Annotated in this window: 100 protein-coding genes and 1 pseudogene (1 of these 101 cut by a window edge); 53 read left to right on the forward strand and 48 right to left on the reverse strand. The window is 73.6% G+C overall.

The genetic code is table 11. The features are described 5' to 3' along the window. Positions 1 to 756: 756 nt before the first annotated feature. A complete protein-coding gene (locus AB0947_RS19475) occupies positions 757 to 1,710 on the reverse strand; it encodes an ROK family protein (RefSeq protein ID WP_366751562.1) in 954 nt (317 codons plus the stop codon). Positions 1,711 to 1,932: 222 nt separating this feature from the next. Between AB0947_RS19475 and AB0947_RS19480 the strand changes: the two genes are divergently transcribed. Further along, complete coding sequence (locus AB0947_RS19480; protein WP_366751563.1) at positions 1,933 to 2,982, forward strand: LacI family DNA-binding transcriptional regulator; 1,050 nt, start codon at positions 1,933 to 1,935, stop codon at positions 2,980 to 2,982. A gap of 195 nt (positions 2,983 to 3,177) precedes the next feature. Here the strand turns inward: AB0947_RS19480 and AB0947_RS19485 are convergent, their stop codons facing one another. From AB0947_RS19485 to AB0947_RS19505, 5 genes are all read right to left on the reverse strand, one after another. Next, the gene (locus AB0947_RS19485) at positions 3,178 to 4,476 is read right to left on the reverse strand and encodes an aldolase (protein WP_366751564.1); all 1,299 of its coding nucleotides are present in this window, start codon (positions 4,474 to 4,476) and stop codon (positions 3,178 to 3,180) included. Between the two features lie 188 nt (positions 4,477 to 4,664). Beyond that, complete coding sequence (locus tag AB0947_RS19490; protein ID WP_366751565.1) at positions 4,665 to 5,627, reverse strand: electron transfer flavoprotein subunit alpha/FixB family protein; 963 nt, start codon at positions 5,625 to 5,627, stop codon at positions 4,665 to 4,667. 52 nt (positions 5,628 to 5,679) lie between these two features. Beyond that, on the reverse strand, positions 5,680 to 6,465 hold the full coding sequence (locus tag AB0947_RS19495; protein ID WP_366751566.1) for an electron transfer flavoprotein subunit beta/FixA family protein: 786 nt from the start codon (positions 6,463 to 6,465) through the stop codon (positions 5,680 to 5,682). A 227-nt stretch (positions 6,466 to 6,692) separates the two neighbouring features. After that, entirely contained in the window at positions 6,693 to 7,202 is a 510-nt protein-coding gene (locus AB0947_RS19500) for a flavin reductase family protein (protein ID WP_366751567.1), read from the reverse strand. Between the two features lie 208 nt (positions 7,203 to 7,410). After that, positions 7,411 to 7,830 (reverse strand): thioredoxin family protein, encoded by a 420-nt coding sequence (locus AB0947_RS19505; RefSeq protein WP_366751568.1) that lies wholly within the window; start codon positions 7,828 to 7,830, stop codon positions 7,411 to 7,413. 292 nt (positions 7,831 to 8,122) lie between these two features. Here AB0947_RS19505 and AB0947_RS19510 point away from each other — a divergent pair, with 292 nt between their 5' ends. Then, positions 8,123 to 8,851, forward strand: a complete 729-nt coding sequence (locus AB0947_RS19510; protein ID WP_366751569.1) for a lysophospholipid acyltransferase family protein — start codon at positions 8,123 to 8,125, stop codon at positions 8,849 to 8,851. A 115-nt stretch (positions 8,852 to 8,966) separates the two neighbouring features. On the opposite strand, the gene AB0947_RS19515 is transcribed toward AB0947_RS19510, so the two are convergent. The 4 genes from AB0947_RS19515 to AB0947_RS19530 form a co-directional block, all read right to left on the reverse strand. Beyond that, the gene (locus AB0947_RS19515) at positions 8,967 to 9,557 is read right to left on the reverse strand and encodes a transglutaminase family protein (RefSeq protein WP_366751570.1); all 591 of its coding nucleotides are present in this window, start codon (positions 9,555 to 9,557) and stop codon (positions 8,967 to 8,969) included. 92 nt (positions 9,558 to 9,649) lie between these two features. Then, entirely contained in the window at positions 9,650 to 10,720 is a 1,071-nt protein-coding gene (locus AB0947_RS19520) for a low specificity L-threonine aldolase (RefSeq protein ID WP_366751571.1), read from the reverse strand. Continuing rightward, positions 10,717 to 11,472 (reverse strand): SDR family oxidoreductase, encoded by a 756-nt coding sequence (locus AB0947_RS19525; protein WP_366751572.1) that lies wholly within the window; start codon positions 11,470 to 11,472, stop codon positions 10,717 to 10,719. Before AB0947_RS19525 ends, AB0947_RS19520 begins: the two co-directional genes overlap by 4 nt. Before the next feature lie 41 nt (positions 11,473 to 11,513). Further along, positions 11,514 to 12,911, reverse strand: coding sequence for a DUF6421 family protein (locus AB0947_RS19530; RefSeq protein WP_366751573.1), 1,398 nt, complete (start codon positions 12,909 to 12,911; stop codon positions 11,514 to 11,516). Between the two features lie 355 nt (positions 12,912 to 13,266). Here AB0947_RS19530 and AB0947_RS19535 point away from each other — a divergent pair, with 355 nt between their 5' ends. Continuing rightward, positions 13,267 to 13,950 carry a glycerophosphodiester phosphodiesterase family protein gene (locus tag AB0947_RS19535; protein ID WP_366751574.1) on the forward strand — a complete coding sequence of 228 codons (684 nt, stop codon included), beginning with the start codon at positions 13,267 to 13,269 and terminating at the stop codon, positions 13,948 to 13,950. Positions 13,951 to 13,990: 40 nt separating this feature from the next. Here AB0947_RS19535 and AB0947_RS19540 read toward each other — a convergent pair whose 3' ends face one another. Next, entirely contained in the window at positions 13,991 to 14,530 is a 540-nt protein-coding gene (locus tag AB0947_RS19540; RefSeq protein ID WP_366751575.1) for a GNAT family N-acetyltransferase, read from the reverse strand. 71 nt (positions 14,531 to 14,601) lie between these two features. Here AB0947_RS19540 and AB0947_RS19545 point away from each other — a divergent pair, with 71 nt between their 5' ends. Next, on the forward strand, positions 14,602 to 14,994 hold the full coding sequence (locus AB0947_RS19545) for a VOC family protein (RefSeq protein ID WP_366751576.1): 393 nt from the start codon (positions 14,602 to 14,604) through the stop codon (positions 14,992 to 14,994). Between the two features lie 342 nt (positions 14,995 to 15,336). After that, on the forward strand, positions 15,337 to 16,650 hold the full coding sequence (locus tag AB0947_RS19550) for a cytochrome P450 (protein ID WP_366751577.1): 1,314 nt from the start codon (positions 15,337 to 15,339) through the stop codon (positions 16,648 to 16,650). 12 nt (positions 16,651 to 16,662) lie between these two features. Here the strand turns inward: AB0947_RS19550 and AB0947_RS19555 are convergent, their stop codons facing one another. The 3 genes from AB0947_RS19555 to AB0947_RS19565 all read right to left on the reverse strand — a co-directional run bounded on the left by AB0947_RS19555 (position 16,663) and on the right by AB0947_RS19565 (position 19,582). Further along, the gene (locus AB0947_RS19555; protein ID WP_366751578.1) at positions 16,663 to 17,217 is read right to left on the reverse strand and encodes a GNAT family protein; all 555 of its coding nucleotides are present in this window, start codon (positions 17,215 to 17,217) and stop codon (positions 16,663 to 16,665) included. Between the two features lie 74 nt (positions 17,218 to 17,291). Next, positions 17,292 to 17,873, reverse strand: a complete 582-nt coding sequence (locus AB0947_RS19560) for a MarR family transcriptional regulator (protein ID WP_366751579.1) — start codon at positions 17,871 to 17,873, stop codon at positions 17,292 to 17,294. Beyond that, a complete protein-coding gene (locus tag AB0947_RS19565) occupies positions 17,870 to 19,582 on the reverse strand; it encodes an FUSC family protein (protein ID WP_366751580.1) in 1,713 nt (570 codons plus the stop codon). The genes AB0947_RS19560 and AB0947_RS19565 overlap by 4 nt, the downstream gene beginning before the upstream one ends. A 163-nt stretch (positions 19,583 to 19,745) precedes the next feature. Between AB0947_RS19565 and AB0947_RS19570 the strand changes: the two genes are divergently transcribed. The 4 genes from AB0947_RS19570 to AB0947_RS19585 all read left to right on the forward strand — a co-directional run bounded on the left by AB0947_RS19570 (position 19,746) and on the right by AB0947_RS19585 (position 23,258). After that, positions 19,746 to 20,315: a DUF5134 domain-containing protein gene (locus AB0947_RS19570; RefSeq protein ID WP_366751581.1), complete on the forward strand. Its 570-nt coding sequence runs from the start codon at positions 19,746 to 19,748 to the stop codon at positions 20,313 to 20,315. 705 nt (positions 20,316 to 21,020) lie between these two features. Next, the gene (locus AB0947_RS19575) at positions 21,021 to 21,749 is read left to right on the forward strand and encodes a phosphatase PAP2 family protein (protein ID WP_366751582.1); all 729 of its coding nucleotides are present in this window, start codon (positions 21,021 to 21,023) and stop codon (positions 21,747 to 21,749) included. Beyond that, complete coding sequence (locus AB0947_RS19580; RefSeq protein ID WP_366751583.1) at positions 21,746 to 22,435, forward strand: HAD-IA family hydrolase; 690 nt, start codon at positions 21,746 to 21,748, stop codon at positions 22,433 to 22,435. The genes AB0947_RS19575 and AB0947_RS19580 overlap by 4 nt, the downstream gene beginning before the upstream one ends. Positions 22,436 to 22,589: 154 nt before the next feature. Beyond that, positions 22,590 to 23,258 (forward strand): helix-turn-helix domain-containing protein, encoded by a 669-nt coding sequence (locus tag AB0947_RS19585; protein ID WP_366751584.1) that lies wholly within the window; start codon positions 22,590 to 22,592, stop codon positions 23,256 to 23,258. An 18-nt stretch (positions 23,259 to 23,276) separates the two neighbouring features. Here the strand turns inward: AB0947_RS19585 and AB0947_RS19590 are convergent, their stop codons facing one another. Next, complete coding sequence (locus AB0947_RS19590; protein WP_366751585.1) at positions 23,277 to 24,203, reverse strand: DUF6214 family protein; 927 nt, start codon at positions 24,201 to 24,203, stop codon at positions 23,277 to 23,279. A gap of 27 nt (positions 24,204 to 24,230) precedes the next feature. On the opposite strand from AB0947_RS19590, the gene AB0947_RS19595 reads away from it, so the two are divergent. Beyond that, a complete protein-coding gene (locus tag AB0947_RS19595) occupies positions 24,231 to 25,571 on the forward strand; it encodes an FAD-dependent oxidoreductase (RefSeq protein ID WP_366751586.1) in 1,341 nt (446 codons plus the stop codon). A 125-nt stretch (positions 25,572 to 25,696) separates the two neighbouring features. On the opposite strand, the gene AB0947_RS19600 is transcribed toward AB0947_RS19595, so the two are convergent. Beyond that, entirely contained in the window at positions 25,697 to 26,053 is a 357-nt protein-coding gene (locus tag AB0947_RS19600) for a helix-turn-helix transcriptional regulator (protein WP_366751587.1), read from the reverse strand. Between the two features lie 130 nt (positions 26,054 to 26,183). On the opposite strand from AB0947_RS19600, the gene AB0947_RS19605 reads away from it, so the two are divergent. Next, on the forward strand, positions 26,184 to 27,263 hold the full coding sequence (locus AB0947_RS19605; protein WP_366751588.1) for an NADH:flavin oxidoreductase/NADH oxidase: 1,080 nt from the start codon (positions 26,184 to 26,186) through the stop codon (positions 27,261 to 27,263). A gap of 42 nt (positions 27,264 to 27,305) precedes the next feature. Here AB0947_RS19605 and AB0947_RS19610 read toward each other — a convergent pair whose 3' ends face one another. From AB0947_RS19610 to AB0947_RS19625, 4 genes are all read right to left on the reverse strand, one after another. Next, on the reverse strand, positions 27,306 to 31,595 hold the full coding sequence (locus AB0947_RS19610) for a cation-translocating P-type ATPase (protein ID WP_366751589.1): 4,290 nt from the start codon (positions 31,593 to 31,595) through the stop codon (positions 27,306 to 27,308). A 9-nt stretch (positions 31,596 to 31,604) separates the two neighbouring features. Next, positions 31,605 to 32,153, reverse strand: coding sequence for a hypothetical protein (locus AB0947_RS19615; protein WP_366751590.1), 549 nt, complete (start codon positions 32,151 to 32,153; stop codon positions 31,605 to 31,607). Between the two features lie 136 nt (positions 32,154 to 32,289). Next, positions 32,290 to 33,615, reverse strand: a complete 1,326-nt coding sequence (locus tag AB0947_RS19620; RefSeq protein WP_366751802.1) for an SGNH/GDSL hydrolase family protein — start codon at positions 33,613 to 33,615, stop codon at positions 32,290 to 32,292. Between the two features lie 127 nt (positions 33,616 to 33,742). Next, entirely contained in the window at positions 33,743 to 34,981 is a 1,239-nt protein-coding gene (locus AB0947_RS19625) for a PHB depolymerase family esterase (RefSeq protein WP_366751591.1), read from the reverse strand. 396 nt (positions 34,982 to 35,377) lie between these two features. Between AB0947_RS19625 and AB0947_RS19630 the strand changes: the two genes are divergently transcribed. Together AB0947_RS19630 and AB0947_RS19635 are read left to right on the forward strand one after the other, a co-directional pair. Further along, entirely contained in the window at positions 35,378 to 36,334 is a 957-nt protein-coding gene (locus tag AB0947_RS19630; RefSeq protein WP_366751592.1) for a pectate lyase, read from the forward strand. 28 nt (positions 36,335 to 36,362) lie between these two features. Continuing rightward, positions 36,363 to 37,151, forward strand: a complete 789-nt coding sequence (locus tag AB0947_RS19635) for a pectate lyase (protein ID WP_366751593.1) — start codon at positions 36,363 to 36,365, stop codon at positions 37,149 to 37,151. Between the two features lie 615 nt (positions 37,152 to 37,766). Here the strand turns inward: AB0947_RS19635 and AB0947_RS19640 are convergent. Beyond that, positions 37,767 to 38,537, reverse strand: a complete 771-nt coding sequence (locus AB0947_RS19640) for a PaaX family transcriptional regulator C-terminal domain-containing protein (RefSeq protein WP_366751594.1) — start codon at positions 38,535 to 38,537, stop codon at positions 37,767 to 37,769. Between the two features lie 71 nt (positions 38,538 to 38,608). On the opposite strand from AB0947_RS19640, the gene AB0947_RS19645 reads away from it, so the two are divergent. Beyond that, the gene (locus AB0947_RS19645; protein ID WP_366751595.1) at positions 38,609 to 40,324 is read left to right on the forward strand and encodes an acyl-CoA dehydrogenase family protein; all 1,716 of its coding nucleotides are present in this window, start codon (positions 38,609 to 38,611) and stop codon (positions 40,322 to 40,324) included. A 154-nt stretch (positions 40,325 to 40,478) separates the two neighbouring features. After that, the gene (locus AB0947_RS19650; RefSeq protein ID WP_366751596.1) at positions 40,479 to 42,479 is read left to right on the forward strand and encodes a HEAT repeat domain-containing protein; all 2,001 of its coding nucleotides are present in this window, start codon (positions 40,479 to 40,481) and stop codon (positions 42,477 to 42,479) included. A gap of 331 nt (positions 42,480 to 42,810) precedes the next feature. Here the strand turns inward: AB0947_RS19650 and AB0947_RS19655 are convergent, their stop codons facing one another. After that, complete coding sequence (locus tag AB0947_RS19655; RefSeq protein WP_366751597.1) at positions 42,811 to 43,404, reverse strand: hypothetical protein; 594 nt, start codon at positions 43,402 to 43,404, stop codon at positions 42,811 to 42,813. Between the two features lie 272 nt (positions 43,405 to 43,676). On the opposite strand from AB0947_RS19655, the gene AB0947_RS19660 reads away from it, so the two are divergent. The 3 genes from AB0947_RS19660 to AB0947_RS19670 all read left to right on the forward strand — a co-directional run bounded on the left by AB0947_RS19660 (position 43,677) and on the right by AB0947_RS19670 (position 46,678). After that, the gene (locus tag AB0947_RS19660) at positions 43,677 to 44,765 is read left to right on the forward strand and encodes an exo-alpha-sialidase (protein ID WP_366751598.1); all 1,089 of its coding nucleotides are present in this window, start codon (positions 43,677 to 43,679) and stop codon (positions 44,763 to 44,765) included. A gap of 109 nt (positions 44,766 to 44,874) precedes the next feature. Then, positions 44,875 to 45,552, forward strand: coding sequence for a uracil-DNA glycosylase (locus tag AB0947_RS19665; RefSeq protein ID WP_171158729.1), 678 nt, complete (start codon positions 44,875 to 44,877; stop codon positions 45,550 to 45,552). 199 nt (positions 45,553 to 45,751) lie between these two features. After that, positions 45,752 to 46,678 carry a hypothetical protein gene (locus AB0947_RS19670; RefSeq protein WP_366751599.1) on the forward strand — a complete coding sequence of 309 codons (927 nt, stop codon included), beginning with the start codon at positions 45,752 to 45,754 and terminating at the stop codon, positions 46,676 to 46,678. A 153-nt stretch (positions 46,679 to 46,831) separates the two neighbouring features. Here AB0947_RS19670 and AB0947_RS19675 read toward each other — a convergent pair whose 3' ends face one another. Beyond that, the gene (locus AB0947_RS19675; protein ID WP_366751600.1) at positions 46,832 to 47,869 is read right to left on the reverse strand and encodes a lactonase family protein; all 1,038 of its coding nucleotides are present in this window, start codon (positions 47,867 to 47,869) and stop codon (positions 46,832 to 46,834) included. A gap of 166 nt (positions 47,870 to 48,035) precedes the next feature. Beyond that, a complete protein-coding gene (locus AB0947_RS19680) occupies positions 48,036 to 49,526 on the reverse strand; it encodes an FUSC family protein (RefSeq protein ID WP_366751601.1) in 1,491 nt (496 codons plus the stop codon). Positions 49,527 to 49,764: 238 nt separating this feature from the next. On the opposite strand from AB0947_RS19680, the gene AB0947_RS19685 reads away from it, so the two are divergent. The 3 genes from AB0947_RS19685 (at position 49,765) to AB0947_RS19695 (ending at position 52,670) form a co-directional block, all read left to right on the forward strand. Beyond that, positions 49,765 to 50,241, forward strand: a complete 477-nt coding sequence (locus tag AB0947_RS19685; protein ID WP_366751602.1) for an Lrp/AsnC family transcriptional regulator — start codon at positions 49,765 to 49,767, stop codon at positions 50,239 to 50,241. An 18-nt stretch (positions 50,242 to 50,259) separates the two neighbouring features. Beyond that, positions 50,260 to 50,949 (forward strand): HAD family phosphatase, encoded by a 690-nt coding sequence (locus AB0947_RS19690; RefSeq protein WP_366751603.1) that lies wholly within the window; start codon positions 50,260 to 50,262, stop codon positions 50,947 to 50,949. 221 nt (positions 50,950 to 51,170) lie between these two features. Further along, the gene (locus AB0947_RS19695) at positions 51,171 to 52,670 is read left to right on the forward strand and encodes an MFS transporter (protein WP_366751604.1); all 1,500 of its coding nucleotides are present in this window, start codon (positions 51,171 to 51,173) and stop codon (positions 52,668 to 52,670) included. Between the two features lie 6 nt (positions 52,671 to 52,676). Here AB0947_RS19695 and AB0947_RS19700 read toward each other — a convergent pair whose 3' ends face one another. Then, positions 52,677 to 53,492, reverse strand: a complete 816-nt coding sequence (locus AB0947_RS19700) for a LysR family substrate-binding domain-containing protein (RefSeq protein WP_366751605.1) — start codon at positions 53,490 to 53,492, stop codon at positions 52,677 to 52,679. 239 nt (positions 53,493 to 53,731) lie between these two features. On the opposite strand from AB0947_RS19700, the gene AB0947_RS19705 reads away from it, so the two are divergent. Both AB0947_RS19705 and AB0947_RS19710 read left to right on the forward strand, forming a co-directional pair. Continuing rightward, complete coding sequence (locus AB0947_RS19705; protein ID WP_366751606.1) at positions 53,732 to 54,142, forward strand: DUF5997 family protein; 411 nt, start codon at positions 53,732 to 53,734, stop codon at positions 54,140 to 54,142. 268 nt (positions 54,143 to 54,410) lie between these two features. Beyond that, the gene (locus AB0947_RS19710; protein ID WP_366751607.1) at positions 54,411 to 55,226 is read left to right on the forward strand and encodes a LuxR C-terminal-related transcriptional regulator; all 816 of its coding nucleotides are present in this window, start codon (positions 54,411 to 54,413) and stop codon (positions 55,224 to 55,226) included. Positions 55,227 to 55,301: 75 nt separating this feature from the next. On the opposite strand, the gene AB0947_RS19715 is transcribed toward AB0947_RS19710, so the two are convergent. Further along, entirely contained in the window at positions 55,302 to 55,724 is a 423-nt protein-coding gene (locus AB0947_RS19715) for a YjbQ family protein (protein WP_366751608.1), read from the reverse strand. A gap of 102 nt (positions 55,725 to 55,826) precedes the next feature. Between AB0947_RS19715 and AB0947_RS19720 the strand changes: the two genes are divergently transcribed. After that, positions 55,827 to 56,903: an NAD(P)-binding domain-containing protein gene (locus AB0947_RS19720; RefSeq protein ID WP_366751609.1), complete on the forward strand. Its 1,077-nt coding sequence runs from the start codon at positions 55,827 to 55,829 to the stop codon at positions 56,901 to 56,903. A gap of 12 nt (positions 56,904 to 56,915) precedes the next feature. Here AB0947_RS19720 and mltG read toward each other — a convergent pair whose 3' ends face one another. After that, the gene (mltG, locus tag AB0947_RS19725) at positions 56,916 to 57,827 is read right to left on the reverse strand and encodes an endolytic transglycosylase MltG (RefSeq protein WP_366751610.1); all 912 of its coding nucleotides are present in this window, start codon (positions 57,825 to 57,827) and stop codon (positions 56,916 to 56,918) included. A 69-nt stretch (positions 57,828 to 57,896) separates the two neighbouring features. After that, entirely contained in the window at positions 57,897 to 59,699 is a 1,803-nt protein-coding gene (locus AB0947_RS19730) for an ABC transporter ATP-binding protein (RefSeq protein WP_366751611.1), read from the reverse strand. Positions 59,700 to 59,814: 115 nt separating this feature from the next. Here AB0947_RS19730 and AB0947_RS19735 point away from each other — a divergent pair, with 115 nt between their 5' ends. Then, the gene (locus AB0947_RS19735; protein WP_366751612.1) at positions 59,815 to 60,264 is read left to right on the forward strand and encodes a MarR family transcriptional regulator; all 450 of its coding nucleotides are present in this window, start codon (positions 59,815 to 59,817) and stop codon (positions 60,262 to 60,264) included. A 100-nt stretch (positions 60,265 to 60,364) separates the two neighbouring features. On the opposite strand, the gene AB0947_RS19740 is transcribed toward AB0947_RS19735, so the two are convergent. Then, positions 60,365 to 61,975, reverse strand: coding sequence for a peptide-N4-asparagine amidase (locus AB0947_RS19740; RefSeq protein WP_366751613.1), 1,611 nt, complete (start codon positions 61,973 to 61,975; stop codon positions 60,365 to 60,367). 148 nt (positions 61,976 to 62,123) lie between these two features. Between AB0947_RS19740 and AB0947_RS19745 the strand changes: the two genes are divergently transcribed. The 6 genes from AB0947_RS19745 (at position 62,124) to AB0947_RS19770 (ending at position 70,994) form a co-directional block, all read left to right on the forward strand. Then, a complete protein-coding gene (locus AB0947_RS19745; protein WP_366751614.1) occupies positions 62,124 to 63,701 on the forward strand; it encodes a M1 family metallopeptidase in 1,578 nt (525 codons plus the stop codon). Positions 63,702 to 64,006: 305 nt separating this feature from the next. Further along, positions 64,007 to 65,899: an N-acetylmuramoyl-L-alanine amidase gene (locus AB0947_RS19750; RefSeq protein WP_366751615.1), complete on the forward strand. Its 1,893-nt coding sequence runs from the start codon at positions 64,007 to 64,009 to the stop codon at positions 65,897 to 65,899. Between the two features lie 323 nt (positions 65,900 to 66,222). Beyond that, on the forward strand, positions 66,223 to 68,028 hold the full coding sequence (locus tag AB0947_RS19755; RefSeq protein ID WP_366751616.1) for an ABC transporter ATP-binding protein: 1,806 nt from the start codon (positions 66,223 to 66,225) through the stop codon (positions 68,026 to 68,028). Next, positions 68,025 to 69,806 (forward strand): ABC transporter ATP-binding protein, encoded by a 1,782-nt coding sequence (locus AB0947_RS19760; RefSeq protein ID WP_366751617.1) that lies wholly within the window; start codon positions 68,025 to 68,027, stop codon positions 69,804 to 69,806. The genes AB0947_RS19755 and AB0947_RS19760 overlap by 4 nt, the downstream gene beginning before the upstream one ends. Positions 69,807 to 70,211: 405 nt before the next feature. Beyond that, positions 70,212 to 70,679, forward strand: coding sequence for a DUF5709 domain-containing protein (locus AB0947_RS19765; protein WP_366751618.1), 468 nt, complete (start codon positions 70,212 to 70,214; stop codon positions 70,677 to 70,679). 51 nt (positions 70,680 to 70,730) lie between these two features. After that, positions 70,731 to 70,994, forward strand: a complete 264-nt coding sequence (locus AB0947_RS19770; protein ID WP_014671210.1) for a type B 50S ribosomal protein L31 — start codon at positions 70,731 to 70,733, stop codon at positions 70,992 to 70,994. A gap of 32 nt (positions 70,995 to 71,026) precedes the next feature. On the opposite strand, the gene AB0947_RS19775 is transcribed toward AB0947_RS19770, so the two are convergent. Further along, entirely contained in the window at positions 71,027 to 71,821 is a 795-nt protein-coding gene (locus AB0947_RS19775) for a metal-dependent hydrolase (protein ID WP_366751619.1), read from the reverse strand. A gap of 145 nt (positions 71,822 to 71,966) precedes the next feature. On the opposite strand from AB0947_RS19775, the gene AB0947_RS19780 reads away from it, so the two are divergent. Then, positions 71,967 to 74,480, forward strand: coding sequence for a DUF3516 domain-containing protein (locus AB0947_RS19780; RefSeq protein WP_366751620.1), 2,514 nt, complete (start codon positions 71,967 to 71,969; stop codon positions 74,478 to 74,480). A 40-nt stretch (positions 74,481 to 74,520) separates the two neighbouring features. Beyond that, on the forward strand, positions 74,521 to 75,387 hold the full coding sequence (locus AB0947_RS19785) for an acyl-CoA thioesterase II (RefSeq protein ID WP_171158708.1): 867 nt from the start codon (positions 74,521 to 74,523) through the stop codon (positions 75,385 to 75,387). 645 nt (positions 75,388 to 76,032) lie between these two features. On the opposite strand, the pseudogene AB0947_RS19790 reads toward AB0947_RS19785, so the two are convergent. Together AB0947_RS19790 and AB0947_RS19795 are read right to left on the reverse strand one after the other, a co-directional pair. Beyond that, positions 76,033 to 76,833 (reverse strand): annotated as a pseudogene (locus AB0947_RS19790) (DUF6397 family protein); the annotation flags it as partial. A gap of 125 nt (positions 76,834 to 76,958) precedes the next feature. After that, positions 76,959 to 77,372 (reverse strand): roadblock/LC7 domain-containing protein, encoded by a 414-nt coding sequence (locus AB0947_RS19795; RefSeq protein WP_366751621.1) that lies wholly within the window; start codon positions 77,370 to 77,372, stop codon positions 76,959 to 76,961. A gap of 91 nt (positions 77,373 to 77,463) precedes the next feature. Here AB0947_RS19795 and AB0947_RS19800 point away from each other — a divergent pair, with 91 nt between their 5' ends. Beyond that, the gene (locus AB0947_RS19800; protein WP_366751622.1) at positions 77,464 to 77,892 is read left to right on the forward strand and encodes a PPOX class F420-dependent oxidoreductase; all 429 of its coding nucleotides are present in this window, start codon (positions 77,464 to 77,466) and stop codon (positions 77,890 to 77,892) included. 9 nt (positions 77,893 to 77,901) lie between these two features. On the opposite strand, the gene AB0947_RS19805 is transcribed toward AB0947_RS19800, so the two are convergent. The 5 genes from AB0947_RS19805 to AB0947_RS19825 form a co-directional block, all read right to left on the reverse strand. Beyond that, positions 77,902 to 78,504, reverse strand: a complete 603-nt coding sequence (locus AB0947_RS19805; protein ID WP_366751623.1) for an ATP/GTP-binding protein — start codon at positions 78,502 to 78,504, stop codon at positions 77,902 to 77,904. A gap of 253 nt (positions 78,505 to 78,757) precedes the next feature. Beyond that, the gene (locus AB0947_RS19810; RefSeq protein WP_366751624.1) at positions 78,758 to 79,171 is read right to left on the reverse strand and encodes a DUF742 domain-containing protein; all 414 of its coding nucleotides are present in this window, start codon (positions 79,169 to 79,171) and stop codon (positions 78,758 to 78,760) included. A gap of 18 nt (positions 79,172 to 79,189) precedes the next feature. Continuing rightward, the gene (locus AB0947_RS19815; protein WP_366751625.1) at positions 79,190 to 79,627 is read right to left on the reverse strand and encodes a roadblock/LC7 domain-containing protein; all 438 of its coding nucleotides are present in this window, start codon (positions 79,625 to 79,627) and stop codon (positions 79,190 to 79,192) included. Next, entirely contained in the window at positions 79,624 to 82,245 is a 2,622-nt protein-coding gene (locus AB0947_RS19820; RefSeq protein ID WP_366751626.1) for a nitrate- and nitrite sensing domain-containing protein, read from the reverse strand. Before AB0947_RS19820 ends, AB0947_RS19815 begins: the two co-directional genes overlap by 4 nt. A 47-nt stretch (positions 82,246 to 82,292) precedes the next feature. Next, the gene (locus tag AB0947_RS19825; protein ID WP_366751627.1) at positions 82,293 to 83,066 is read right to left on the reverse strand and encodes an MHYT domain-containing protein; all 774 of its coding nucleotides are present in this window, start codon (positions 83,064 to 83,066) and stop codon (positions 82,293 to 82,295) included. 152 nt (positions 83,067 to 83,218) lie between these two features. On the opposite strand from AB0947_RS19825, the gene AB0947_RS19830 reads away from it, so the two are divergent. Then, positions 83,219 to 83,818: a class I SAM-dependent methyltransferase gene (locus AB0947_RS19830; RefSeq protein WP_366751628.1), complete on the forward strand. Its 600-nt coding sequence runs from the start codon at positions 83,219 to 83,221 to the stop codon at positions 83,816 to 83,818. Positions 83,819 to 83,831: 13 nt separating this feature from the next. Here AB0947_RS19830 and AB0947_RS19835 read toward each other — a convergent pair whose 3' ends face one another. Further along, positions 83,832 to 84,587, reverse strand: a complete 756-nt coding sequence (locus AB0947_RS19835; protein ID WP_366751629.1) for an alpha/beta hydrolase — start codon at positions 84,585 to 84,587, stop codon at positions 83,832 to 83,834. Positions 84,588 to 84,693: 106 nt separating this feature from the next. Between AB0947_RS19835 and AB0947_RS19840 the strand changes: the two genes are divergently transcribed. Then, positions 84,694 to 85,227 (forward strand): PadR family transcriptional regulator, encoded by a 534-nt coding sequence (locus AB0947_RS19840; RefSeq protein WP_366751630.1) that lies wholly within the window; start codon positions 84,694 to 84,696, stop codon positions 85,225 to 85,227. Here the strand turns inward: AB0947_RS19840 and AB0947_RS19845 are convergent. After that, a complete protein-coding gene (locus AB0947_RS19845) occupies positions 85,204 to 86,109 on the reverse strand; it encodes an oxygenase MpaB family protein (RefSeq protein WP_366751631.1) in 906 nt (301 codons plus the stop codon). The genes AB0947_RS19840 and AB0947_RS19845 overlap by 24 nt on opposite strands. Positions 86,110 to 86,205: 96 nt before the next feature. Between AB0947_RS19845 and AB0947_RS19850 the strand changes: the two genes are divergently transcribed. After that, a complete protein-coding gene (locus AB0947_RS19850; protein WP_366751632.1) occupies positions 86,206 to 86,502 on the forward strand; it encodes a hypothetical protein in 297 nt (98 codons plus the stop codon). Positions 86,503 to 86,645: 143 nt separating this feature from the next. Next, complete coding sequence (locus AB0947_RS19855) at positions 86,646 to 87,485, forward strand: hypothetical protein (RefSeq protein ID WP_366751633.1); 840 nt, start codon at positions 86,646 to 86,648, stop codon at positions 87,483 to 87,485. A gap of 133 nt (positions 87,486 to 87,618) precedes the next feature. Here the strand turns inward: AB0947_RS19855 and AB0947_RS19860 are convergent, their stop codons facing one another. Continuing rightward, on the reverse strand, positions 87,619 to 87,801 hold the full coding sequence (locus AB0947_RS19860; protein WP_366751634.1) for a hypothetical protein: 183 nt from the start codon (positions 87,799 to 87,801) through the stop codon (positions 87,619 to 87,621). A gap of 304 nt (positions 87,802 to 88,105) precedes the next feature. After that, entirely contained in the window at positions 88,106 to 88,825 is a 720-nt protein-coding gene (locus tag AB0947_RS19865; RefSeq protein ID WP_366751635.1) for a hypothetical protein, read from the reverse strand. Between the two features lie 1,047 nt (positions 88,826 to 89,872). Here AB0947_RS19865 and AB0947_RS19870 point away from each other — a divergent pair. The 3 genes from AB0947_RS19870 (at position 89,873) to AB0947_RS19880 (ending at position 94,819) form a co-directional block, all read left to right on the forward strand. Beyond that, positions 89,873 to 92,068 carry a DEAD/DEAH box helicase gene (locus AB0947_RS19870; protein ID WP_366751803.1) on the forward strand — a complete coding sequence of 732 codons (2,196 nt, stop codon included), beginning with the start codon at positions 89,873 to 89,875 and terminating at the stop codon, positions 92,066 to 92,068. Then, positions 92,065 to 93,348 carry an SWF or SNF family helicase gene (locus tag AB0947_RS19875; protein ID WP_366751636.1) on the forward strand — a complete coding sequence of 428 codons (1,284 nt, stop codon included), beginning with the start codon at positions 92,065 to 92,067 and terminating at the stop codon, positions 93,346 to 93,348. The genes AB0947_RS19870 and AB0947_RS19875 overlap by 4 nt, the downstream gene beginning before the upstream one ends. Before the next feature lie 130 nt (positions 93,349 to 93,478). Beyond that, positions 93,479 to 94,819, forward strand: coding sequence for an esterase-like activity of phytase family protein (locus AB0947_RS19880; protein WP_366751637.1), 1,341 nt, complete (start codon positions 93,479 to 93,481; stop codon positions 94,817 to 94,819). A 61-nt stretch (positions 94,820 to 94,880) separates the two neighbouring features. On the opposite strand, the gene xylA is transcribed toward AB0947_RS19880, so the two are convergent. Next, positions 94,881 to 96,047, reverse strand: a complete 1,167-nt coding sequence (xylA, locus tag AB0947_RS19885; RefSeq protein WP_366751638.1) for a xylose isomerase — start codon at positions 96,045 to 96,047, stop codon at positions 94,881 to 94,883. Positions 96,048 to 96,206: 159 nt separating this feature from the next. Here xylA and xylB point away from each other — a divergent pair, with 159 nt between their 5' ends. From xylB to AB0947_RS19920, 7 genes are all read left to right on the forward strand, one after another. Then, the gene (gene xylB / locus AB0947_RS19890; protein ID WP_366751639.1) at positions 96,207 to 97,652 is read left to right on the forward strand and encodes a xylulokinase; all 1,446 of its coding nucleotides are present in this window, start codon (positions 96,207 to 96,209) and stop codon (positions 97,650 to 97,652) included. 51 nt (positions 97,653 to 97,703) lie between these two features. Further along, positions 97,704 to 98,912 (forward strand): ROK family transcriptional regulator, encoded by a 1,209-nt coding sequence (locus AB0947_RS19895; RefSeq protein ID WP_366751640.1) that lies wholly within the window; start codon positions 97,704 to 97,706, stop codon positions 98,910 to 98,912. 446 nt (positions 98,913 to 99,358) lie between these two features. Then, positions 99,359 to 100,843 carry an APC family permease gene (locus AB0947_RS19900; RefSeq protein WP_366751641.1) on the forward strand — a complete coding sequence of 495 codons (1,485 nt, stop codon included), beginning with the start codon at positions 99,359 to 99,361 and terminating at the stop codon, positions 100,841 to 100,843. Positions 100,844 to 100,923: 80 nt separating this feature from the next. After that, complete coding sequence (locus AB0947_RS19905) at positions 100,924 to 101,937, forward strand: acetamidase/formamidase family protein (RefSeq protein WP_366751642.1); 1,014 nt, start codon at positions 100,924 to 100,926, stop codon at positions 101,935 to 101,937. 82 nt (positions 101,938 to 102,019) lie between these two features. Then, positions 102,020 to 102,619 (forward strand): N-acetylmuramoyl-L-alanine amidase, encoded by a 600-nt coding sequence (locus AB0947_RS19910; protein ID WP_366751804.1) that lies wholly within the window; start codon positions 102,020 to 102,022, stop codon positions 102,617 to 102,619. A 270-nt stretch (positions 102,620 to 102,889) separates the two neighbouring features. Beyond that, complete coding sequence (locus AB0947_RS19915; protein ID WP_366751643.1) at positions 102,890 to 104,197, forward strand: GAF domain-containing protein; 1,308 nt, start codon at positions 102,890 to 102,892, stop codon at positions 104,195 to 104,197. Positions 104,198 to 104,252: 55 nt separating this feature from the next. After that, positions 104,253 to 105,776, forward strand: coding sequence for an aldehyde dehydrogenase family protein (locus AB0947_RS19920; RefSeq protein WP_366751644.1), 1,524 nt, complete (start codon positions 104,253 to 104,255; stop codon positions 105,774 to 105,776). A 157-nt stretch (positions 105,777 to 105,933) separates the two neighbouring features. Here the strand turns inward: AB0947_RS19920 and AB0947_RS19925 are convergent, their stop codons facing one another. Beyond that, entirely contained in the window at positions 105,934 to 106,677 is a 744-nt protein-coding gene (locus tag AB0947_RS19925; RefSeq protein ID WP_366751645.1) for a class I SAM-dependent methyltransferase, read from the reverse strand. A gap of 275 nt (positions 106,678 to 106,952) precedes the next feature. Here AB0947_RS19925 and AB0947_RS19930 point away from each other — a divergent pair, with 275 nt between their 5' ends. The 3 genes from AB0947_RS19930 to AB0947_RS19940 all read left to right on the forward strand — a co-directional run bounded on the left by AB0947_RS19930 (position 106,953) and on the right by AB0947_RS19940 (position 108,338). Further along, a complete protein-coding gene (locus AB0947_RS19930; protein ID WP_366751646.1) occupies positions 106,953 to 107,177 on the forward strand; it encodes a hypothetical protein in 225 nt (74 codons plus the stop codon). Continuing rightward, entirely contained in the window at positions 107,125 to 107,421 is a 297-nt protein-coding gene (locus AB0947_RS19935) for a LysR substrate-binding domain-containing protein (RefSeq protein ID WP_366751805.1), read from the forward strand. Before AB0947_RS19930 ends, AB0947_RS19935 begins: the two co-directional genes overlap by 53 nt. A 113-nt stretch (positions 107,422 to 107,534) precedes the next feature. Continuing rightward, entirely contained in the window at positions 107,535 to 108,338 is an 804-nt protein-coding gene (locus tag AB0947_RS19940) for an MBL fold metallo-hydrolase (protein WP_366751647.1), read from the forward strand. Positions 108,339 to 108,361: 23 nt separating this feature from the next. Here the strand turns inward: AB0947_RS19940 and AB0947_RS19945 are convergent, their stop codons facing one another. Together AB0947_RS19945 and AB0947_RS19950 are read right to left on the reverse strand one after the other, a co-directional pair. Then, complete coding sequence (locus AB0947_RS19945; RefSeq protein ID WP_366751648.1) at positions 108,362 to 109,453, reverse strand: HAMP domain-containing sensor histidine kinase; 1,092 nt, start codon at positions 109,451 to 109,453, stop codon at positions 108,362 to 108,364. 10 nt (positions 109,454 to 109,463) lie between these two features. Then, on the reverse strand, positions 109,464 to 110,159 hold the full coding sequence (locus AB0947_RS19950) for a response regulator transcription factor (RefSeq protein WP_366751649.1): 696 nt from the start codon (positions 110,157 to 110,159) through the stop codon (positions 109,464 to 109,466). 87 nt (positions 110,160 to 110,246) lie between these two features. Here AB0947_RS19950 and AB0947_RS19955 point away from each other — a divergent pair, with 87 nt between their 5' ends. Beyond that, positions 110,247 to 111,341 carry an endonuclease/exonuclease/phosphatase family protein gene (locus AB0947_RS19955; RefSeq protein ID WP_366751650.1) on the forward strand — a complete coding sequence of 365 codons (1,095 nt, stop codon included), beginning with the start codon at positions 110,247 to 110,249 and terminating at the stop codon, positions 111,339 to 111,341. A gap of 195 nt (positions 111,342 to 111,536) precedes the next feature. Further along, the gene (locus tag AB0947_RS19960) at positions 111,537 to 112,175 is read left to right on the forward strand and encodes a DedA family protein (RefSeq protein WP_366751651.1); all 639 of its coding nucleotides are present in this window, start codon (positions 111,537 to 111,539) and stop codon (positions 112,173 to 112,175) included. A 98-nt stretch (positions 112,176 to 112,273) separates the two neighbouring features. Here the strand turns inward: AB0947_RS19960 and AB0947_RS19965 are convergent, their stop codons facing one another. The 3 genes from AB0947_RS19965 to AB0947_RS19975 all read right to left on the reverse strand — a co-directional run. Further along, positions 112,274 to 112,663 carry a DUF2625 family protein gene (locus tag AB0947_RS19965; RefSeq protein WP_366751652.1) on the reverse strand — a complete coding sequence of 130 codons (390 nt, stop codon included), beginning with the start codon at positions 112,661 to 112,663 and terminating at the stop codon, positions 112,274 to 112,276. 1 nt (position 112,664) lies between these two features. Then, positions 112,665 to 112,994 carry a DUF2625 family protein gene (locus AB0947_RS19970; RefSeq protein WP_366751653.1) on the reverse strand — a complete coding sequence of 110 codons (330 nt, stop codon included), beginning with the start codon at positions 112,992 to 112,994 and terminating at the stop codon, positions 112,665 to 112,667. Between the two features lie 98 nt (positions 112,995 to 113,092). Further along, positions 113,093 to 113,237, reverse strand: the 3' portion of a protein-coding gene (locus tag AB0947_RS19975) for a hypothetical protein (protein WP_366751654.1). Its footprint extends 362 nt past the window's final position; only the last 145 of its 507 coding nucleotides appear in the window; its start codon lies beyond the right edge, outside the window; it ends in the stop codon at positions 113,093 to 113,095.

Raw genomic sequence — 113,237 nt, forward strand, 5'->3', positions numbered from 1 at the left:
AGGAGCTCCACCGAGAGCTGAACCCGGGAGCCCTCCGGAAACCGGCACCGCCGAGCCCCCGCCCGGCGCCAGCCCTAGGCTCGGTCCGCAACCGGACCCAGCACTCCGGCAACTCACCACTCAACCCCGCCAATCCCCCGCCCAGAGCCGCATCCAGGAGCTCCACCGAGAGCTGAACCCGGGAGCCCTCCGGAAACCGGCACCGCCGAGCCCCCGCCCGGCGCCAGCCCTAGGCTCGGTCCGCAACCGGGCCCAGCACTCCGGCAACTCACCAGTCAACCCCGCCAATCCCCCACCCAGAGCCGCATCCAGGAGCTCCACCGAGAGCTGAACCCGGGAGTCCTCCGGAGACCGGGACCGCCGAGCCCCTGCCCGGCGCCGGCCACGGGCTCCGCCGGAACCGGGCCCGGGGCTCCGCCGACTCACAAGGCGTCCCCGACGAAGCCCCGCCCGGTGTCGGCCCCGGGGCTCACCGAGAGCTGTGTCCGGCCGCCGCCGTAAGCTGAACCCGGTGCCTCGCCAGGTCGCTGCCTGATTGGGCCCGGCGAAGTCCCGGCTCCGCCTCGCTGCCGGAACCGGCGAACCCCTGACGGCTCGCCGCCCGCTCCAGCAGCTCCCGGCGACTCCGGCCCAGCAACGTCAGACGGCTCGCCACCCGACCCGGCTCCGCCTGGAAGCCTCACGCCCCGCCCGGCACCCGGGGCGCCTCGCTGCCGTCAACCGGCGGAGCCTACCGGCTCCGTCAACCGGCGGAGCCTACCGGCTTGCCGTCGCCGGGTCCGGGGTGCGGGTCAGGGCCGCCGCTGCCGCGCCGACCAGGCCCGCGTCGGTGCCCATCTGCGCGGGGACGACGGTCAGGTGCCGCACGAAGGACAGGGTCGCGTAGTCGGTGAGGGCCTTGCACAGGGGTGTGAACAGGACGTCGCCCGCCTTGCCGACGCCCCCGCCGATCACCGCGATGTCGATCTCGACCAGGGTCGCGGTGGCCGCGATGCCGGCGGCGAGCGCCTGCGCCGCCCGCTCGAAGGAGGCCACGGCCACCGGGTCGCCCGCCCGGGCCGCCGCGGCCACCGCGGCGGCCGAGGTGTCACCGTCCGGCCCCGGACGCCAGCCGTGCTCCAGGGCCCGGCGGGCGATGTTCGGGCCGCTGGCGATCCGCTCCACGCAGCCACGCGAGCCGCACGGGCAGAGATCGCCGTCGAGGTCCACGCTGATGTGGCCGATGTGCCCGGCGTTGCCGGTCGGACCGGGATGCAGGCGTCCGCCCAGCACCAGGCCACCGCCGACACCCGTCGAGACCACCATGCACAGCGCGTTGTCGTGGCCGCGCGCCGCGCCCTGCCAGTGCTCGGCCGCGGTGATCGCGACACCGTCGCCGATCAGCTCCACCGGCAGGCCCCCGGTGACCGCACGCACCCGGTCCACCAGCGGGAAGTCGCGCCAGCCCGGCACGTTCACCGGGCTGACGGTGCCCGCGGAGGCGTCGACCGGACCGGCGCTGCCGATGCCGACCGAGCCCGCGCGTTCCCACAGGGGCGACCCGGCGAGGTCGCCGAGCACCTCCGTCACGGCCCGCATGACCGTTTCGCCGTCCTGCTGGGCGGGCGTGGCGCGCTGGGTCCTGGCCAGGATCCGGCCGCCGCCGTCCACCAGCGCGCCGGCGATCTTGGTGCCGCCGATGTCCAGGGCCGCCACGAGGTCGGTGTGCATCAGAGTCAGATCTCCCCGTTCAAGCTTGAAAATCAAAGAGAGGCAGGCCGGTCGAGCGGTGGGGGCGCAGGCCGGGGACAGCGATGGACAGTCTCTCGCGCATCTGACAACGTTGTCCAGGCTCTATGCTCGACGCCACATCCTCATACAAGCCCACGGATCGCGCACCACCCCCCGCGACCCCCCGTGGACGAGTCGGACGAGAGACAGGACAGACGCATCGTGCCCGAGACCACCCGCCGAGCAGACCGCCGTCCCGGTAACCGGTACGGCAACCGTCCGACGATGAAGGACGTGGCGGCGCGCGCCGGGGTCGGACTGAAGACGGTCTCCCGGGTGGTCAACGGCGAGCCCGGGGTCACCCCGGACACCGAGCGCCGGGTGCAGGAGGCGATCGAGGCGCTCGGCTTCCGCCGCAACGACAGTGCCCGCGTGCTGCGCAAGGGCCGGACGGCGAGCATCGGGCTGGTGCTGGAGGACCTCGCGGACCCGTTCTACGGCCCGCTCAGCCGCGCCGTCGAGGAGGTGGCCCGCGCGCACGGGGCGCTGCTGATCAACGGTTCCAGCGCCGAGGACCCCGAGCGCGAGCAGGAGCTGGCGCTGGCGCTGTGCGCGCGCCGGGTGGACGGTCTGGTGGTGATCCCGGCCGGGGACGACCACCGCTATCTGGAGCCGGAGATCAGGGCGGGTGTGGCGACCGTGTTCGTGGACCGCCCGGCCGGACGGATCGACGCGGACGTCGTGCTGTCCGACAACTACGGCGGCTCCCGCGACGGGGTGGCGCACCTCCTCGCGCACGGACACCGCCGGATCGGGTTCATCGGCGACATGCCCCGCATCCACACCGCGGCGGAGCGGCTGCGCGGCTACCGGGCGGCCATGGAGGACGCGGGCATAGCCGTCGAGGAGCGCTGGATGTCCCTCGGCGCGACGAATCCGGAGCGGGTGCGCCGGGCGGCGGAGGAGATGCTGTCCGGCGCCGACCCGGTCACCGCGATCTTCGCCGGCAACAACCGGGTGACGGTCACCGTGATCCGGGTCCTCGCCGAGCACTCCCGCCCGGTGGCGCTCGTCGGCTTCGACGACATCGAGCTGGCCGATCTGCTCCAGCCCGGCGTCACGGTCGTCGCCCAGGACGCGGCTGCCCTCGGCCGCACCGCCGCCGAACGCCTCTTCCGTCAGCTGGAGGGCACCCTGCTCGCCCCCGAACGCATCGAACTGCCGACCCGCCTGATCACCCGCGGCTCGGGCGAACTGCCCCCGGCGGTGTGAGGGGCCCGCGGCGGCGGGCCTCGCAGCCGCAGGCCGGGGTCGGGCCCCGCACGCCGGCGACGCGGATGAGGGCGTCCTTGCCGCCCCGGAGCCGTCGGTCACGTGCCGTCGCCCTCGTCGTGGCCCGGGAGCAGGGGCCCGGCCGGCGGACGTGCTCCCCCCCCCCGGCCGAACGGCCCGCGTCCTCCTTACTGCTTACTGCCCCGAAGCCGTCAGGTCGCCGCGGCGGGGGGACGCGAAGCTCTCCAGGTCGGCGCGGGTCAGGCCGGTGAGGCGGGCGACCTCGGGCAGGTCGAGGGCGCCGCAGTCGAGGCCGCGCAACAGGTAGCCGCTGAGGGCCTTGGCGGTGGCGGGCTCGTCCATGACGTCGCCGCCGGCCCGGTTGGCGTACCGGGCGAGGCGGGCCGCCGCCTGTTCGAACCCCTCGCGGTAGAAGGCGAAGACGGCCGCGTAGCGGGTGGGGAGGTGGCCGGGGTGCATGTCCCAGCCCTGGTAGTAGGCGCGGGCGAGGGCACGGCGGGTGAGGCCGTAGTGCAGGCGCCAGGCGTCGTGGACCTTGGCCGTCGGGCCGACGGGGAGGACGTTGGTGGAGCCGTCGGACACGCGGACGCCGGTGCCGGCCGCCGCGACCTGCATCACCGCCTTGGCGTGGTCGGCGGCCGGGTGGTCGCTGGCCTGGTAGGCGGCGGAGACGCCGAGGCAGGCGCTGTAGTCGAAGGTGCCGTAGTGCAGCCCGGTGGCGCGGCCCTCGGCGGCCTGGATCATGCGGGCGACGGTGGCGGTGCCGTCGGTGGCGAGGATGGCCTGGCTGGTCTCGATCTGGATCTCGAAGCCCAGGCGGCCGGCGTCCAGGCCGTGCGTCTTCTCGAAGGCCTCCAGGAGCCGGACGAAGGCGCCGACCTGCTCGGGGTAGGTGACCTTGGGCAGGGTGAGGACCAGCCCCTCGGGCGGGCCCCCGGCCGCCATGAGGCCGGTGAGGAAGACGTCGAGGGTGCGGATGCCGCGGTCGCGTACGGCGGCTTCCATGCACTTCACGCGGATGCCCATGTACGGCGCCGCCGTGCCGTTCGCGTACGCCTCGGCGATCAGACGGGCTGCACGGGCCGCCGCCTCGTCCTCCTCGGCGTCGGGCCGGGGACCGTAGCCGTCCTCGAAGTCGACGCGCAGGTCCTCGACGGGCTCGCGCTCCAGCTTGGCGCGGACGCGGGAGTGGACCGGCTCGGCCAGTTCGCCGGGCAGGCCGAGGACCGCCGCGAAGGAGGCGGCGTCCGGGGCGTGTTCGTCGAGCAGGGCGAGCGCCTGGTCGCCCCAGGAGCGCAGCGTGTCCGCGGTGAAGGCGTCCCCGGGGACGTACACGGTGTGGACGGGCTGCCGGGTGCCGGGGTCCCCGGGGTAGCGGCGTTCCAGCTCCGCGTCGACCGGTGCGAGGGAGGCGCTGATCTCCTCGCTGACGGTACCCGCGAGGCTCGTCGCCACCTTCTCCTGCTGACCCATCCCACACCCTCCAGTTTTTCCGCTCTACGGAATCAACAATCCGTAGAATGAAGTTATCTGGGTGATTCTCACTGGTCAACACCCCGTCCGGACCCTGGCCGCCCCTTCCGCCCGCCTGTCACCAGGATGCGCCGAGGCCCCGGTGACCGATCCGGTCACCGGGGCCTCGGCGCGTGCCCTGGGAAGACTCAGCCCTTGCGGGTCTTGATCTCCTCGGTGAGCTGCGGGACGACGTCGAACAGGTCGCCGACCACACCGAAGTCGACCAGCTCGAAGATCGGCGCCTCGGCGTCCTTGTTGACGGCCACGATCGTCTTCGAGGTCTGCATGCCGGCGCGGTGCTGGATCGCACCGGAGATGCCGTTGGCGACGTAGAGCTGCGGCGAGACCGACTTGCCGGTCTGGCCGACCTGGTTGGTGTGCGGGTACCAGCCGGCGTCCACGGCGGCACGCGAGGCGCCGACGGCCGCGCCGAGTTGGTCGGCGAGGGCCTCGATGATCGAGAAGTTCTCGGCGCCGTTGACACCGCGGCCGCCGGAGACCACGATCGCGGCCTCGGTCAGCTCCGGGCGGCCCGTCGACTCACGCGGCGTACGGCCGGTGATCTTCGTGCCGGTCGCCTTGTCCGAGAAGGTCACGGACAGGGCCTCGACCGCGCCCGCGGCCGGGGCGGCCTCGACGGCGGCCGAGTTCGGCTTGACCGTGATGACCGGGGTGCCCTTGATGACGCGCGACTTGGTGGTGAAGGACGCGGCGAACACCGACTGGGTGGCCACCGGGCCCTCGTCGCCGGACTCCAGGTCGACGGCGTCGGTGATGATGCCGGAGCCGATGCGCAGCGCCAGGCGGGCGGCGATCTCCTTGCCCTCGGCGGAGGACGGGACCAGCACGGCGGCCGGGGAGACGGCCTCGTAGGCGGCCTGGAGGGCGTCCACCTTCGGCACGACCAGGTACTCGGCGTACTCGGACGCGTCGTGGGTGAGGACCTTCACCGCGCCGTGCTCGGCGAGCGTGGCGGCGGTGTCGGCGGCGCCGTTGCCCAGCGCGACGGCGACGGGCTCGCCGAGGCGGCGGGCCAGGGTCAGCAGCTCCAGGGTGGGCTTGCGGACGGCACCGTCCACGTGGTCGACGTAGACGAGGACTTCAGCCATGGGATTGCTCTCCTGCGAAACGAAGTTGAGGGGCGGTCAGCGGGGGCGAGCCTCAGATGAACTTCTGGCTCGCGAGGAACTCAGCGAGCTGCTTGCCGCCCTCGCCCTCGTCCTTGACGATGGTGCCGGCCGTGCGGGCCGGACGCTCGGTCGCGGCCTCGACCTTGGTGAACGCGCCGTCCAGGCCGACCTCCTCGGCCTCGATGTCGAGGTCGGACAGGTCCCAGGACTCCACCGGCTTCTTCTTGGCCGCCATGATGCCCTTGAAGGACGGGTAGCGGGCCTCGCCCGACTGGTCGGTGACGGAGACGACGGCCGGGAGCTGCGCCTCGAGCTGCTCCGAGGCGGCGTCGCCGTCGCGGCGGCCCTTGACCGTGCCGTCCTCGACGGAGACCTCGGACAGCAGCGTGACCTGCGGGACCCCCAGGCGCTCGGCGACCAGCGCCGGGACGACGCCCATGGTGCCGTCGGTGGAGGCCATGCCGGAGACGACCAGGTCGTAGCCGGCCTTCTCGATGGCCTTGGCCAGGACCAGGGAGGTGCCGATGGCGTCGGTGCCGTGCAGGTCGTCGTCCTCGACGTGGATGGCCTTGTCGGCACCCATCGAGAGGGCCTTGCGGAGGGCGTCCTTGGCGTCCTCGGGGCCGATCGTCAGGACGGTGACCTCGGCGTCGTCCGCGTTCTCCGCGATCTGGAGGGCCTGCTCGACCGCGTACTCGTCCAGCTCGGAGAGCAGACCGTCCACGTCGTCGCGGTCGACGGTCAGGTCATCGGCGAAGTGCCGGTCGCCAGTGGCGTCGGGCACGTACTTCACAGTGACAACGATCCTCAAGCTCACGCCGGCTCTCCTACTGCATCGTCATTTCGGGCTGCCTCTTGCAGGCAGCATAGGCGCCTCAAGCGGCCGATCCCGGTCGGGGCGTCCGCGCGCTCCGAACGAGATATTACTCACCAGTACACCTAGTGCCTGCCCGCTAAGCAAGCGCTTTGAACTGTGACGTTCGCAACGCAGCGTAACCGGAGCCCGACGGCCTCGCAGGAGGGGGCGGAGCGGTCGGGACGTGATCAATCCCGCAGGCCGTTGAAGCGGCCCTGGTGGTAGAGGAGCGGGCGGCCGGCGCCCGAGGGGTCGCCGAGGACCACCTCGGCGAGCACGATCCGGTGATCACCGGCCGGGACCCGCCCGACGATCCGGCACACCAGCCAGGCGAGCACGTCGTCCAGCACGGGGACGCCTTCCGGGCCCTCCCGCCAGCCGGTGGGCGCGCCGAAGCGGTCGGCGCCGCTGCGGGCGAAGGTGGCGGCCAGCTCGCTCTGGTGTTCGCCGAGTATGTGCACGCCCACGTGGTCGGCCTCGGCCACCGCGGGCCAGCTGGAGGCGCCGGTGCCGATGCCGAAGGAGACCAGGGGCGGGTCGGCGGAGACGGAGGTCAGGGAGGTGGCGGTGAAGCCGACCGGCCCGGAGGCGCCGCGCGCGGTGATCACCGCCACGCCGGCGGCGTGCCGGCGGAAGGTGGAGCGCAGCAGATCGGAGGAGGCGGGCCGAGCGGCGCCGAGGTCGGGAGTGGCCGTCATGGAACTGTCCTTCTGCGGAAGTCGGGGCGTGGGTCCGTGGCAGCTCAACGGCCCGGACAGCGCGCGCTCGCGGTGCGGGCCAGGTCGACGTGGACCCGACCGTGGAGAAGGAGTTCGGTCGGCATACGGTCAGGCTGACGATGGATGGCGCGTGCAGTCAAGCCGGCTCCGGGATGCGGAAGACGCCTCACCGTTCCCTGACACCCGCTCATACCGCCTCCCCGAGCGCCGCGATGACGTCCGCCGTGCGTGGCTGCCCGGTGGCGCGCCGCACCACCCGCCCGCCGGCGTCGAGGACGAGGACGGTGGGCGTCTTGAGGATCTCCAGTTCGCGCACGAGGTCCAGGTGCGCCTCGGCGTCGACCTCGACGTGGGTGACGCCCGGGACCATTCCGGCGACCCCGGCGAGGACGCGCCGGGTGGCCCGGCAGGGTGCGCAGAAGGCGCTGGAGAACTGTACGAGCGTGGCGCGCTCCCCCAGTTCGCCGCCGAGTTCGGCCGCACCGAGCCGCCTTCCGTCGTCGTGCCCGCGCACCCGCGTTCTCCCCTTCCGCCGTCCGTACGGCTCTTCATGGGCGCCCGCCGCCGCGAGCACCGCCCGGCACACCACCGGTCGTACTCCATACAAGCGTTCCCGCGCCCGCGATGATTCCCCGGGGGCCCCGACGCGGCGACAGCCGTCAGGGCGCGGCATGTTCCCCCCTTCACGGGGAACCACGACACGTGTGGAGTAAAGGAACGTGAGGATCCACGGTGGGATGTAGGCCGACGTGACGAGGATCTCGCCGCCGCGGGGCACCAGGACTGGCTCCCCGTCCGTTCTTCGGGCACGATCTGCGAGACGCCGTAAACCTACGGCTGCGTAACTTTCCCGCCGGGAGCCCCTTTCCCGAGCAGAGCAGAAAGGGTCCACCCCGCCCATGGCAGAGCTGGTCTACCGTCCCGTCATCGGTTTCGCCAAGACGATGTTCAAGGTCTGGGACCTGAAGATCGACTGCAAGGGGTCGGAGAACATCCCGCGCGCGGGCGGCGCGGTTCTGGTGAGCAATCACATCAGCTACCTGGACTTCATCTTCAACGGTCTGGCCGCGCTGCCGCAGAAGCGCCTGGTGCGGTTCATGGCCAAGGAGTCGGTCTTCCGGCACAAGGTCTCCGGTCCGCTGATGCGGGGCATGAAGCACATCCCGGTGGACCGCGCGCAGGGCGAAACGGCGTACGCGCACGCCCTGGACTCGCTGCGCTCCGGCGAGGTCATCGGGGTGTTCCCGGAGGCGACGATCTCCGAGTCGTTCACGCTGAAGAGCTTCAAGTCGGGCGCGGCCCGGCTCGCCCAGGAGGCGGGCGTGCCGCTGGTCCCGATGGCGGTGTGGGGCACGCAGCGGCTGTGGACGAAGGGGCACCCCCGCAACTTCAAGCGCGACCACCTGCCCGTCACCGTCCGCGTCGGCGAGCCGGTGGAGGCACCGCGCGACCAGTACGCCGGTGCGATCACCCGCCGCCTGCGCGAACGCGTCCAGGAACTCCTGGACGCCGCTCAGCGCGCGTACCCGGGCCGTCCCAAGGGCCCGGAGGACACCTGGTGGCTCCCCTCCCACCTGGGCGGCACCGCACCGACGACCGAGGAACTGCGCACGGCCGGCGCCCACTGAGGCCCACGGCACGGAGCGGGAAACGCGGTCCCGGGCGGTGGCCGGCCCACGCCACACCCGACACCACTGGCCACCCGCTCCGGCGCCCCTCCGGCCCGGGGTCCGGCCGTTTCCTTCAGAGTGTGCCCGGGAGCGTCCTCCACAGGTGCGGCCGGTCCGGTGCGGCCCGCAGGGCGGCGAGGACGACCGGGTGCGGTGCGGCGTACAGGACCGGATAGTCCACCTCGTGGGACGAGGGGTCCGGGACCCAGGCCAGTCGCTCGCCGTCCAGCGAGAACCGGGCGTCGACACCCGGCTTGTTCCCGCGAGGGTCCTGCCGGTGCCAGGCGCCGCGGAAGCGGACGGCGACCAGGCCGTGGACCGCGTGCCCGCCCTCTCCGTCCCCCAACCGCTGGTAGCACAGGGCGGCCGGGATGTCCTCGGCCCGCAACAGGGCGGCCAGGGCATGGGACTTGGCGTAGCAGATGCCCGTACCGAGGGCCAGCACGTCGGAGGCGCGCCAGGTGACGCGGAGGTCGCCCGAGTCCTGGGAGTGCGGGATGGCGTCCCGGACGAACTCATAGGCGGCCCGCGCATAGTCATACGAATCGGAGACCTCCGCCGCCAGGCGGGCGGCGGTGGCCCGGACGACCGGATGATGGTGGTCGATGACGTCGTCGGCGGCCAGGTAGGCGGACAGGTCGGCGGTGTCCTGGATGAGCTCCATGCCCGCAGAGCATAGGAATGCGATCACCCGAGAGTCAATGACTTTTCAGGCAACCGCATACTTATGCAGAACGGGAGGGGGAGATCCGGCGGCTAGCGCGCCATCTCCTCCTTCAGCGCCGCCACGAAGGTGTCGACGTCGTCCTCCGTGGTGTCGAAGGAGCACATCCAGCGCACCACCCCGGCACCCTCGTCCCAGAAGTAGAAACGGAACCGCTTCTGGAGCCGCTCACTCACGTCGTGCGGCAGCTTGGCGAAGACACCGTTGGCCTGCACCGGGTGGAGGATCTCCACGCCGTGCACCGCGCGGACGCCCTCGGCGAGCCGCTGGGCCATCTCGTTGGCGTGCCGGGCGTTGCGCAGCCACAGGTCCTTGGCGAGGAGCGCCTCCAACTGCACGGAGACGAAACGCATCTTGGAGGCCAGTTGCATCGACATCTTGCGCAGGTGCTTCATCTGCCGCACCGCGCCGGGGTTGAGCACGACGACCGCCTCGCCGAACACGGCGCCGTTCTTCGTGCCGCCGAGGGAGAGGATGTCGACGCCGACCGCGTTGGTGAACGTCCGCATGGGCACGTCCAGGGAGGCGGCCGCGTTGGCTATCCGGGAGCCGTCCAGGTGCACCTTCATGCCGTGGGCGTGGGCGTGCTCGCAGATCGCGCGGATCTCCTCGGGCGTGTAGAGGGTGCCCAGCTCGGTGCTCTGGGTGATCGACACCACCTGGGGCATCGCCCGGTGCTCGTCCTCCCAGCCCCAGGCCTGCCGGTCGATCAGCTCGGGCGTGAGCTTGCCGTCCGGCGTCGGCACGGTGAGCAGCTTGAGCCCGCCCATGCGCTCGGGCGCACCGCCCTCGTCCACGTTGATGTGCGCGCTCTCGGCGCAGATCACCGCGCCCCAGCGGTCCGTGACCGCCTGGAGCGCGACCACGTTCGCGCCGGTGCCGTTGAAGACCGGGAAGGCCTCGGCGGTGGCCCCGAAGTGGCTCCGGATGATCCGCTGGAGGTTCTCGGTGTAGTCGTCCTCGCCGTACGCCACCTGGTGGCCGCCGTTCGCCAGGGCCAGGGCGGCCAGCACCTCCGGGTGCGCTCCGGCGTAGTTGTCACTGGCGAAACCGCGGACCTGCGGGTCGTGGTGGCGACGCGCGTCGGTCTTCGGAGGGTTCACGGCTTCTCGGTCAGCCACAGACGGTTTCCGTTCACTTCCGCGGCGGGCTTGCTCCAGACGTCCACGACGGCCTCGGCCAGGTCCTTGACGTCCGTGAAGCCCGCGAACTTCGCGTTGGGGCGTTCGGCGCGCATCGCGTCGTGCACCAGCGCCTTCACCACCAGGATGGTAGCCGCGGACGTCGGCCCCTCGGCGCCGCCCGCCTTGCGGAAGTAGTCGGCCAGGGCCAGCGTCCACGCCTCGGCGGCGGCCTTGGCCGCGGAGTACGCGGCGTTGCCGGCGGTCGGCTTCGACGCACCGGCCGCGCTGATCAGCACGTACCGGCCGCGCTCGCTGCGCTGCAGCGCCTCGTGGAAGGCGAGGGAGGTGTGCTGCACGGTCTTGACGAGCAGCAGCTCCAGGAAGTCCCAGTCGTCCAGGCTGGTCTTGGTGAACGTCTCGCTGCCGCGCCAGCCGCCCACCAGGTGCACGAGCCCGTCGACCCGGCCGAAGTCCTTCTCGATGTGCGCGGCCCACTCCCGGGTGGACTGCAGGTCGAGCAGGTCCACCGTGTCACCGGTGACGGTCGCGCCACCGGAGGCGTACCGGGCCGCGTCGACGGCCTCGGACAGCCGCTGCGGGTCGTTGTCCGCCCCGACGACGGTCGCCCCGGCCTCGGCGAGCCGCAGCAGCGCCGCGCGCCCGGCGGGTCCGCCCGCACCGGCCACCGCGATCACCGCGCCGCTGAGCGGTCCGTTCGTCCCGTTCCCCATGTTCTTCCCCTCTGAAGCAGTGTTCCGGACGACGCGGTCGCTCACGCGGCGATCCGCTCGGCGGTGTCCGCCGTGATGCCCTTGGTGGAGGCGATCACATTCTTCAGCTTCTTGGACAGGGCCTCATAGAACATGCTCAGCGGAAACTCGTCCGGAAGCACGTCGTCCACGAGCTTGCGCGGGGGCTGGGTCAGGTCCAGGGCGTCCGGGCCCTTGGCCCACCGGGAGCCGGGGTGCGGGGCGAGGTAGGTGGAGACCAGCTGGTAGCCGGCGAACCAGTGCACCAGCTTCGGGCGGTCGATGCCGTCCCGGTAGAGCTTCTCTATCTCGGCGCACAGCTGGTTGGTGACCTGCGGGGCGCGCTCCCAGTCGATGGAGAGCTTGTTGTCGGTCCAGCGGACGACGTCGTGCTTGTGCAGGTAGGCGAAGAGCAGCTGGCCGCCGAGGCCGTCGTAGTTGCGGTTGCGGTCGCCGGTGACCGGGAAGCGGAACATCCGGTCGAAGAGGACCGCGTACTGCACGTCGCGGGCCTGCGGGACGCCGTCCGCCTGGAGCTTCACGGCCTCCTTGAAGGCGGTGAGGTCACAGCGCAGCTCCTCCAGGCCGTACATCCAGAACGGCTGGCGCTGCTTGATCATGAACGGGTCGAACGGCAGGTCGCCGTGGCTGTGGGTGCGGTCGTGGACCATGTCCCAGAGCACGAAGGCCTCTTCGCAGCGCTTCTGGTCGTGGACCATCGCGGCGATGTCCTCGGGCAGCTCCAGGCCCAGGAGGTCGACGGCGGCCTCGGTCACGCGGCGGAAGCGGGCGGCCTCGCGGTCACAGAAGATGCCACCCCAGGAGAAACGTTCCGGCGCCTCGCGCACGGCGATCGTCTCCGGGAAGAGCACGGCGGAGTTGGTGTCGTAGCCCGAGGTGAAGTCCTCGAAGGTGATGCCGCAGAAGAGCGGGTTGTCGTACCGGGTGCGCTCCAGCTCGGCCAGCCAGTCCGGCCAGACCATGCGCAGCACGACCGCCTCCAGGTTGCGGTCCGGGTTGCCGTTCTGCGTGTACATCGGGAAGACGACCAGGTGCTGCAGGCCGTCGGCGCGGTTCGCGGCCGGGTTGAAGGCCAGCAGGGAGTCCAGGAAGTCCGGGACCTGGAAGCCGCCTTCGGCCCAGCGGCGCAGGTCCCTCACCAGCGCCTCGTGGTAGGCGGCGTCGTGCGGGAGGAGCGGGGAGAGCCGCTCGACCGCGTCGGCGACACGCTCGACGGCCGCCGCGGCGTCGGCCCGCTCCGGGGAGCCCTCGGCGTCGAAGTCGATCGATCCGTCCTTCGACTGCCATGGCCGGATCTGCTCCACGGCATCCTTGAGCACGGGCCAGGCCGGGTGCTCCACCACCCTGGTCAGCGGAGAAACCTGCTCCTCCACACCCGACTGCACAAGAATTTCCGTCATGTCCCATCCTCCACAGGAGAACCTCGCGTGCAGACACCGTATGCATACCCGGTTTCTCTCAGCAAGAGCAGATTCGGGAAATTATTCTGTCCATCCCCTTGGTCACCGACATTTTTCCTGCGGCAAACCGTGACGACGCTCACTTCCGCGACAACATGCGAGCCGGGGGCGGCCATGGTCCGATAGGTACCGGCCGACGGGCGGCCGTCCGGGAGCCGGAAGCCCCGGTGCAGCCACGGGTTCAACGCGCGGCCCGGCCACTAGGCTGCGAGCCTGCCGCGTGGACGACGACGTCCGGTACGGGGGCCGTCGGTCCGCGCGTCGCCGAGCCGCCGTCGACGGAAGCGAGTTGACCGTGAACTTCCTTACCATCGGACATCGCGGAGTCATGGGCGTCGAGCCCGAGAACACCCTCCGTTCCTTCGTCGCCGCGCAGCAGGCCGGCCTGGACCTGATCGCACTCGATCTGCATCTCAGCAAGGACGGCGCCCTAGTCGTCATGCACGACGCGGAGGTGGACCGGACGACCGACGGCTCGGGGCCGGTCGCCGAGAAGACGCTCGCGGAGCTGCGCGCCCTGGACGCGGGCCGCGGGGAGCGGGTGCCGGTGTTCGAGGAGGTCCTGGAAGCGGTCGGCACCCCGTTGCTGGCCGGAATCAAGGACGTGGCCGCGGCGCGGGCGCTGGCCGAGGTGATGCGCGCGCGGGATCTGACCGCGCGGGTCGAGGTGTCGTCGTTCGACGACGAGGCGGTCGCCGAGATCGCGCGGCTGGTGCCGGGCGTGCGCACCGCGCTGGTCGCGAGCCGGTACGGCACCGACGTGGTGGACCGCGCCGTGGCCGTGGGTGCCGCCACGGTGTGCCTCGACATCCGCCGGCTCACCCTGGAGATCGTCGAGCACGCGCGCGCGTCCGGGCTGCGGATCATCGGCTGGGTGGTCAACACGCAGGACCAGCTGCGGCTGGTCCGCGCCCTGGAGCTGGACGGGGCGACGACCGACTACCCCGAGATCAAGCGCACGGGCCGGTTCACCGCCTGACCCGGGCGTCCGGGCCCGTGCCCGGACGCCTGCCGTGACCTCACACCAGCGGCTTGACCAGCAGCTCGAACCGCAGGTCCGAGCGGAGCGGGATGCCGAAGCGCTCGTCGCCGTACGGGAACGGCTGCGTCCGGCCCGTACGGCGGTAACCGCGGCGCTCGTACCAGGCGATCAGGTCCTCCCGCTGGGAGATCACCGTCATCTGCATCTCGGTGACCCCCCAGGTCTGCCTGGCCAGGCGCTCCGCCTCCGCCATGACGACCTTGCCGAGGCCCGCGCCCTGCTGGGTGGGGCTGACCGCGAACATGCCGAAGTAGGCGTGGTCGCCCCGGTGTTCCAGCTGGCAGCAGGCGACCACACGACCGTCCCGCTCGGCGGTCAGCAGCCGGCTGCCGGGGGCCTTGATCACCTCGAGCACGCCCTGCGGGTCGGTCCGCTGACCCTCCAGGAGGTCCGCCTCGGTGGTCCACCCCGACCGGCTGGCGTCCCCCCGGTACGCCGACTCGACCAGTGCCACGAGGGCGTCGACGTCGGCGTCGGTGGCGTCCCGGAAGGTGAGTCCGGTGGCGGTGGCGTCCATGGCTGCGGTCTCCGATCTCGGGCGTGGCTGAGCCAGGGACGAGGGTAACCCTGCCGCTAGGCTCCCCCCGCATGGTGCATGTACTCAGCAGCCGGATCCTGCTCCGGCCCACCGACCCCGAGCGCTCCCGCGCCTTCTACGGCGAGCGGCTGGGGCTGTCCGTCTACCGCGAGTTCGGTACCGGCCCCGAGCGCGGCACGGTCTACTTCCTCGGCGGCGGTTTCCTGGAGGTGTCCGGCCGGTCCGAGGGCCCGTCCGCGCCCGCGGTGCGGCTCTGGTTGCAGGTCGAGGACGTGCAGGCCGCGGGCGAGGAGCTGCGGGCGCGCGGCGTCGAGATCGTCCGGCCCCCGGTGCGGGAGCCGTGGGGCCTGGTCGAGATGTGGATCGCCGACCCGGACGGCACCCCGATCGTCCTGGTGGAGATCCCGCCGGACCACCCCCTGCGGCACCGGCCGGGAATCTAGCCTCCGGCCGGGCCGGTGCACGTGCCCTGCGGATATGACATATGCGGCATGTGCTGGAAAGATGGCGATTGTGCCATCTGGTGCTGGTGGGTTCATCGGACTCCCCGGCTGGACGGGCCCAGACAGGCGAGAGGAGCACATCATGATCGCCAAGCTGCTCGGCAAGCTGTCCTTCACCCGCCGCTACGGTGCGTACGGATCCCACGAGTGGGACGCGTACGCCGGCGACTGAGTCTGAGGGCAATCCCGGCGGGCGCCCCGGGCGCCCGTCGGCTGTGAGCCGTACTGCCGAGGGCATCGGCCTGGACAGGTACGAAGGTCGGGGACGATCTCATGGGCCGGATGATCGAGCCACCGCGGCTGCCCGGAGGCGGCTTCGCCGCCTGGAGCCGCGACCGGCTGGCGGAGGCACGCCGTGGCCTCGACGAGTGCGGAGACGTCTGGCAACTGGAGCCGGGTGTCTACGTGGCCGCCACGGCCGGACCGTGCGAGGCCGTGCTGCGCCGCGCGGAGGACTTCCCCAAGGCGCCCTCGCCGCTCTTCCCGCCGCTGAAGGGGTCGAACGGGGCGCCGACGGCTCAGGAGCGTCTGCACGCCCACGCCGCCCGTATGCGCGGACTGCGCGCGCAGGCGGTCGCGGCCCGGGTCGGCGAGATCGCGGCCGGAGCCGCGCTCTTCGCCGACCAGTGGCCGGCCGGCCAGGACGTGGAGGTCCTGCCCGCGGCCCGGCACGCCCTCGCGGAGATCGGTGTCCGCTACCTCTTCTCCGAGGACGCTCCGGCCCTGCTGCCGTTCGCCGCACGGCTCTTCCTGGCCCGGGAAGTGCTCGTACGCCCCTCCCGCTGGGAGTGGCCGCGGTGGGTTCCCACACCGGCACGGCGGTTCCGCACACGGCAACAGGCCGCCTTCACCGACGCCTTGCGGCCCATCGTCCGCCGGCGCCTCGCGTCGGGCCGGCTCGGCGACGACGTGCTCGGGCAGATGCTCCAGCCCTCCTCGCGCCACGGCCCGCTGCCGGAGGAGGCCGTCCTCGACACCCTTCCCGGAATCACCGTCGCCACCTTCGAGGCGCCCACCCGGGCGGCCGGGTGGATCCTGCTCCACCTGGCCCGGCACCCGCGGGCGGCGGACCGCGTCGCGGCCGAAGCCGCCTCGCTGCCCGCCGACCCCGCCGCGACGACCAGCGCCCACCTGGACGACCTGCGGTACACCCAGGCACTGGTACGCGAGGTGCTCCGGCTCTACCCCCCGAGCTGGCTGCTGACCCGGCGGACCGCACGGCGGACCGAGCTCGCCGGCTACGCCCTCGACGCCGGGTCCACCGTTCTGGTCTGCCCCTACACCGCGCACCGGGACGCACGGGAACACGCCGAGCCGGACCGGTTCCGGCCCGAGCGCTGGCTCGACGGTTCGGGCGCGCCGGCCGACCCCGGGCCCTTCCTCTCCTTCGGCACCGGGCCGCACGGCTGCGAGGGAGCCGCACTCGCCATGGCGATGCTGACGCTCCTGACCGCGCACACGGCCCGCTGCCACCGCTTGAGCGAGCCGTCCGGACCGGAACCCGGTTTCCGCGTCACCACGTTCGAAGGTCTGGCGACCCCCGGCCTGCGCCTGCGTGCCACCCCTCGGGACCCGGGGCGGTCCCGCCCCGGGTGACCGGCCCGCTCGTCACGGTCCGCTCGTCGTGCGCCGCCGGCCGAACTCGTCGGCGAGCAGGCCCAGCACGACGAGGTCGTGGTACCGGCCGGCGAAGAAGACGTGGTCCCGCAACCGCCCCTCCTCGGTGAAGCCGAGCCGGCGGGTGAGTGCCAGCGACGCCTCGTTGCGGGCGTGGATCACCGCCATGCACTTGTGATAGCGCCGTTCCTCGAACATGAAGCGCAGCAGCAGCGCCAGGGCTTCCGCGGCGTAGCCCCTGCGCCGGTGCTCGGCGCCGATCGCGACATCGAACTCGAACCAGCCCGAGTGACGGCCGGTGCGGTGCGAGGCGACCGTGCCGACCAGCTCCTGCCCGGCCGTCGTCTCGACCGCCAGCCGGAAGCGGTCGCCGTCGCACCCGGCGACGGCCTGCTCCTGCGCCCACGCACGGTAGCTCTCGGCGGACCGGGGCAGGTCCAGCCGGCCTACGCGCCGCCCGTCGTCGGCGAGGCGCGCGAACGCCGTCCAGTCGCCGGGCTCGATGGCCCGCAGGCGTACCCGTTCACCGCTCCAGGACGATGCCATGCCCGATTGGAACACGCCGTGGTACGCCCGGGGCCGAGAGGCACGCCGGGGCGGAAGCGCGGCGGCCGGCCCGGCTACGCCCGCAGGCCGCTCGCCCGGCCCTCCAGGCGGCTGAGCAACTCGGCGAGCAGGCCCGCGAGTTCACCCTGTCCGGCCGGGTCGAGGACGGACAGGACGGCCGTCTCGTAGGCGAGTTGTTCGGGGAGGATGCCGTCGACCAGGTCACGGCCGGTGTCGGTGAGGCGGACGTGGGCCACGCGGCGGTCGCGGGTGTCGCCGCGCCGTTCGACCAGGCCGCGCTCGGTCAGCTGCTTGATCCGCTTGGTGACGGCGGCTCCGGAGGAGAAGGTCTCCCGGGCCAGCTCGCCCGGGGTCAGCTCGTGTCCGGTGCGGCGGAGCGCGCCGAGCAGGTCGAACTCGGCGCGGCTCAGGCCGGCCCGGCGCAGCGGGGCGTCCTCGGCCTGCTGGAGCAGGGCGGCGCAGCGGTTGATTCGGCCGATGACCTGCATCGGCCCGGTGTCCAGCTCGGGGTGGACGGCCCGCCACTGGCTGACGACGGCGGAGACGGTGTCGCCGCGCGCGGGGTCGGTGCCGGCCCGGGGGCGGGTGCCGGTCGCGTCGCTTCCGGGCGTCGGTCCGCCGTTCGTCGCCGTCATGGCCGTATGTCCTCCGTCGTCCTGCCCGGGCCCTGGACCCGGTCGCGGTCCTGGTCACGGCCCGGGGCCTGGTGGCTGTCCGGGTCCTGCGGCACGAGGCCCTGCCGCCGTACCGTCGCCGCGAGCGTACGGTGTCCGGCCTGCTCGGTGAGCACGAGCCGTTCCTCGGGCAGGGCGCGCTGCCACCACTCGCCGGCCGCGGCGTCGGCCGTGGCGCGCAGATCGACGAGGGCGGCGGCCAGCGTACGGCGGGCGGACTCCAGCGCGCGGGGCTCGGCCTGCGGCTCGGCGAGCAGGCGGGCGGCGTGCTCGCGGGCCCGTTCCGCCGCGGTCAGGGCGTGCTCCAGGCGGTCGCCCGCGCGGCGGTTGGTGACGGCGACGGCGGCGACGAAGCCGACCAGGGCGCCGACGAGGGTGTCCACGATCCGGTCGGTGATCAGCTCGGTCGCGTCCTGGGTGCGGGCGAACTCCGTGATGAGCAGGGCCATCGGGGTGACGCAGACGGTGCCCAGCCAGTAGTTGCGGCCGATCAGCGCCTCGGCGCCGAAGTTGAGGGCGATGCAGCACAGCACCAGGGCGGCGGGGTGCAGGTGGGCGAGCGGGGCGAGCGCGGCGAAGAGCAGGACGCCGAGAAGGTTACCGACGACCCGCTGGACGCCCCGGCTCCAGGTGAGGGTGACGTTGGCCTGGTAGAGCGAGGCCGCGGTGACCAGCGCCCAGTAGGGGCGGCCGACGCCGAGCGCGAGGGCGGCGTATCCGGCGAGGGCGCAGCCGAGCGCGGTGCGCACGGCGAGCGGGGCGAGGGGGGCCAGGCGGTGCCACGGCGAGCGGGCGGGCAGGGCCTGTTCGGCGGCCAGACCGAGGAGTTCGTCGGCGGACTCGCGCGGCGTCTCGACGCGCGGGACACGGCCGGTGCCGCGCAGGTCGCGGGCCCAGGCGCGCAGCCGGACGGGGTCGGTGTCGGCGGGCGCGGCCAGGGCGACCTCGGCGCGGACGACGAGCTCTTCGAGGGCGCGCCGGGTGCGGTCGGGGCGGGCGCCGGCGGCGAGCAGCGACTGCCAGGCGGCGTGGATCGCGGCGGCGGTCGCGGCGCGGGCCCGGGCGTGGCCGTCGGCGGTGCCGCGCGTCTCGGCGTACGCGGCGGCGGCGTTCAGGGCCTGGGCGGTGGCGCGGCGCTCGGGGCCGTGCGGGCGGAGCAGCCCGGGGGCCATGCCGACCAGCCAGGCCCAGGCGCCGGCGGCCAGGGCGAGGCCGAGGTGGCCGGGGACCTGGCCGGGGGTCTGCGGCGCGAACAGCGAGGCGGAGCTGATGAAGGTGAGGACCACGTTGCCGGGCGGTCCGATCCGGGTGGCGTCGCACACGGTCTTCTGGGCCGCCGCGAGGACGGCGCCGACGGTGACGAGGACGACGGCGTTCGTGGTGAGCGCGGCGGCGAGCAGGGAGACGGCGAGACCGCCGACCATGCCGAGCACGACCCAGAGGAGCGTGCGGGCCCGGGCGGCGTAGGGCCGGTTGTGGCCGTAGAGCGCGCACAGGGAGCCGGCCATCGTGTACATGGCGAGGTCGAGGCGGCCGAGGGCGAGCAGGGTGAGGTTGGGCGGGGCGACCGCGGCCACCACGCTCAGCGCGGGCTTGAACCAGATGTCGGAGGGGCGCCCGAGGCGGAGGGTCGTCGCGAGGGGAAGACGGTGGGGGGTCGCACTGCTCATACCCATAAATTTAGCATGTGTTTTATCTGTAAAATAGTTCAGGGAGGGCCTGGTCACCTACCGTGCTCCCCCGCATGCTCCCCGTGTACCTCCTTGCGCTCGCGTGCGCTCCGCCGGCGGTGGGCATCGCACCCTCGACCGACCGTCGAGCGTGGAGGTGCGCGTGCACGGACCGGTGTCGATCGCCTGGCTGCTGGTCGCGCTGTGCGCGCTGACCGGGGCCTACTGCCTGCTGCGGATGCGCAGCGGTGTCGAGGAGCAGCGCCGGGCCGCGGGCGGCGAGGCGCTGATGGGCTTCGGCATGGCCGCGATGGCCGTCCCGGCGGCGGTGTTCACGCCGCCGGGATGGGCGTGGCCGGTGTACGCGGCGGTGTTCGGCGCGGCGGCCCTGCGCGCGCTGTGGGCCGCGCGCGGTGCCCCGCACCATCTGCACCACCTGGTGGGCAGCGCCGCGATGGTCTACATGGCGGTGGCGATGGCCGTGTCCCCGCACGCCGCCCACCACGGGCACGGCGGCACCGGCGTGCCGCTGCTCACCGGCGCCCTGCTGCTGTACTTCGCGGGGTACGTGCTGTTCTCCGGCGCCCGGCTGGTGCCGGCCCCCGCCCCGGCCGGCGGAACAGGCCCCACGGGCGGGGGCGGCCCGGCACACTGGGGCGACCGCCCCGAGCTGGCCCGGGCCTGCCGGCTGTCGATGGGGATCGGCATGGTGGCGATGCTGCTGACGATGTGACGACGGGCTCGGCGAGGCGCACGCCCGCGTCAGCGTCAGCGTCAGGAACGCGCACCCTCGCGGCACCGTCGGGAACCCGGAACCCGGAAACCCGGCCAGGGACGGCCCCCGCGGCCCTGTGCGGCCCGGCCGTGCCGCCGGGGAGGCCGTACGGGCACGTCACGCCGAACAACAGGTGGGCACACCGCTGCCGCCGGGCGGGGAGACGGACGGCGGCCGCCCCGATGTCCGGTGATCGCCCGGCCCGGCGTCCCGGCTGCTCGGCAACGAGAGGACAGGCGCGGGCCCGACACGACCGGCTGCCGCACGGGACGGTCGCCACCGGTCGCCGTCGACCGTCCCGATGCCGTTCCACAGGCTCCGGTGCCGCCCCGTGTGCGGCGGCTGACGGCCCTGCGCCGACGGGGCTGACCGGCGGCCCTCGCCGGTGCCCTCGGCCCGTCGTCGAGGGCGTCGTTGCACGGGCCGCCGGCGCCGGACCGATGCCGTCCACCCTGCGGGGCCCACCCGACGGCACCGTGGTCGCGACACCCCTGCCCCGCGCCGGTGCCCGGAGCCCCGTTGCCGAGGGCGCCGATGCACGGGCCACCGGCGCCGGACCGATGCGTCCGCCCTACGGGCCCCACCCGACGGCACCGTGGTGGCGGCGCCCCCCTGCCCAGTGGGGACTTGGCCACGGCGCCTCGGTTGCACAAGGATCACGGCATGCGCCATCGCCCCTCCGCTCCCCCGTCGCCCCCCGTCGCCGAGCCACCGACGACGCTCCGCAGAGCCGCCCGTCTGGCCGCCGCGCTCGGCGCCTGCTTCCTGGTGCTGCTGGTGCTCGTCGCCCTGCGCTGGCACCCCTTGATCACCGTGGACGGCGACATCTCCCGCACCACCCACCGCTGGGCGGTCGGCGACCACGAGGTGACGCCCGTCTTCCGGGTGCTGACGGACTGGGTGTGGGACCCGACCACCATGCGTCTGGTCTGCGCGGCGGCGGCGGTGTGGCTGGTCTGGCGGCGCGCGGCCTGGTGGACCGCGCTGTGGCTGGCGATCACCTGCGCGGCGGCCACGCTCGTGCAGCAGGCCGTGAAGTCCGCCGTCGGCCGGCCCCGCCCGGTCTGGCCGAACCCGGTCGACTCCGCGCACTACGCGGCCTTCCCGTCCGGTCACGCGATGACCGCCACCGTCGTCTGCGGCCTGCTGCTGTGGCTGCTGCACCGGCACGGCCCACGCCCCGCCCTGTGGCGCACCGCGGTGACGGCGGCACTCGTCTCGGTGCTGGGCGTGGGTGTCACCCGGGTGTGGCTGGGCGTCCACTGGCCCTCGGACGTGCTGGGCGGGTGGCTGGCCGGCGCGGCGCTGGTCGCGGCGGCGGTGACCGTCCACGAGTGGCCGCGCGACGGCCGGGTGTGGCCGTCGCACGGCCGGCGGAGTCCGGGCGCATGACCGCCGTGCTGTTCGACTTCTCCGGGACCCTGTTCCGCACCGAGTCCGCCGAGTCATGGCTGCGTGCGGTGCTGGACGAGACCGGTCACCCGCTGTCCGAATCCGAACTGACCCGCACCGCGCGGGCCCTTGAGGCGGCCGGCGCACAGCCGGGCGGTGCGGAGCCGGTGGAGCTGCCGGCGGACCTCGCGGCGCTCTGGGCGGTGCGGGACGAGAGCGCGGAGCTGCACCGGGCCGCCTACACGGGCCTGTCCCGCCGGGTGCCGCTGCCGGATCCACGCCTGCACGACGCCCTGTACGAACGGCACATGTCCCCCGCCGCCTGGACCCCCTATCCCGACGCCGAGGAGGTGCTGCGCACCCTGCGCGAGCGCGGGACCGGCGTCGGGGTGGTCAGCAACATCGGCTGGGACCCGCGCCCGGTCTTCCGGGAGCACGGGCTCGACGCGTACGTGGACGCGTACGTGCTGTCGTACGAACACGGGGTGCAGAAGCCGGATCCGCGGCTGTTCGCGGTCGCCTGCGAGGCGCTCGGCGCCGATCCGCGGCGGGTGCTGATGGTCGGCGACAACCGGGTGGCGGACGGCGGCGCCGCCGCGCTCGGCTGCCGGGTGCACTTCGTGGACCACCTGCCGGCGCCCCAGCGCCCCGACGCGCTGCTGCCGGTACTGGATCTCGTGGGCTGAGCACCGGCCACGAGCGGGTGCACCGCACCGCCCGTCTGAGACGATCCCCCGCGTCGCCCCAGACGGACGGCTGTTCCGGGCGGCCCCCAGGCATGGGGGCACCCGCTGCGTTGAGTATAGTTGGCTGGCAGCCAGTCAACGCAGGAGTTACAGGATGTCCCCGCGCAGCGCCTCGGTCAATGAAGAATTGCGGCGGCGTTCCCGGGAGCGGCTGCTGCAGGCCGCCGTGGAACTGGTCGGCGAGCACGGGTTCGAGGCCACGACGCTGGGCGACATCGCGGACCGGGCCGGTTCGGCGCGCGGTCTGGTGTCGTACTACTTCCCCGGCAAGCGCCAGTTGGTGCAGTCCGCCGTGCACCGGCTGATGCACCGGACGCTGGAGGAGGCGCTGGAGCGGGAGCCGCGCACGCAGGACGGCCGGGAGCGGCTGGCCCGGGCCATCGACGCGATCCTGGGCCTCGCCCGGGACCGGCCCGTGCTGATGCGCCAGCACATGGCGGGCCTGCTCCAGGCCGAGGGCTTCGTGCAGTGCCCGGAGCAGCGCCGGCTGGCGGAGCTGCTCGGCGACACCGTCGCCCGGTACGGGGCGCAGAACGTCTCGGCCGACTACCCGATGCTGCGGGCCCTGCTGATGGGCGCGGTGTACGCGGCGCTGGTGCCGGGGGTGCCCATGCCCGTGCCGGTGCTGCGGACGGAGCTGTTCCGGCGGTACGGGCTCGAGTGGGACATGGGTGTGCCCCCGGAGGTCGAGGCGGAGCGCGGGGCGGAGCAGGGGGACGTGTCCCGGTTCTTCGCCACGGAGGAGCGGCCCGGCACTCCCTGACGCGGTCCGGCCGCTCGGTCAGCGCCGGGCGTGGCGGGGTGCGAGGAGGCCCGCGTCCCGTGCCTGGGCGATCAGCCGCAGGGCGCGCCGGCGACCGCGTCCGGTCGCGTTCATCACGGCGAGCACCGGGTCGGCGCCCGCGTCCTGCGCCGCGCGGTACTCCCGCGCGACGAGCCGGCGGCCCTCGGTGCCCCGCGGCCAGGGCGGCCGGGCACGGCCCGCGACGGGTGGCCCGGTGACGGGTGGGCCGGCGTCGGGTGGGCCGGCGTCGGGCCGGGGTTCCCCGGTCGCCGGGGGCCCGCCGTTCGGGTCCACGCCGTCACCCGCTCCGCCCCCGTCCGCGCCCACACCGCGTGCCACGTCGGCTTCCGCGAGCACATCGCAAGCAACATGAGCGCCGGCGTCCACACCGGACGCCAAGCCACCACCGGCGTGCGCACCGGACGCCGGGTAGTCACCGGCGTCCGCCTCGCGTGCCACGCCCGCGTCAACGAGCACGCCGAAGGCCACGCGAGTTTCGCGCTCCACGTCACGCGCCCTGCCCGCACCGGTCTCCACGCCGCACGCCGCGAACAGCGGCCCCTCGATCCAGTCGGCGAGCGCCGTCAGGTCGGCGAGGGACAGGGCCGGCTCGGCCTGGACGTCCTCGATGGAGACACGCCCCGCGCTCACCACGGCAAGGGCGTCGACCCGGGCCCCGTCGGAGAAGGCCAGCCGGACCTGGAACCAGGACGTGACGCCGTCGTGCTCCCGCACCTGCCACGCGGGCCACACGGAGACCGCGCCATCCTCCGCGTGCCGATCAGAAAGATCAAGAAAGGATGCTTCTGGCACCCACGCAACGTAACGTCGTGACCACACCCGTACGCATGGACACGCACCCGGGTCACCCCACCGGCCCCTGCCCCCGGGGCCCGCACGGTGCCATGCTGGAGCCGTCCGCACATCCTCCTTCGGGCGAGGAGCACCGCTGTGCTGCGTGTCGCCGTCGTCGGTTCCGGGCCGAGTGGGTGTTACACCGCCCAGAGCCTCGTTCAGCGTGATCCGGAGGTCCGGGTGGACGTCCTGGACCGGCTGCCGTGTCCGTACGGCCTGGTCCGCTACGGCGTCGCCCCGGACCACGAGAAGATCAAGTCGCTCCAGGGCAGTCTGCGGACGGTGCTGGAGCACGAGCGGGTGCGGTTCCTCGGCGGGGTCCGGGTGGGCGGCCCCGGCGGACTGCCGGCACGGCGGCTCAGGGAGCTCTACCACGCGGTGGTGTACTGCGTGGGCGCGGCCACCGACCGCCGGCTGGGGATCCCCGGCGAGGACCTGGCGGGCAGCTGGTCGGCGACCGAGTTCGTGTCCTGGTACAGCGCGCACCCGGACGCGGCCGACGCGGGCTTCCTGCGCGGAGTGCGCACGGCGGTCGTCATCGGGGTGGGCAACGTCGCGGTGGACGTCACCCGGATGCTGGTCCGGGGTGCGGCGGAGCTGCGGCCGACGGACATCCCGCAGGCCGCGCTGGACACGCTGGCGGCGAGCGGGCTCACCGAGGTGCAGATGGTGGGCCGGCGCGGCCCGGCACAGGCCCGTTTCACCACCAAGGAGCTGCGTGAGCTGGGCGGGCTGCCGGACACCGACGTGATCGTGGACAAGGCCGAGCTGGCGCTCGATCCGGCCGATCCCGGCGCGCTGCCGACGGGGCCGCGCCGCAACGTGGAGGTGCTGCGCGACTGGGCGGCACGGCCTCCCGCGGTGGCCGCCGCGCGGCGGATCCGGCTGCGTTTCTTCCTGCGGCCGGTGGAGCTGCTCGCCGACGGCGGCCGGGTGGGTGCCGTGCGCTTCGAGCGGACGGCCCCGGACGGCACCGGCGGCATGACCGGCACGGGCCGGTACGAGGACGTGCCCGCCCAGTTGGTCCTGCGCTCGGTGGGCTACCGCGGAGTGCCGCTGGAGGGCCTGCCGTTCGACCCGGCGAGCGGCACCGTCCCGCACCAGGAGGGCCGGGTGCTGCGCGACGGCGTCCCCTGCCCCGGCGAGTACGTCGCCGGCTGGATCAAGCGCGGCCCGACCGGGGTCATCGGCACCAACCGGCCCTGCGCCAAGGAGACGGTGACCTCGCTGCTCGCGGACGTTCCCGCGCTCGGCCGCGCGGTCCTGCCGGAGGAACCGGTCGCGGCCCTGCGGGCGGCGGGCGTCGAGCCCGTGCCCTGGGACGGCTGGCTGGCGATCGAGCGGGCGGAGACCGAGCTCGGGGCGCGGCTGGGGCGGGGCGTGGTCAAGCTCTCCGACTGGGACGCGCTGCTGGGAGCGGCGCGGGTGCTGTCGTAGCGCGGCTGTCCCCGCCCTGTTCGAGGCGCCTGCGGCCTCGCCGCCCACGGTCGACGGCACGGCGACCGCCCGCGTACGTCGCGAGCACGTGCCCGCTCTTGGACCACCTCGCGGTGGGGCGCGGTTCAGCCGTCGGCGCGGAGCCGGCCGGACTGACGGTCGGCGGCGGTGAGGAGGCTGTCGAGCAGCCCCGGGAAGAGGCCGTCCAGATCGTCGCGGCGCAGGCCGTTCATCTTGGCCGTGCCCCGGTAGACCTGCCGGATGACCCCGCTCTCCCGCAGCACCCGGAAGTGGTGCGTACTGGTGGACTTGGTGACCGGCAGGTCGAACTGCGAACAGGACAACTCAGTTCCCTGCACCGCGAGTTCGCGCACGATCCGGAGCCGCATCGGATCGGAGAGCGCGTGCAGCACGGACTCCAGCCGGATCTGCTCCCGCGCCGGATGCGGCAGCGCGCGGCCGGCGGTGGCGGTGTCGGTCACGGCGACTGCCCCTTCCTCACAAGATGCTCGACTGCCCGCATTGTACGAGATCCATCGTAGTTTGACATCCATCGTAGTACGAGGGGTACCGTACGAACCGATCAGCGGTCCGTGACGAATGGAGTCCGTCGTGAGTGCGCTCTTCGAGCCCATCACCCTGCGCGAAGTGACCATCCCGAACCGGGTGTGGATGCCCCCGATGTGCCAGTACTCGGCCGACCCGGAGGGCCCGCTCGCCGGCGCTCCGAACGACTGGCACTTCGCGCACTACGCGGCGCGGGCCGCCGGCGGCACCGGCCTGATCGTGGTGGAGGCCACCGCGGTATCGCCCGAGGGCCGGATCTCCCCGTACGACCTCGGGCTGTGGAACGACACCCAGGTGGAGGCCTTCCGCCGGATCACCCGCTTCCTCACCGCACAGGGCACCGTGCCGGCGGTCCAGATCGGCCACAGCGGCCGCAAGGCGTCCACCGACCGGCCGTGGAAGGGCGGTGCGCCCGTCGGGCCCGAGGCGCACGGCTGGCAGCCGCTCGCCCCGAGCCCGCTGCCGTTCGACGCACGCCACCCGGTGCCGACCGAGTTGACGGCGGACCAGATCGCCGAGATCACCGGGCAGTTCGCCGCCGCCGCGCGCCGGGCGCTCGCCGCGGGGTTCCAGGCCGTCGAGATCCACGGTGCCCACGGCTATCTCGTCAACGAGTTCCTCTCCCCGCACTCCAACCACCGCACCGACGCCTACGGCGGCTCGTACGAGAACCGCACCCGGTTCGCCCTCGAGGTCGTGGACGCCGTACGGGAGGTGTGGCCCGCGGACAAGCCGGTCTTCTTCCGCGTCTCGGCCACCGACTGGCTCCAGGACGGCGGCTGGACCCCCGAGGACACGGTCCGCCTCGCCCGCGACCTGCACGCCCACGGCGTCGACCTGCTCGACGTCTCCACCGGCGGGAACGCCGCCGGCGTCAGCATCCCCACCGGGCCGGGCTACCAGGTCCCGTTCGCCGCCCGGGTGAAGGCCGAGACGCCGATGCCGGTCGCCGCGGTGGGCCTGATCACCGAGCCCGGGCAGGCCGAGAAGATCGTGGCGAACGGCGAGGCGGACGCGGTCCTGCTCGGCCGGGAACTGCTGCGCAACCCGTCCTGGGCCCGTCACGCGGCACGTGAGCTGGAGGCTCAGGTCCGGGTCCCGGACCAGTACCACCGTTCGGTCTGAGCCGGTACGCCGGGCCGCCCCCCCCCGGCCCGGCGACGCGCTTCAGTCCGGCAGCAGCCGCACGACGGCCCGTTCCAGCCCCGGCAGGGCGCGCTGGCCCGCCAGGGCGAGGGCGATCGCGGCCACGACACCCGCCCAGGCGACCGGGCCGAGCGGGGTGCAGCCGAAGACCCGGCTGATGCCCGGGGTCTGGACCACGGCCACCAGGGCCAGCGCGGAGCCCAGCGAGGTGATCTGCACCAGGCGGCTGTCCCGCCGGTCGAGGAGCGTCTGCACGAGCTGGGTGCCCACCACCCCGCACAGCGCCATGGTGCCGGAGCGACGGGCGGTGCCCGGCGTGAAGCGGCCGATCAGCCAGGCCGTGAGCGCGCCCAGGCAGGTGGTCAGGGCCCGGTGCCGGATCTGCCGCAGCAGGGGGTCGCCCAGCACTCCGGCGGCCTCCTCCACGTGCCCCAGGTCCGCCTCGCCCTCCTTCTCGGTCACCGCCACCGCCATCGACGGGAACAGGTCGGTGAAGAGGTTCACCATGAGCATCTGCCGGGTGGACAGCGGCGCCCGGCCGGACAGCAGCGTGCCGAGGATGCCGAACCCGACCTCGCCCGCGTTGCCGCCGATCAGGATGGCGATCGCGTCGGCCACGCTGTGCCACAGCGCGCGGCCCTCGCCGACGGCGTCGATCAGCACCGTCAGGTCGTCGTCGGTCAGCACGATGTCCGCGGCGTTGCGCGCGGCGGCCGATCCGCGCGCGTTGATGCCGACGCCGATGTCGGCGGCGCGGATGGCCGCGGCGTCGTTGGCGCCGTCCCCGACCATGCCGACCACCCGGCCCGCGTCCCGCAGTGCCTCCACGACCTGGAGCTTCTGCTCGGGCGCCACCCGGGCCACCACGCCCGCGTCCCGCAGCATCCGGGCCCGGGACGCGCGGTCGGCCGCGGCCAGCTCGTCGCCGGTGACCACCACGGTGTCCTCCGGCCAGCCAAGGTCGGCGGCGATGGCCCGCGCGGTCTGCGGGTGGTCGCCGGTGAGCATGACCGGTCGTACGCCCGCGCCGTTCAGCCCGTTCACCAGCGCCGTGGAGGTCTCGCGGGGTACGTCGGACAGGGCCAGCAGGCCGATGAACTCCAGGTCGTGGAGGGGCTGTTCGGGGACGTCCGACTCCTGCTCCGCCGCGTCGAGCCGCCGTTCGGCCACCGCCAGGACCCGCAGCCCGGACCCGGCCAGCGTGTGCGCGGACTCGGAGGCGTGCGCCGGCAGCCCGGTGCAGGCGGGCAGCACGGTCTCCGGGGCGCCCTTGACCACCAGGACCGCCGGGCCGTCCCCGCTCCGGCCGACGCCGGCGGCGTAGCCGCGCGCGGCCTCGAACGGCAGGTCGGCGAGCTGGGTCCAGCCGGGGTCGGGCGGTGCCGCGGCCAGCACGGCCTCGTCGGTGGCGTGCACCGGCCGGCCGGAGCCGCCGTTCAGCCGCGGGCAGGCCCGCGCGGCAATGCGGATCGTCTCCTCGGAGCCGGCGTCGTCCACCGCGTGGACCGTGCCCCCGGCGTCGGAGGTGCGCACCAGCCGCAGCCGGTTCTCGGTGAGCGTGCCGGTCTTGTCGAAGCAGATGGTGTCCATCCGGCCCAGCGCCTCCAGGGTGCGCGGGGTGCGCACCAGGACGCCGCCACGGCTCAGCCGCCGGGCGGCGGCGAGCTGCGCCACCGTCGCCACCAGCGGCAACCCCTCCGGCACGGCCGCCACGGCCACCGCCACCCCGCCGCTGACCGCCTCGCGGATCGGGGTGCCGCGCAGCAGCGCCAGCCCGGTCACCGCGGCGCCGCCCGCCAGGGTCAGCGGCAGCGCCTTGCGGGTGAGTTCCTGGAGCCTGGCCTGGACGCCGCCGGCCGGGGGCGTGCGGGCGGCGAGGTGGACGGCGCGGGCGGCCTCGGTGCGGTCGCCGGTGTCGACGACGATGGCCCGGGCCTCGCCCGCCACCACGGTCGTGCCCTCGAAGACCATGCACCGCCGGTCGGCCACCGCGGCGTGCGGAGTGGGAGCGGTCCGCTTCTCCACCGGCAGCGACTCCCCGGTCAGGGCGGACTCGTCCACCTCCAGGCCCTCCTGCCACAGCAGCCGGGCGTCGGCGGGGACCACGTCGTCCGTCTTGAGCTGGATCACGTCGCCCGGCATGAGCTTGCCCGCCTCCACGGTGCGGGTGGCGCCGGCCGGGGCCTCGGTCTCCGGCGGTACCAGGCGCGCCCTCTGCTTCTGCTCCGCGACCAGCCCGGACAGGGCCCGCTCCGCCCGCAGCCGCTGGATGCCGCCGACGAGGGCGTTCAGGTCGAGGGCGCCGACGACGAGCAGCGCGTCCATGACCGAGCCGAGGATCGCCGACGCGGCCGAACCGACCGCCAGGACCGGGGTGAGCGGGTCCTGGAGTTCGCTGCGGACGGCGCGGCCGAGCCGGTAGGTCCAGCGGGCGGGCGCGGCGGCCGGATGCCGGCCGATGCCCTCGGCCGCCTTGCGCATCCGGGCGGCCGGCGTGTCGGACCGGCCGCTCTCGGCGGCCGGTTCGCGGGCCAGCCGGTCCCGGGCCTGGTCCGCGTCCAGCTCGTGCCAGTGCACCCGGGGCCGCGGATGCGGGGCGCGGGCCGTCGCCACGCCCAGTGCGGAACGCATCCCGGACAGCAGGGCCAGGGCGGCGCCGGCGTCGACGGGTGCGTGCCGGAGCCCCGGCAGCAGGGACCGGCGGCCGCGGCCGCCGCCGGACTCGCCGACGGCGACGAGCAGCCCGGACAGCGCGGCACCGGAGCGGGCCAGGGTCTGCGCCCGGTGCCCGACCCGGCGGGCGGCCGGCACCGCGGTCAGCACCCGCCACACGTCGGGCAGGCCGTGCAGCGCGAGGAGGTCCGCGCCCCAGACCACCGCCCCGTCCCGGTCGGTCAGGGCGAGCGCGACATCGGCGGCCCGCAGGGCGCCCAGGACGTCGTGCTCGTCGGCCGTGCGGACCCGGGCGACCACCAGGACGGCGCCCTCGTCGCCCCGCGCCTCGTACACGACGTCGTCCAGCGGCCGGCGTGCGTCGACGACCTGGTCGGCGAGGCCGGTGAAGTCCTCCAGGGCCGGGTCGTCCACGAGGACCACCCGGAGTCCGGCCCGGCGGGCCGCGTCCAGCACCGGTTCGGTCCACGGGTCGGCCTCGCCGTCCGCGGTGCGCAGCGCGCTGGGGTGCAGGACGACCGTGCCGGCCATCTCCAGCTGGCGCAGCCGCTCGGGGGCGCGGACCAGCACGCCGGTGCGGGCCAGGGCGGCGCTGAGCACGGCGTGGAAGGCGGCGGGACCGTAGCGGGCGGCCTTCGGGGAGCCGGCCAGCACCGCTTCGGCCGCCTCGGCGCCGTCGTGCTTGACCAGGAGGGTGGCCGCCGCGCCCAGGAGGCTGCCGGCGGAGGCGTGGGCCGCGTACTCCTGGGCCGGGGAGACGCGCAGCGGCGGGCGCGGCGGGCCCTGCGCGGCGAGGCTGACGCGGCCGGGGGCGCACAGCTGGTCGTGCACCGTGTCGAAGGCGGCCGAGCGGGCCACCGTCTCGGCCACCTGGCAGGCCCGCAGGGCGCCGTCGAGCACCAGGGAGGTGGGGGTCTGGCCGGCGCCGTGCACGGCGGCGTTGGCGCAGGTCAGCAGGAGGTCCATGCCGGTGTCGCCGAGCCGGGCGCGCAGCCACGCGCGGAAACGCGGGTTCTCCCGCAGGAGGGTCACGACCGCGGTCGCCACCCGGGGCGAGGGCGGCAGCCGCAGCGCGTACGCGGTCAGCGCCACCGCGATCCCGGCGCCGTCGACGGCGAGCGTGGCCAGCGCGGCGCGCACTCCGGCCGGGTCGGCCGGATGCGTGGTCTCGTCCACGTCTCCGTCCGCCAGGACGAGCCCGTGCCGCTCGGCGAGGCCGGCCGCGTGGTCCAGGACGCGGTCGACGGCCTCCTCCCCGGTCGCGGTCACCACCAGGCGGGCGAGTCCCTCGTCCCAGTAGGCGACGAGGACGTCGGGGTGGTCCGCCAGCGCCTCGGCCATCCGGCGCGCCAGGTGCTCCGTGCCGCCCGCGCACCGCGCCCGCGCCTGTTCCAGCGGCCGTACCGCCAGGTGGGTGCGGGCGCCGGACCGCCAGTGGTCACCGGAGCCGGGCAGCGCGTAGCGCGCCACCCGGCCCACACGCGCGGCGGCGCCAAGGCCGCGTACGCCGGCGCGCGCGGTTCCGGCAGCGGCACCGGCGGCCAGTCCGGCCGCCGGTGCCGCCGCCCGCGCGAGCAGGCGTGGCGCCGCCGACAGCCGGCGGACGGCGGACGACGGCGCTGTCAGCAGACCGGGCACATGCCCTCCTCAGAGCGTGGTGCGATCGGGGCGCGCGGTGGGTCCGAGGGGACCGGAGGACGTCCGGCCCGCGGACGCGCGAGCACCGTGGGAGGCCTCGGGCGGGCTCGGTTCCGCCGTGTGACCGGGCTGCTTGACCGGCCCCGGCGTCACGGTGCCGGCCGGTGCCGGGGTGTCCGCGGGGGTCCCGGCGCCGGCCGCCTGGCCGGGCTCGGGGCTCCCGCCGCCGGCCCTGAGGGCCGCGGTGCCCAGGTCGTGCGCCGGTTCCGCGGCCGGGGCCGCCTCCCCGGTGCCCGCCGGCTGCGGGGGCCGGGGCTGGGTGAGCCAGGCCACCGCCGCGCCGGTGAGGGCCACGGGCCACTCCACCACGCCCGCGGCGCCGAGCACCCCTGCTCCCGCGTAGACCGCCATGCGCCGGCCGCGGGGCGAGACCGCGCCGACTTTGTCCAGTGTTTCCTCGGCGGCCCTGGTCACCGTTCCGGCGCCGGGCACCCTGCGCAGTACCGAGGCCGCGCCGCGCAGGGGCGCCGTGAGGGCCGACGACTTCTGCTCAGCCATGACTCTCCTCGGGTGAGATCGTCTTGCCTGCCCCACCGAGTGCCCGCGACCATGCTGGTCATCCCCTCTTTTCGTAGGGAAACCACCTTTTCCAAGGAAATGCCACGAATCCCCTGAGCGCCACCCGCCCCGCCCGTCAGGAGGCGCGCCGGAACAGCGCCGCCGGCACGGCCGCGGCGAGGACGCCGTACCCCTCGGGGTTGAGGTGCAGCCAGTCCCCGGCGTGCAGCGCGGGCCGGAGCCGGTCCGGCGCCCCGGGGTCCCGTACCGCCCGGTCGAAGTCGATCACCGCGTCGAAGTGGCCGGGGGTGCGGATCCAGGCGTTGACGCGCTGCCGGGCGGCCTCCCGCTCGCCCGCCGGATCGTCGTACGGGGTGCTGCCGCCGAACGGGGTGAGGGTCGCGCCGTAGACCCGTATGCCCTGGGCGTGGGCGCGGACGACGATCTGCCGGTACCCGGCGATCAGGTCGTCGGTGACCGCGCGCTGTGCCTCGGGGGTGGCGTCGGCGGTGCCGATGTCGTTGACGCCCTCGAAGAGGACCAGCCAGGCCACGCCGCTGCGGGACAGGACGTCCCGGTCGAGGCGGGCGAGCACGTTGGGGCCGAGCCCGTCGTCGAGGACGCGGTTGCCGCCGGCCGCCTGGTTGAGGACGGCGATGTCCGAGGTGGCCGGGTCGCGGCGCAGGCGGTCGTAGAACTGGTCGGGCCAGCGGTCGTTGCCGTTGGTGGTGGAGCCGCGTCCGTCGGTGAGGGAGTCGCCGACCAGGGCGACCGCCTCGGTACGGCCGGGCGCCAGCACCTCGACGTCGCTGAGCAGGTACCAGTGGTCGACGGCGGTCGCGCCCGGGAGGTCCTGGTCGCGTGTGTGGTCGCCGTGCGTCAGGTACGACGTGGTGCGTGAGCCGGGATGGGAGGTGAGCGCGAGCGACGCCTGGCCGCGCGCGGTGTACGCCGTCACCGTCAGCTCGGACCCGGCGCGCAGCTCGAAGTCGAGGGGGTCGGAGACCATCTGGGCGCCCACCGGGACGGTCGTGGAGTCCCGGCCGGCGAAGGTGACCCGGCGCAGGGTCCCGGGTTCGACCGCGCTGACCCCGGCCCTGCCGTCGCGGGGCAGGGCGACGGTGACGGCGGTCAGCGGCAGCGGGGTGTCGCCGTACGCGTTGGAGAACCGCAGCCGGACGCGGGGGCCGCCGGCGGTGACGCGCACCGTCTGCCGCAGGGTGGTGTCGGCGAGCACCGACTTCTCACCGGTGTACGGCGCGGGCGGCAGGTTGGCGGGCTCGGTCAGCTGGGGCATGCCGGTCCAGGTGTTCACCCAGTGCCGGCCGGGGCCCGCCGCGGGGGTGGCCGCAGCCGCCCGCTTGACCAGCGCTGTGAGCGCCGAGGCCGTCACGGCGAGGGCGAGGACCAGGACGCAGGTGCCGAGGACGGTGGCGAGCGGTGTTCTGCTGGGCGGCTTCACGGAGACCTTCCGGGGGTGCGGGGCGACGACGGGTGCGGGATGTGCGGGGTGACGCGAGGGGCTGTCCGGGGCGCGGGTGCGCAGGGGCGCGCACCTGGGGCTCATGCCGCTCCGGCGCGCGCCCGGGTCATCGACCGACCGTGCACGTACTGCCGTTGAGGGTGTACGCGGCCGGTGCCGCGCTGTTGCCGGTGTGCGTGGCCTGGTAGCCGATGGTCACGCTCGCGCCGGGGGCGAGGGTGGCGTTGTACGGCGTGTTGGTCGCCGTCACGGCGCCGGAGGCCGGGCTGTAGGTGGCGTTCCAGCCGTTGGTGATGGTCTGGCCGGCCGGGAGGGTGAAGCCGAGCTTCCAGCCGTTCAGCGCGGTCGTACCGGTGTTGGTCACGGTCACGGAGGCGGTCAGACCGGTGTTCCAGGCGCTGACGCCCGCCGTTACCGCGCAGGCGCCGGCGGGCGGTTGCGGCGTGGTGGTGCCGCCGTCGATTCCGAAGAAGGCCAGTGCCCGGGAGGCCATGCCGGGGCCGTAGAGGTTGTGGCCGACGCCCTGGAGGCTGATCGCCTCCACGGGGGCCCGGTCACCGGTGGCGCCGTAGCGGGTGCGGGTCCAGCCGGAGACGGGGGTGTCGGTCACGGCCGGGGTCTGGCCCACACCGAGCACGTTCGTCCACTGCTTGACCTCCTCCCCGAAGTCCGGGTAGCGCAGGGTGTCGTCGGCGGTGCCGTGCCACAGCTGCATCCGCGGGCGGGGACCGGTGTAGCCGGGGTAGGCGGCGCGCACCAGGTCGCCCCATTCCTGCGGGGTGTGGGTGACGGTGCCGCCGGAGCAGGCGCTGTTCCACTCGGAGCCGTCGGTGGTGGCGAAGCAGCCGAAGGGGACTCCGGAGAAGGCGGCGCCCGCGGCGAACACGTCCGGGTAGTCGCCGAGCAGGACGTTGGTCATCATGGCGCCGGAGGAGATGCCGGTGACGAAGATCCGGCCGGTGTCGGCGGCGTAGGCGCGGGCCGTCCAGTCGACCATGGACCGGATGCCGACGGGGTCGCTGCCGCCGTCGCGGCGGAGCGCCTGCGGGGAGGAGACGTCGAAGCACTTGCTGCCGCGGGTCACCGACGGGTACACGACGACGAACCCGTACCGGTCGGCCAGCGAGGCCCATTCGGTGCCGGAGTACATCGCGGAGGCGGAACCGCCGCACCAGTGCACGGCCACCACGACCGCCGGGTGGGCGGTGACGTCGTCCGGCACGTAGAGGTACATCCGGAGGTCGCTGGGGTTGGCGCCGAAGCCGGTGACCTCCGTGAGGGCGGCCGTGGGGACGGCCCGCTCCCGGGCCGTGGCCGGGGGCGAGGCGAGGGCCAGGACCGCCATGAGCGGCAGGAGAGCACCCAGGAGGGTGACAAGTGCCTTGCGGAGACCGGTTGTCGAACGGTGCGGTGAGCGGTGCGGTGTGGGGGGCACGTCACTTGTCCCTTCGGATCGCGGCTCGTGCGAGGGCGCGCTGCGTGCGCGTCGTGCGAGGAACACCCGGCATCGTGGCATGGACACGCAATTCATGGAAGCGCTCCCACGGCTTTTCCCGGTGACCGGAACCGCGCTGCGCGACCTGTTGACTAGAAAGCGCTTGCACTCTACGGTCCGTTCATCAGCGTGACCGATCGACGCCCGAAGCGGCTGTCGACGGCCATCGAACCCGCACATGCGTTCCGCGTGACGTACAGCATTCACGTACACAAACCCTCCCCCATAGAGAAGGGACGCACCCGCATGCGCATCAAAGGAGTTACCGGCGCGGCCGGAACGGCCGTCGCCGTGGCGGCTGCGGCCGTCCTCGCCCTGCCGCAGCCGGCCGGTGCCGCCGAGTCCGCGCCGGTCGGCTACGGCGCCGGCACGACCGGCGGCGGCAGCGCCCCCGCGGTGACGGTCTCCACCCTGGACGCCTTCAAGGCGGCCGTGACCGGCGGTTCCGCGAAGGTGGTGAAGGTGAACGGCCTGATCGCGCTGAGCGGCCAGGTCGACATCGGCTCCAACACCACCGTGCTGGGCGTCGGTTCGTCCTCCGGCTTCACCGGCGGCGGACTGCGCCTGAAGAAGGTCGGCAACGTCGTCATCCGCAACCTGAACATCAGCAAGGCCGTCAAGACGGACGCCCTGACCGTGCAGGCCTCCACGAAGGTGTGGATCGACCACAACACGCTGTCCTCCGACCGCGACCACGGCAAGGACTACTACGACGGCCTGGTCGACATCACCCACGGCTCCGACCAGGTTACGGTGTCCTGGAACGTCTTCAAGGACCACTACAAGGGCTCGCTGGTCGGCCACAGCGACAACAACGCGGCCGAGGACACCGGACACCTGCGGGTGACGTACCACCACAACTGGTTCGCCAACGTCAACTCCCGCATCCCCAGCCTGCGTTTCGGCACGGGGCACTTCTACGACAACTACGTGGTCGGCGCGGAGACCGCCGTGCACTCCCGCATGGGCGCGCAGATGCTCGTCGAGAACAACGTCTTCCGTGACACCCAGGTCGCCGTCACCACCAGCCGGGACAGCGACGTCGACGGATACGCCGTCCTGCGCGGCAACGACCTCGGCGGAGCCGCCACCGAGATCTCACAGGGCGGCACCTTCACCACCCCGCCGTACGGCTACACGGCCGAACCCGCCTCCGGGGTCGTCGCTTCGGTGACGTCGGGCGCGGGCGCGGGGAAGATCTGACCCCCACTCGGAAGAAGGCATTCGGGACATGACCTCATCAGCACGCGCGCGCGGTCTGCTGGGCGGCCTGGCCACCCTCGGACTGACGCTTGGCATGATCATGACATCGGACGCACCGGCGGGTGCCGCCACCTGGCCCAGCGCCAACGGGAGCCAGGCCGTCTCCGCCACGATCTCCGTGTCCGGCACCAAGGACTACGGGATGAAGCGGCTGTACGGCACCGGCGACCTCGGCAGCGACAGCCAGGACGAAGACCAGGGCCCCCTGCTGGAACTCGCCCCCGGCACGGTCCTCAAGAACGTCATCATCGGCGCCCCCGCCGCGGACGGCATCCACTGCCTCGGCAGCTGCACGCTCCAGAACGTGTGGTGGGAGGACGTCGGCGAGGACGCGGCCACCTTCCTCGGCTCCTCGTCGTCCAACGTCTACACCGTCAGCGGCGGCGGGGCGAAGGAGGCCAGCGACAAGGTGTTCCAGTTCAACGGCGCCGGCACGCTGAACGTCTCCGGCTTCGCGGTGAAGAACTTCGGCACGTTCGCCCGCTCCTGCGGCAACTGCAAGACGCAGTACAAGCGGACGATCAACCTCAGCGGCATCGAGGCGACCTACAAGGGCAGCAAGCTCGTCGGAATCAACACCAACTACGGCGACAGCGCGACCCTGAGGAACATCACCATCGTCGGGGACAGCAGCAAGAAGATCGTTCCCTGCCAGAAGTACACCGGGAACAACACAGGCAAGGAGCCGACCACGAACGGCTCGGGCCCGGACAGCACGTACTGCAAGTACTCCAGCTCGGACATCACCTACAAGTGATCGCCGGCTGCGAGTGATCGCCGGCCGGGCGCCCGGGGTGCCACCGTCACCCCGGGCGCCCGTGCGGCGCGTGCGGCGCGGTGAGCCGGACGCGTGTGCGCCGACCCGCGCCGCTCTGGGCCTCCGCCGGGCCGCTGACCATGCGGGGAGGCGAGCCTTCCCCGGACCGCCGAGGCGGGCCGATCCCTCCGGGTGGCGTGCGGGGAGCCGCGCCCCTCGGCGCCCCCGGGAGGCCGCACGCGGACGCGAGCCGCCGAGCCGCGTCTCCGATGGCGCGCACAGCACGGTCAGCCGGACACCCGCACCGGCCCACACCTCCGCGGAGCCGTCCGGCCACCGGGCGCCCCGGCCATGCGCGCACACGAGCCCCGTCCGAGCGGTTCCCCCAGGTGCGTGCACAGCGCGCTCAACCGGACGCCCGCGCCTACCCGGACACCCACGCCGCCCCAGCCGCCACGGCAGACCGCTCCCCCGCAGGCCCGCAAGCGCAAGGCCGGACGCCCGCGCCGGCCCATGTCTCGTGGGTCGTCCTCCACGCAGCCGCCGGCCACACCCGCCTCGCCCGGAGCGCCCCGGCAGGCTGATCCACCACCGGGGCCCCGCGGAGCCGTGCGGTCAGGGTGCGTCGTCCGGTTCCGGTGTGCCCAGGGTCGTGGCCAGTTGCCGCCGGTAGTCGGCGTAGGCCGTGCGCAGGTCCTCCCCCGGCCAGTCGGGGGGCAGCAGCGAGGACGGCAGGACCGGGTCGGTCAGCAGGTGACGGACGGCCGCCGCGTAGGCGGTGAGCCGGACGGCCGGGTGGCCGGCCCCGGTCGCGCGGGCCAGCAGGGAGCGCGCGGTGGCCGCCCAGTCGGTCAGCGGCCAGAGCCGGGCGGCGAGATCGCGCGGGGGCTCGTCGGGGCGCGCGGTGCACGTCAGCGCCACCTGCCGCACATCCCCCGGCAGGGGGCGGTCGAGGTTGGCCGGGCGCAGCCAGACGCCCTCGCGGAGTTCGGCCAGGCGCAGGGCGGTCAGCCGGGCGCGCAGGTCGGCGCGTTCGGCGGGGCCGCGGCCGGTCGCCGTGACCACCACCATCTCCCAGTCGCCGTCCCACGCGCGCGTGCGGGGCCGTACGGCTTCGTCCTGGCGGCGCTGCCGGACCAGCAGCCGGTCGCTGAGCCGGTAGACGGCGTCGCCGCGCCGCAGGTCGCCGGCGGCCACCATGCGGCTGAGCGCGGCCCGCAGTGTGGAGCCGCCGACCCCGAACGGCTCCACCAGCCGGACCAGGTCCTTCACCGGCAGCTGGGGCGGATGCACGCCGAGGAGCAGGCTCAGCACGACCGACCGGGCGGACAGCGGCCGCAGACCGGCGGCGTCCGCGTCCGGCTCCGCGGAGACGTTCATGCCCATGGCCCCGTACTGTACGTGCGTTCTCGTGTTGCATCATTGCTACAACCGCAGGAGGAGTGCAACATGCTGTCATGGTCTCGATTTCCGAGCAGTCGCAGTCGCTGACGCAGACGCAGTCACAGTCACAGTCACAGCCGCCCTCGCCGTCCCAGCCGTCGTACGCCACGCACGACGTGACCAACCAGCCCCCGCCGCTCGCCCCCTACAACCCCTCCGACGACCCGGCCCTGCTGGAGGGGCTGCGCCGGGAGGGCGCGGGGTGGGCCGAGGAGCGCGTCCGGCGGCTGGGGGCGCGCGCCGGCAGCGCGGAGGCGCAGGAGTGGGGCGAGCTGGCGAACCGGTACGAGCCGGTGCTGCGCACCCACGACCGCTACGGCCACCGCGTCGACGAGGTGGAGTTCCACCCCAGCTGGCACCACCTGATGCGGACGGCGGTCGCCGAGGGCCTGGCCGGCGCCCCGTGGGCCGACGACCGGCCGGGCGCGCACGTCGCCCGGACCGCGGGCGGCCTGGTGTGGGGGCACACGGAGGCGGGACACGGCTGCCCCACCTCGATGACGTACGCCGCCGTACCCGCCCTGCGCGCACAGCCGGATCTCGCCAAGGTGTACGAGCCGCTGCTCACCAGCCGCGAGTACGATCCCCGGCTGCGCGTTCCGACGGAGAAGCCCGGGCTGCTGGCCGGAATGGGCATGACCGAGAAGCAGGGCGGCTCCGACGTCCGGACGAACACCACCACGGCCACGCCTACCGGGGAGGCGGGCGTCTACACACTGCGCGGGCACAAGTGGTTCACGTCGGCGCCGATGTGCGACGTCTTCCTGGTGCTCGCGCAGGCCCCGGGCGGGCTGTCCTGCTTCCTGGTGCCGCGCGTCCTGCCGGACGGCAGCCGCAACACCTTCCGCATCCAGCGGCTGAAGGACAAGCTCGGCAACCGGTCCAACGCCTCCTCGGAACCGGAGTTCGACCGGACCGTCGCCTGGCTGGTGGGGCCGGAGGGGCGGGGCGTGAAGACCATCATCGAGATGGTCAACTGCACCCGCCTGGACTGTGTGATGTCCTCGGCGACCCTGATGCGCAAGACGCTGGTCGAGGCGGGGCACCACGCCCGGTACCGCAGCGCGTTCGGCGCCCGGCTGATCGACCAGCCGCTGATGCGCAACGTCCTGGCCGATCTCGCGCTGGAGTCGGAGGCGGCGACGACGCTCACGCTGCGGCTGGCCGGCGCGGCCGACCGCGCGGTGCGCGGGGACGCCGGGGAGCGGGCCTTCCGGCGCATCGCCACCGCCGTCGGCAAGTACTGGGTGACCAAGCGCGGCCCGGCCTTCACCGCCGAGGCCCTGGAGTGCCTGGGCGGGAACGGGTACGTCGAGGACTCCGGCATGCCCCGGCACTACCGGGAGGCTCCGCTGCTGTCGATCTGGGAGGGCTCCGGCAACGTCAACGCGCTCGACGTGCTGCGCGCCCTCGGCCGCGAACCGGACACCGCCGAGGCGCTCTTCGCCGAACTCGCCCTCGCGCGCGGGGCGGACACCCGGCTCGACGCGACCGTGGCCGCGCTGAAGCAGGACGTGGCCGGAACCGATCAGGTGGGCGCACGCCGGCTGGTCGAGCGGATGGCGCTGGCGCTCCAGGCCTCCCTGCTCGTCCGGCACGCTCCGCACCCGGTCGCGGACGCCTTCTGCGCGAGCCGGCTGGACGGCGACTGGGGCCACTCGTTCGGCACCCTGCCCGCGGGAACCGACCTCGACGCCGTCCTGGAACGCGCCCTGCCCGGCCGGGACTGACCGCTGCACGCGCGCGTGCCGGGCGGTCGCGCCGGGTGGCCGGTCACCGACGGCGGATCGCACACAGTCAGCGCGCGGTTCCGGTCCGTTGTCGGTGCCGTGGTGCACACTCCCCGTCAGGCGTCACTCGTCCGGGGAGGACAGGGAGGACCACGTGTGCACGGGGATCGACGAGGTCGACTGGGCCTCGCTGCGGCACGCGCACGGCAGCGCGGAGGACGTGCCCGGGTGGTTACGGGCCCTGGCGTCCCCCGACACCGTCGAGCGGGCGACCGCGCTCGACGGGCTGTACGACGCGTTGCACCACGAGGGGAGGGTGTACGAGGCGGCACCGGCCTGCGTGCCCTTCCTGTTCGCGCTGGCGGCCCGCGAGGAGGTACCGGACCGGGGCTGCGTCGTGGAGCTGCTGGTCGGCATCGGCGGGGAGGGCGGCGGGAGCGCGGGCGCTGCGGCTGCGGCGGACGCGGCCCGGAAGGCGGTGCGCGCCGGCGCCGAGGCCTTCGTCGCGCTCGCCGGGGACCCGGACCCCGCGGTGCGCCGGGCGGCGGCCGGGGCCCTGGTGCGCTTCCTGGACGACCCCGCGCGGGTCCTGGGGCTGCTGCGGCGGCGGCTCGCGGCCGAGCGGGACGACCACGTCCTGCCGGCCCTGACGGAGGCGCTCGCCCTGTTCGCGCACCGGCATCCGGCCCTCGCCGACGGCGCGCTGGACCTCCTGGCCGAACAGAGCGCGCCCCCCTACGCGCCGGGCCCGCGGCTGGCCGCACTCGGCCAGCTCGCGCTCCACGCGCCCGTCCGGCTCCCCGCCGACCTGGTGCCCACGGCGGTCCGGCTGCTGCACGAGCGGTCCGCGCGGCACCGGCCGGCCGCGGAAGGCTCCGGCACGGACACCCTGGTGCGCCGGATACGGCGGCTGCGCACCTCGGACGAACAGGGCGCCGTCCTGCTGCGCACCCTGCACCTCGCGCTCGGTGACCGGGTGGACGACCGGATCGCCCTGCTCACCGGTCAGTTGACCAGCCCGGACCCGGTGGACCGGTGCAACGCCGTCTGGATGTCGGCGAGCCTGTTCCGCGGCTGGCGCGGCGCCTACGGCACGCCCGTCCGGCTGCTGGGCGCCCAGCTGAGCACCGATCAGGACCGCCTGCGGGACGCGGCGGTCTCGGTCCTGGCGGAGCTGTACACGCTGGCCGCGCCCGCGGCGGACGACCTGCACGCGCTGGTGAGCACCCGGCCCGACCTGTGGACGCACCGCTGGGAGCGTGGCTCCCCCTCGCTCGGCGGCCCGCTCAAGGCGCTGGCCAGGACCGGCGACCGGCGCGCCGTCCCGGCCCTGGCCCAGCTGCTGGCCGGTCCGGCGGCGCCCCTCGCGCTGGGCCGCGAAGCGGCGCACCTGGGCCCGGCCGCGGCTCCGCTGGCCCCCGCGCTGAGACTCCGCCTCGGCCGCGTCCCGCTCGCTTCGCCCGCCGCCGCCCGGCTCGCCACCCCGCTGCTCACGGCGATCAGGGCCATCGGCGACAAGGAGGCCGTCCCCGAACTGGTACGGCTGCTCTCGGGCGCCCCCGACGGCCTGGGGGCGCGGGACGCGGTCGCCGGCCAGGTGATCGAAACGCTGGCGGAACTGGGCGCCGCCGGGCAGACGGCACCGCTCCTGCGCCGACTGCTCCGCACCCGGCACGCGGCCACCGCGGCGGGCGCGCTGTGGTCGGCGGACGGGGACGCCACCGCCGTACTGCCCGTCCTGCTGCGGGAGTCGGCGCGGGACGATCCGGGCGCCCGGCGCGCCGCCGTCCGGCAGCTCGGCAGGCTGGGCCGCGCCGCGCGCGCGGCGCTGCCCGGGCTGCGCCGCCTCGCCCGGTCCGGACCGGTGCGGGAACGCATACCGGCCGCGTGCGCGCTGTGGCGCATCGCCGGGGACCCCGAACCGGTCCGCCCGGTCCTCCGGTCCGCCTGGACGGCGGACCCCCGCGCCCGTGTCCCGATCGCCCGGTGCCTGACCACGATGGGCCCGGCCGCCGCGCCGCTGCGAGACCTGGTCACCGCCGAACTGACCCACCCCCGCCGGCACACGGCCGCCGAGGGCGCGTACGGCAGCCGTGACATCCCGGACGACGAGGAACTGCTGAGGAGGTGCCGGGAGGTGCTGGCGGGGCTGTGAGGGCCGCCGGACGGGCCGGTCCGCCGTGCGCGGTGAGGAGCCCCGCGACGCGCTACGGTCCGGCCCGCCTCCCCTTGAAGGGACCGCTGAGGAGGTGCCGGGACATGCCGGCGGGGCTGTAGGACCCGCCGGACGGATCCGGCCGCCGTGCGAGGCCGATGAGCCGGTAGGAACCGCCGGGCGGGTCCGGCCGCCGTGCGAGGCCGATGAGCCCCGCGACGCCGGCCGATGAGCCCCGCGACGCGCTACGGCCCGGCTCGCTCCCCCGGGCCGTGGAGCGGACCGTCGGCGGCAGCCGGACGTCTGGCCCCGCCGGAGTAGCCCCGCGGGGTCAGACCGTCCGGCCCCACTGGGGGCCCAGCCGGGCCCATTCCGTGTCCCACGCCTCCAGGCGCCGGTGTTCCAGACGACTGCGTACGGCCAGGCCGGCGACGAGGGGCACGGCGGCGGTGCCGGCGCCGACCAGGAGACCTATGAGGGTGAACCGGAACGCGGCCTCGGAGGCGGTGGTGGGCCGGGTGACCAGGCGGCCCCGCGGGTCGGTCCAGACGGTGACGGGCGTACCGGACTTGCTGCCGGGCTCCACCCGGACCCGGCCGGTGGGGGCGGAGCCGTCGGCGGCCGTCCAGCGGACCTCGGCCCAGACCCGTTCCCCGGCGGAGGCATGGCTGCTGTGCGCCGGGGACTTTCCCGGAACCCGCGTGACGACCCGGGCCACGGTGGGCCGCGAGGTGGCCCGCTCCCGGGCGAGTCCGTGCTCCACCGAGCCGGCCGCGGCGAGTCCGGCGAGCACGCCGGCCAGGACGGTCAGCAGACAGGTGCCGAGCACCACCCAGGCCTCCACGACGTCCGCCCGGCGTCTGAGCGGGTTGCGCCGCCAGCGCCACAGCCACACCTTCGGACCACGGAACGCCTTCAAGGGCATCCTCCTCACGAGCGCACCGACCGGCCGGACCGCCCTCCCATACGCGGGAGACCGCTCCGTTGCTCACGACGAGCCGTCTCCCCGACGGTCGCACGAGACACCCCTTCCGCGCAGGCACATCCCGGAACGGGACGGCCTGTCTTGGCCGCACCCCGGCGACACAGGCGGTGACCTGGGCCGACACGCATTCCGGGGGGCAGTGTCAGTGGTGGGGTGCACACTGGCCGGTATCTATCGGCTATCGGGACAACGGCGTCCCGGAGGTGATCGGCATGACCGAGGTACTGCTCGCGGTGGGCACCCGCAAAGGCCTGTTCATCGCGCGGCGGAGGGGCGACGGCCCCTGGGAGTTCGACGAGAGCCCGTATTTCAACGCGCAGGCGGTCTATTCGGTGGCGATCGACACCCGGGGCGCCCGGCCCCGACTGCTGGCGGGCGGTGACAGCGCGCACTGGGGTCCGTCGGTGTTCCACTCCGACGACCTCGGCCGCACGTGGACCGAACCGGCACGGCCCGCCGTGAAGTTCCCGAAGGAAACCGGCGCTTCCCTGGAGCGCGTCTGGCAGCTGCACCCGTCCGCCGCCGAGCCCGACGTGGTGTACGCGGGCGCGGAACCGGCCGCGTTGTACCGCTCGGAGGACCGCGGTGAGACGTTCGAGCTGGTCCGGCCGCTGTGGGAGCACCCCTCGCGCCCGCAGTGGGTGCCGGGCGCGGGCGGCCAGTGCCTGCACACGGTGCTCACCGACGCGCGCGACCCCGGGGTCGTGACGGTGGCCGTCTCCGCGGCGGGCGTGTTCCGCACGACGGACGGCGGCGCCAGCTGGTCGCCGTCCAACTCCGGTGTGTCGGCGGTGTTCCTGCCGGATCCGAACCCGGAGTTCGGCCAGTGCGTGCACAAGATCGCCAGGGACCCGGCCGCCCCGGACCGTCTGTATCTCCAGAACCACTGGGGGGTGTACCGCAGCGACGACGCGGGCGCGCACTGGACCGACATCGGCGAGGGCCTGCCGTCGACGTTCGGCTTCGCGGCGGCGGCGCACCCGCACCGGGGCGACACGGCGTACGTCTTCCCGATCGCCGCGGACGCGGACCGGGTGCCCGCCGGGCGCCGCTGCCGGGTCTTCCGGACGACCGACGCGGGCCGCGGCTGGGAGCCGCTGTCCAAGGGGCTGCCGGAGGAGGACCATTACGGGACGGTCCTGCGGGACGCCCTGTGCACGGACGACCGCGACCCCGCCGGGGTGTACTTCGGCAACCGCAACGGCGAGGTGTACGCCTCGGACGACGACGGTGACAGCTGGCAACTGCTGGCCGGGCACCTGCCGGACGTGCTGTGCGTACGGGCGGCGGTGATCGGCTGACCGCCCGTCCGGCCCCGCCCCGGAGGCGGACGGCGGCGGGGCGCCGTCCGCTGCCGTGATCCGGCCATCGGTTGATCGCCGACGGGTGTACGGCAGTAGGGTGACGCCCGTGGCACCACGACCCTTGCATGAAATCGTCGAACCGGGCTGGGCGAAGGCCCTGGAACCCGTCGCCGGACGGATCGCCGAGATGGGCGACTTCCTGCGCGCGGAGATCGCCGCGGGGCGCACCTACCTCCCGGCCGGACCGAACGTCCTGCGGGCCTTCCAGCAACCCTTCGACGAGGTACGGGTCCTGATCGTGGGTCAGGACCCGTATCCCACACCGGGGCACGCGGTGGGCCTGTCGTTCTCCGTGGCACCCGACGTGCGCCCGCTGCCGCCCAGCCTGATCAACATCTTCCGTGAACTGACCGGCGACCTGGGGCTGCCCCAGCCGTCCACCGGGGATCTCACCCCGTGGACCGAGCAGGGCGTGCTGCTGCTGAACAGGGCGCTCACCACCGCGCCGCGCAGCCCGGGCGCGCACCGCGGCAAGGGCTGGGAAGAGGTCACCGAGCAGGCGATCCGGGCCCTCGCGGCACGCGGCAAGCCGCTGGTGTCCATCCTGTGGGGCCGTGACGCCCGCAATCTGCGTCCACTGCTGGGCCGTCTGCCGGCGGTGGAGTCGGCGCACCCCTCGCCGATGTCGGCCGACCGCGGCTTCTTCGGCTCGCGTCCGTTCAGCCGGGCCAACGACCTGCTGATCCAGCAGGGCGGACAACCGGTGGACTGGCGCCTGCCGTGACCGGTCCGGCACGGCCGGGCGGGGCCTCCGACCAGCGGTTCCGTGCCGGTTCCCGGTCGACGTCCGGCACATACGCCGGGCACGCGCCTCCTGCAGGTGCGTCTCCCCGGCGTAACTCATCAGACAAAACCGGACGGATACCGCTCACCTGCACCCTCCCCGAACGGCGGAGACCAGGAAGCCAGTAACATGCGGCGCCATGAGCTCCCCCACTGGACCCGCGTCCGGCCTGCCCGTACGAATGCCGCGACCCCGCCAGCCCGGACGGCACCGCCGTCCGGAACCGCTGGTGGCTCCCGAGGGCGCGCCCGCGCTCGTCCTCGCGGTGCCCGGTGTGCCCAGCACCACCACGCGCAGCCTCGCCGAGGAGGTCGTGAGCATCGCCCGCTCCGAGCTGCCCGGCCTCGACGCCCGGATCGGGTACCTGGACGGGGACGACACCGAGTTCCCCGCGCTGCGTTCCGTGCTGGCGCGCGCCGCCGAGGAGCGCACCGCGCGGTATGAGCAGGCCGTCGCCGCCGGGGTCGAGGGGATCAAAGAGCCCGACGGCCCGGTCGCCGTCGTCGTCCCGCTGCTGGCCGGCCCGGACAGCGCGCTGCTGCGGCAGATCCGTCAGGCGGTGATGGACAGCCGGGTCGCCGCCGACCTGACCGATGTCCTCGGTCCGCACCCGCTGCTCGCGGAGGCGCTGCACGTGCGGCTGTCGGAGGCGGGCCTGGCCCGCGCCGACCGCGCCCGGCTGTTCACCGTGGCCACCGCGGCGGACGGCATCATCCTGGCCTCCGTGGGCGGCGAGGAGGCCGTCCAGGCGGCCGGGATCACCGGCATGCTGCTCGCCGCGCGCCTGGCCGTGCCGGTGATGGCGGCGGCCCTGGACCAGGAGGGCTCCATCGCGTCCGTGGCCGAGCAGCTGCGTTCCGCCGGCTCGCAGCAGCTCGCCCTGGCCCCGTACCTGATCGGCCCGGAGATCGACCCGGCGCTGCTGGCCGGGGCCGCCGAGGAGGTGGGCTGCGCCACGGCCGAGGCGCTCGGTGCCTACCCGGCGATCGGCAAGCTCGCGCTCGCCAAGTACACGACGGCGCTGGGCATCGCCCCGCAGCAGCCGCAGAGCGCACCGGCCCGCTGACGCCCCCGGCGTCCGGACCCCTCGGCACTCGTACGACACAGGGCCCGCTCCCCTCCGGGAGCGGGCCCTTCGCCTTGGCCGGGGCGTCGGCGCGTCCGGGGACGCCGGCCGCCTCACCGGGCCGGGCGACGGCACCACCGGTCCGCGGCGCACTCAGCCGAAGACCACGCACGAGGCCGCCGGAACCCGTACGGAGCCGTCGTAGCGGGGGACACCGGTCATCCTGTCCACAGCGAACCAGGTCACGTCGCCGGAGCGCTCGTTCGCGGCGTAGAGGAAGCCGTCGTGCTCGGCCAGCGCGCGCGGCCAGCGCCCGCCGCAGGGCACCGTACGGATCAGCCGCAGCCCGTCCGTCTCCACGGCGAGGACGGACAGGACGTCCTCGCCGCGGGTCGCGACCCACACGAAGCGGCCGTCGGGTGAGACGACGATCCCCGACGGGTAGGCGTCGCCGGCGGGTGCGCCGGGCAGCACGGGCACCTCCGTCAGCGGCTTCAGGGAGCCGCCCGCGGCGTCCCAGCGGCACACCGTGACCGTGGGGGTCAGCTCGTTGACCACGTAGGCGTGCTCGCCGTCGGGGTGGAAGACGAGGTGGCGCGGCCCGGAGCCGGGGCGCAGGGCGATCTCGCGGTGCACGGCGGGGCTGCCGTCCACGAGGGTGCACACGCGCACCGAGTCGGTTCCGAGGTCGACGCTGACCGCCCACCGTCCGCTGGGGTCGGGCCGCACCTGGTGGGCGTGCGGGCCGCGCTGGCGCCGGTCGTGCGGTCCCGAGCCGGTGTGCTGGAGCCGTCCGGAGGGCGGGCCGGCGAGCGTGCCGTCCGGGCGCAGGGGGACGGCGGTGACGCTGCCGCAGCCGTAGTTGGCGGTCAGCACGTGTCCGTCGTACAGGCTGAGGTGGGTGGGGCCGCTGCCGGCCACCGGCACCGGGGGACCGGCGGGTTCCGGCCGTCCCCCGGTGACGCGGTAGGCGGCGACGGCGCCCTCGGCCGTCTCGCTGACCGCGTAGAGGGTGTGCCCGTCCGGTGACAGGGCCAGGTAGGAGGGGTCGGGTACGTCCTGCACGGCGGAGACCAGGGTGAGTGCCCCGGTGTCCGGTGCGACCTCCGCGGTCACCAGCCCGGGGCCGCCCGCCGCCGTGAACGATCCGATGAACGCCCGGCGCCTGCCCGCCCTGCCGTCCTGTGCCACCGCTGTCCCCTCTCGGTCGAGCCGTCGAGCCGGTCCGGGGCCGACGGTAGCAGTCGATCACGCGAGGTCTAGACCAAGATGCGGGAGTCGCGGCGTGGTTCTTCCGGGAGTTGGCGCACTTCCCTGCGGAGCGGGGCGTACTCGGTTCTCGTGCGCCCCGCCTGGCTCACGCCCCGGCCGGCCGGGAGCCCGACGGTGTGCGCAGCGGCTCCGCCAGTTCGGCGAGGGCGCGTTCCAGGCCGTGCAGATGCGCCAGGGCGGGTTCCGCGGGCGGTTCGGCGGGGCGGTGCGGGGGCTCGGCACGGCCTTCGGTGAGGGCCTCGACCGCCGCCTCCACACGCCAGCAGGCGGCGGCGAGGCGGGCGTCGTGGGAGGCCACCGGGTCGGCGGCGACCGCGACCAGGCCCCGGACCTCGCGGGCGCAGTCGTCGAGCAGCGCCAGGACCCGGCGCGCCCGCGCCTTGCGCGCCGGCATCGGGTTCAGCGGGTGCACCAGCGGCGCCACCGAGAGCCGGACCCGGCCGAGCGACTGCTCCAGTTCGGCCACGCGGGGCGCGGGGTCGGCGGTGGCGGAGCCGGCGAGGCGGGCGGCGGCCTCGGCCGTGCAGGCGTGCACGCAGCGCAGGGCCCGCTGGATCCAGGCGTCGGTGGTGGCGTGCGTGGTGACCGGCAGCACGAACAGGACGGCGAGCGCGGCGCCGAGCGCCCCGACACCGGTCTCGACGAGCCGCAGCGCGAGCAGTCCGGGGCCGAGGACGCCGAGGAGGCCGTACAAGGACTCGGCGAGCAGGGTCACCCAGAGCATCATCCAGGTGTAGGAGACGGCGGCCGTGTAGAAGATGCCGAACACGGCGACCGCGACGAGGACGGCCGTGGGCAGGGGTGCGCCGTGCACCGGGACGGCTATCAGGAAGCCCAGGCAGATGCCAAGGAGCGTGCCGAGGACCCGGCGGAAGCCGCGGACCAGTGTCTCGCCGCGCGAGGTGGTGTTGACGAAGATCCACCATGTCGCGCCGACGGCCCAGTACCAGCGCTGCCCGGACACCAGCTGGCCCACGACCAGCGCGAACCCGGCGCCCGCGGTGGCCTGGACGGCCTGCCGGGTGGTCACCCGGGCCAGCCCGGTCCCGGCGGGCGGGGCCGGTACGGCGGCCGGCGGCAGCCGGCGTTCGTAGCACCACACGCCGAAGCGCACGACGGCCGCGCTGAGCACGGAGAGCAGGACGGCGGCGTACAGCTCGGGCAGCTGTCCCGGGGCGGCGTGCAGGAACTGGGCCACGAAGAACGTCATGAAGGCGAACACGCCGAGGCTGTGCCCGCGCGGCCCCCACCGGCGGGCGTGGACGCCGGCGCCGACGACGGCCAGGAAGGTGAGGTCGCGGGCGACGGGGTGGGCGTGCAGCCCGGCCGCGACGGCGAGCACCGGCACGCCCACGACGGGCAGCAGGGCGGTGGTGACGGCCTGTCCGCGCACGGTCGGATCGGAGACGGTGAACAGCGCGAGCAGCGCGGCGAGACCGCCGGTGACCGCGCCGGCGAGGGAGTGCCCGGCGAGTGCGCAGACCACCACCGCCAGTCCGATGCCGAGGACGGCCCGCGCGGCGAAGCGCAATCGCGCCCGTCCCGGGTCCGGAGCCACGAACATCCTCTTCAGCACTGCTGCCCTCCCCTGGGTGCATGGGTACACCGGCACAGAAAAGGCGCCGCGGGGTTCCGCAGCGCCATCGACGCCTCCATGAGAGCATCACGGAGGTCACTGGCTCAAGCGGGACGCCCATCGCTGAGCCATTGGCACGGCGTCAGGTCGGCACGCACACCCACCGGAATGCCAACGTGCCAGGTGGGACGGCACACCCGTCACTGGAGCACCTGGACCATTGGTACAGTCGTCCATCATGGCCGTGGACGCACTCGACACCCGCATCCTGCGGCTGCTCCTGGAGCAGCCGCGCACCAGCGTGCGCGAGTACGCCCGCATCCTCGGCGTGGCCCGCGGCACGCTCCAGGCCCGGCTGGACCGGATGGAGCGGGACGGCGTGATCACCGGCACGGGCCCCTCCCTCTCCCCCGCCGCGCTCGGCCACCCGGTGCTGGCCTTCGTGCACATCGAGGTCACCCAAGGCCACCTGGACGACGTGGGGGACGCGCTGGCCGCCGTACCGGAGATCGTGGAGGCCTTCTCGACCACCGGTGGCGGAGACCTGCTCGCGCGCGTGGTGGGCCGGGACAACGCCCACCTGGAGGACGTGATCCAGAAGCTGATCAGCATCCCCGGCGTGGTGCGCACCCGCACCGAGGTGGCGCTGCGCGAGCGCGTCCCGTACCGGCTGCTGCCCCTGGTGGAGTCGGTGGGCCGGGCGGCCCGCGCCTGACTTGGCATCCTGGACGCCATGAACGATCTCGGTGCCCTCTCGGTCATCTTCGATCTCGACGGAACGCTGGTGGACAGCGAGCCGAACTACTACGAGGCGAGCCGGCAGGTCCTGGCCGAGCACGGCGTCCCGGACTTCACCTGGGCGGACCACGAGGGCTACGTCGGCATCAGCACCCGGGAGACGGTGGCGATCTGGCGGGAGCGCTACGGCCTGCGCGCCTCGGTGGCGGAGCTGCTGGCCGGGACGAACGGCCGCTACCTGGAGCTGGCGCGCACCCGCACGCGCGCGTACCCGGAGATGCGCGCGTTCGTGGAGTTGCTGGCCGCGCGGAACGTCCCGATGGCGGTGGCGTCGGGCTCCTCCCCGGAGGCCATCGCAGCGATCCTGGCGGGCACCGGACTGGGCGCCTTCCTGCGCACGGTGGTCTCGGCCGACGAGGTCCCGCACGGGAAACCGGCGCCCGACGTCTTCCTGGAGGCGGCCCGCCGGCTCGGCGCGGACCCGGCCGACTGCGTGGTCCTGGAGGACGCGGCCCCCGGGGCCGCCGCCGCCCACGCGGCCGGCATGCGCTGCCTGGCCGTCCCGTACGTCCCCGCCCAGGCCGACGCGCCCGGATTCGGCACCGCGACCCTGCTGCTGCGGGGCGGCCAGGAGGAGTTCACGGCACGGTCGGCGTACGCGTGGCTGCGGGACACGGCCCGCTGAACCGCCCGCTCATCGACCTGGTCGGCCACGGCGCCCCCGCCCCGTTCGGAGCAAGCGCACACTGCTCGTCCCGGGGAAGACCGTGGGTGCCCGGGTCGCCCGGGGGACGGCTGGAGGGCGGGGTGCGAGGAGGAGGCCGGCGGCTCGCAGGGCTCCGTACGACGGGTGTACGCGGCCGGTCCCGGCGTGCGCGAGCGGCCATGACTGCATAGCGTGACCCCATGAGCACAGAACAGGCCCGGACCGCCCCCGACGAGCGGCGGTGGAAGGCGCTCGGGGTCTGTCTGGCAGCGGGTTTCATCTCGCTCCTCGACACCTCGATCGTGAACGTGGCGCTGCCCTCGCTGGAGCGCGGACTCGGAGCCTCGGAGGCGACCCAGGCATGGGTGGTCTCCGGGTACGCCCTCACCTTCGGACTGGCGCTGGTCCCGGCCGGCCGGCTGGGCGACATGCGCGGCCGACGCGAGGCCTTCCTCTTCGGGCTCGCCCTGTTCACGGTGGCCTCGGCGGCGTGCGGGTTCGCCCCCAGTACCGGCTGGCTGGTGGTGTTCCGGCTGATCCAGGGCACCGCGGCCGGCATCGTCGCGCCGCAGACCTCGGGACTGATCCAGCAGATGTTCCAGAGCTCCGAACGGGCCAAGGCCTTCGGTGTGCTCGGGACCGTCATCGGGGTGTCCACGGCGACGGGCCCGCTGGCGGGCGGCCTGCTCATCGACGCCGCCGGCACCGACGACGGCTGGCGCTGGGTGTTCTTCGTCAACCTGCCGATCGGGGTGGCCGCCTTCGCCGCGGGCCTGCGGCTGCTGCCGCGTCTCCCGGTGACCGGGAAGCACGAGGAGTTCGACCTGTTCGGGGTGTTCCTCCTCGGCTCGGGCGTGCTCGCGCTCATGCTGCCCCTGGTTCAGGAGCAGCAGTGGACCGGCCGGGAGAAGTGGGCGCTGATGCCTCTCGCCGTCGTGCTGCTGGGCGGGTTCTGGGCGTGGGAGAGACGGCAGGGGCGGCTGGGCCGGGCCCCGCTGGTCGACCTGTCGCTGTTCTCCCTGCGCTCCTTCACGCTCGGGTCCCTGATCAGCCTCAGCTACTTCGCGGGCTTCACGACCGTCTTCTTCCTCTACGCCCTGTACCTCCAGAACGGCGTGGGATACAGCGCGCTCGCCTCCGGGCTCACGGTCCTGCCCTTCGCGGCGGCCTCGGCGGTCGGCGCTGCCATCGGCGGCCGGCTGGTGGTGCGCTTCGGCCGCAAGCTGGTCGTCATGGGGCTGGCCGGAGTGGCCCTGGGCGTGCTCGGGGTCGTCGCGGCGGTGGAGCTGGTGCCCGGACGGAATGTGGGGTGGGCGTCGGCGCTGCCCCTGCTCGTCGGCGGCATCGGGTCCGGTCTGACGGTCTCCCCGAACACCACCCTGACCCTGACCCGCGTCCCCGTGCACCGGGCGGGCGCGGCCGGCGGCGTCCTCCAGACGGGCCAGCGCGTCGGCTCGGCGGCCGGGATCGCGGTGGTGGGCGCGGTGTACTTCGCCCACCTCGCCAATCACGGCCGCGCGGACACGGCACTCCAGCTGGGGCTGCTCACCGTCGCGGGGATCATCCTGGTCGCACTCGTGCTCGCGGTCGCCGACCTGCGTGAACGCCAGGTGCGTCCGGAACCCGGGAAGGCCGGGGAGCCCGTCGGGCGGAGCTGGGAGGACGGGGGCGCCGTCGAGGGGCTGCGCCCGGGTCCGTGAAGGGCCTCACGACCTGCGGCGCGGCTTCCCCCGCTTGGCCGGCTTGCCCCCACCGCCCGTACGGGCGTGTGCCGTACGGCCGCCCGGCTTGCCCGAGGACTTCGCGGACGGCTTCCCCGACGACTTGGCCTGCGACTTCGCCCCCTGCGTCTGGCGGGTGCCGCCCTGGTCGGAGCGCTTGCGCTGCTCGTCGGCCGGGGCCCGCACCGCCGTACGGCCCCTGGTGCTGTTGACCGTGCGTCCGCGCACGATGCCGATGAACTCCTCCACCAGGTCGGTGGTGGCCTCCTCCGGCCAGGCCAGGGCGACGCCGGACTGCGGGGCGTCGACGACCGGGCGGTAGGTGAGGTCCCGGCGGTGGTAGAGGCGGGCCAGGGACTGCGGGACGACCAGGAGGCCGACGTTCGCCGCCACCAGCTCGATGGCGTCCGGGGTGGTGGCGGGCCGCTCGAAGGCCGGTTCACCGGGCGGGGCGTCCCAGTCGAAGACGTCGTCCAGGGGGTGGAAGAGCACCTCGTCGGCGAGGTCGGCCAGGGTCACCTCGTCCGCCGCCGTGATCAGGTGGTCCTTGGGGACGACGACCACCGTGGTCTCGGTGTAGAGCGGGATCGCGCTGAAGAACGTACGGTCGACCGGCAGCCGGACGAAGCCCGCGTCGGCCTCCCCCGCGCGCAGCACCCCGGGCGCCTCGGTGGCCGGGACCTGGACCAGGGTGAGCGGGATGCCGGGCAGGCGCTCGTTCCAGATCCTCACCCACTTGGCGGGCGTCACTCCGGGAACGTACGCGAGCCGGAACGACGGTGAATCCTCCGAGCCTGTCATCAGGCCAGGTTACCGGCCCGCCGAAACCCCTCGGGCCACGGACCGCCGGCACGGCTCTCCGCCACGGCGCGGACAAGCACCCGCCCCCCACGGCACCGGAGCCCTCCGGCAGGTGCCGGCTCCGCTCCGGCACCGGGCCTCGTGGGCAGGTGTCACCGGGGCTCCGGCTCGGCGTGCCGCCAGGCGTTCGTCACCGGCCGTGGTCGGCCCTCCCCCACATGGCCGATACCCTGGACGGCATGAAGTCGCAGCAGAGCCCCCAGACGATGAAGCCCGCGACCGCGGCGAAGAAGCTGGGTGTGTACCTCCCCGCCACCCCCGCCTCCTTCCAGGAGGGTGTGGTCACGCGCGCCGAGCTGAACGAGCTGCAGGCCAACCCGCCGGAGTGGCTGCGCGAGCTGCGGACCAACGGTCCCCACCCGCGTCCGGTGGTGGCCGCCAGGCTGGGCGTGTCCATCGCGGGTCTCGCCCGGGGCGGCGTCACCGAGCCGCTGACCACCGAGCAGATCGAGGAGCTCAGGCAGGAGCGGCCCGAGTGGCTGGAGAAGGAGCGCGCCACCCAGGCGGAGGTCCGCAAGGAGGCCGCGCGGCTCAAGGACCTGAAGCAGGAGAAGGCGGAGAAGAGGGAAGGCGGCGCCAAGCGCGGCTGATCCTTCCGCCCGTCCCGACGCCCTCCGGCTCCGCCGGGGGGCGTTGCCCGTTGCCGGCCGGGGAGCCGGCCAGGCACGGAAGGGGCACGTGGAGGGCGACACCGGACGGGCCGCCGTTCCCCCGTGCCGGCGGCCCCTCGGACACACCGTGTCCGAGCAGACCGGTGTCACCGGGTTGAAGTGTGCGCCGGCCGGGGACCGCAGCGGTATGCGTAGAACTACGTACGCCGGCGGGAGGGCGGGTACGCGAGGCAACCGGAGAGGAACCGTGCGGCTGGAGAAGGCCTACGAGCGCATGACGGCCGTCGCCGTCGCGGCACTGCACGAGCGGGAACCCGAGCGGCTGTGGCCGATGCTGGCCGGCACGCTGGCGGACGTGTGCGGCGGCGAGGCGGTCATCCACAAGCTGGACGAGTGGAGCGAGAGCGAGGGCACGCTCGGCACGGTGCCGGATGCCGCCGCCGCCGATCTGGCCCGGCTCGGGGACGCCGACCTCGGTCTGCTGCGGGCCGGGTATCCCTTCGCCGGTCACTACGCGGCCGGAACCGACCGGACGCCGGTCAGCGCCCACCGGGCGGCGGGCCGTGCGTGGCGGTCCAGTCCGACGGCCCGCATGCTCCGCGAGGTGCTGGACCTCGACCATGTGCTGGGCGTGCCGCTGCCGGGAAGCGCCGCCCCGATCACCGGGTGCCTGGTGTACCGCGCCGGTGCGGATTTCAGCGACGACCACCTGACCGTCGCCGAGCGTGCCCAGCCGCTGCTGACGGCGGTCGAGCGGCAGCGGCAGCTGCTGGTGGAGTGGCGGCGGGCGCTCGGCCCGGCCGGCGCGCCGGACCAGCGGGCGGCGGACTGCGCGCTGACTCCCCGCGAGACCGCCGTCCTGCTGCTGCTCACGGACGCGCTCACCGCCGACGCGATCGGCCGGCGTCTCGGCATCTCGGTCCGCACGGTGCACAAGCACGTGGAGAACATCTACCGCAAGCTGGGCACCCGCGACCGCGTCGGCACGGTGCTGCGAGCGCAGCGGCTCGGCCTGGTGCCGACGCCGGGCCGGGCCGAGGCCGCCCGGGCTCGCTCTTCCTGACGCGGCACCAGACCCTGTGGTGAGCCGGCGAAGGTCAGCCCGGTGGGCCGGCGGGGCTCGCTGGTCCGGCGGAGCTCAGCCGAGGAAGCTCAGCCGCACCTTGCGGTCGGGATTGTCCTTGTTGGTGTCCACCAGACATACGGACTGCCAGGTGCCGAGCTCCAGGTGTCCGCCGATCACCGGGAGGGTCGCGTGCGGCGGCACGACGGCGGGCAGGACGTGGTCACGGCCGTGGCCGGGGCTGCCGTGCCGGTGCTGCCAGCGGTCGTCGGCGGGGAGCAGGGTGTGCAGGGCGGCGAGGAGGTCGTCGTCGCTGCCGGCGCCCGTCTCGATCACGGCGATTCCGGCGGTGGCGTGCGGGACGAAGATGTTGAGCAGACCGTCGCGGCCGGCCGCCGCCTCCCGCAGGAACTCCTCGCAGTCGGCGGTGAGGTCGACGACGCGTTCCCGGCTGCCGGTGGAGACGTTCAGGACGCGTGTGGTGAAGGCATCGGACATGCCCTCAATCCTGACCCATACGCCGGTTCCCACACCCATGGGCGCCCCGGTTCTGCTGAAGCCGCGGGGAAGATCCGTGCGCGGCCCGCTGTTGGCCCAGGCGTGAACGAAGTGCGCGAGGTCGAGGTCGTCGTCATCGGTGCCGGTCAGGCGGGTCTGGCCGCCGCGTACCACCTGCGGCGCACCGGCTTCGAGCCGGACCGCGGCTTCACCGTCTTGGACCACTCCCCCGGCCCGGGCGGCGCCTGGCAGTTCCGGTGGCCCTCGCTGACCTTCGGCAAGGTGCACGGCATGCACGCGCTGCCCGGCATGGAGCTGACCGGCGCCGACCCGGCGCGGCCCTCGGCCGACGTCGTCCGGGAGTACTTCGACCGGTACGAGCGCACGTTCGACCTGCGGGTGCGGCGGCCCGTGGACGTGCGCGCGGTGCGCGAGGGCCCCGGCGGGCGGCTGCTCGTGGAGACGTCCGGCGGCACCTGGTCGACACGGGCGCTGATCAACGCGACCGGCACCTGGGACCGCCCGTTCTGGCCGCGCTACCCCGGGCAGGAGACCTTCCGCGGCCGGCAGTTGCACACCGCGCAGTACGCCGGTCCGCAGGAGTTCGCCGGGCAGCGGGTCGTGGTGGTGGGCGGGGGCGCCTCGGGCACCCAGCATCTGCTGGAACTCGCCCCGTACGCCGCCGCGACCACCTGGGTCACCCGGCGGCCCCCGGTCTTCCGTGAGGGCCCGTTCGACGAGGAGGCGGGGCGTGCGGCCGTCGCGCTGGTGGAGGAGCGGGTGCGTCAGGGGCTGCCGCCGCGCAGTGTGGTCTCGGTCACCGGGCTGCCGCTGAACGACGCCGTCCGGCAGGGCCTGGCGAACGGCGTCCTGGACCGGCAGCCGATGTTCGACCGGATCACACCGGACGGCGTGGCGTGGCGGGACGGCCGGCAGGTGTCCGCCGATGTGATCCTGTGGGCGACCGGGTTCCGGGCCGCGCTCGACCATCTCGCTCCGCTGAGGCTGCGCGAGCCGGGTGGCGGTATCCAGGTGGAGGGCACGCGCGTGGTCGCCGACCCGCGGATCCATCTCGTCGGCTACGGCCCCTCGGCCAGCACCATCGGTGCCAACCGGGCCGGACGCGCGGCCGTCCGGGACATCCGGCGGCTGCTCGCCGAGGAACCCGTCGCCGCGTGACGTCCCACCGGCTCAGCGGAGCGCGGGCTGCGGTCCGTCGGACTCGGACGGAGGTGCCGGCGGGCCGTCACCGGTCGGCTGGGCCGTCCCCGCGTTCTGGTGGAGGGCGTTGAACTCGGCCACGTTCCGCAGGTGCGTGTTGTAGTCCGCGGTGAAGCGGGTGTCCCCGGGGGTGACGGTGACGAAGTACAGCCAGTCGCCCGGCGTCGGGTTGAGCGCGGCGCGCATCGCGTCCTCGCCGGGGTTGTCGATCGGCGTGGGCGGCAGGCCCGTGCGCTGGTGGGAGTTGTACGGGCTCTCCTCCTGGGTGTCGCCCTGGCCGGCGCCGGCGCCGGCGGTGCCGCGGTTCAGCGCGTAGTGCAGGGTCGAATCCATCTGCAGCGGCATTCCGCTGTTGAGCCGGTTGAAGATGACCCGGGCGACCTTGCCCATGTCCGCCTTCGTCGAGGCCTCGGCCTGGACGATGCTCGCGATGGTGACCGTCTGGTAGACGTTCATCGCGTTGCGCTGGGCCCCGGCCGCGACCGGTGCGCCGTTGAACTTCCGGTCCGCCGTGTCGATCATCAGCTGCAGCATGGACTCGGGCGTCGCTCCCTTCCGGACGGGGTACGTCGCCGGGAAGAGATAGCCCTCCGGGTTGCCCCCGGCCTCGTTCGGCAGCTTCAGGGCGGCCTTGCCGAGGGCGGCGCGGGTGCTGCCCAGGGGCAGGCTGAGGGCCTTGTCGATCGCGTCGTAGATCTGGTTCGCGCGCCAGCCAGGCGGGATGACCAGCGCGGCGGGCTTCGCCTGGTCGTCGTCGGCTGCCAGTGTCAGCAGCGGCACCGCCACGGCGGTGCCGGCCATGACGGCGCCGGCCACCAGGACGGCGAGTCTGCCGCGGCGTGTCAGTCGGGTCCTGCTCCGTGACGGAGTGTTCGTCTGCATGCGGGCACGGTAATACGCATATCCTCGCAAACCCGGCATATATTCAGCTTGTCGGTCGCGGTCGCCTGTTCAGTTCGCGGGTTGTAGCCGTGCGTCCCGGCGCACCAGGGCCGCGTACCGGCCGTCGCGCTCCAGGAGTTCCTCGTGCGTGCCCCGTTCGGCGACCCGGCCGGAGTCCAGCACCACGATCTGGTCGGCGTCGCGGATCGTGGACAGGCGGTGCGCGATGGTGATCGTGGTGCGGTCGGCCGACAGCGCGTCGATGGCCTCCTGCACGGCGGCTTCCGTGCGGGTGTCCAGTGCGCTCGTCGCCTCGTCCAGGATGAGCACCGGCGGGTCGCGCAGGATGGTGCGGGCTATCGCGAGGCGCTGCTTCTCTCCGCCGGAGAAGCGGTGACCGCGTTCGCCGACGACGGTGTCGTAGCCGTCGGGCAGCGCCGCTATGTGGTCGTGGATCTGGGCCGCCTTGGCCGCCGCGTGCAGTTCCTCGTCGTTGGCGTCGGGCTTGGCGAAGCGCAGGTTGTCGGCGACCGAGGCGTGGAAGAGGTACGTCTCCTGCGAGACGACGCCGACCGCGCGGGCGAGGGTGTCGAAGTCGAGGTCGCGCACGTCGACGCCGTCCAGGGTCACGCGGCCGCCGGTGACGTCGTACAGGCGGGGCACCAGATAGCCGAGCGTGGACTTGCCGGCGCCGGTGGGGCCGACGACGGCGAGACTGCTGCCGGCCGGGACGGTGACGTCGACGCCGTCGAGGACGGGGCCGCCCTTGTCGTCGTAGCGGAACTCGACGTCCTCGAAGCGGACCTCTCCCTTGATCTGGTCCAGGTGGACCGGCCGCTCGCGCTCGGTGATGTCGACGGGCAGGTCGAGGTACTCGAAGATGCGCTGGAAGAGCGCGAGCGACGTCTGGATCTGCACGCCGGTCGCGAGCAGGCTCACGGCCGGGCGGAACAGGCCCTGCTGGAGCGAGACGAAGGCGACGATGGTGCCGAGGGAGACCTCGGGGCCGCCGAACCGGAGGGCGAGGCCGGCGGTCCAGTAGATGACGGCGGGCATCGCGGCCATGACGATCGAGATCACGGCCATGCGCCAGCGCCCGGCCATGTTCGACCGCACTTCCAGGTCGACCAGACCCTCGGACTCCTGCGCGAAGGAGGCCGTCAGCGAGTCGGAGCGGCCCATGGTGCGGCCGAGCAGGATGCCGCTGACGGAGAGCGACTCGGTGACCGTGGCGGCCATCGCGGCCATCTGTTTCTGCCGCTGGGTGGTGATCTTCTTGCGTTCGTTGCCGACGCGGCGGCTGATCCACACGAACACCGGCAGCAGGAGCAGGGAGACGATGGTCAGCCGCCAGTCCAGGGCGATCATCGCGACGATCGTGGCGACCACGCTGGTGGCGTTGGACACCAGGGAGGTGGCGGTGGAGGTGACGGTGGCCTGCATGCCGCCGATGTCGTTGGCGATGCGGGACTGCACCTCGCCGGTGCGGGTGCGGGTGAAGAAGGCCAGGGACATGCGCTGCAGTCGGCCGTAGACCGCGGTGCGCAGGTCGTGCATGACCCGCTGGCCGACGGTGGTGGAGATCAGCGTCTGCAGCACGCCGAAGACGCCGCCCAGGACGGCGCTGAGGATCATGCCGAGCGCGAGCAGGCTCAGCAGGCCGGTGCGGCCCTGCGGGATGGCGACGTCGAGCGTCTCCTTCAGCAGGAACGGTGTGGCCACCGAGACCAGCGACGAGGCGCCGACGAGCAGGCCGACGACGGCCAGCCGCCCGCGGTAGGGACGGAACAGCCGCAGGATGCGGCGCACCTGCCGGGGCTGTTCGCCGGCGTCGGCAGGTGGGGTCCAGGAGGGTTCACGGTCGGGGTGCATGGGCTCCTACGGAGTGGGCGGGGCGCCGGCCGGAGGACGGCCGGCGACGACGGAACGGATCATAGCTCATTGTTACCTATACTCACAATGAACGGCATCCTGATATTGTTCCCGCATGACCACCCCCGATCCCGACGGCCTGCTCGCCGAGCAGTTGCTGCGGCTCACCCGCCGGGTGCACCGCATCCAGAAGCGTCATCTGGAACAGCGTGCCCTGGGCGTCACCCCGGCGCAGTCCAGGCTGCTGCGCACCCTCGCGCACTACGACTCCCCGCCGCGCATGGCCGACCTCGCCGAGCGCCTGGAGGTCGTGCCCCGTGCGGTGACGACGCTGGTGGACGGGCTGGAGGCGAGCGGCAAGGTGCGGCGGGTGCCGGATCCGGCGAACCGCCGCGTGACCCGGATCGAGCTGACGGACGAGGGGCGCGCGACCCTGCGCGAACTGCGCGGCGCCCGCCGCTCGGCGGCCAAGGAGATACTGGCGCCGCTGACGGAGAAGGAGCGCCAGGTGCTCGGTGTCCTGCTGGACAACCTGATCGACGGGGACGCCGCCCACCGCTGCTGACCGGCGCCGGCCCCTCGCCCTCCTCCGACGGGCCGGCGATCCCCCGTCCGGCCCGGCCCCGCGGCCCGGCCGAACGGGGGCGCGCCCCGCACCACGCCTCTCAGCAGCGGCTGCGGTCCTCCGTCAGCACCCCCTGGACCGTGGTCAGCGAACGGTCGTAGCAGCCGTCCGAGCCGAGGAGCCGGTAGCGCTCGGCCGACGTGCCGACAGCGTGCCGCTGGTCGCGCGGGACGTCGGCCGTGTACGAGGCGTCGCCGCTGTAGGTGTCGTCCAGCCGTGACCACGCGGTGCGCCGGCCGTCTTGGCGTGTCACCGCCGTCGCCCGGTCGCCGAGGGTCAGCACCGTGCGCAGCCGGTCGTCCGCGCCCAGCGTCGTGGCGCCGTTCATGGTGTACGTCCGGTGCGTGCGGGTCGTCCGCGCGGCACCGTGGCCGGCGGCACCGACCGTCTCGTCGTCGGTCCAGGTGGCGTCGAGCCCGTCCACCGCCTCGCCGTCGGTCCAGCGGTGGACGGAGGTGTGGGCGAGCGTCCGGGTGACCGTGGTGGTCACGCGGCCGTGCGAGGTGTCCAGGTACCCGGAGACGGTGAGCCGGTGCCCCGCCTCGGTGCGTACGCGGTTCTCCGCTCCGGGGGTGAAGGCGGAGGAGTCGGCGAGGTCGCTCGCCTCGGCCCGGGTGACCGCGCCGGGCACGTGGGCGCGGTGCGCGTCCTGCCAGACGAGCACGTTCACCGGCGTGCTCCAGCCCGGCCGGCCCGCGGGCACGCCGGCGACGGACACCTCGACGCGGTGCGGGCGGCCGTCGTTGAGGAGGCCGGCGAAGGGCGTGAGGTCGTACTCGATCGGCCGCACGTCGAAGGCGCGCGGGGCCGGGAGGACGTACCAGAGGAAGGGGTTGGACCAGCCGCCGGTCCACACGTTCGGGAACGGCGCCGCGATACCGGCGAGCCGGCCGTCGACGCTGATCTGCACTTCACGGTACGGGCCGCGGCCGGCCTTGCACGAGTACGGCGCCGGGTCGGCGACGGTCAGGTACCAGAACTCCTCGCAGCCGCCGCCCGAGCCGGTCGCGTACACCTCGGCGACGACGCGTTCGCTGTTGCGCGGGGTGGTGAGGGTGGTGCCGGCGGGCGTGCCGGCGAGGGTGAGGACGCGGTCGGGGGCGGGTGCCGCGGGGCGTCCCGCGTAGAAGGTCAGTGTGACGTGGACGTCGATGACACCGGTGTACGTGTCGTCCACGACGTTGCCGATCAGCATCTCGACGTCCTGGGCGGTCCGGAAGGCGTCGCTGTAACGGGTGACGTCCTTCTCGACGTGCCACGCGATGCCGTCGGGCGAGGGCTCCGGCGTGGAGGTGCGCAGGATCTCGACGCCGCCGACGTGCAGATAGCCCAGCCGGTCGTACTGACGGCCCCTCACCTCGCCGTCGAGGCGCAGGACCACCTTGCTCCAGCGGTCGCCGCAGCCCTCGGGCGGCGTGTACGCGCCCCGGTACGGCGTGAAGTCGCGGAACCGGGCGTCGGCGAGGGTGACCTGGCAGGACGTGGTGTGCGGCCGCTCGACGGGCGGTGCCGCGGTCACGGGGTCGTGCCAGTCGGTGCCGAACTCGGCGGGTACGTCGGCCGCCCCGGCCGTCGCGGTTCCCGTGCCGAAGAGCGCGCTCACCACGAGGAACGCTCCGGCGAGCATGGACATGACGATCCGTCTTCTCATGGCCGGTGTTCTACGGGCAGGCGGGCCACCCCGCAATGACGCCTCGGACGGATCGGCGCGATGAGGCCGGTCACCGCACACCCCCGGGCTGGCACCCAGTGCAGGAACATCTGGTGATATAAACGGATCTTACTGGCATAGTGCGGTCATGGAGATCACCAAGGGGCCGGGCGAGGAATCCGCAGACGAGGAATCCCGGCCGGAACGCCCCTGTCATGTCCTCCGCACCCGTCGCGCGACCCTGGTCCTCGCCCTCGCCGGAGCGGGTGCGCTGACCGGTACCGCCGTCTTCACCGGCGCGCTCCCGCACGGCGACGACAGTCCACCGGCCCCCGGTCCGGCCGCCTCGTCGGGCCCGCCCCCGGCCCCCGGCGCACCGGGCATCGGCGACCCGCTCATGCCACTCGCCGGCAACGGCGGCTACACCGTCCGCCACTACACCCTCGACTTCGACTGGCGGGCACCCCGCACCCCCTTCGCGGCAGGCGCCACCATCAGCGCCACCGCCACACAGTCCCTGTCCCGCTTCGACCTGGACTTCGCGGGCAACACGCTGCACCGCGTCACCGTCGACGGCGCGCCCGCCGCCACGCGACGCGACGGTGACGAACTCGTCGTCACTCCCGCACGACCGATCCCGCGCGGCAGCACGTTCACCGTCCGCGTCGCCTACACCGCCGACCCGACGCAGGCGCGGCACCGCGACGACGCGATCCAGGACTACGGCTGGGTGCCCACCTCCGACGGCACCGTGATCTGCGCGCAGCCGGACGGCGCCCGCATGATCTTCCCGGTGAACGACCACCCGAGCCTGCGGGCACCGGTCACGTTCCACATCACCACCCCGCCGGGGCTCGACGCGGTGGCCAACGGCCGGCTCGTCGGCACCGCCCGGCGGCCCGACGGCCGCACCCGGTGGACGTACGACTCCGAGCACCCCCTCGCGGCACAGCTGGTCCAGCTGGCGATCGGGAGGTTCACCTTCGTCGACAGCAGCGGCCCGCGCGGCCTGCCCGTCCGGGACGTGGTCCCGGACGGCCTGGTCGCCGGCACCGCGGAGTACCGCTCGCTCACCCCGGACCACCTGGCCTGGCTGGAACGGCGGCTCGGCCCCTACCCGTTCCGCCGCTACGGCGTGCTGGTCGGGGACACCGACCTGCCCGTGGCGCTGGAGACCCAGTCGCTCTCCGTCCTGCCGCGGGAGGACCTGCTGGGCGACCGGGTCGACGCCGAACGCAACCTCGTCCACGAGCTGACCCACCATTGGACGGGCGACAGCGTCGCCATCCGGCGCTGGTCGGACCTGTGGCTGAGCGAGGGTCACGCCCGCTTCTACGAACGCCTGTACTCCGACGAGCACGGCGGCGTGAGCCTGGAGTCGGTGATGCGGTCGGCGTACGAGCAGCACGACCAGTGGCGGCACGACGAAGGGGCGCCCGCCGAGCCCGGCGAGGCCACGCTGTTCAAGGTGATGCGGTACGACGGCTCGGCGCTGGTGCTGTTCGCCCTGCGGGAGAAGGTCGGCGCGGAGACCTTCGAGCGGATCGAGCGGGCCTGGGTGACCGAGTACCGGAGCCGTACGGCCGGCACCCGGGACTTCGTCGCGCTCGCCTCCCGGGTCGCCGGCGAGGACCTGACGCCGTTTCTGAACCCGTGGCTGTACGGTCCGCACACCCCGCCCATGCCGGGCCACCCCGACTGGCAGGTGGACCCGGTCGAGGACTGAGCCGCGCCCGGTCGCCCGTGGTTGCCCCGGGCAGCCGAGCCGCTGCCGCCGACCGGGTGGCCTCGGCCGGACCGCTGGTCCACCCCGGTGACGTTCGCCACGACACGGCGCCCGTGGCACGGAAACGTACGAGGGGTGGCGCTACGGGCAACTCCTCTGTCCTGGTGCGGTCGAGCGTGGTTGGGAGAGCCTCTGCGATGAGAAGAATTGTTTCTGCACATGTTCCCGTTGCCATCCGGAAGTGCCGCCTCACGGCTTGTGTGATCGCGGGGGCGGCTCTGCTGCCGCCGCTGCTGATCCTCCCGATGTCCGGCAGCGACGACGCGGACGACCGGCTTCTGCAGGACGCCTTCACGAACGCCGCGCGCGAGTTCCACGTGCCGCGCAGCGTGCTCATGAGCGTGTCCTACATGCAGTCCCGCTGGGACTCCCACCCGGGCGCGCCCAGCGTCGCCGGCGGTTTCGGGCCCATGCACCTGGTGGACGCCGACCGCGTCCAGGCCTCGGCGGCGCCGTCCGCACCGCAGGAGCCGCTCGACGGCCAGGCCCCGCCCCGCACGGGCGCGGCGGGAACGCCCGCCACGGGGGCACGCGCCGTGCAGCCGGCGGACCTGCGGAACGCGGCCCGCCTGATCCACGTGCCGGCCGAACGCCTGCGCACGGACGCCGCCGCCAACGTCCGCGGCGGAGCGGCACTCCTCGCGGCCACGCAACGGCAGCTCGGCAAGCCCCTGAGCGCGAACCCGGCGGACTGGTGGGAGACGGTCGCGCGCTTCCCGGGCACCCCTGACGTCGCGTCAGCCGCGGCCTACGCCGACGACGTCTTCGCCCTGATCCGGCGGGGAGCACACCGCACCACCGCCGAAGGACAGGACGTGGCGCTCCCCGCCACCCCCGGCCTGCAACCGCACCCCCGCACTCCCCGGGCGCAGGGCCCTCAGCGGCCGGAGCAGGTCGAGTGCCCCGCCGAACTGACCTGTGACTGGCTCGGCGCGCCGTACGAGGAGATCAACGACGGCGACTACGGCAACCACGACCTGGCCGACCGGCCCAGGGACCAGCCGATCGAGTACATCGTCATCCACGACACCGAGGCCGTGCTGCCGAGCATGCTCCAGACGGTGCAGGACCCGACGGAGGCGTCGTGGCACTACTCGATCCGCTCCAGCGACGGCCATGTCACCCAGCACATCCGGACCAAGGACGAGGCCTGGCACTCCGGCAGCCAGTTCGTGAACGCCCGCTCGATCGGCATCGAGCACGAGGGGTTCCTCACCCAGCCCGGGACCTGGTACACGGAGCGGATGTACCAGTCCTCGGCACACCTGGTGCGGTACCTGGCGCAGAAGTACAGCATCCCGCTCGACCGCCAGCACATCTTCGGCCACGACAACGTACCCGCCCCCACCGCCGGCAGCATCCCCGACATGCACGACGATCCCGGTCCCTTCTGGGACTGGCGGCACTACTTCGACCTCCTCGGAGCGCCGCTGAAGGCCACGGCGGGCCCGGACAGCGACATGGTGACGATCCTGCCGGACTTCGCGCAGCACAAGCCCGACTACACGGGATGCGGCGGCAGCGGCAAACCGTGCCCGCCGCACGGCTCCAGCGCCGTCCGCCTGCACACCGAACCGGACGAGAAGGCCCCGCTGATCCAGGACCCGGGCCGCAAGCCCAATGGTGACGATTCCACGAAGGACGTCAACGACCTGGGGTCGCGCGTCTCCACCGGCCAGACCTTCGCCGTGGCCGACCGCAGGGGCGACTGGACGGCCATCTGGTTCCAGGGCCACAAGGCGTGGTTCGAGAACCCCAAGAAGCACCCGACCGCCGTCGGTGCCAGCGGGCGCATGATCACACCGAAGGAGGGTCTGGGAGAGATCCCGGTGTACGGCCGCGCCCTCCCCGAGGAGGACGCGTACCCGGAGGGCATCGACGGGCCGGCCGAGTCGCCGCTGCCGTACGCGATCCTGGCGGGCCAGCGGTACGTGACGCAGGCCGGCGTCGGCAGTTCCTACACCGCCAAGTCCTTCAGCGACACGCCCAACCCGGTGGTGTGGGGCCGGGAGCGGTACTACGAGATCCAGCTCGGCCACCGGCTCGCGTACGTCCGGGCCAGCGACGTGGACGTGGTGGACTCGTCCGGCGCGGCGGGACCGAAGGGGCAGAAGGCGGCCGGTCCGGGCGGGCGCTGACGTCGGACGAGCCGGGACAGGCCCGGCTCGCACTCGGAAGGAGCCGCTGCGCGGCGCCTTCACCGGGCCGTGAGGTGCGCGGGCACTTCACGGCCTTCTCGCGCACACCGGCGCGGTGCAGGTACCGCTGCCGTGATCCCTTGTATCCGGGGCACCCGGCCTGACCGCAACTGTCGACATGGCCGGAAATAGGCGATTTGCGCGGGCGCTGGAGAAAACCGTTTGAAATTCACCACTCTGCGACGCGAACCTTTCACGGCTTGTCGCCGCTCCCCGCGGCGTTCCGCTCTTTCCCTGCCCTCGACACGAGCCACTGGGACGTCATGCAGATTCAAGACCTTCCGTATCCCGATCCGGGCGTGCCCGACGCGCGTTCGGGTCCTCGATTCCTGTGGTGGCTCTGGCGCAACCAGCTGGGCGGCCAGCTGAAGTCGCTCGCCTGGGGCCTGCTGCACTTCGTCTCCGTCTCCGCCCTCCCCTTCTGCGTCGGCCTCGCCGTGCAGGCGGCCGTCGACCGCTCCGGCACCCGGCTAACCCTGACGGGTGCTGCGATGCTGCTATGCGGAACGGGCATCGCCGTCGGCGACACCTTCCTGCACCGGACCGCCGTCACCAACTGGATCACCGCGGCCGCCCGCGTCCAGCAGCTGCTCGCGCGCAAGGCCTCCCAGCTGGGCTCGGCCCTGACCCGGCGGGTGGCCGCCGGCGAGGTGGTGGCCGTCTCCACCGGCGACGTGGAGAAGATCGGCTGGTTCGTCGAGGCGGTCTCCCGGTTCACCGCCGCCGCGCTCACGGTCCTGGTCGTCTGCGTCAGCCTGCTCCTGTACCAGCCCGCGCTCGGCGTGGTCGTCGCCGTGGGCCTGCCCGTCGTGGCCCTCGCGGTACTGCCGCTGCTGCCCCGGGCGACGCACCGCGCCGACGTGCAGCGCGAGAAGGCGGGGCGGGCCACCGAACTGGCCTCCGACACCGTCGCCGGCCTGCGGGTGCTGCGCGGCATCGGCGGCGAGGAACTGTTCCTCGACCGCTACCGCCGCGCCTCGCAGGAGGTACGGCACGCCGCCGTGCGCAGCGCCCGGATGTGGTCGCTGATCTCCGCCATTCAGGTGCTGCTGCCCGGCCTGCTGCTCATCGCGGTCGTCTGGCACGGCATCGGTCTGGCCCGCCAGGGCCGGATCACGGTCGGCGAACTCGTCACGCTCTACAGCGCCGTCATGATCCTGAACTATCCGCTGCGGCACTTCGAGGAGATCGCCATGGCGTACTCCTTCTCGCGCCCCTCGGCCAAGCGGGCCGCGCGCGTGCTGTCGCTGGAGCGGTCCACGGCCACCGACGGCAGCCGGGCGGCCGATGTGCCGGGCGGCGACCTGTACGACCCCGCGACCGGACTGCTCGCCCCCGCCGGCCGGTTCACCGCCGTCGTCTGCGGTGACCCGGACGCGGCCGGCAGGCTTGCCGAACGGCTGGGCGGCCACCCCACGGAGCCGGGCCGGTCGGTCCTGCTGGGCGGGGTCCCGCTGGACGAACTCCCCCTCGACAGCGCCCGGACCGCCGTCCTCGTCCAGGACAAGGACCCGGTCCTGCTCTCCGGCACGCTGCGCGAGCTGCTCGACGTGCCCGCCTCCGGTGCCGTACGGGCCGAGGACGCGCTGGCGGCAGCACAGTGCGGGGACGTGCTGGACGCTCTCGTGCAGGGTTCGCTGGACGCGGCCGACCCGATGGACGCCCGGATCACCGAGCGCGGACGCTCCCTGTCCGGCGGCCAGCGCCAGCGGCTCGCCCTCGCCCGGTCGCTCCTCACCGATCCGGAGGTGCTGGTGCTGGACGAGCCGACCTCCGCGGTCGACTCGCACACCGAGGCCCGGATCGCGGACGGGCTGCGCCAGCTGCGGTCGGGACGGACGACGGTGGTGTTCACCTCCTCCCCGCTGCTCCTCGACCGCGCGGACCAGGTCGCCCTGGTGCACGAGGGGGAGGTCGTGGCGGTCGGCGTGCACCGCGAACTCGTCGACGGCGAGCCGCGGTACCGGGCCGTGGTGACCCGGGAGACCGACGAGGAACTGACCGCGGCCGACGAGGGCATCCTCCTGGAGGCGCTCCAGGAGCTGGAAGAGATCGAGGAGAGCGCATGATCGGCGTTGCGCCACCGGCGTACGACCCGGCGGCCCCGACGACCGCCACCACCCTGCCCGTCGGCGCCGCCGCGACCGTGCGCGCCTACGTCACCGAGCTGTTCCGCCGGCACCGCCGGGCCTTCCTGCTGCTCATCACGGTCAACACGGTGGCCGTGGTCGCCTCCATGGTGGGCCCGTACCTGCTCGGCGGCCTGGTCGAGCGGGTGACGGACGGCGCCCGTGACCTCCATCTGGGCCTGACCGCCGGGCTGTTCGCGCTCGCGCTGGCCGTGCAGGCCGGGTTCGTCCGGCAGGTGCGGCTGCGCGGCGCGATGCTCGGCGAGCGGATGCTGGCCGACCTGCGCGAGGACTTCCTCGTACGGTCCGTCGGACTGCCGCCGGGCGTGCTGGAGCGGGCGGGCACCGGCGACCTGCTCTCCCGCATCACGACCGACATCGACCGCCTGGCCAACGCCATGCGCGAGGCCGTGCCCCAGCTGGCCATCGGTTTCGTGTGGGCCCTGCTGCTGCTCGGCGGACTGGTCGTGACGGCCCCGCCGCTGGCCGCCGCCGTACTGCTGGCCGTCCCGGTCCTGGTGGTCGGCTGCCGCTGGTACTTCAAGCGGGCACCGTCCGGCTACCGCTCGGAAGCCGCCGGGTACGCCGCCGTCGCCGCCGCTCTCGCCGAGACCGTGGACGCGGGCCACACCATCGAGGCACACCGCCTCGGCGACCGTCGCGTGGCCCTGTCCGAGCAGAGGATCTCCCAGTGGGTCGCGTGGGAGCGCTACACCCTCTGGCTCCGCTCCGTGCTCTTCCCGGTCGTCAACACCGTCCACCTGCTCGTGCTCGGCTCGGTCCTGATGGTCGGCGGCGTCTTCGTCCTGCACGGCTGGATCGACGTGGGCCAGCTGACCACGGGCGCGCTCATCGCCCAGATGCTGGTCGATCCGGTGAACCTCATCCTGCGCTGGTACGACGAGGTGCAGGTCGCCCAGGTGTCGCTGGCCCGGCTGGTCGGCGTGCGGGACATCGAGCCCGAGGCCGGGGAGGCCGCGCTGGCCCCCGACGGGCGGGACGTGCGTGCCGACCGGGTGCGCTTCGGCTACCGCGAGGGCGTCGACGTGCTGCGTAAGGTCTCCCTGGAGGTCGCTCCGGGCACCCGGCTCGCCCTGGTCGGGCCGTCCGGCGCGGGCAAGTCCACGCTGGGCCGGCTGCTCGCCGGGATCTACGCGCCCCGGGACGGCCGGGTCACCCTGGGCGGGGCGGAACTGTCCCGGATGCCCGCGGAACGCGTCCGCTCCCACGTGGCCCTCGTCAACCAGGAGCACCACGTCTTCGTGGGCTCGCTGCGCGACAACCTCCTGCTGGCCCGCACCGGCGCGACGGACGCCGAGCTGTGGGCGGCCCTGGGCGCGGTCGACGCGGACGGATGGGCACGGGCGCTGGACGACGGCCTGGACACCGAGGTGGGCTCCGGCGGCTCGGCGCTGACCCCGGCGCAGGCCCAGCAGATCGCGCTGGCCCGGCTGGTGCTGGCCGATCCGCATACGCTGGTCCTGGACGAGGCGACCTCGCTGCTCGACCCGCGCGCGGCCCGCCACCTGGAACGCTCCCTTGCGCGTGTCCTCGACGGCCGCACCGTGGTCGCCATCGCCCACCGTCTGCACACCGCCCACGACGCCGACGTGATCGCCGTCGTCGAGAACGGCCGCATCAGCGAGCTGGGCAGCCACGAGGAGCTGGTCGCGGCGGAGGGTGCGTACGCGGCGCTGTGGCGGTCTTGGCACGGGTGAGATCCGCGGCTTCCCGGGGGGCGGCTCGGTGGGCTCGGCCGGTTCGGCCGCCTTGGTCGATCCGGTCCGCTCGGCATGATTGACGGGCTCCGCCCGGTGGTGTGCCTCGGTCGGTCCGGCCGGTGGCGAAGCCCGTCTCGCCGGCGTGGAACCCGTACCCGGCCGGGGCCCCGGACGCCGGGTCCCGCAGCCGTCGGTTGCCATGGCCGGGGCCCGGTGGGTCCGGCCCCGCCGGGACCCGTGCCGTTGCGCGGTGCCGAGCAGGGGTGGAAGGCTGGAAAGCGGCACCGGCTCGGGGTGTCCCCGGGAACCTGGCGGTTCCCGGTGCGTCCCCGCACCCGGCCTGCCGGCGGTCCGCCGCCCACTGGGACGGCACCGGGCCGTCCTCACCACCTGGAGGTAGTCGTGGACACGGACGGCTGGGGCGACGACGTCTACCAGCCCGATCCCTCGGAGATCCCGGAGGACTCGGGGGTGCTCGACGTCGAGGACACCCTGGATCTCGACGGCGTCGCCGAACCCCTCGACCGCGGCTGGTCCCCTCCAGAGCGCCCGTGGGCGGTCGAGCACACCGGCGTGACGGCGGCCGAGCGCCAGGCGGGCGAGACCCTCGACCAGCGGCTCGCCGAGGAGCAGCCGGACCTCGACGCCCCGGACGGCGACGGCATCGGAGACGTCGACGGGACGGACGGCGAGCTGCTGGACAACGAGGTCGGCAACTTCCGCTCCGGCCGGCTGGTGGCCCCCGACGAGGGTGCGCACGAGGACGAGGAGGCCGCCCTCGTCGCGACCGACGTCGGCATCGACGGTGCCGCCGCCTCCGCCGAGGAAGCCGCGATGCACATCGTCGACGAGGACTCCCTGCCCGGCTGAGCCTGACCCTCCGGCCGTCCCCGCCCCGAGCGCCCCGCACAAGGAGCCGCCATGCAGCAGGACAAGCACCCCGACTACCACCCCGTGGTCTTCCGGGACCGCGCCGCCGGCTACGCCTTCCTGACCCGTTCCACCGCGCGGAGCGAGCAGACCATCGAGTGGGACGACGGCCAGACCTACCCGGTGATCGACGTGGAGATCTCCTCGGAGAGCCACCCCTTCTACACGGGCAAGGCCCGCACGGTCGACACCGAGGGCCGCATCGCCCGCTTCGAGCGCCGGTACGGTGCGGCGGATGCCGGCGAGGCCACCTGAGCAGGCGGACCTCCCCACCCCCCGGGACCCCGTCAGATCAGGTTGAGGGCGGCGGCGCAGCCCGCTCCCCCGAGCAGCATGAACGCCGGCATCAGCACCTTCAGCTCCACCCAGCTGCCCGCCCGGAACCGCATCGCCTTCGGCGGCCCCAGCGGGTACCAGCGCTTGCGGCCGACCGGGATCGGCCACAGGATCGGGCAGCCGGACACGGTCAGCGCGTCCCCGATGTCGTGCACCAGCGCGCCCAGCACGATCGGCAGCCCCAGCCAGAGGTACTCCTGCCCTGGCTCGGTGAACAGCCAGTCGGAGCCGTTGCCCGGTTTGTCCAGCACACCCGCCAGGATCCAGGCACTGGTCGCCGCCAGCAGCCAGACCAGGACATCGCTGCTGGAGCCCCGCGCCGCCCGCCACAGCAGACCTTCGATGGCGAGCACCATGTGCGCGAACAGGATCGCCAGGACCGCCCACCGGCCTCCGGTGATCGCGGCGGCCGAGCAGCCGGCGCCGATCAGGACGGCCCACAGCCAGGTGTGCGTCAGGGTGCGGTGCCCGCCGGAGCGACGAGGATCGCCCTGCTTCCTGGTCGCCTTGTAGACCGCGTACGACAGCTTGTCCACGATCTCGCAGAGCCAGCGGGAGATCGGGCCGAAGGCCCGGGAAATGGTGGCGGCCTTGTGGTCGAGGTCCGGGGCGAGTGCGGCGCCGGCGCAGATCAGGGCACCGGAGAGGAGGACCGGCCAGGGCATCGGTTGTCCCGCCGCCGCGGTGGCGGCTCCGACGCCGAGCCAGGCCGCGGCCCCCGACAGTGAGTGTGCTGGTCCCATCATGGCCGCTTCCCGCCCCATTTCTCGTGTGCCGTTGACCAGTTGACCTGGTGCGCTGACGCCGCGTCGGCGACACAGCGTAGCGGTCGTGATCTTCGCATCCCCAGCCGATTCCGCGCTCGGGCTCAAGGCCAGGCAAGATGGGGGCGTGACCCTCATCGATCAGCTGCCGCCGACCCCCGACCCCGACGCCCTGTACGAAGCCTTCGAGTCGTGGGCGCAGGAGCGCGGTCTCACCCTCTATCCCCACCAGGAGGAGGCGCTGATCGAGGCGGTCTCGGGGGCGAACGTGATCGTCTCGACGCCCACCGGCTCCGGCAAGAGCATGATCGCCGCGGGTGCGCACTTCGCCGCGCTGGCCCGGGACGAGGTCACCTTCTACACGGCACCGATCAAGGCGCTGGTGTCGGAGAAGTTCTTCGAGCTGTGCAAGCTCTTCGGCACCGAGAACGTCGGCATGCTCACCGGCGACGCCTCCGTGAACGCCGACGCGCCCGTCATCTGCTGCACCGCCGAGGTGCTGGCGTCGATCGCGCTGCGCGACGGCAAGGACGCGGACGTCGGTCAGGTCGTCATGGACGAGTTCCACTTCTACGCGGAGGGCGACCGCGGCTGGGCCTGGCAGATCCCGCTGCTGGAGCTGCCGCAGGCGCAGTTCATTCTGATGTCGGCCACTCTGGGCGATGTGTCCTTCTTCGAGAAGGACCTCGCCCGCCGCACCGGCCGCCCCACCTCGGTGGTCCGTTCGGCGACCCGCCCGGTGCCCCTCTCCTACGAGTACAAGCTGACCCCGCTCACCGAGACGCTCACCGACCTGCTGGAGACCAAGCAGGCACCGGTGTACATCGTGCACTTCACCCAGGCGCAGGCCGTGGAGCGGGCGCAGGCGCTCATGAGCATCAACATGTGCTCGCGCGAGGAGAAGGACCAGATCGCCGAGTTGATCGGCAACTTCCGCTTCACGACCAAGTTCGGCCGTAACCTGTCCCGTTACGTCCGGCACGGCATCGGCGTGCACCACGCCGGCATGCTGCCCAAGTACCGGCGCCTGGTGGAGAAGCTCGCCCAGGCCGGTCTGCTCAAGGTCATCTGCGGCACGGACACGCTCGGCGTGGGCGTCAACGTGCCGATCCGCACGGTGCTCTTCACCGCGCTGACCAAGTACGACGGCAGCCGGGTGCGCACGCTGCGGGCCCGTGAGTTCCACCAGATCGCGGGCCGGGCCGGCCGGGCCGGCTTCGACACGGCGGGGCTCGTGGTCGCGCAGGCGCCGGAGCACGTCATCGAGAACGAGAAGGCGCTGGCTAAGGCGGGCGACGACCCGAAGAAGCGGCGCAAGGTGGTCCGCAAGAAGGCGCCGGAGGGCTTCGTCGGCTGGACGGAGAACACCTTCCAGAAGCTGATCGAGTCGGAGCCGGAGCCGCTGACTTCGCGATTCCGGGTGACGCACACGATGTTGCTCTCGGTCATCGCCCGGCCGGGCAACGCGTTCGAGGCGATGCGCCATCTGCTGGAGGACAACCACGAGCCGCGCCGGCAGCAGCTGCGGCACATCCGCCGGGCGATCGCGATCTACCGCTCGCTGCTGGACGGCGGAATCGTGGAGAAGCTGGACAAGCCGGATGCCGAGGGCCGCATCGTGCGGCTCACCGTCGACCTCCAGCAGGACTTCGCGCTGAACCAGCCGCTGTCCACGTTCGCCCTGGCCGCGTTCGAACTCCTCGACCCCGAGTCGCCGTCCTACGCGCTGGACATGGTCTCCGTCGTCGAATCCACCCTGGACGACCCCCGGCAGATCCTCGTCGCCCAGCAGAACAAGGCGCGCGGTGAGGCCGTGGCAGCGATGAAGGCCGACGGCGTCGAGTACGAGGAGCGCATGGAGCGCCTCCAGGACGTCACGTACCCGAAGCCGCTGGAGGAGCTGCTCTTCCACGCGTACAACACCTACCGCAAGAGCCACCCGTGGGTCGGCGACCACCCGCTGTCGCCCAAGTCGGTGGTCCGGGACATGTACGAGCGGGCACTGTCCTTCACCGAGCTGGTGTCCCTCTACGAGCTGGCCCGCACCGAGGGCATCGTGCTGCGCTACCTCGCCAGCGCCTACAAGACCCTGGACCACACCATCCCGGACGACCTGAAGTCCGAGGATCTTCAGGATCTGATCGAGTGGCTGGGCGAGATGGTGCGCCAGGTGGACTCCAGCCTGCTGGACGAGTGGGAGCAGCTCGCCAACCCGGAGGAGATGACCGCCGAGGAGGCCCAGGAAAAGGCGGACGAGGTCAAGCCGGTCACCACCAACGCCCGCGCCTTCCGCGTCCTGGTCCGCAACGCCATGTTCCGCCGCGTGGAGCTGGCCGCCCTGGACCAGGTCGAGGAACTGGGAGAGCTGGACGCCGAGTCCGGATGGGACGCCGAGGCGTGGGGCGAGGCGATGGACAAGTACTGGGACGAGTACGACGACCTCGGCACCGGGCCCGATGCCCGGGGGCCCAAGCTGCTCGTCATCAAGGAGGAGCCGGAGAACGGCCTCTGGCGGGTCCGCCAGATCTTCGACGACCCGAACGGCGACCACGACTGGGGCATCAGCGCCGAGGTCGACCTCGCGGCTTCCGACGCCGAGGGGCGTGCGGTCGTCCGCGTCACCGATGTCGGCCAGCTGTGAGCCGTCCCCGGCCCGTGGCAAGCCAAGGAGAAACCCACCGATGACGAATCCGGCCGAGAGACTGGTCGACCTCCTCGACCTGGAGCAGATAGAGGTCAACATCTTCCGTGGCCGCAGCCCGCAGGAGTCCCTGCAACGGGTCTTCGGCGGCCAGGTGGCCGGCCAGGCGCTGGTCGCCGCCGGCCGCACCACGGACGGCGAGCGCCCGGTGCACTCGCTGCACGCGTACTTCCTGCGCCCCGGCCGGCCGGGCGTGCCGATCGTGTACCAGGTGGAGCGGGTCCGCGACGGACGCTCCTTCACGACGCGCCGGGTCACGGCCGTGCAGCAGGGCCGCACGATCTTCAATCTGACCGCCTCCTTTCACAAGCCTGAGGAAGGACCGTTCGAGCACCAGCTGCCGCCGGCCCGCGAGGTGCCGGACCCCGAGTCGCTGCCGACGGTGTCCGAGGAGATCCGCAAGCACCTGGGGGCCTTGCCGGAGCAGTTGGAGCGGATGGCGCGCCGCCAGCCGTTCGACATCCGGTACGTCGACCGGCTGCGCTGGAACGCGGAGGAGATCGAGGGCGCCGAGCCGCGCAGCGCCGTGTGGATGCGCGCGGTCGGCCCGCTCGGTGACGACCCGCTGGTCCACACCTGCGCGCTGACCTACGCGAGCGACATGACCCTGCTGGACGCGGTGCGGCTCCCGGTGGAGCCCCTGTGGGGGCCGCGGAACTTCGACATGGCCTCGCTGGACCACGCCATGTGGTTCCACCGGCCGTTCCGCGCGGACGAGTGGTTCCTGTACGACCAGGAGTCACCGATCGCCACCGGCGGCCGCGGGCTGGCCCGCGGGCGCATCTACGACCTGGAGGGACGGCTGCTCGTCTCGGTCGTGCAGGAGGGCCTGTTCAGGGCCCTGTAGCAGCTGGCGACGACAGCCGGGACCGGCTGTTCAGACCCGCGCGGGCGGTGCCGACCGTGTGCTTCTCCGCCGTAGCCAGGCCCGCAGACCGCGCGACGAGGGCGGTGGAAGGGGCTGCGCCGGCTCGTGGTCGCGAGGGGCCGGCGGCACCGTCGGCCGCGCGGCCGGCACTCGCGGAACGACGTACGGCTGGCGGGGCCGCACCCGCGGCTCGGGGTGCCGCACGGCCGACTCCGTGGGTGATGTCGCCGCCTCCAGGAGCTGTGCCGCCACCGACCCGGGAAGCCGCGTCCGCATCCGCGGGACGCGGCTTCCCGACTCCGCGGGGCGCCCCGTCGGCTGGGGATCCCATACCACCGACTCCGGGAACGGTGCCGTCGTCTCCTGGGGCGGTGGGGTTTCACGCGCCGAACCCGGGGACTGTGCCGCGCACTTCGAAGATGGCCCCGCCAACTCTGCGGAGGAAGTCGCCGAGTTCGAAGATGGCACTGCCAACTCCGCGAACGACGTCATCGACTTCGCAGAATGTACCGCCGGCTCCGTCGGCCGCGCGACCATCTCCCATGACCTCGTCGCCTCCTCCGTTGGCCGGGTGACCGTCCGTGCCATCGGCGGGATGGGCCGTGCCACCGCCCGCATCACCGGCGGAACCCGGTGGACGGCCTGGCGCGGGGCCGGCGAGATGGCGCGGGCCTCCTCGACCGAGCGCGCCAACTCGCTGCGCAGCCAGCCGACCTCGTCCGCGTCCTGCGCCGTCATGATCCGCTCGGTAAGACGAGCGGAAGGAGAACCCGGCACACCGGGCACTGGCGACGCGGGCCGGAACCGGTCGAGGTGGGCACGCTCGTAGGCATGTGTGACGACGTCGGCGACCTCGACGGGCGCGAGGAACGCGGCCACGGCTCCGGCGCGGGCCCACGGGTCCTCGGCCTGCCGCAGCAGAAATCCGACCTGGCGTGCGCGCCAGTTGCGTGCCCGCAGATCCACCCCCGCCGCCAGCTGGCCCCGGAGGGTTTCGGGCGTACGCCCCTTGAGCAGGTGCGCGTGCTCCGGGCTCGCCGTGAACTGGCCCAGTTCTTCCGCGAGATAGAGCCAGACCACGGCGCGGTAACGGTTGAGGTAAAACCTCACGGGCACGAGCAGGCCCAGGCGGGCGAGCCGGGTGAACCGGCCGGCCGGGATCTCCATGAGGGCGGCGCCCTCCGCCGTACCCACGACCCGCACCCGCTCGCGAAGGGACTCGGGGAAGCCGTCCTGCGCCCGCAGGCGCTCGATCTCCGCGTGCTCCACACGCCGGCCTCCTCCACCGTCCTCGTCGGGCACGGTGCGGATACGGCCGAGTTGGACAGCGAGGTCGAACTCCACTCGCTTGAGCCCCAGTTCGCGAGCGGCACGGCTCGGTGTGCAGGTACCGGGGCGGGTGGGGCCGAAGGTGCTTGCCGACATGGTCGTACTCCCCCGTGGAGTCGGTGGCTCACGCCCTGCGCGTTCGCCGTGCACTCACCGTATCCGCTTGGACGCGATGCGTGGCGAGCCTGTGGATAACTCCACGCGGCGGGGAAAGCAGCAGGTCAGAGGTCTGTGGTGGGGGACCTCTCGGGTGCCCTGGCATCGACGCCGAGGTGTTCGCCGACCCGGTTGACGAGCAGGGTCATCTCGTAGGCGATCTGGCCGATGTCCACCTGGGCCCCACTGAGCACGCACAGACAACTTCCGGCGCCGGCCGCGGTCACGAACAGCACGGCGTCGTCGTACTCGATCATCGTCTGGCGCACCCTGCCCGCGCCGAAGTGGCGTCCCGAGCCCTTGGCCAGACTGTGCAGCCCGGAGGCCACGGCCGCGAGGTGTTCCGCGTCCTCGCGGCGTAAGCCCGTGCTCGCCGCGGTGACCAGTCCGTCGTTCGACAGGATGAGCGCGTGACGTACGTGGTCCACCCGCTCGGTCAGATCGTCCAGGAGCCAGCCGAGACCCTGGTTCTGCGCCATGTCCGTCTCCCCGTGTGATGTCTCCCCCTGGCTGGAGGAACTCCCCGCCAGCCTTCCCCACGACCGGCGCGCGGGCAAGGAGGATGGGCCCATGGCAGAGAAGATGACCGATGAGGAATGGCGGGCGTTCGTCCTGGACGGCACTCGCACCGGCAAGCTCTCCACCGTCCGCGCCGACGGAAGCCCGCACGTGGCTCCGATCTGGTTCCTGCTGGACGGGGACGAGTTGGTGTTCAACACCGGCAAGAACACGGCGAAGGGGCGCAATCTGGCGCGTGACGGCAGGGTGGCCCTGTGCGTGGACGACGACCGTCCGCCGTTCCACTTCGTGGTGCTGAACGGCCGCGCCCGGTTGTCGGAGGATCTGGCCGAGGTGCGTCTGTGGGCGACCCGGATCGCCGCCCGGTACATGGGCGAGGACCGCGCCGAGGAGTACGGCGCCCGCAACGGCGTACCGGGGGAACTGCTCGTCCGCGTGACCATCGACAAGGTACTGGCCATGCGGGACGTCGCGGGTTGAGCGGCGGGCTCAGCCGACCGAGTCCAGGAGCCGGGCGGTGTGCATCCGCCCGGCGTACTCGACGAGCCTGATCAGCACTTCCTTGCCGGAGTCGCGGTCGCGCGCGTCGCACAGCACCACGGGTGTGCCGCGGTCGAGATCGAGTGCCCGGCAGACGTCGGGGGCGCCGTAGGAGCGGGCTCCCGTGAAGCGGTTGACGGCCACCACGAACGGGATGCGCCGGTGCTCGAAGTAGTCGACGGCGGGGAAGCAGTCCTCCAGTCGCCGGGTGTCGGCGAGGACCACCGCGCCGAGTGCGCCCTGGGCGAGTTCGTCCCACAGGAACCAGAACCGGTCCTGTCCCGGTGTGCCGAAGAGGTAGAGCGAGAGACCGGAGCGGATGGTGATGCGGCCGAAGTCCATGGCCACGGTGGTGGTGACCTTGTGGTCCACGCCGTCGGTGTCGTCCACCAGTTGGCCCGCTTCGCTGAGCAGTTCCTCGGTGCGCAGCGGCCGGATCTCGCTGACGGCCCCCACCAGGGTCGTCTTGCCGACGCCGAAGCCACCGGCGACCAGTATCTTCAGTGCCAGGGCGGAGGTGTCGCCGACGGTGTCGGTGTGCTCGGAGACCATGATCACTTCTCTCGGGAGGGCCGGCCGCGGCCGGCGTCCGCGTGGTCCGGGGGTGAAGGCAGCATCATGACAACGGGGACGCGGGCCGGGGCGAGGGGACCGAAGTACACCTGATATGAGCGGCTCGCGCCCGATCGTTGACGTGAAGCGCTCGGATCGGACGGACCGGGACGCGGCCGGGCGCACGGGTGCCGGCACGGCGCGGCCGGCGGCGGTGTCCGGACGTTCGTCTGCGGTGCTCGCGGTCCCTCGGTCACAGCGCTCGCAGTCCCTCGATGACCTCGCGCAGGATCCGCTCGTCGGGCAGGTGCGCGGGCGGCACGGGGCGGCTGACGGTCACGCAGCCGAGTTCCAGGAGGTCCCCGAGCAGCACCCTGACCACGCCGACCGGGAGGTCCGCGTCCGCGGCGAGTTCGGCGACGGACTGGGTCTCCGGGCGGCACAGGTCGATCAGGGTCCGGTGCTCGGGGCCGAGCGCGGTGTCGTCGTCGAGCGCCGGTGCTGCGGGGTCGAGGGTGACGAGTGCGATGAGGTCGAAGCGCACCCCGGTCGGCCCGGGCTGGGTGCGGCCACCCGTCATGGCGTACGGGCGGACCAGGGGTCCGGCCTCGCCGTCGTACCACTGGCTGCCCGGCTCCCGGGACTCGCCGGTCGGGTTCTCGGTCATCGGTGCCGCCCTCCCGGCTCAACCTGCGGCGGGCGGTTGCGCCCCGAGGCGCGGCGCCGTGCGGAGATGCTCGCCGACCTGTTTGACCAGGCGGGCCATCTCGTAGGCGACCAGCCCGATGTCGGCCGTGACCGCGGTGAGCAGGGCGAGGCAGGAACCGTCACCGGCCGCGGCCACGAAGAGGAACGCGTCGTCCATCTCCACCATGGTCTGGCGCACTCCGCCCGCTCCGAAGTGCCGCCCCGCACCCTTGGCGAGGCTGTTGAACCCGGAGGCCACGGCGGCGAGGTGCTCGGCGTCCTCCCGCGCGAGGCCGGTGGAGGCGCCGATCGCCAGGCCGTCGTTGGAGAGCACGACGGCGTGCCGTACCTCGCGCACGCATGTCACCAGGTCGTCGAGCAGCCAGTCCAGTTCGCCGGACCGCCGGCCGGCCCTCGGTGTCGGGTCCTGGATCATGCCGGGTCTCCTTCGCTTCTGTGACCGCCCGTTTGCGGTTCCGGTGCGGCACCACGGCCGGGCTGCCTGCCACCGCCTCGCGTCCAGCCGTCGCGGTACGCCGCCATGCGGTCCCGTACGAGTTCGGGGGTGCGCCGGTCGTCGCCGTGCCGGGCGGGCCGCTGGGGTGGCTCCTCGCGGCGCTCGTGGCGCAGTTGCGGAGCGAGGCTCGCCTGGCGCACACGGCGCGGGAGGTCGTCGGAGGGCTCGGCGTCGTCCGGCGAGCGGCGCAGTCTCAGGGGGGTGACGCCGGGGGGCGGGGGTTCATGGGCGGCGTCGCGGGAGCGGGCCGCCGCGCCGGTGCCGTCCGGGCCCGGTTCCGGCCGGGTGCCGTGGGGATCCGTCGCCTTCCCGGTGCTCTGGCCACCCGGTGTCCGGGTGGTTCCGTGCGGACCAGGTCCGGTGGCCGCCAGGGCGGGACGGTCCGGCCACTGGGTGCCGGCGGTCTCCTGGGGCGAGGTCGCACCGGGTACGCGCGCGTAGGCGCGTTCCTCGCCGGATCGGGCCCGTGCGCCTTGGTGGGGGGACGGTACCGCCGAGCCGCTGTGCAGCAGGGCCTTGGGCAGCAGGACCACGGCGGTGGTGCCTCCGTAAGGGGAGGTCCGCAGGTGCACCTTGATGTCGTGCCGGGAGGCGAGCCTGCTGACCACGAAGAGTCCCAGGCGGTCGCTGTCGAAGAGGTCCAGCGCCTCCGACTGTTCGATGCGGCGGTTGGCCTCGGCCAGGGTCTCGGCGCCCATGCCGAGCCCGCGGTCCTCGATCTCCAGGGCGTAGCCGTTGCCGACCGGTTCGCCGGTGACCCGCACGCGCGTGTGGGGTGGTGAGAACTGGGCCGCGTTCTCGACGACTTCGGCGAGCAGATGGGTGAGGTCGGCGACCGCCGCGCCGGTGACGTACGCCTCGGGGAACTGGCGTACCTCCACGCGCGCGTAGTCCTCGATCTCCGAGACGGCGGCGCGTACGACGTTGGTCAGGGACACCGGCATCCGCCAGGCACGGCCGGGCGCGGCGCCGGACAGGATGATCAGGCTCTCGGCGTGGCGCCGCATCCGGGTCGTGAGGTGGTCCAGGCGGAACAGGTCACCGAGTTCGTCCGGGTCGTCGGAGCGCCGCTCCATGCTGTCCAGGAGGCTGAGCTGGCGGTGGACCAGGACCTGGCTCCTGCGGGCCAGGTTGACGAAGACACCGGAGATGCCGCTGGCGAGTTCGGCGCGCTCCACGGCGGCGCGCAGCGCGGCACGGTGCACGGTGGTCAGGGCTTCCGCCACCTGACCGGTCTCGTCCTCGGCCGGCGGTCCGGAGGGTGCCTCGGCCCGGATGTCGATCTCCTCGCCCGCGCGCAGCTTCCGCATCGCTTCCGGGAGTTTGCGGCGGGCGATCTCCAGCGCGTCGTTGCGCAGGCTCACGAGTTCGACCACCAGGGCCCGTCCGATGCGGACGGAGATGACGAGGGAGGCGGCGACGGCGGCGAGTCCCAGGAGTACGGCGGCTCCGGCGGGGCTGAGCAGGCCGCGGGTGACCGGGTCGGCGCGGCCGGCGACGGCCCGGCCGGCGGCTGCCGCGATGGTCCGCATTCCGTCCTGTACGCGCGCGTGGGCGGCGCTCCACGCGGCGTGCGGTGCCTGGCCGGCGACGTGGACGTCCGGTCCCGCGGCGAGCAGGTCGTCCTCGGCGGCGCCGAGGGCGGTGTAGGGGCCGCCGGCGGTCAGATCGCGCCAGGCGGCACGCTGGGCGGTGGGCAGATCGGTGACGGCGGTCTCGGTGAGGGCACGGCGCGTGGCGACGGCGGCGCTGAAGAGCCGCAGTCGCTCTCCCCGCAGGGTTCCGGCGGCAGGCGCGCTGCCCAGCAGGGCGTCCTCCTGGGCCAGGGCTTCGGCGGCGCGGGAGAATTCGAGCAGCACGCGCGCGTCGGAGGCGACGTCGGCCTGCTGGAAGCCGGTGAGGGCTCCGTCGACCGCGAGGGCGGCGCCGATGGTCTTCGTGTAGCGCGTGTACGTGTCGTCCCAGCCCGTCTTGTGGCCCCGTACGGCCGTTCTCAGTGCGGGGAGGTGCTCGGCGCCCTTGACGAAGGCGGCGAGGCGCCTGGAGACGCCGGCGGGCAGCTCCTGGCTGTCGGCGACGGTGCTGTCCCGGCCGAGCCGCAGCCGGTCCACGGCCCGGTCGGTGCGGGCCGCGAGGTCTTCGAGATCACCGCCGTCGCCGGCGCGGGGGTCCGTGGCGTAGCGGACGGCCGCGGTGCGCTCGGCCTGCAACGCGGTGACGGCCGCGGCGAGCGGGCTGCGCAGTTCGGCGTCCACCCGTTGCGACTGGCGCAGCCGGGCGACGTCCTGAGCGGTGCTGACGGTGGCGTACGCCCAGAGGGCGAGCAGGGAGACGACGGGCACCATCAGGAGGCTGACCACCTTGGCGCGGACGGTGCGGGGGCGCAGGTGCCGGCGGTTCCCCCGCGCGCGTGCGGCGGCGGACGGCGGGCCGGGCGGGTGGCGGCCCTCGTCGGCGGGCGGTCCGGCGTGTGCGCGGCGTCCGCGCGGACGGTGCGCCGCGGCGGCGGCGTTCTCGGGTGTACGGGGTGGGCGCATGGCCTCCTCGCTCGGGACGTGGTCGGTGCGCTCGGGCGGGGGTTCCGCTAGCGGGCGACGCTTTCGACGGGCCGCTGGGCGGAGGCGGACGCCTCGCGCTCGTCGGCCGTGGGCGAGAGGGCCACGAAGGCCGAGGTGATGAACAGGTAGGACCCGAGGCCGACGGCGAGGGGGAAGATGAACTGCATCGCCGTGGCCCCGGGCAGGGCGTCGCCGGACGGGTCCACACGCACGCTCACCGCGAACATCCCGGTGTAGTGCATGCTGCTGACGGCCGCTCCCATGACGAGGGAGGCGACGGTGACCGCGAGGGGCGACCTGATGTTGAATCCGGCCCACAGGGCCACGGTGGCCGCGACCACGGCGATCAGTACCGACAGTCCGACGCGGACCGGGTCGTAGGTGACGTCGCCGTGCAGTCGGACGGCCGCCATGCCCAGGTAGTGCATGCTGGCGACGCCCAGTCCGGTGGTGAGACCGCCGAGGAGCAGCGCGCGGTTGCGGTCGCGGCTGTAGCCGACGGCGAAGACGCCGGCGCAGACGACGACCATGGCGACGAGGAGGCTGAGGATGGTCAGCGGCACGTCGTAGCGGATGTCGCTGCCGCTGACGCGGAAGTCGAGCATGGCCACGAAGTGCATGGTCCAGATGCCCGTGCCGATGGCGGAGGCGGCGGTGACGAGCCAGTTGCGGCGCGCGCGGCCGGTGGTGGCGAGCGCGCGGACGGTGCAGCGCAGTCCGAGTGCGGCGCCTATGCAGGCCATCGCGTACGACAGTACGGGGGTCAGCCAGCCGAAGGCGGCGTGGTCCAGGTGTCCCATGGCCCCGGGACGCTAGCCGGGGCAGGGGCGCACAAAGGGGGCGCATTTCGAAAGGTGCCGGAATATGACGCACAGTTGTGCCGGAACGATCGCCTCCCGCTCGAACATGCGCACAAGGACTTCCCTCGTGACGGTGAGGAATCATGCGGAACATGAACGACGACCACACATGTGTCCAGGACTTCTTCACCGCCCGCGCCGCCGACTGGGACAGCCGGTTCCCGGACGACGGCCCAGCCTACGCGGCGGCCGTGGCCGGCCTCGGGCTGCGGGAGGGGGACCGCGTGCTGGACGCGGGCTGCGGCACCGGGCGCGCGCTGCCGCCCCTGCGGGCCGCCGTGGGCCCCTCCGGGGTGGTGCTGGGCGTGGATCTGACCCCGGCCATGCTCCAGGCCGCCGTACGAGCGGGCAGGCACCGCGACGGGCGGCTGGTGCTCGCCGACGTCGCCGCGCTCCCGCTGCGCTCGGGCTGCCTGGACGCCGTGTTCGCCGCGGGTCTGATCGCCCACCTGCCGCGGCCGGTGGACAACCTGCGGGAGCTGGCCCGTGGCCTACGGCCCGGCGGCACGCTCGCCCTCTTCCATCCCATCGGCCGCGCGGCGCTGGCGGCGCGGCAGGGGCGCCGGGTCACCCCCGACGACCTGCGCGCCGAGGCCAATCTCCGGCCCCTGCTCGCGCGCTCGGGCTGGCGGATGACGTCGTACACCGACGAGGACGCCCGGTTCCTGGCGCTCGCGGTACGCGAGGACTGAGGAACGGACCGGGTCAGCCGGTTCCGGTGACGGCTGCCACGAAGGCGTCGGGGTTGTCGAACATGACGTTGTGCCCGGCGCCCGGCACCGTCACCACGCGCACCCCGGCGGCTTCCAGGCCCTCCCGGCCCGCGAGTTCGCCGCTGTGCTCGCCCTGGAGGAAGACGCGGTCGACCGGCAGCCGCTCCAGGAGCGTCCGCATCACGGGGTCCGAGCCCTTGCGCAGGCCGACGGCACTGCGGTGCAACGCGCGCGGGTCGGCCAGCCGCATGGTCGCCGCCCACAGCGGGCCGACCGTCTCCAGCACGCGCGCGTGCCCCCCTTCGACGAACTCGTCCTCCCCGTAGGCGGCGATCCCGCTGCTGCCGGCGGTCGGCGGCGGAAAGGCGTCCAGGTTGGCCTCCGCCAGGACCAGCCGGGAGACCAGGTCGGGCCGCCGGTGGGCGAGGACGACGGCTACGGCACCGCCCATGCTGTGCGCGATCAGTTCGGCGCCGGCGGCCCCGGCCGCGTCGAGCGCGGCGGCCACCGCGTCGGCGTGGCCCTCCAGCGTGTACCCGAAGTCCTGGGGGCGGTCGCTCGTGCCGTGTCCCGGCAGGTCCACGAACAGGCTGCGCCGGCCCGCGAGTTCGGGCCGCGCCGCGATGTGCGCGTGGTAGACGGCGGACATCGCTCCCAGTCCGTGCAGGTACACCCGGGCGGGCTCCGCCCCGGGCACCTCGGTCCATCGGATCCGGCTTCCCCTGCTGTCGAACGTGGCCTGCTGCACCGTGCCCCTCCCTGTGGTCCGCGACACCCAGACAATACCTCGGTGGCGATGTATTACGTCAAGGCTGTATTGGCGCAGCGATGCATCCCTGCGGGAGAATGCGGCCATGCTCGAACTCGCCATCCTCGGATTCCTGTACGGCGCCCCCCTGCACGGATACGTACTGCGCCGCCACATCGCGGCACTCACCGGCCATGTGCGGCCCGTCGCCGAGAGCACGCTGTATCCGGCGATCAAGCGCCTGGAGAAGGCCGGTCTGCTGGTGCGGGCGACCGAGCCCGGCGCCGTCGCCGCGCCACGCCACGTGCTGAGACTGACCGAGGAAGGCGGGCGCGAGCTGAAACGCCGGCTCGCCGAGCCCGCCCAGCGCGAGATCACGGACGAGAACCAGTGGTTCACACTGCTCGCGTTCCTGCGGCACCTGGAGGACCCCGCCGCCCAGGCGGCCGTACTGCGGCGCCGGCTGGCCTTCCTGGAGGAGCCGGCGAGCTTCTTCTACGACGGCGACCGGCCGCTGCGCGCCGAGGAACTGGACGATCCGTTCCGGCGCGGCGTTCTCACCATCGCGCGGGCCACGAGCCGGGCAGAGCTGGCCTGGCTGCGGAACACGCTGGCCTCACTCGACGGGGCCGGCCGCTGAGCCGTCCTGGCGCCGCACCGGGCAACCACGCAGACCGGGGACCGGACGCGTACCCAGGTCGGCGATGCGATAGCCGTTCGGGTAGCCCTTGACCTCCCGGTTCTGGCGCGCGAAGTGGGGGCTGCGGCGCGGCGGCAGCAGCCGGACCAGCCGGCCGCGCGTCCGCACGGCGCGGCGCACCAGCGCGGAGGTGGCGGCGCCGGGTCGCGGGTAGCGGAACGCGCGCAGCAGGGGCTCGTCGAGCAGCGCGAGCGTGGCCGTGCGCAGCAGTGGTGCCAGGGGGCGCGGATACCAGGACGCCATCAGGCCGAGGGTGGCGTCGGAGACCCGGCGGGCATCCTCGTCCCAGCCGAAGTGGGCCTCTTCGTAGGAGTCGAGAAGGGCCTCGAACTCCTCATAGGTGCGGGGGATGTCCGGGATGCCCATGTGCCGGCCGAGGGTGCGGTAGTACTCGGTGGTGGCGACGACCTCGTGCCGGGACAGCCGCCGCCAGCCGTAGGCGTCGATCCAGCGGCGGGGCGTCACCACGAAGGTGCTCAGCACGTACCGCATGTCGTCGTCGCTGATGTCGTAGGCGCGGTGCATCTGGTTGACGCGGCGGATCGCGGTGCGCCCCTGCTCCGCCGCGAAGCCGTGTTCCACGATGGTGTCCAGGAGCAGCACGGTGTCGTCGTACCGCTTCTGCGTGCGCTCGGTCAGCTCCGCCGTCCGCGCGAGCAGCCGCCCGATGCCGGGCACCGCGTAGGTACGGTACAGAGCCAGTTCGAGAGCGCGGGTGTAATCCCAGGGGAACTCGTAGGCGACGCTGATCCGGTAGATCTCCAGCGCGTCCGCCACCGGGTCCAGCCGGCGGATCTGCGCGAGCCGCTCGAACCGCTTCACCGCGTCGTCCCCCTTCTGCCGCCGAACCCCCAACTCTACGTTGATGAACAGCAGATGGGCGATCGTACTGACCCCGTTGAGGGAAGGGTGGTCCGCGTGTTCGACAGGATCCGCAGGTACGCCGGCCGGCTCGGCAGCTCCGCGCAGGGGCGGCCGGAGGGCGCCCGGGAGAGGCGCGCGCACAACTTGTTCGAAGCGGCGGCCGTCTATGTCGCCGCCCGCGCGGAGGACGATCAGGACCGGATCGAGGAAGCGGCGGCGTGGGTGTCCCCGGAGGCCCTGTCCTTCGGGGTGAGCGAACTGGCCTGCCGGGCGGTCGTCGCGCTGGCCCGGGAACGCGACGAGACACCCGCGGCGGTGGCCCGCGACCTCCTCGGGCTGCCCTCGGCCTGAACGGAACTTCCTTCTCCACATGTGGTCGTTTCGACCCTGTCCAGGCGGAAACCTGCAGCTCCGTGTGGTGCGCGGGGTCGTGACAAGCTGCTTCCGCTCGCACTAGGGTGCGCGCCGATGGACGAACCACTGGGGAGGCAGGGATGGCCGGGACGGACGCTGAGCCCGTCGCCGCCGCGGACGATGCGCTGTACGTGCTGACGGCGGTACTGCTCACGCCGGCACAGTTTCCGAGCGTGCTGGGCGACGACTACCCGGAGGCGTGTGCGGCGCTGGACCTCGCGCCGCGCGCCGACGGGTACGGCCTGGTGCTGGGCCAGGACGGGCTGGGCGCTCGCTGGACGGTCGTCATCGACGACGTCTCGCTGGTCGCCGTGGCGATCGCGTCCTGGGACTGCGGCATGGAGTACGAGCTGTCGCCGGACGAGCGCGCGGTCGTGACCGCCTTGCCGGGATGGCCCCTGGCCGTCGCCGTCGCGGCACCCGGCGTGCCCGCTCCTCACGACCCGCCCGCCGAGGAGGCCGGACGGTCGGCGCTGTGCCCGCCGGACACCGCCTCCTGGGGGCCCGCGCAGCGCCGACTGGGTGCCGACGAGATAGCGCTGCAGTGGGCCGCCTGGCGGGAGCAGATCGACGACGCCGACTTCCCCGTGCCCGGCGAGCGCACGCCGGACGTGCCTTCCGCGCGGGAGGGCGAGGGCGCCAGGGCCGGTGGCCACGCCGGTGTCCGCCGGGTGCTCGCGGAAGCGCGCGCCTACGTCGACTCGCCACCGCCGCTCGGCCGCGTGCGCTCGTCGTTCGCGCCCGGCGAGGCCCGTACGCTCCGCGCCGACGGCCCCGGCTGGTCGATCGTGGCCCGCACCGACGACATCGCGTTCGTCCTGCTCGACGAGGAGCCCGGCGAGGTGCTGCCGGTGGGCCGGGGACCCGAGCTGCCCGGTCTGCTGGAGGCGCTCGACAAGATGGCCGTACGGCCCCTGTGAGCCGGGGCTGCCGGACGAGACCTTCCGGTCGCTCCCCCGGCAGCCGCGCCGCCCCTGGGCGACGCGGCTCCCCATGGCTCGGCCCGCCCGTCCTGGCGGCTCGCCGAGTGAGACCTTGCCGCGCACCGGCGCCTCAGCGGCCGAGCTCCTTGCGGGTGACCCTGCGCAGCCTGCGCCGCTGTGAGGGGTCCAGGGCGAGGTAGGCGGCCGCCGGAACTCCCACGACGATGAGGAACGCCACCCACCAGGGCAGCCATATGAGCAGGATCAGCCCGACCGCCACGCCCCCTGCGGCGATCTTCGCGTTCATGGACATGAGCGTCGCCTCCTTCGCGGCCACTGCCGCTCTCTGATCTGAGAACGGCCCCCCGCTCCCCACGGTTCCACGACCCGGCCCTGAGACATCCCTGAGCCACACCCCCTAGTGGCCCGCGACGGGGCGGGAAGCCTGTTGGCAGTGGGCCGGACGCGGCGGGCCGTTGGCGGCGGACCGGGCGCGGTGAGGCCGCCGGCAGCCGACGGGACACGGTGAGGCCGCCGGTGACCGGCCCGGCGCGACGCGGCCCCTGGGCGCTCCGCGCGACGCGGCAAGGACACCGACGGTCCGCCGGCACGCCGCATCAAGCCCGCCGGATCAGCGCCTCATAGCACTCGACGTCCCAGCGTGCCTGATGCGGCGGCCTTCCCCGCGGCAGGGTGCGGGTGCCCGCCGCGACCGTCACATGACGCTGCGCGGACAGGCAGAACACCACGAAGACCTTCCGATGCGTGAGTTCGAGGGTCTCGTCGTAGTACCAGTCCGCGACGAGCCCGTGGCCGTCCGACAGGAACGGGCGCTGGACGAACTCCTGCACCTCGGCGGGAAAGTTCCCGAGAACGCCGAGGGCCGCAGTGGCCAGGTTCAGCGGGAGTACGGCTGGGGCCGGCGGCTGTGCGGCACGGGTGGCCGCGGCCCGGCCCCACTGCCCGGTCGCCGTCGAGGGTCGCTTCCCGGGGCCGGTCACCGCGAACGACCGCCGTCGCACCGCTCCGGGCTCCACTCTCAGGCGCTCGCCCTGGAAGACGGTGCGGCCGTCGCGGACGACGCTGCCGACCTGGCACAGTCCGCGGGGGCCGAACACGAACGCCTTCGGGTGGCCCTCGTCGTCCAATCGCGCCCACCACTCCCAGACGCCACCGGCCTTGTGCGCCAGTTTCTCCCGCACGCCCGGTTCCAGCATGTCCCAGCACTGCTGCCGGCTCGGGACCGAGGCGTCGACCTCGAAGCCTCCCGGCCGATGGACCGGCGGAACCACCCCGGCGGGTTCCGTGTGCGCCTGTTCGGCACGGCGCAGTTCCATGGCTGTGTGCTCCTCGCGCAGGGGCGACGGCATGCGATCCCGTCCGCCCGACTCCGATCCCCCTCCTCGTCTCGGGATCTGTGCAGGCCCCGCGTCCCTCAGGCTCTCCCCCATGCCGTCCCCCTCACTCGACCACGACGCTCGACAGCGGTGGCGGACATTGTCCCCGCCGGTGCGCGCTTGCCGCCCGTACTCGCGACGAAACCAGAACCCCCTTCGAACAGATTGTGGAGTGACCCGCGTCACGGTACGGGCAGGACAGGAACGCCCCGGCCATCCTGTAACCTCGGCGGCTCCGGTCGAGTAGTCAAATTTGAGGAGTGCAACGAAGCTGTGCAGACCATCCCTGCGCCACCACCCTCCGAACCGACCGAACCGACCGCACCGACCGCACCGACCGCACCGACCGAACTGACCGAACTGACCGAATGCTGCGTCGTGTTCCTGCCGTCCGATCCCCCGCGCGCGGGCCGCATCGGCTTCTGGCGGCCGGACGGTGGGGTTCCGCCCGGGCACGCAGAGGGCTCGCCGGCAGACCTGGATCTCGTACTGCCCTCGGCCGACGGAGGCGTCGAACGCGTGCCGCTGCCCGTCCTCCTGCTTCCCGTCGGCACCGCCCTTCCGGTGCTCGCACGCGCGCGTGCGCTGCCGCGGGAACACCGGGCCGCCGCCTTCTGGCGGACCGCGTACGAACTGGCCCTCGGCTTCCTGGCGCGCGGTCTGCTCCTGCCGGGCCTGACCGCCGGCGATCACGACGCCTGGCGCGTGGGGCCTCTGTCCGCGCGCGATGCGGAACTGGTCCGCGAACTCGCCGCCGCCATGCCCCCGCAGGCGCATGCCGTGCCGCTCACGGACGACGGGCCCGCGCTGTTGCCCGACCCGGAACGGCTGCTGCGCGCCTTCCTCGACGCGGTCGCCGACGTGCTGCCGCGCTCCCCCGCCGCCCCGCTGGCGACCGGCGGCCCCGCGTACACGGCGCTGGAGCCGCGGCGTCTGCCCGCGCTGCGGGAGTGGGCGGACGACATCGCCGCCGGCCATGACGCGGGGGTGCGGCTGTCGCTGCGCGTGGAGGCGTCCGGTCTCGACGCCGCCTCCCAGGACGGTGCTCCGGTCCGCTTCCGTGCGGTCCTCCAGGTGCACGGCCAGGGCGGACCGGCGGACGTCATGGACGCCGCCAAACTGTGGACCGGTGCGGACACCGGGCGCCCGGAGTTCGCCCTCCGCGCGCGTGCGGACGCGTTGCTGGCGCTTCGCCGGGCGGCCCGGGCCTGGCCGCCGCTGACGCCGCTGCTCTCCGCCGCCGTGCCGGACACCGTCGACCTCGCCGACGACGAGATCGCCGAGCTGCTGAGCGAGGGCGCGCGGGCGCTGGCCGCCGCCGGGGTCGAGGTGCACTGGCCCCGGGACCTGGCACGCGGCATCACCGCGCACGCGGCGATCGGCCCGCCGGACGACGGCACCGCACCGTCCGGAACCGTCACCGTTCCGTCGTTCCTCAGAGCGGACGCGAGGGTCACGTTCGGCTGGTGGTTCGACCTGGGCGGGCGGGAGCTGTCCCGGGAGGAGCTGGACCGGCTGGCGGAGGCGAAGCGGCCCCTGGTGCGGCTGCGCGACGGCTGGGTCCTGGTCGATCCGCGGGAGGCGGAGCGGGCCCGGACCGAGCGGGACCGTTCCGTCGCTCCCGTCGAGGCGCTGGCCGCGGCTCTGACGGGTTCGACGGAAGTCGACGGCCGGCAGGTCGACGTACGGCCCACGGGGTGGCTGGAGGGGCTCCGGGAGCGGCTGACGGCCCAGGACCCGGCCCTCACCGCCGGACAGCCGCCGGGGCTGGCCGCGACCCTGCGGGACTATCAACTGCGCGGGCTCGACTGGCTGGCCCGTACGACATCGCTCGGACTGGGCTGCTGTCTGGCCGACGACATGGGGCTCGGCAAGACGATCACACTGATCGCCCTGCACCTGCACCGGCAGACCGATCCGGCGGCGGCCGGCCCCACGCTCGTGGTCTGCCCGGCCTCGCTGCTGGGCAACTGGCAGCGCGAGATCGAACGGTTCGCTCCCGGGGTGCCGGTGCGCCGGTTCCACGGACCCGGACGCGATCTGGCGTCCCTGGCGGACGGTGAGTTCGTGCTGACCACGTACGGCACGCTGCGCCTGGACGCCGACCGGCTCGCCGGGGTCCCGTGGGGCATGGTGGTGGCCGACGAGGCGCAGCATGTGAAGAACCCCTACTCCGCGACCGCGCGGGCGCTGCGCACGATCGGCGCACGCGCGCGCGTGGCGCTCACCGGCACTCCGGTGGAGAACAACCTCACGGAACTGTGGGCGATCCTCGACTGGACGACACCCGGCCTGCTCGGCGGCCTCGGCGGGTTCCGCGCGCGCTACGCGCAGCCCGTCGAGGGCGGCCGGGACCCCGCCGCCGCACGACGGCTCGCCCGGCTCGTCGAACCGTTCCTGCTGCGGCGGCGCAAGTCCGATCCCGGCGTCGCCCCGGAACTCCCGCCGAAGACCGAGACGGATCACCCGGTGTCGCTCACGGCTGAACAGGCGGGGCTGTACGAGGCGTTGGTGCGCGAGACCCTGGACCGCATCGCGGCCGCCGACGACATGACCCGCCGGGGCCTGATCATGCGGCTGCTCACCGGACTGAAGCAGATCTGCAATCATCCGGCGCAGTTCCTCAAGGAGGACGATCCGCGGCTCGCGGGACGCTCGGGGAAGCTGGAGCTGCTGGACGAACTGCTCGGCACCGTCCTCGCCGCGGACTCGGGTGTGCTGGTCTTCACGCAGTACGTGCGCATGGCCCGGCTGCTCGAACGGCACCTGGCGGCCCGCGGGGTGTCCTCGCTGCTGCTGCACGGCGGGACGCCGGTCGCCGCGCGTGAGGAGCTGGTACGGCGCTTCCAGGCGGGTGAGGCCCCGGTGTTCCTGCTGTCGCTCAAGGCGGCCGGGACGGGGCTGAACCTCACCCGGGCCGAGCACGTCGTGCACTACGACCGCTGGTGGAACCCGGCGGTGGAGGCACAGGCCACCGACCGGGCGTACCGCATCGGGCAGACCCGTCCGGTGCAGGTGCACCGGCTGATCGCCGAGGGGACCCTGGAGGACCGGATCGCCGAGATGCTGGGCCGCAAACGGGAGCTGGCCGACGCCGTGCTCGGTTCCGGTGAGGCGGCCCTGACGGAACTGTCGGACGAGGAACTGGCCGCACTGGTGGAACTGCGCGGGGGGGCGCGATGAGCCGCTGGGACGACGAGCACGGACGGGACGCGGAGCGCACGTTCGCCGCGCTGCCGCCCGCGCGCGGGCGTGCCTTCGCCCGGAGCTGGTGGGGGCTGGCCTGGCTGCGGGCCCTGGAGGACGCCGCGCTGGAGGCCGCGGTGGTCAAGTCCGGGCGCCGGCTCGCGCGCGCGGGCGGCGTGGGAGCGGTGACCGTACGGCCGGGCCGGGTCACCGCCGTCGTCCGTGACCGCGGAGGCGCGGCGTACCGGGCCGACGTCCTGCTGCCGCGGCTGTCCGACGAGGAGTGGGCGTGGTTCGCGGATCTCGCCGTGGAGCAGGCCGGCCACATGGCCGCGCTGCTCGAACGGGAGCTTCCGCCGCATCTGCTCGAAGACGCGGCGGTGGCGGGGATCGACCTCCTGCCGGCTCTCGGCGATCTGGATCCCGCGTGCGACTGCGGTGCCTGGGACCACTGCGGGCACACCGCCGCCCTGTGCCACCAGGTGGCGCGGCTGCTGGACGAGGATCCGTTTCTGCTCCTGCTGATGCGCGGGCGGGACAAGGACGCCTTCCTGGCGGAGCTGCACGTCCGCGGCACGGCGGAACCGTCCGGAGTGACACCCCCGGCCGCGGGGGTGGACGCGGCCGAGGCCTGGGCGGCTGCCGGCATCCTGCCGCCGCTGCCCGAGTTGCCCGGGCTGCCCTCGGCTCCCGGCGCGCCACCGTCCTTCGCCACCGGGGCGCCGGCCGCGCCGGGGGTGGACCCGGCGGCGCTGGCGCACCTGACCGGTCGCACCGCCGCGGAGGCGTATCGGCTGCTGGCGGCGGCGCTGCGTGGTGAGACGCGGACAAAGGCGGACCTGACGGCCGCCCAGGACGCCGTACGCCTGGCATGCGGGCCGGCCCCCGCAGCCGTCACCGAGCGGCTCGCCGCGGGGTCGGGGCGTGGGCACGACGGGCTCATGACAGCGGTCCGCGCCTGGCGGACCGGTGGTGCGGCGGCCCTGGCGGTGCTCGACGAGGACCGGGACGTCGAGGGTGTGGCGCTGGCACGCGCGCGTGCGGCTCTGGAAGCGGCCTGGGAGGCGGACGAGCGGCCGGTGTTCCACCGCAGCGGCAACCGGTGGACCGTCCAGGAGGAAGGCGTTCAGCTGCGGCTCGGGCGCGAGGGCCGCTGGTGGCCGTACCGCGACGAGGGGGGACGCTGGGTCCCGGCGGGCGGGGCCGATCCGGACCCCGCGACGGCGCTGGCCTCCGCGCGGCCGGAGGGGGAGGTTCCGGCCGCGCACGGTTCCTGACAGACAGTCAGGCTCATTGGTGACGCGATCTGATGAGCGGCGGACGCCGGCCGTTCACCGGGCGGTCGTGCGGCGTTCCTCCGGGAGCCCAAGGGTGTCGGCAGTCCATGACCTTGCTCCAGGAGGCCCGATGTTCCCGCACGCCGCCGGTCTGCGTCGCGTCCGCCGTTCCCTCGCCACGGGCTGGCCCCTGGCCCTGGCCGCCGTCCTCGTCGCGGCGGGGACGGCCACCGCGGCGCCGTCGGGGGACGCCCGTGTGATCCGTACGGCGACCCTCGGCGAGATTCCGCTCGGCGCGTTCAGCAACGCGCTGCTGCCCGGCAGCGTGGCCGACGACCACGGGATCAAGCTCGGCGGCATCGGCAGCGACATCTACCCGGCCGGCCGCAAGGACGAGTACTGGACGGTGACCGACCGCGGTCCCAACGGTCAGATCAAGGTGGACGGCAAGAAGCGCCGCACCTTCCCGGTGCCGGGATTCGATCCCGCCATCGTGAGGATCAGGGCCGCCGGGGACACCGTCAAGGTCATCGACGCGATACCGCTGACCACCTCCTCCGGGAAAGCCGTCACCGGACTGCCCGATCAGAAGAGCCGGGACGAGGCGCCGTACACCTACGACGCGCGGACGGCGCTGTCCTACGACCCGAACGGCCTCGACACCGAGGGCGTCGTCCGGGCCGGGGACGGCAGCTTCTGGCTCGTGGACGAGTACGGGCCTTCCCTCGTGCACGTCTCCGCGCGCGGGCGGGTCCTCGCGCGCTACGTGCCCGAGGGGCTCGGTCTGACGGGCGCGGACTACCCGGTGGTGGAGGCGCTCCCGGCGGTCCTGCTGCACCGCAAGACCAACCGCGGGTTCGAGGGGCTGGCGCAGCTTCCCGGCGGTGACCTGGTGATGGCCCTGCAGAGCCCGCTGTCGCTGCCGGACGCGGACGCCGGCGACGCCTCCCGCACCACCCGCCTGCTGCGCTTCTCACCCCGCGCGAAGGCCGTCACGGCCGAGTACGCCTACCGCTTCGACCCGGTGGACGTGGTGGACCCGGGCGAGGACGACACCTCCGAGCTGAAGATCTCCTCGGTGGTCGCGGCCGGCGGTGACCGGCTGCTGGTCGAGGAGCGCACGGACAAGGCCGCCCGGCTCCAGCTGGTCAGCCTGCGGCGCACATCGGACATCCTCGGCGGTCCCTGGGACGACGACACCACGGCTCCGTCGCTGGAGCAGCTGGACGACCCCGCGGCGCAGGGCGTGCCGGTGCTGGCCAAGCGGCTGGTGGTCGACCTGGGCAAGGTCGCGGGGGTGCCAGGGAAGATCGAGGGCATCGCGCGCGTGGATCACGACACGCTCGCGCTCGTCAACGACAACGACTTCGGGATGACCGACGGGACGGGCGCGTTCGACGCCCAGGGCCGCCTGGTCGACAGCGGGATCAGGACGACCGTGACGTACGTCCGGCTGCCCGAGGGCCGCTGACACCGGGCTCACGGCCGGGGGCCGGGGTGAGCGGCTGGCGCTCGCCCCGGCCCTCCTGCGTTCAGCCCCGCGCTCCGAGCAGGTGGTCCATCGCCAGCTGGTCGAGGCGTTCGAAGGCCATGCCGCGCGCGGCGGCCGCCTCCACGTCGAACTCCTCGAAGGCCGCGCGGTCGGCGAGCAGGGCCTGCAGGCCGTCGGCCGCGGTCGGCTGGGCCAGCTCGTCCAGGCGCGAGGCGCGCAGGGCCTCCTGCACCTCGGGGTCGGCGCGGAAGGCGGCCGCCCGCTCCTTCAGGATGAGGTAGTTGCGCATGCAGCCCGCCGCCGAGGCCCACACGCCGTCGAGGTCCTCGGTCCGCGGCGGCTTGAAGTCGAAGTGGCGGGGGCCTTCGTAACCGGCGCTCTCCAGGAGGTCCACCAGCCAGAAGGCGGACCGCAGGTCGCCCGCGCCGAACCGCAGGTCCTGGTCGTACTTGATGCCGGACTGACCGTTGAGGTCGATGTGGAAGAGCTTCCCGGCCCACAGGGCCTGCGCGATGCCGTGCGGGAAGTTCAGGCCGGCCATCTGCTCGTGGCCGACCTCGGGGTTGACGCCGTAGAGCTCGGGCCGCTCCAGGCGCTCGATGAAGGCCAGCGCGTGCCCGACGGTGGGCAGCAGGATGTCGCCGCGGGGCTCGTTCGGCTTGGGCTCGATGGCGAAGCGGAGGTCGTAGCCCTGCGAGGTGACGTACTCGCCGAGGAGGTCGAAGGCCTCCTTCATGCGGTCCAGGGCGGCCCGCACGTCCTTGGCGGCGCCGGACTCGGCGCCCTCGCGGCCACCCCAGGCGACGTACGTCTTCGCACCCAGCTCGACCGCCAGGTCGATGTTGCGGATCGTCTTGCGCAGGGCGTAGCGGCGGACGTCGCGGTCGTTCGCGGTGAAGGCGCCGTCCTTGAAGACCGGGTGCGTGAAGAGGTTCGTGGTGGCCATCGGAACGGTCATGCCGGTGGCGTCCAGGGCCTGGCGGAACCGCTTGACGTGGGACTCGCGCTCGGTGTCCGAGGAACCGAAGGGGATCAGGTCGTCGTCGTGGAAGGTCACTCCGGAGGCACCCAGTTCCGCCAGGCGCTGCACCGTCTCGACGGGGTCGAGGGCGCGGCGGGTGGCGTCGCCGAACGGGTCCCTGCCCTGCCAGCCGACGGTCCAGAGTCCGAACGTGAACCTGTCCTCGGGGGTGGGCTGGTAGCTCATGCCGCGGCTCCTTGCTCTGTTGCGACTATTTCGTCATGGCGGTTTACAAATTAGTATGCCGACGCACCTCTGGGAAGAGACAAGATGTCTTCGACAGCAAGGTGTCTTCGAAACCACACACCCGCACGTCCCGCGGAGCCGCGGAAGAGGGAGAGCCCGATGTCAGCAGCCGAGGGTCCGCTCGTCGTCGGGGTGGACACGTCCACCCAGTCCACGAAGGCACTGGTCGTCGACGTGGCCACCGGTCAGGTGGTGGCGAGCGGCCAGGCACCGCACACGGTCTCGTCCGGCGCCGGCCGGGAGAGCGACCCGCGCCAGTGGTGGGACGCGCTGTGCGAGGCACTGCGCCAGTGCGGTGACGCGGCGCACGAGGCGGCCGCGGTGTCGATCGGCGGCCAGCAGCACGGCCTGGTCACCCTGGACGAGCGCGGCGAGCCGGTGCGTCCGGCGCTGCTGTGGAACGACGTCCGCTCGGCGCCGCAGGCCGTGCGTCTGGTGGAGGAGCTGGGCGGGCCGAAGGCCTGGGCGGAGCGCACCGGCAGCGTGCCCGGCGCGTCCTTCACGGTCACCAAGTGGGCGTGGCTCGCCGAGCACGAACCGGAGGCGGTCCGCGCGACCCGGGCGGTACGGCTCCCCCACGACTACCTCACCGAGCGCCTGACCGGGCAGGGCACGACCGACCGCGGCGACGCCTCCGGCACCGGCTGGTGGGCGTCCGGGACGGAGGCGTACGACGAGGAGACCCTCGCGCACGTCGGCCTGGATCCGGCGCTGCTGCCCCGGGTGGTACGACCCGGCGAGGTGGCCGGCACCGTGCGCGACAGCCACGACCTGCCGTTCTCGAAGGGCACGCTGGTGGCCCCGGGCACCGGCGACAACGCGGCGGCGGCCCTGGGCCTCGGACTGCGTCCCGGCACGCCGGTGCTGAGCCTCGGGACGTCCGGCACGGTCTACGCCGTCTCCCGGCGCCGTCCCACCGATCCGACCGGGACGGTGGCGGGCTTCGCCGACGCGCGCGGGGACTGGCTCCCCCTGGCCTGCACCCTGAACTGCACCCTCGCGGTGGACCGCGTCGCGGACCTGCTGGGCCTGGACCGCGAGGCGGTGGAATCCGGCGGCTCCGTGACCCTGCTGCCGTACCTGGACGGCGAGCGCACGCCGAACCTGCCGCATGCCTCCGGAGTGCTGCACGGTCTGCGGCACGACACCACCCCGGGTCAGCTGCTCCAGGCCGCGTACGACGGCGCGGTGCACGCGCTGCTCGGGGCTCTCGACCTGGTCCTCGACGAGGACGCGGACCGCGACACCCCCCTGCTCCTGATCGGCGGCGGGGCGCGCGGGACGGCCTGGCAGCAGACCGTGCGCCGGCTCTCGGGACGGCCCGTCCAGATCCCGCAGGCCAGGGAACTGGTCGCCCTGGGTGCGGCGGCCCAGGCGGCCGGACTGCTGACCGGCGAGGATCCCGCGGCGGTCGCTCGCCGCTGGAACACGGCCGCGGGCCCCGTCCTGGAGGCCGTGGAACGGGACCGGGCGACGCTGGACCGGATCACCGGGGTACTCTCCGACGCGGCCCCGCTGCTGGAGCGGGGGACGGACACCGAGTGACCGATCCGCCCGCGACCAGCCGGGCGGCAGACACCGAGGATCGACGGAGGCATGACCGCACCGCTGCACGAGGCGCGCCCATCGGGCGCCGGGCGCGCCCTGCCGGACACCCAGCAGGGCATGCGCCGGCGCAACCTGGCCCGGGTACTGCACGCCGTGAGCGCCGAGGGCTCGCTGTCCCGGGCGGCGGTCGCCTCCCGGATCGGACTGACGCGGGCCGCGGTGTCGACCCTCGTGGACGAGCTGATCCGCTGGGGCCTGCTGGAGGAACTGGGGCCCGAGCGGCCGGGGCGGGTGGGCCGGCCCGGGTCGGCGCTCGCGGTGAGCGGGCGGGGGCCCGCGGGGATAGGGGCCGAGATCGGCGTCGACCACCTCGCCGTCTGCGCGGTCGACCTGCGCGGCGAGGTCCGCGCGCGGGCGGTGCGGCGCGGTGTCAACCGGGGCCGGGCGCCGGAACCGGTGATCGAGGAGCTGACGGCGCTGATCCAGCAGGTCGTCGCGGAGGCGGAGCGCGCGGAACTCTGGCCCGCCGGGCTCGCGGTCGCCGTGCCCGGCCTGGTGGCGAGGGACGGGCGGACGGTCGTACGGGCCCCCAACCTCGACTGGCACGACACCGACCTCGGTCCCCTGCTGCCCGCGCACGGGCCGCTGACCGTCGACAACGAGGCCAATTTCGGCGCACTGGCCGAACTGTGGCTAGGTGCCGGTACGCCGGGCGACTTCCTGCACGTGTCGGCCGAGATCGGCATCGGCGCGGCGATCGTCGTGGACGGCCGGCTGCTGCGCGGCACCCGGGGCTTCGCGGGCGAGCTGGGCCACGTGCCCGTACGACCGGACGGTCCCCCCTGCCCGTGCGGCAGCCGGGGGTGCCTGGAGCAGTACGCGGGCGAGGAGGCGGTCCTGCGCGCGGCCGGGCTGGAGCCGCGGGACGACCGGGTGGGCCTGCTCGCGGAACGCGCCGAGGCGGGCGACGAGAGGGTGCGGTCCGCGCTGCGGGACGCCGGTACGGCCCTCGGCATCGCCCTGACCGGAGCGGTGAACCTGCTCGATCCCGAGACGGTGGTCCTGGGCGGGGCCCTGGCCGATCTGTCCCCGTGGCTACTGCCGTCGCTGGACACGGAGCTGTCGGGCCGCACGGCCGGCCCGGCCTGCCCGGTGACGGTCTCCCCACTGGGCCCGCAGGGCCCCCTGCTGGGCGCCGCGCACTCGGTCGTCCGGGCGGTACTGGACGATCCGGCTGTGGTGGCGGAACGATCCTGACGCGGCTCGGCGCGCGCCGGGGAACCCGACCGGTGGAGTCGGGTGACGGACTGAGTCCCCCCGCGGGACCGAGTTTCAGCCGTGGGCGCGGCCCACCCGGGCGGTGATGCCCGGGAGATGGTGCCCAGGCGGCGCTGCTCGCCGGGACGCCGGACCACGGGAAGCATCCCCGGTCGGCTGCGGGGCAGGTGGTCCTCCGCGGTGCGCGCGGTGCCTGGCACGTCGCAGCCGGCGCCTCGCCGGACCTCACCCGATCGAGTGAGCAAGTTGTCCACAAGCCGCGACTCGTCCACGGAACCGTGGCACCCCCTTCTGCCCAACCCGCCCGAGTCGTACCGTGATTCACGCGAGGCCCAGCCGACGGATCGTCACCAAGCGGCAGGCGCAAGCGGCATCAGGAGTGCGCGGGCGGCGGTGGCGGCGGACTGAGACGTATCGGGGGACACATGCACGGAGAGACGAAGGGGACGCTGCGGCGCGACGCCATCGGATTGCGCGAGGTGCTGTTCCAGAGCATCACGGCGATGGCGCCGGCCGCCGCGGTGGCGGCTTCGATTCCGTCGGGCGCCGCTTTCGCGGGCGGCAGCCTCCCGCTCGCGGTGCTCGTGGCCCTGGTGGCCTGTCTGTTCACCGCCTCCTGCGTGGCCGAGCTCGCGCGGGAGCTGCCCGCGGCCGGCTCGGTGGCTACGTACGCGGCAAAGGGCCTGCACCCGGCCGTCGGCTTCCTCGTCGGGTGGGCCTACGTCTTCGTGGAGATGCTGGTGCCGCCCCTGCTGCTCCTCCAGCTGGGCTTCACGGCGGCGGGCACGCTGCACGAGGAATGGCCGGCGTACCCGGCGGACCTGTGGTGGCCGTGGGCGCTGGCGGGTGCCGTGGTGATCGCCGTCTCCGGCTATCTGGGCGTCCGTGCCTCCGCCCGCTTCGGAACCGTCCTCGGCGTCTTCGAGATCGTCGTCCTCCTGGTGTTCGCCGTGCTGCTCATCGGCAAGGCGGGCAGCGCCAACACCCTGTCGGTGTTCGGTACGTCCCACACCGCCGACGGCTACACGGGGGCCGCCGGGGTGTTCGCCGGGTCCGTGTACACGGTGCTGGCCTTCGCCGGGTTCGAGGCGGCGGCGCCGCTCGCCGAGGAGACCCGTGACCCGCGGCGGACCATGCACCGCGCGGTTCTCGGAGCGGCCGTGGGCATCGGCCTGTTCTACGTCCTCACGACGTACGCGATGACCGTCTACTTCGGCCCCGACCGCTTCGCGGAGTTCGGTGCCTCGGGCGAGGCGTCCTGGGAGGGCGTGGCCCGGGCCTCGTTCGGTCTGTTCTGGGTGCTGGTGTTCCTCGCGGTGGTCAACTCGGCCATCGCCAACGCCAACGCGAGCGCGAACGTCTCGACCCGCACGGCCTTCGCCCTCGCCCGCGTCCGCGTCCTGCCCGGCCTGCTCGCCACGCTTCATCCCCGGCACCACTCCCCCGTGGCCGGCATCGCCGTGCAGACCGTCGTCGCGGTCGCAGCGGTGCTGGGGCTCGGCTTCGCCTACGACCCGGTGACCGCGTTCCTGCTGCTCGCCACGGTGATCGTCACGGTCGTCGTCGGCGTCTACATCGTCGTGAACCTCTCCTGCGCCGGCCATTTCCTGCGCTCCGGCCGGGCTTCCTTCGCACCGGTGCGGCACCTGCTGTTCCCCGTGCTGGGCATCGCCGCGTTCGTGCCCGCCCTGCTGACGGCGGCCGGCCTTCCGGTGTTCGACTTCGTGACGGAACTGACGGCACCGGTGTCCTACGCCGGTCCGGTCGTCGGCGCGTGGATGGCCGTGGGAGTGGTCGTGCTGGTCGTGCTGATACGGCGGCACCCGGAGCGGATAGCGGAGACCGCGCGGGTGCACCTCGACGCGTACGACCCCGGCGCCGGCCGCATGAACGGATCCGTGCCGGGCTGACCACCCCTCACGTGGGGCACCGCCCACGCCCGCCCGCGTCCCCGTCCCGGGGATCGCCCTCAGAAGGGAGTCACGCCACGATGACCGACCCCCGGATCCTCACCGTGCGCCCCGAACCTGACCAGTACGCGTGGACGTTCGGCGGAGCGGCGCCCCTGGCGCGGATCGCGCCCGGTACGGTCCTCGACCTCTACACGGAAGACTGCTTCGCGGGCCGGGTCCGCTCCGAGAAGGACCTGGTGTCCGAGGTGTGCGAGTTCCCCTTCCTCAATCCGCAGACCGGGCCCTTCCACATCGAGGGCGCCGAGCCCGGTGACACCGTGGCCGTGCACTTCGTGTCGATCGAACCGGCCCGCGACTGGGCGGCGTCCACGACGGTCCCCCTCTTCGGTGCGCTGACCTCCACGCACACGACGGCCACCCTTCAGCCACCGCTGCCGGAGCGGGTGTGGATCTGGCAGCTGGACCGAGCCCGCGGAACGGCCCTGTTCCAGGCCCGGGACAGCGACCTCCAGGTGGAGCTGCCCCTGGACCCGATGCACGGCACGGTGGGTGTGGCCCCCGCCAACCTGGAGGTGCGCTCGGCCCTGGTGCCCGACGCCCACGGCGGCAACATGGACACGCCGGAGATGCGGGCCGGCGTCACCTGCTACCTGGGTGTCAACGTCGAGGGCGCCCTGCTCAGCCTCGGCGACGGGCACGCCCGGCAGGGCGAGGGCGAGACCTGTGGCGTGGCCGTGGAGTGCGCGATGAACACGGTGGTGGTCGTCGACCTCCTCAAGGACGTCGCCACACCGTGGCCCCGGCTGGAGTCGGACACGCACATCATCTCGACCGGTTCGGCCCGGCCGCTGGAGGACGCGTTCCGGATATCCCAGCTCGACCTGGTGCAGTGGCTGGTGCGCGACTACGGGTTCAGTGAGCTGGACGCCTACCAGTTCGCAACCCAGGCGGTCGAGTCACCGTTGGCCAACGTGTGCGACACGAACTACACGTGCGTGGCCAAGCTCCGCAAACAGTGGCTGCCCGCGCGGGAGACGTACCGCGGCGTGCACGCCCGGCTGCGGGAGACCGCGCGGGCCCTGCGTCGCTGACGTCCCCGTCGTACCCCCGACTCCCGAAAAGCCCGCCGAACGGCATTCCCCGAGCCATCCCGAAAGGCATCCCGCCATGGACATGGACCGAGCCAGACCCCGGCTCAGCCGGCGCCGGCTGCTCAAGGGCGCGGCACTCGCCGCCGTCCCCTACGCGCTGCTCCCCGAGCCGCGGGCCGGCGCCCAGAGCGCGGCTGTCGACTATCCGCCCGCCGAGTGGCACGCGGCCAGCAGCTCCAACTACACGGCGTCCGTCCGCCCCGGCGACTACACCATCGACCGAGTGATCATCCATGTCACACAGGAGACGTTCACCGACACGCTGGCGATCTTCAGCGACCCGCAGAAGAAGGTCTCCGCGCACTATGTGGTCCGCTCGGCGGACGGGCACGTCGCCCAGTGCGTCCACGAGACCGACATCGCCTGGCACGCGGGCAACTGGGGCTACAACACGCGCAGCATCGGCATCGAGCACGAGGGCTGGATCGACCAGCCGGCCTACTTCACCGACGCCCTCTACGAGGAGTCGGCGAAGCTCACGGCGGCGATCTGCGCCAAGTACCGGATCCCCCGGGACAGGGAGCACATCATCGGCCACTACCAAGTGCCCGGAACCGACCACACCGACCCGGGGCCGTACTGGGACTGGGTGCGGTACATCAGAATGGTCAACTTCGCCTAGGAGGGCCTCTCGTCTGGATCATGCCGGGCTCGCGGGCCCTGGCACCGCTCCCTGGTCCGGCCTGATCCAAACGGAAGACCTAAGCCGGAGGCGGAGCCGCCGTCGCACCGGTTGTCCGCGTGACCGCCCGGGACGACGATGGTCCCAGCCGCCGTGGCAGCCGTTGTGCCACCGCTCAGCCCGCCGCATCACCGCCCGGAGCCGCCGTAGGCCCTATCACCGTCCCGTACCGCACCGCACCACCACCGTTCCACTGTCCGGGAGGCCGAGTTGAGCGATCCGTGGGTTGCCCTGGAGCCGGGGGCCGATCCCGCCGAGCGGGTCCGGTTGCTGCGCCGGGCGCACGAGACGTTCACCACGGTGGGCACGGTGCCGCGTCCGGTGCGCTCGGTGGTGGCGGAGTCGTGGCGGCGCAGCGCGCGGGCCGGTGTCGGGCCGGACGGCGCCGCCAGCGTGGAGCTGACCGACGACGATCTCGGCGCCTACCGCGCGGAGCATCCGCTGTCCCGGGTGATGCCCCTGTTCCGGGAGTTGATGGGCACCTTCGCGGCCGATGGCGAGCATCTGCTGGCGGTGTGCGACGCGCACGGCAGGCTGCTGTGGGTGGAGGGGCACGCGGCGACCCGGCGCCGCGCGGACCGGATGAACTTCGTGCCCGGTGCCCGGTGGTCGGAGAGCACGGTCGGCACCAACGCGCCGGGCACCGCGGTCGCCGTGGACCGGCCCGTGCAGGTGTTCGCCGCGGAGCACTTCATACGGCAGGTGCAGCCGTGGACCTGCGCCGCCGCTCCGGTGCACGATCCACGCACCGGTCGGGTCCTGGGGGCCGTGGACATCACCGGCGGGGACGGGCTCGCCCATCCGCACAGCCTCGGCTTCGTGCGGGCGGTGGCGCGGGCCGCCGAGGCACAGCTCGCCCTGCTCGCCCCGCCACGCGCCGCCGGGGGAGGGCCGCTGCTGAGCGCGCTCGGCCGGGACGAGGCCGAACTCGCCGTGGGAGACAGGCGGATCAGGCTCAGCCGCCGGCACAGCGAGATCCTCGTGCTGCTGTCACGGCATCCCGAGGGCCTGAGCGGCGACGAGCTGCTGTGCGCGCTGTACGCGGACGAGTCGGTGACCCCGGTGACGCTGCGCGCCGAGCTGGCGCGTCTGCGCAGACTGCTCGGTCCGGGGCTGCTCGCCTCGCGGCCGTACCGGTTGACGGCGGCGGTGGAGTCGGACGCCACCGTGGTCGAGCGGCGGCTGGAGGCGGGGGCGCTGACGGCGGCGGCGGAGGCGTACAGCGGCCCGCTGCTGCCCGGTTCCCAGGCCCCGGCGATCGTCCGGCTGCGGGAGCGGCTGGCCTGCGGGCTGCGCTTCGCGCTGATCGCGCACGGCGACCCCGATCTGCTGGCGGACTGGGCGCACGCGCCGTGGGGTGAGGACGACCTGGAGGTGTGGCGGGCGCTCGCCGCCGTACGCCCGACGGCACCGGTCCGGGCCCGGCTCGCCACGCTGGAGGCCGAACTGGCGGCGCCGGCCGGCCGGGCACGGGTACGGAGCCGCGACGCAACGTACTTGCAACGTCCGCGTCCCTAGCCTCGCGCCGAGAGCTGCCCAACGGCGGGCAGCGCTGCACCGGGAGGCAACCAGGATGACTCGTTACGCGGCGCCGGGCACCGAAGGCGCGATCGTCTCCTACCAGGCGCGCTACGACCACTACATCGGTGGCGCCTATGTGCCGCCGGCGCGCGGGCAGTACTTCGAGAACCCGTCACCGGTCAACGGTCAGCCGTTCACGGAGATCGCGCGCGGCACCGCGGAGGACGTCGAGCGGGCGCTGGACGCGGCCCACGAGGCCGCGCCCGGGTGGGGTCGTACCCCGGTCGCGGAGCGCTCCGACATCCTGCTGAAGATCGCCGACCGGATGGAGGCCCACCTGGAGCCGCTGGCGGTGGCCGAGAGCTGGGAGAACGGCAAGCCGGTCCGGGAGACGCTGGCCGCCGACATCCCCCTCGCGATCGACCACTTCCGCTACTTCGCGGGGGCGATCCGCGCGCAGGAGGGGTCGCTGGGCGAGCTGGACGACGACACGGTGGCGTACCACTTCCACGAGCCGCTCGGGGTCGTCGCGCAGATCATCCCGTGGAACTTCCCGATCCTGATGGCGGCCTGGAAGGTGGCGCCGGCGCTCGCCGCGGGCAACGCGGTCGTCCTCAAGCCGGCCGAGCAGACCCCGGCCTCCATCCACTACTGGCTGAGCCTGGTCGCGGACCTGCTGCCGCCGGGTGTGCTGAACATCGTCAACGGATTCGGCGTGGAGGCGGGCAAGCCGCTGGCGTCGAGCCCGCGGGTGGCGAAGGTCGCGTTCACCGGGGAGACCACGACGGGGCGGCTGATCATGCAGTACGCCTCGGAGAACATCAAGCCGGTCACCCTGGAGCTGGGCGGGAAGTCGCCGAACATCTTCTTCGACGACGTGTGGGCGCACGACGACGACTTCCGCGACAAGGCGCTCGAGGGCTTCACGATGTTCGCGCTCAACCAGGGCGAGGTCTGCACGTGCCCGTCCCGGGCGCTGATCCAGCGCGGTCACTACGCGGAGTTCCTGGAGGCGGCCGTCGAACGCACCCGGCGCATCAGGCCGGGTCACCCGCTGGACACCGAGACCATGATCGGCGCGCAGGCATCCAACGACCAGCTGGAGAAGATCCTCTCCTACCTGGACATCGGCCGCCAGGAGGGCGCGAAGATCCTCACGGGTGGCGAACGCATCGACGCCGAGGGAGAGTTGAAGGGCGGGTACTACGTCCAGCCGACCATCTTCGAGGGCGACAACCGCATGCGGATCTTCCAGGAGGAGATCTTCGGCCCGGTCGTCTCGGTGGCCTCGTTCGACGACTTCGACGACGCGGTCAAAATCGCCAACGACACGCTGTACGGCCTGGGCGCGGGTGTGTGGACACGGGACATCAACACCGCCTACCGCGCGGGGCGCGCGATCCAGGCGGGCCGTGTGTGGACCAACTGCTACCACGCCTATCCCGCGCACGCGGCGTTCGGCGGCTACAAGCAGTCGGGGATCGGCCGTGAGACGCACAAGATGATGCTGGAGCACTACCAGCAGACGAAGAACCTCCTGGTGTCGTACTCACCGAAGAAGCTGGGCTTCTTCTAGACACGGGGAACGGGGGCGCCTGACCGGGGAAGGCACCCGTCAGGCGCCCTTGCCGGGCGTACCCTGGACGCCGCCGTGCCGGAGCGGACGGCCGTGCTCCGGCCGCGCCGCCGGCAAGGGGCCCGCATCGAGGAGGGCGGACGGGACGCCGACCGCCTCAGCCCGCGGCCTTCTCCCACACGGACACGTGCTGCCGGCTGTCGCTGGTGAACGGCTCGCGCGTCCACCCGTCCCACCGCTCCCGCAGCCGCATCCCGGCCAGCCGGGCCATGAGGTCCAGCTCGGCGGGCCAGACGTAGCGGAACGGAACGGCCAGGTGGCTGCCGCGGCCGTCCTGGACGGAGACGTGGTGCGAGCTGACGGACTGGCTGGCCACGTCGTACAGGTCGAAGCCGAGCCGCCCTTCAGCCACCCGGAACGGCACGGCGTTCTGCCCCGGCGGCAGCCGCCGCAGATCGGGCACGGCGACCTCGATGACGAAACAGCCGCCGGGCTCCAGGTGGGCGGCGGCGTTGCGGAAGCAGTCCACCTGGGCGTCCTGCGAGGTCAGGTTCATGATCGTGTTGTAGACGAGGTAGGCGACCGAGAAGGTCCCCTCGACCTCGGCCGTCGCGAAGTCCCCGATCGTGACACCGATCCCGTCCCCGCCGGGCTTGGCCCGCAGCCGCTCGACCATCGCCCGGGACATGTCGATGCCGTGCACCTGGACGCCACGCGCCGCGAGCGGCAGGGCGACCCTCCCGGTCCCGATCCCGAACTCCAGCGCCCGCCCTCCGTCCCCGGCCAGCTCCGCCAGCAGATCCACGGCGGGCTCCACGACCCGCTGGTCGAACATCTCCGCCGACGACTCGTCGTACGACGCGGCGACGGACTCCCCGAAGTAACCGTCTTCATCGAGCATGCCGCCACGGTACGGCGATCGTCCGACCGGAGCCCGGCATTTTCCGGGGGCCCGACACGGGTACCGGGTGAACTGATGGAACGTCAAGTGGCGCGGGGTCTCGATCACCTTCCTGCGGCGGTCAGGGGGCCGTATGTGACGCCAGGCGGCGCGCGTCCGCCTGCTCAGCCGGCGCTCAGCCGTACGATCGCGCAGCTGGAGGGCGTCCTGAGCGTCCGCCTGCTCGACCGTTTTCACGGCACGTCGAACCGACGGAGACCGGCGCGGAGTTCCTCGTGCACGTCGAGCGGGTCCTCGCCGCGCTGGACCAGGCCCTCGCCGTCGCCCGCCACCGCGTCACCCTGCGGCTCGGCTTCAGCCGGCTGCTGCCCGATCCGTGGACGCAGCGGACCGTGAGCCGGTTCGAGGAGGACACCGGAGCGACGGTCGCCCTGGTCCGGACGGACGATCCCCTCCAGGCGCTGCGCCGGCGCACCGTCGACATCGCGGTGGCCCGCTGACGAGCGCCCGGCCCGGATCATCGAAACGGCGAACTACGACGAGTGGCTGGAGTCGGTGGCGGCCGGCCGGGGCATCGGCATCGTCCCGGAGGTCGCGCGGCGCCGTACCCAGCACCCGGCGGTCAGTTTCGCCCCCCTCACGGGGGCACCGCCGAGCCCGGTGCGCCTCGTGTACTTCCCCGACTCGCAGCGGACACTGATCCGCCGGTTCCTTGACGCCTCCCTGCAGACCGCAGCGGGGTGACACGCGTCCATGCCGGTGACGCATGGATGCGTCCGCGCGCGCATTTCACGGGCCGCCGGGGCATCGTTAGCCTCGACGGTGTGAACCATCCCGAGCACGCTGCGAGGACGACGATGAGCACAGGGCTGTCCCGGCAGGAATGCGCGGTCACCGTGCTGGGCGGTCCGACGGCCGTCATCGACATCGGTGGCCTGCGGATCGTCAGCGATCCGACCTTCGACGACGCGGGTCCCCAGGGGTACCTCACCAAGACCGCCGGGCCCGCCGCCGGCGAGGACGCGGTGGGACCGGTCGACGCCGTCCTGGTCAGCCACGAAGCCCACCCGGACAACCTCGACGGGCGGGGCCGCGCGTTCGCGCAGAGCGCCCCGCTGGTGCTCACCGGGCCGCTCGCGGCGGAACGGCTCGGCGCACCCGCCGTCGGCCTCTCCCCGTGGACCGGCCACCGCCTGCCCCGGCCGGACGGCGGCGGCGATCTGACCGTACTGGCCGTCCCCGCCGTCCACGGCCCCGAGGACGGCGAACGCGACGCGGACGGCAACGTCAACTGCGAGGTCATCGGGTTCGTGCTGTCCGGGCGGGGGCTCCCGACCGTGTACGTCAGCGGCGACAACGCCTCGATGCGCACGGTCGCGGAGATCTCCCGCCGGGTGCCCGGCATCGACGCGGCCGTCCTGCACGCGGGAGCGGCACGCGTGCCGGCGAAGTTCGACGGGCGGCCCCTGTCCCTGGACAGCCGCCGGGCCGCCGCCGCTGCCGCCGTCCTGGGCGTGCGGACCGTCGTACCGGCCCACTACGACGGCTGGGCCCACTTCTCCGAAGGGCTGCCCGAGATCGAACTGGCCTTCCACGAGGCCGGCTTCTCCTCCCTGCTGCGGGTCGCACCCCACGGCGTGTGGGTGCCGCTGGCCCGCTGAGCCCCGCGACCACGTCGTCGCCCTCAGCGCCAGTGTGCGGGGCCTGCCGCGGGTAGTTCGGCGGTGACGAGGAGACCGCCGGCGGCGCGCGGGGTGAGGGTGAGTGTCCCGTCGTGCGCGTGCGTGATGGTCCGGGCGATCGCCAGGCCGAGGCCGACGCCCGCGTGGTCGGTGCGGACCCGTTCGGTGCCCCGCTGGAACGGTTCGGTGAGCGTCGGGACCAGCCGCGGGTCGAGCCTCTCGCCCGTGTTCTCCACGGTGAGCACCACGGTCCGGGGGCGGACGCCGGTGCTGACCCGGACGGCGCCCTGGTCCGGCAGGTTGTGGACGATCGCGTTGTGCACGAGGTTCACGGTCAGCTGGAGCAGGAGCGCCTGCGACCCGCTCGCGGGGGCGATGTCGCCGCCGGTCTCGATGGTGACGCCGTGCTTCTCGGCGAGGGGGAGAAGTGTCTCGGTGGCTTCTTCCGCCACCAGGGACAGGTCGACGGGTTCCCGGGTGAAGGAGCGCTGTTCGGCGCGGCTGAGCAGGAGCAGTGCCTCGGTGAGGTCGATCGCCCGGGTGTTGACGGCGTGGAGGCGGTCGACGAGTTCGCCGGTGTCGCGGCCCGGATCGGTGCGGGCCACGTCGAGAAGCGCCTTCGAGATGGCCAGCGGGGTGCGCAACTCGTGAGAGGCGTTGGCCACGAACCTCTGCTGTTCGGCGACGTGCGTCTCGATCCGGGCGAGCATCGTGTCGAAGGCGTCGGCGAGTTCGCGGAACTCGTCCTCGCGGCCCGGCAGCCGGATGCGGTGGGAGAGTGATCCGTGCGTGGCCCTGCGTGTGGCGTCGGTGATCCGGCTCAGAGGGGCGAGCATGCGGCCGGCGAGGATCCATCCTCCCAGGAGACCGAAGACCAGCAGGAAGACCAGTACCGCGGCGGCCGACGGCGCGAAGGCGCGCAGGAGGCTGAACCGGACGGGGAAGACACCGTGCGTGGGGGTGTCGCTGCTGACGAGGAGCGCGCGCTCGGGGACGTACCGCAGCAGGAACAGCCACACGGCGGCGAGCAGCAAGGCACCCGCGACCATGAGGAATCCGGCGTAGCTGAGGGCGAGTCTGAGGCGGACGCTCATCCCGGGCGCTCTATCCACGGTCCGGCCCTTCGGACACGGTCCCCGGTGGCGTGTCGATGCGGTAGCCGGCGCCCGGCACGGTGGCGATGGCCCACGGTTCGCCGAGGCGCTTGCGCAGGGCCGATACGGTGATGCGCACGGCGTTGGTGAAGGGGTCGGCGTTCTCGTCCCACGCGCGTTCCAGGAGCTCCTCGGCACTGACGACACCGCCTTCGGCCGCGACGAGGACTTCGAGCACCGCGAACTGCTTCCGGGTCAGCGCGACGTAGCGGCCGTCCCGGTGGACCTCGCGGCGGAACGGGTCCAGCCGCAGCCCCGCGATCTCCCGCACGGGCGGCCTGTTGTGGGCGCGCCTGCGGTCGAGTGCCCTGAGCCTCAGCGCGAGTTCGCGGAGGTCGAAGGGTTTGGTGAGGTAGTCGTCGGCGCCGAGTCCGAACCCCGAGGCCTTGTCGTCGAGGCGGTCGGCGGCGGTGAGCATGAGGATCGGCATGCCGCTGCCGGAGGCGACGATGCGCCGGGCGATCTCGTCACCGGAAGGCCCGGGGATGTCGCGGTCGAGTACGGCGATGTCGTAGGTGTGGGTGCCCAGCATGTCCAGCGCGGTGTCGCCGTCGCCCGCGAGGTCGGCCGCGATCGCCTCCAGGCGCAGGCCGTCGCGGATGGCTTCCGCCATGTACGGTTCGTCCTCGACGATAAGCACGCGCATGCACGTGATGCTACGACCCGGCCCCTATCGTCGGCGTATGGAAAATCACATACGGGCCGGCAACACCGCGTCGCCTTGACTGGTGGCATGCGCCGAACCGCACCATCAGCAGGAACGACGGAACACGAGGCCGGGCAGGGTGGCGCCGGCCGCCGGGATCCCGGCGCCGGGACCTGGCGGGCACGCATCCGCCGGGCGGTGCGTGCCGCCTCCCGGCCGGGGCCCTGGAAGCGCGGGCCGGTGCTCGCGGGGTCGGCGGTGCTGCTCGGCCTGGTCCTGCTGCTGCACGCGCGGATCACGGACCGTGGCGGCCTCGGCAGCCTGGTGGAGACCTTCCTGCCGTGGTTCGGCCTGCCCGTCCCGGCCTTGCTGACCGGCGCGCTGTGGCGTCGGTCCCCCTCCGCCGTGGTCGCGCTGCTGCTTCCGGTCGTGGTGTGGCTGAACCTCTTCGGCGGGCTGCTCGGCGACAAGTCCCGCCCGGGCGGCGACCTCACCGTGGCCGAGCACAACGTCGGCGACGCCAACCCCGACCCGGTCGGCACCGCCCGCCACCTGGCCGCCTCCGGTGCGGACGTGCTGGCCCTGGTGGAACTCACCGAGCGGGCCCGGGGCACGTACGAGAAGGAACTGGCGCGGGCGTACCCGTACCACACGGTGCTGGGCACGGTCGGGCTGTGGAGCAAACTGCCGCTGTCGGACACCGGGCCGGTCGACGTCAAGATGGACTACGGGCCGCTGGGGGACACCAAACCGGCCGCCGTCAAGATGACCTACAACCGGGCGCTGCGCACCACGGTGGCCACGGACCGGGGTCCGCTGGCGGTGTACGTGGCCCACCTGGGTTCCGTACGGGTGCTGCCCAGGAGGGGCTTCTGGACGGACAGCCGGGACCGGGGCGCCGCGGCGCTCGCCGAGGCCCTCGCCGCCGAGCGGAACGAGCGGGTGGTGCTGCTCGGCGACCTGAACGGCACCGTGGACGACCGCGCGCTCGCCGGCGTCACCTCGCGGATGCGGTCGGCCCAGGCGGAGGCCGGGAACGGCTTCGGTTTCAGCTGGCCGGCGAGGTTTCCCGTGGCGCGGATCGATCAGGTCCTGGTCCGCGGCGTGCGGCCGGACGGTGCCTGGGTGCTGCCGGCCACCGGCAGCGACCACCTGCCGGTGGCCGCCAGGATCAGCTGGTGAACACGCGGCAGGGCCGGTGAGCCGAGGCCCGGCGCCGCGGCGCCGATGCTGATGCTCCGGGTCACCCGGCCGGTGATCCTCGCACACCGGTGCCGGTGTGTCCGGCCGCTCCGCGCGACCGGCGCGCACAGGTGTGCCGGGCGCGCCATGCTGGGGAGCGGACAGGGTCCCCGAGGAGGCCGGGAGGCGTGGCCTTTGATCGCCGTCAACCCGATGGACAGCGCCTCGGTGCTGGCCGCCTTCGGCGCGCTGGGTGTCCTGGCCGTGGTCTTCGCCGAGTCGGGTCTGCTGGTCGTCGGCTTCTTCCTGCCCGGGGACACGCTGCTGTTCCCGGCCGGCGTGCTGTGCGCGGGCAGCGCGCAGCAGCCGCCGCGGCTGGCGCTGTGGCAGGTGCTGGCGTGCGCGGCGATCGGGGCGGTGGCGGGCGGCCAGGTCGGGTACCTGATCGGACGGCACGGCGGCCGGGCGCTGCTCGCGCGCACGAGCAGCGGGCGGGTGAAGGGCGCGGCGGCGCGGGCGGAACGACTGCTGGCCCGCTACGGCTACGGCAAGGCGCTGGTGATCGGCCGGTTCGTGCCGCTGCTGCGGACGGTCCTGCACCCGGTGGCCGGGGCCCTGGGCGTGCCGGCGCGGACCTTCGCCCTCTGGCAGACGCTGGGCGGTGTGCTGTGGTCGCAGGCGCTGGTGCTCGCCGGGTACACCCTGGGTGCGTCCGTCCCGCACATCGACGACTATCTGCTGCCGCTGGTCGCCGTGGTCGTCGTCCTGTCGCTGCTCCCGCTGCTGCCGGCGGCCCTCCGCGCCCGCCGGGACCGGCGCGACTCCGCACGCTGAACGCGCCGCGGCTCACCCGCCGGAGCACCCGTCCCCGGACGCCGTCCCGGACGGCACGGGCCTGCCCTTCCGAGGGGCCCGCCGGGCACGCGGCGGGGTCACAGCCCGCCCAGGAACCCCGGGTCCGCGGAGCCGAACTGCCGGGCGAAGTCGGCTGACACGCCCACGACTTCGCGGAGCGCCACGGCCCGTCGGCTGGTGGCGGCGAGGTCCTCGTGCGCCTCCTTGGACCACAGGACCGGGACGACACCGATGCCCTGGGACAGTTCCGGGGCCGCCGCCTCCTCCCGCCGGCCCGGCCGGCGCAGCCCCGCGTAGAACCTCTCCGGCCCGCCGCCCAGCAGCCGGCCGAGCCACGCCGAGTGGCCCATGCCGAGCCTCCCCCTGTCCGGGGTGTCGGGCGCGAAGCAGGTCATCTGCCCCGGAGCGCCGGGGCGGCCGCTGCCCTCCGGGTCGTGGCCGTTGAGGCGGAAGACACCGCCGAGCACGTCATGGCCGACGACGAGCCCGGCCGCCGGGTGCCAGTGGGGGTCCGGCTCCTCGGGGAGCCGTTGACCCGGCCGAGGCTCGGCAGCCCGCGCCGGCGCTGCCCGCGCCGTACACCCGCAGCCGGCCGTCGTCCGGGACGAGCCCGCCGCAGTGCAGGATCAGCGCACCGGGCACCGGCCTCGTCGTCACCCGCGTCCGGAGGAGGCAGCGGCGGCCCTCGGCGGGATCGGCGGGCAGCACGCGGACGGGTACGGCACTGCCGGCGAACGCCTGCTCAAGCTTCGGCCAGGCCGGATCGGCCACGTCGGACAGCTCGTCGATCTCTCGCATCCGCGGATGAGCGCGGCAGCGTCCGGCCGCCCCTCGGCCGACCCCGTGCGCCGTATCGCTCCGCCGCCCTCACGCCCCTGCCGCTCGCCGCTCGCCGCTTACCCCTTGCCGCTCCAACGCCCCTTGCCGTTCTCGCGGCGCTTCCGGTTCGGCCGGTGCGGTCGGTGCACCGTCTCCAGCTCCCCCACCGCCGCCCGTACGTGCGCGGGATCGCCCGGCCGGCCGCCGCCCGCGCAGCTCCAG

Origin of the sequence: Streptomyces sp. NPDC047841, assembly GCF_040704085.1 — a bacterium.
GTDB lineage: Bacteria > Actinomycetota > Actinomycetes > Streptomycetales > Streptomycetaceae > Streptomyces > Streptomyces argyrophylli.

Excerpts from the sequence above, each read along its gene's own strand:
- AB0947_RS19475 (WP_366751562.1), bottom strand. The coding sequence starts at position 1,710 with ATGCACACCGACCTCGTGGCGGCCCTGGACATCGGCGGCACCAAGATC.
- AB0947_RS19485 (WP_366751564.1), bottom strand. The coding sequence starts at position 4,476 with ATGGGTCAGCAGGAGAAGGTGGCGACGAGCCTCGCGGGTACCGTCAGC.
- AB0947_RS19490 (WP_366751565.1), bottom strand. The coding sequence starts at position 5,627 with ATGGCTGAAGTCCTCGTCTACGTCGACCACGTGGACGGTGCCGTCCGC.
- AB0947_RS19500 (WP_366751567.1), bottom strand. The coding sequence starts at position 7,202 with ATGACGGCCACTCCCGACCTCGGCGCCGCTCGGCCCGCCTCCTCCGAT.
- AB0947_RS19510 (WP_366751569.1), top strand. The coding sequence starts at position 8,123 with ATGGCAGAGCTGGTCTACCGTCCCGTCATCGGTTTCGCCAAGACGATG.
- AB0947_RS19515 (WP_366751570.1), bottom strand. The coding sequence starts at position 9,557 with ATGGAGCTCATCCAGGACACCGCCGACCTGTCCGCCTACCTGGCCGCC.
- AB0947_RS19525 (WP_366751572.1), bottom strand. The coding sequence starts at position 11,472 with ATGGGGAACGGGACGAACGGACCGCTCAGCGGCGCGGTGATCGCGGTG.
- AB0947_RS19530 (WP_366751573.1), bottom strand. The coding sequence starts at position 12,911 with ATGACGGAAATTCTTGTGCAGTCGGGTGTGGAGGAGCAGGTTTCTCCG.
- AB0947_RS19540 (WP_366751575.1), bottom strand. The coding sequence starts at position 14,530 with ATGGACGCCACCGCCACCGGACTCACCTTCCGGGACGCCACCGACGCC.
- AB0947_RS19545 (WP_366751576.1), top strand. The coding sequence starts at position 14,602 with ATGGTGCATGTACTCAGCAGCCGGATCCTGCTCCGGCCCACCGACCCC.
- AB0947_RS19550 (WP_366751577.1), top strand. The coding sequence starts at position 15,337 with ATGATCGAGCCACCGCGGCTGCCCGGAGGCGGCTTCGCCGCCTGGAGC.
- AB0947_RS19555 (WP_366751578.1), bottom strand. The coding sequence starts at position 17,217 with ATGGCATCGTCCTGGAGCGGTGAACGGGTACGCCTGCGGGCCATCGAG.
- AB0947_RS19560 (WP_366751579.1), bottom strand. The coding sequence starts at position 17,873 with ATGACGGCGACGAACGGCGGACCGACGCCCGGAAGCGACGCGACCGGC.
- AB0947_RS19565 (WP_366751580.1), bottom strand. The coding sequence starts at position 19,582 with ATGAGCAGTGCGACCCCCCACCGTCTTCCCCTCGCGACGACCCTCCGC.
- AB0947_RS19575 (WP_366751582.1), top strand. The coding sequence starts at position 21,021 with ATGCGCCATCGCCCCTCCGCTCCCCCGTCGCCCCCCGTCGCCGAGCCA.
- AB0947_RS19580 (WP_366751583.1), top strand. The coding sequence starts at position 21,746 with ATGACCGCCGTGCTGTTCGACTTCTCCGGGACCCTGTTCCGCACCGAG.
- AB0947_RS19585 (WP_366751584.1), top strand. The coding sequence starts at position 22,590 with ATGTCCCCGCGCAGCGCCTCGGTCAATGAAGAATTGCGGCGGCGTTCC.
- AB0947_RS19615 (WP_366751590.1), bottom strand. The coding sequence starts at position 32,153 with ATGGCTGAGCAGAAGTCGTCGGCCCTCACGGCGCCCCTGCGCGGCGCG.
- AB0947_RS19625 (WP_366751591.1), bottom strand. The coding sequence starts at position 34,981 with ATGGCGGTCCTGGCCCTCGCCTCGCCCCCGGCCACGGCCCGGGAGCGG.
- AB0947_RS19630 (WP_366751592.1), top strand. The coding sequence starts at position 35,378 with ATGCGCATCAAAGGAGTTACCGGCGCGGCCGGAACGGCCGTCGCCGTG.
- AB0947_RS19635 (WP_366751593.1), top strand. The coding sequence starts at position 36,363 with ATGACCTCATCAGCACGCGCGCGCGGTCTGCTGGGCGGCCTGGCCACC.
- AB0947_RS19640 (WP_366751594.1), bottom strand. The coding sequence starts at position 38,537 with ATGGGCATGAACGTCTCCGCGGAGCCGGACGCGGACGCCGCCGGTCTG.
- AB0947_RS19645 (WP_366751595.1), top strand. The coding sequence starts at position 38,609 with ATGGTCTCGATTTCCGAGCAGTCGCAGTCGCTGACGCAGACGCAGTCA.
- AB0947_RS19655 (WP_366751597.1), bottom strand. The coding sequence starts at position 43,404 with ATGCCCTTGAAGGCGTTCCGTGGTCCGAAGGTGTGGCTGTGGCGCTGG.
- AB0947_RS19660 (WP_366751598.1), top strand. The coding sequence starts at position 43,677 with ATGACCGAGGTACTGCTCGCGGTGGGCACCCGCAAAGGCCTGTTCATC.
- AB0947_RS19670 (WP_366751599.1), top strand. The coding sequence starts at position 45,752 with ATGAGCTCCCCCACTGGACCCGCGTCCGGCCTGCCCGTACGAATGCCG.
- AB0947_RS19685 (WP_366751602.1), top strand. The coding sequence starts at position 49,765 with ATGGCCGTGGACGCACTCGACACCCGCATCCTGCGGCTGCTCCTGGAG.
- AB0947_RS19690 (WP_366751603.1), top strand. The coding sequence starts at position 50,260 with ATGAACGATCTCGGTGCCCTCTCGGTCATCTTCGATCTCGACGGAACG.
- AB0947_RS19695 (WP_366751604.1), top strand. The coding sequence starts at position 51,171 with ATGAGCACAGAACAGGCCCGGACCGCCCCCGACGAGCGGCGGTGGAAG.
- AB0947_RS19700 (WP_366751605.1), bottom strand. The coding sequence starts at position 53,492 with ATGACAGGCTCGGAGGATTCACCGTCGTTCCGGCTCGCGTACGTTCCC.
- AB0947_RS19705 (WP_366751606.1), top strand. The coding sequence starts at position 53,732 with ATGAAGTCGCAGCAGAGCCCCCAGACGATGAAGCCCGCGACCGCGGCG.
- AB0947_RS19715 (WP_366751608.1), bottom strand. The coding sequence starts at position 55,724 with ATGTCCGATGCCTTCACCACACGCGTCCTGAACGTCTCCACCGGCAGC.
- mltG (WP_366751610.1), bottom strand. The coding sequence starts at position 57,827 with ATGCAGACGAACACTCCGTCACGGAGCAGGACCCGACTGACACGCCGC.
- AB0947_RS19730 (WP_366751611.1), bottom strand. The coding sequence starts at position 59,699 with ATGCACCCCGACCGTGAACCCTCCTGGACCCCACCTGCCGACGCCGGC.
- AB0947_RS19735 (WP_366751612.1), top strand. The coding sequence starts at position 59,815 with ATGACCACCCCCGATCCCGACGGCCTGCTCGCCGAGCAGTTGCTGCGG.
- AB0947_RS19740 (WP_366751613.1), bottom strand. The coding sequence starts at position 61,975 with ATGAGAAGACGGATCGTCATGTCCATGCTCGCCGGAGCGTTCCTCGTG.
- AB0947_RS19745 (WP_366751614.1), top strand. The coding sequence starts at position 62,124 with ATGGAGATCACCAAGGGGCCGGGCGAGGAATCCGCAGACGAGGAATCC.
- AB0947_RS19750 (WP_366751615.1), top strand. The coding sequence starts at position 64,007 with ATGTCCGGCAGCGACGACGCGGACGACCGGCTTCTGCAGGACGCCTTC.
- AB0947_RS19755 (WP_366751616.1), top strand. The coding sequence starts at position 66,223 with ATGCAGATTCAAGACCTTCCGTATCCCGATCCGGGCGTGCCCGACGCG.
- AB0947_RS19760 (WP_366751617.1), top strand. The coding sequence starts at position 68,025 with ATGATCGGCGTTGCGCCACCGGCGTACGACCCGGCGGCCCCGACGACC.
- AB0947_RS19770 (WP_014671210.1), top strand. The coding sequence starts at position 70,731 with ATGCAGCAGGACAAGCACCCCGACTACCACCCCGTGGTCTTCCGGGAC.
- AB0947_RS19775 (WP_366751619.1), bottom strand. The coding sequence starts at position 71,821 with ATGATGGGACCAGCACACTCACTGTCGGGGGCCGCGGCCTGGCTCGGC.
- AB0947_RS19785 (WP_171158708.1), top strand. The coding sequence starts at position 74,521 with ATGACGAATCCGGCCGAGAGACTGGTCGACCTCCTCGACCTGGAGCAG.
- AB0947_RS19795 (WP_366751621.1), bottom strand. The coding sequence starts at position 77,372 with ATGGCGCAGAACCAGGGTCTCGGCTGGCTCCTGGACGATCTGACCGAG.
- AB0947_RS19800 (WP_366751622.1), top strand. The coding sequence starts at position 77,464 with ATGGCAGAGAAGATGACCGATGAGGAATGGCGGGCGTTCGTCCTGGAC.
- AB0947_RS19805 (WP_366751623.1), bottom strand. The coding sequence starts at position 78,504 with ATGGTCTCCGAGCACACCGACACCGTCGGCGACACCTCCGCCCTGGCA.
- AB0947_RS19810 (WP_366751624.1), bottom strand. The coding sequence starts at position 79,171 with ATGACCGAGAACCCGACCGGCGAGTCCCGGGAGCCGGGCAGCCAGTGG.
- AB0947_RS19815 (WP_366751625.1), bottom strand. The coding sequence starts at position 79,627 with ATGATCCAGGACCCGACACCGAGGGCCGGCCGGCGGTCCGGCGAACTG.
- AB0947_RS19820 (WP_366751626.1), bottom strand. The coding sequence starts at position 82,245 with ATGCGCCCACCCCGTACACCCGAGAACGCCGCCGCCGCGGCGCACCGT.
- AB0947_RS19825 (WP_366751627.1), bottom strand. The coding sequence starts at position 83,066 with ATGGGACACCTGGACCACGCCGCCTTCGGCTGGCTGACCCCCGTACTG.
- AB0947_RS19830 (WP_366751628.1), top strand. The coding sequence starts at position 83,219 with ATGAACGACGACCACACATGTGTCCAGGACTTCTTCACCGCCCGCGCC.
- AB0947_RS19840 (WP_366751630.1), top strand. The coding sequence starts at position 84,694 with ATGCTCGAACTCGCCATCCTCGGATTCCTGTACGGCGCCCCCCTGCAC.
- AB0947_RS19855 (WP_366751633.1), top strand. The coding sequence starts at position 86,646 with ATGGCCGGGACGGACGCTGAGCCCGTCGCCGCCGCGGACGATGCGCTG.
- AB0947_RS19860 (WP_366751634.1), bottom strand. The coding sequence starts at position 87,801 with ATGTCCATGAACGCGAAGATCGCCGCAGGGGGCGTGGCGGTCGGGCTG.
- AB0947_RS19865 (WP_366751635.1), bottom strand. The coding sequence starts at position 88,825 with ATGGAACTGCGCCGTGCCGAACAGGCGCACACGGAACCCGCCGGGGTG.
- AB0947_RS19875 (WP_366751636.1), top strand. The coding sequence starts at position 92,065 with ATGAGCCGCTGGGACGACGAGCACGGACGGGACGCGGAGCGCACGTTC.
- AB0947_RS19880 (WP_366751637.1), top strand. The coding sequence starts at position 93,479 with ATGTTCCCGCACGCCGCCGGTCTGCGTCGCGTCCGCCGTTCCCTCGCC.
- xylA (WP_366751638.1), bottom strand. The coding sequence starts at position 96,047 with ATGAGCTACCAGCCCACCCCCGAGGACAGGTTCACGTTCGGACTCTGG.
- xylB (WP_366751639.1), top strand. The coding sequence starts at position 96,207 with ATGTCAGCAGCCGAGGGTCCGCTCGTCGTCGGGGTGGACACGTCCACC.
- AB0947_RS19895 (WP_366751640.1), top strand. The coding sequence starts at position 97,704 with ATGACCGCACCGCTGCACGAGGCGCGCCCATCGGGCGCCGGGCGCGCC.
- AB0947_RS19900 (WP_366751641.1), top strand. The coding sequence starts at position 99,359 with ATGCACGGAGAGACGAAGGGGACGCTGCGGCGCGACGCCATCGGATTG.
- AB0947_RS19905 (WP_366751642.1), top strand. The coding sequence starts at position 100,924 with ATGACCGACCCCCGGATCCTCACCGTGCGCCCCGAACCTGACCAGTAC.
- AB0947_RS19910 (WP_366751804.1), top strand. The coding sequence starts at position 102,020 with ATGGACCGAGCCAGACCCCGGCTCAGCCGGCGCCGGCTGCTCAAGGGC.
- AB0947_RS19920 (WP_366751644.1), top strand. The coding sequence starts at position 104,253 with ATGACTCGTTACGCGGCGCCGGGCACCGAAGGCGCGATCGTCTCCTAC.
- AB0947_RS19925 (WP_366751645.1), bottom strand. The coding sequence starts at position 106,677 with ATGCTCGATGAAGACGGTTACTTCGGGGAGTCCGTCGCCGCGTCGTAC.
- AB0947_RS19940 (WP_366751647.1), top strand. The coding sequence starts at position 107,535 with ATGAGCACAGGGCTGTCCCGGCAGGAATGCGCGGTCACCGTGCTGGGC.
- AB0947_RS19945 (WP_366751648.1), bottom strand. The coding sequence starts at position 109,453 with ATGAGCGTCCGCCTCAGACTCGCCCTCAGCTACGCCGGATTCCTCATG.
- AB0947_RS19950 (WP_366751649.1), bottom strand. The coding sequence starts at position 110,159 with ATGCGCGTGCTTATCGTCGAGGACGAACCGTACATGGCGGAAGCCATC.
- AB0947_RS19955 (WP_366751650.1), top strand. The coding sequence starts at position 110,247 with ATGCGCCGAACCGCACCATCAGCAGGAACGACGGAACACGAGGCCGGG.
- AB0947_RS19970 (WP_366751653.1), bottom strand. The coding sequence starts at position 112,994 with ATGCGAGAGATCGACGAGCTGTCCGACGTGGCCGATCCGGCCTGGCCG.